Annotated in this window: 102 protein-coding genes, 1 tRNA gene and 2 pseudogenes (2 of these 105 running past the window's edge); 64 read left to right on the top strand and 41 right to left on the bottom strand. The window is 72.1% G+C overall.

Translation table 11 applies throughout. The annotated features are described in order from the left end of the window. The 5 genes from pgeF to ACIQPT_RS18335 all read left to right on the top strand — a co-directional run. Window positions 1-514, top strand: the 3' portion of a protein-coding gene (pgeF, locus tag ACIQPT_RS18355) for a peptidoglycan editing factor PgeF (RefSeq protein WP_401156910.1). The gene continues 227 nt to the left of window position 1, outside the view; 514 of the gene's 741 nt are visible here — the last part of the coding sequence; its start codon lies beyond the left edge, outside the window; it ends in the stop codon at window positions 512-514. A gap of 6 nt (window positions 515-520) precedes the next feature. Next, window positions 521-1,240 (top strand): YggS family pyridoxal phosphate-dependent enzyme, encoded by a 720-nt coding sequence (locus ACIQPT_RS18350; protein ID WP_401156909.1) that lies wholly within the window; start codon window positions 521-523, stop codon window positions 1,238-1,240. Window positions 1,241-1,365: 125 nt separating this feature from the next. Next, window positions 1,366-2,007: a cell division protein SepF gene (locus ACIQPT_RS18345; protein ID WP_030086685.1), complete on the top strand. Its 642-nt coding sequence runs from the start codon at window positions 1,366-1,368 to the stop codon at window positions 2,005-2,007. A 90-nt stretch (window positions 2,008-2,097) separates the two neighbouring features. Then, entirely contained in the window at window positions 2,098-2,382 is a 285-nt protein-coding gene (locus ACIQPT_RS18340; RefSeq protein WP_006123846.1) for a YggT family protein, read from the top strand. Window positions 2,383-2,431: 49 nt separating this feature from the next. Further along, entirely contained in the window at window positions 2,432-3,586 is a 1,155-nt protein-coding gene (locus tag ACIQPT_RS18335) for a DivIVA domain-containing protein (RefSeq protein WP_401156908.1), read from the top strand. Window positions 3,587-3,899: 313 nt separating this feature from the next. Here ACIQPT_RS18335 and ileS read toward each other — a convergent pair whose 3' ends face one another. Next, window positions 3,900-7,043, bottom strand: a complete 3,144-nt coding sequence (gene ileS / locus ACIQPT_RS18330) for an isoleucine--tRNA ligase (RefSeq protein ID WP_401156907.1) — start codon at window positions 7,041-7,043, stop codon at window positions 3,900-3,902. Between the two features lie 564 nt (window positions 7,044-7,607). Here ileS and ACIQPT_RS18325 point away from each other — a divergent pair. The 5 genes from ACIQPT_RS18325 (at window position 7,608) to ACIQPT_RS18305 (ending at window position 12,222) form a co-directional block, all read left to right on the top strand. Next, entirely contained in the window at window positions 7,608-8,393 is a 786-nt protein-coding gene (locus tag ACIQPT_RS18325; protein ID WP_401156906.1) for a TraR/DksA family transcriptional regulator, read from the top strand. A gap of 58 nt (window positions 8,394-8,451) precedes the next feature. Then, the gene (gene lspA / locus ACIQPT_RS18320) at window positions 8,452-9,042 is read left to right on the top strand and encodes a signal peptidase II (RefSeq protein WP_401156905.1); all 591 of its coding nucleotides are present in this window, start codon (window positions 8,452-8,454) and stop codon (window positions 9,040-9,042) included. A 49-nt stretch (window positions 9,043-9,091) separates the two neighbouring features. Continuing rightward, window positions 9,092-10,033 carry an RluA family pseudouridine synthase gene (locus ACIQPT_RS18315; RefSeq protein WP_401156904.1) on the top strand — a complete coding sequence of 314 codons (942 nt, stop codon included), beginning with the start codon at window positions 9,092-9,094 and terminating at the stop codon, window positions 10,031-10,033. Beyond that, window positions 10,030-10,515, top strand: coding sequence for a GNAT family N-acetyltransferase (locus ACIQPT_RS18310; RefSeq protein WP_401156903.1), 486 nt, complete (start codon window positions 10,030-10,032; stop codon window positions 10,513-10,515). The genes ACIQPT_RS18315 and ACIQPT_RS18310 overlap by 4 nt, the downstream gene beginning before the upstream one ends. Window positions 10,516-10,635: 120 nt before the next feature. After that, entirely contained in the window at window positions 10,636-12,222 is a 1,587-nt protein-coding gene (locus ACIQPT_RS18305; RefSeq protein ID WP_401156902.1) for a Na+/H+ antiporter, read from the top strand. 13 nt (window positions 12,223-12,235) lie between these two features. Here the strand turns inward: ACIQPT_RS18305 and ACIQPT_RS18300 are convergent, their stop codons facing one another. Further along, on the bottom strand, window positions 12,236-13,399 hold the full coding sequence (locus tag ACIQPT_RS18300; RefSeq protein WP_401156950.1) for a mechanosensitive ion channel family protein: 1,164 nt from the start codon (window positions 13,397-13,399) through the stop codon (window positions 12,236-12,238). Window positions 13,400-13,448: 49 nt separating this feature from the next. On the opposite strand from ACIQPT_RS18300, the gene ACIQPT_RS18295 reads away from it, so the two are divergent. Then, window positions 13,449-14,027, top strand: coding sequence for a dienelactone hydrolase family protein (locus ACIQPT_RS18295; protein WP_401156901.1), 579 nt, complete (start codon window positions 13,449-13,451; stop codon window positions 14,025-14,027). A gap of 37 nt (window positions 14,028-14,064) precedes the next feature. Here the strand turns inward: ACIQPT_RS18295 and ACIQPT_RS18290 are convergent, their stop codons facing one another. The 3 genes from ACIQPT_RS18290 to ACIQPT_RS18280 all read right to left on the bottom strand — a co-directional run bounded on the left by ACIQPT_RS18290 (window position 14,065) and on the right by ACIQPT_RS18280 (window position 17,097). Beyond that, the gene (locus tag ACIQPT_RS18290; RefSeq protein WP_401156900.1) at window positions 14,065-14,880 is read right to left on the bottom strand and encodes a DsbA family protein; all 816 of its coding nucleotides are present in this window, start codon (window positions 14,878-14,880) and stop codon (window positions 14,065-14,067) included. A 76-nt stretch (window positions 14,881-14,956) separates the two neighbouring features. Next, complete coding sequence (locus ACIQPT_RS18285; protein WP_401156899.1) at window positions 14,957-15,685, bottom strand: hypothetical protein; 729 nt, start codon at window positions 15,683-15,685, stop codon at window positions 14,957-14,959. An 86-nt stretch (window positions 15,686-15,771) separates the two neighbouring features. Continuing rightward, window positions 15,772-17,097, bottom strand: coding sequence for a DUF2252 domain-containing protein (locus ACIQPT_RS18280; protein ID WP_401156898.1), 1,326 nt, complete (start codon window positions 17,095-17,097; stop codon window positions 15,772-15,774). 202 nt (window positions 17,098-17,299) lie between these two features. Here ACIQPT_RS18280 and dnaE point away from each other — a divergent pair, with 202 nt between their 5' ends. Beyond that, the gene (gene dnaE / locus ACIQPT_RS18275) at window positions 17,300-20,839 is read left to right on the top strand and encodes a DNA polymerase III subunit alpha (protein ID WP_401156897.1); all 3,540 of its coding nucleotides are present in this window, start codon (window positions 17,300-17,302) and stop codon (window positions 20,837-20,839) included. A gap of 78 nt (window positions 20,840-20,917) precedes the next feature. Here the strand turns inward: dnaE and ACIQPT_RS18270 are convergent, their stop codons facing one another. After that, complete coding sequence (locus ACIQPT_RS18270; protein WP_010057923.1) at window positions 20,918-21,097, bottom strand: hypothetical protein; 180 nt, start codon at window positions 21,095-21,097, stop codon at window positions 20,918-20,920. 291 nt (window positions 21,098-21,388) lie between these two features. On the opposite strand from ACIQPT_RS18270, the gene ACIQPT_RS18265 reads away from it, so the two are divergent. The 4 genes from ACIQPT_RS18265 (at window position 21,389) to ACIQPT_RS18250 (ending at window position 25,506) form a co-directional block, all read left to right on the top strand. Beyond that, window positions 21,389-22,660 carry an NYN domain-containing protein gene (locus ACIQPT_RS18265; RefSeq protein WP_401156896.1) on the top strand — a complete coding sequence of 424 codons (1,272 nt, stop codon included), beginning with the start codon at window positions 21,389-21,391 and terminating at the stop codon, window positions 22,658-22,660. Window positions 22,661-22,778: 118 nt separating this feature from the next. After that, window positions 22,779-23,762 carry an ABC transporter ATP-binding protein gene (locus tag ACIQPT_RS18260; RefSeq protein WP_401156949.1) on the top strand — a complete coding sequence of 328 codons (984 nt, stop codon included), beginning with the start codon at window positions 22,779-22,781 and terminating at the stop codon, window positions 23,760-23,762. Window positions 23,763-23,877: 115 nt separating this feature from the next. Next, window positions 23,878-24,720 (top strand): ABC transporter permease, encoded by an 843-nt coding sequence (locus ACIQPT_RS18255; RefSeq protein ID WP_401156895.1) that lies wholly within the window; start codon window positions 23,878-23,880, stop codon window positions 24,718-24,720. Between the two features lie 69 nt (window positions 24,721-24,789). After that, on the top strand, window positions 24,790-25,506 hold the full coding sequence (locus ACIQPT_RS18250) for an ABC transporter permease (RefSeq protein ID WP_401156894.1): 717 nt from the start codon (window positions 24,790-24,792) through the stop codon (window positions 25,504-25,506). A 54-nt stretch (window positions 25,507-25,560) separates the two neighbouring features. On the opposite strand, the gene ybaK is transcribed toward ACIQPT_RS18250, so the two are convergent. The 4 genes from ybaK to ACIQPT_RS18230 form a co-directional block, all read right to left on the bottom strand. Then, on the bottom strand, window positions 25,561-26,064 hold the full coding sequence (gene ybaK / locus ACIQPT_RS18245; RefSeq protein ID WP_401156893.1) for a Cys-tRNA(Pro) deacylase: 504 nt from the start codon (window positions 26,062-26,064) through the stop codon (window positions 25,561-25,563). A 16-nt stretch (window positions 26,065-26,080) separates the two neighbouring features. Further along, window positions 26,081-26,845: an LON peptidase substrate-binding domain-containing protein gene (locus tag ACIQPT_RS18240; protein WP_401156892.1), complete on the bottom strand. Its 765-nt coding sequence runs from the start codon at window positions 26,843-26,845 to the stop codon at window positions 26,081-26,083. Between the two features lie 5 nt (window positions 26,846-26,850). Beyond that, window positions 26,851-27,891, bottom strand: a complete 1,041-nt coding sequence (locus tag ACIQPT_RS18235) for a hypothetical protein (RefSeq protein WP_401156891.1) — start codon at window positions 27,889-27,891, stop codon at window positions 26,851-26,853. Between the two features lie 255 nt (window positions 27,892-28,146). Beyond that, entirely contained in the window at window positions 28,147-29,748 is a 1,602-nt protein-coding gene (locus tag ACIQPT_RS18230; protein WP_401156890.1) for an oxidoreductase, read from the bottom strand. 185 nt (window positions 29,749-29,933) lie between these two features. Between ACIQPT_RS18230 and hisD the strand changes: the two genes are divergently transcribed. The 11 genes from hisD (at window position 29,934) to ACIQPT_RS18175 (ending at window position 41,724) form a co-directional block, all read left to right on the top strand. After that, window positions 29,934-31,283, top strand: a complete 1,350-nt coding sequence (gene hisD, locus ACIQPT_RS18225; RefSeq protein WP_401156889.1) for a histidinol dehydrogenase — start codon at window positions 29,934-29,936, stop codon at window positions 31,281-31,283. Continuing rightward, on the top strand, window positions 31,280-32,410 hold the full coding sequence (locus ACIQPT_RS18220) for a histidinol-phosphate transaminase (RefSeq protein ID WP_401156888.1): 1,131 nt from the start codon (window positions 31,280-31,282) through the stop codon (window positions 32,408-32,410). The genes hisD and ACIQPT_RS18220 overlap by 4 nt, the downstream gene beginning before the upstream one ends. Further along, the gene (gene hisB / locus ACIQPT_RS18215) at window positions 32,407-33,003 is read left to right on the top strand and encodes an imidazoleglycerol-phosphate dehydratase HisB (RefSeq protein ID WP_031122041.1); all 597 of its coding nucleotides are present in this window, start codon (window positions 32,407-32,409) and stop codon (window positions 33,001-33,003) included. Before ACIQPT_RS18220 ends, hisB begins: the two co-directional genes overlap by 4 nt. Further along, a complete protein-coding gene (locus ACIQPT_RS18210) occupies window positions 33,000-33,167 on the top strand; it encodes a hypothetical protein (RefSeq protein WP_003969742.1) in 168 nt (55 codons plus the stop codon). Before hisB ends, ACIQPT_RS18210 begins: the two co-directional genes overlap by 4 nt. A 13-nt stretch (window positions 33,168-33,180) precedes the next feature. Next, complete coding sequence (hisH, locus tag ACIQPT_RS18205; RefSeq protein WP_401156887.1) at window positions 33,181-33,825, top strand: imidazole glycerol phosphate synthase subunit HisH; 645 nt, start codon at window positions 33,181-33,183, stop codon at window positions 33,823-33,825. Then, window positions 33,825-34,550, top strand: coding sequence for a bifunctional 1-(5-phosphoribosyl)-5-((5-phosphoribosylamino)methylideneamino)imidazole-4-carboxamide isomerase/phosphoribosylanthranilate isomerase PriA (priA, locus tag ACIQPT_RS18200; protein ID WP_401156886.1), 726 nt, complete (start codon window positions 33,825-33,827; stop codon window positions 34,548-34,550). Before hisH ends, priA begins: the two co-directional genes overlap by 1 nt. Next, entirely contained in the window at window positions 34,547-34,960 is a 414-nt protein-coding gene (locus ACIQPT_RS18195) for a RidA family protein (RefSeq protein ID WP_401156885.1), read from the top strand. Before priA ends, ACIQPT_RS18195 begins: the two co-directional genes overlap by 4 nt. Continuing rightward, window positions 34,957-35,712: an imidazole glycerol phosphate synthase subunit HisF gene (hisF, locus tag ACIQPT_RS18190; protein WP_401156884.1), complete on the top strand. Its 756-nt coding sequence runs from the start codon at window positions 34,957-34,959 to the stop codon at window positions 35,710-35,712. Before ACIQPT_RS18195 ends, hisF begins: the two co-directional genes overlap by 4 nt. 202 nt (window positions 35,713-35,914) lie before the next feature. Further along, window positions 35,915-36,838: an alpha/beta hydrolase gene (locus ACIQPT_RS18185; RefSeq protein ID WP_401156883.1), complete on the top strand. Its 924-nt coding sequence runs from the start codon at window positions 35,915-35,917 to the stop codon at window positions 36,836-36,838. Window positions 36,839-36,983: 145 nt separating this feature from the next. Continuing rightward, a complete protein-coding gene (locus ACIQPT_RS18180) occupies window positions 36,984-40,193 on the top strand; it encodes a LuxR C-terminal-related transcriptional regulator (RefSeq protein ID WP_401156882.1) in 3,210 nt (1,069 codons plus the stop codon). 247 nt (window positions 40,194-40,440) lie between these two features. Continuing rightward, window positions 40,441-41,724, top strand: coding sequence for a PucR family transcriptional regulator (locus tag ACIQPT_RS18175; RefSeq protein ID WP_401156881.1), 1,284 nt, complete (start codon window positions 40,441-40,443; stop codon window positions 41,722-41,724). Between the two features lie 38 nt (window positions 41,725-41,762). Here the strand turns inward: ACIQPT_RS18175 and ACIQPT_RS18170 are convergent, their stop codons facing one another. After that, the gene (locus ACIQPT_RS18170) at window positions 41,763-42,128 is read right to left on the bottom strand and encodes a VOC family protein (RefSeq protein WP_401156880.1); all 366 of its coding nucleotides are present in this window, start codon (window positions 42,126-42,128) and stop codon (window positions 41,763-41,765) included. A 114-nt stretch (window positions 42,129-42,242) separates the two neighbouring features. Here ACIQPT_RS18170 and ACIQPT_RS18165 point away from each other — a divergent pair, with 114 nt between their 5' ends. Together ACIQPT_RS18165 and ACIQPT_RS18160 are read left to right on the top strand one after the other, a co-directional pair. Then, complete coding sequence (locus ACIQPT_RS18165) at window positions 42,243-42,830, top strand: ArsR/SmtB family transcription factor (RefSeq protein WP_401156879.1); 588 nt, start codon at window positions 42,243-42,245, stop codon at window positions 42,828-42,830. A gap of 72 nt (window positions 42,831-42,902) precedes the next feature. After that, window positions 42,903-44,231 carry an MFS transporter gene (locus tag ACIQPT_RS18160; RefSeq protein WP_401156878.1) on the top strand — a complete coding sequence of 443 codons (1,329 nt, stop codon included), beginning with the start codon at window positions 42,903-42,905 and terminating at the stop codon, window positions 44,229-44,231. A 21-nt stretch (window positions 44,232-44,252) separates the two neighbouring features. On the opposite strand, the gene ACIQPT_RS18155 is transcribed toward ACIQPT_RS18160, so the two are convergent. Then, window positions 44,253-44,885: a TIGR03085 family metal-binding protein gene (locus ACIQPT_RS18155; RefSeq protein ID WP_401156877.1), complete on the bottom strand. Its 633-nt coding sequence runs from the start codon at window positions 44,883-44,885 to the stop codon at window positions 44,253-44,255. 84 nt (window positions 44,886-44,969) lie between these two features. Here ACIQPT_RS18155 and hisI point away from each other — a divergent pair, with 84 nt between their 5' ends. The 11 genes from hisI to lgt all read left to right on the top strand — a co-directional run bounded on the left by hisI (window position 44,970) and on the right by lgt (window position 54,357). After that, window positions 44,970-45,350 (top strand): phosphoribosyl-AMP cyclohydrolase, encoded by a 381-nt coding sequence (gene hisI, locus ACIQPT_RS18150; protein WP_401156876.1) that lies wholly within the window; start codon window positions 44,970-44,972, stop codon window positions 45,348-45,350. A gap of 11 nt (window positions 45,351-45,361) precedes the next feature. Beyond that, window positions 45,362-46,855 carry an anthranilate synthase component I gene (locus tag ACIQPT_RS18145; protein ID WP_401156875.1) on the top strand — a complete coding sequence of 498 codons (1,494 nt, stop codon included), beginning with the start codon at window positions 45,362-45,364 and terminating at the stop codon, window positions 46,853-46,855. Window positions 46,856-46,869: 14 nt separating this feature from the next. After that, window positions 46,870-47,544, top strand: a complete 675-nt coding sequence (locus tag ACIQPT_RS18140; protein WP_401156874.1) for a TIGR02234 family membrane protein — start codon at window positions 46,870-46,872, stop codon at window positions 47,542-47,544. 112 nt (window positions 47,545-47,656) lie between these two features. Continuing rightward, on the top strand, window positions 47,657-47,908 hold the full coding sequence (locus ACIQPT_RS18135; protein WP_401156873.1) for an HGxxPAAW family protein: 252 nt from the start codon (window positions 47,657-47,659) through the stop codon (window positions 47,906-47,908). A gap of 423 nt (window positions 47,909-48,331) precedes the next feature. Then, window positions 48,332-48,874 carry a DUF2752 domain-containing protein gene (locus tag ACIQPT_RS18130; RefSeq protein WP_401156872.1) on the top strand — a complete coding sequence of 181 codons (543 nt, stop codon included), beginning with the start codon at window positions 48,332-48,334 and terminating at the stop codon, window positions 48,872-48,874. Window positions 48,875-48,988: 114 nt separating this feature from the next. Then, window positions 48,989-49,798: an indole-3-glycerol phosphate synthase TrpC gene (trpC, locus tag ACIQPT_RS18125; RefSeq protein ID WP_401156871.1), complete on the top strand. Its 810-nt coding sequence runs from the start codon at window positions 48,989-48,991 to the stop codon at window positions 49,796-49,798. A 22-nt stretch (window positions 49,799-49,820) separates the two neighbouring features. Continuing rightward, complete coding sequence (gene trpM, locus ACIQPT_RS18120) at window positions 49,821-50,033, top strand: tryptophan biosynthesis modulator TrpM (RefSeq protein WP_401156870.1); 213 nt, start codon at window positions 49,821-49,823, stop codon at window positions 50,031-50,033. Between the two features lie 142 nt (window positions 50,034-50,175). Further along, complete coding sequence (trpB, locus tag ACIQPT_RS18115; RefSeq protein ID WP_401156869.1) at window positions 50,176-51,462, top strand: tryptophan synthase subunit beta; 1,287 nt, start codon at window positions 50,176-50,178, stop codon at window positions 51,460-51,462. Beyond that, entirely contained in the window at window positions 51,459-52,271 is an 813-nt protein-coding gene (gene trpA / locus ACIQPT_RS18110; RefSeq protein WP_401156868.1) for a tryptophan synthase subunit alpha, read from the top strand. The genes trpB and trpA overlap by 4 nt, the downstream gene beginning before the upstream one ends. A gap of 86 nt (window positions 52,272-52,357) precedes the next feature. Continuing rightward, the gene (locus tag ACIQPT_RS18105; protein ID WP_401156867.1) at window positions 52,358-53,245 is read left to right on the top strand and encodes a DsbA family protein; all 888 of its coding nucleotides are present in this window, start codon (window positions 52,358-52,360) and stop codon (window positions 53,243-53,245) included. A gap of 98 nt (window positions 53,246-53,343) precedes the next feature. Further along, window positions 53,344-54,357 (top strand): prolipoprotein diacylglyceryl transferase, encoded by a 1,014-nt coding sequence (gene lgt, locus ACIQPT_RS18100; protein WP_401156866.1) that lies wholly within the window; start codon window positions 53,344-53,346, stop codon window positions 54,355-54,357. A gap of 68 nt (window positions 54,358-54,425) precedes the next feature. On the opposite strand, the gene ACIQPT_RS18095 is transcribed toward lgt, so the two are convergent. The 7 genes from ACIQPT_RS18095 to ACIQPT_RS18065 form a co-directional block, all read right to left on the bottom strand. Further along, the gene (locus ACIQPT_RS18095; RefSeq protein ID WP_401156948.1) at window positions 54,426-55,262 is read right to left on the bottom strand and encodes an HpcH/HpaI aldolase/citrate lyase family protein; all 837 of its coding nucleotides are present in this window, start codon (window positions 55,260-55,262) and stop codon (window positions 54,426-54,428) included. 26 nt (window positions 55,263-55,288) lie between these two features. Further along, window positions 55,289-56,488 carry a CaiB/BaiF CoA transferase family protein gene (locus ACIQPT_RS18090; RefSeq protein WP_401156865.1) on the bottom strand — a complete coding sequence of 400 codons (1,200 nt, stop codon included), beginning with the start codon at window positions 56,486-56,488 and terminating at the stop codon, window positions 55,289-55,291. Next, window positions 56,485-57,369, bottom strand: coding sequence for a ribokinase (gene rbsK / locus ACIQPT_RS18085; protein WP_401156864.1), 885 nt, complete (start codon window positions 57,367-57,369; stop codon window positions 56,485-56,487). Before rbsK ends, ACIQPT_RS18090 begins: the two co-directional genes overlap by 4 nt. Further along, window positions 57,366-58,733 (bottom strand): ADP-ribosylglycohydrolase family protein, encoded by a 1,368-nt coding sequence (locus ACIQPT_RS18080; protein ID WP_401156863.1) that lies wholly within the window; start codon window positions 58,731-58,733, stop codon window positions 57,366-57,368. The genes rbsK and ACIQPT_RS18080 overlap by 4 nt, the downstream gene beginning before the upstream one ends. Further along, a complete protein-coding gene (locus tag ACIQPT_RS18075) occupies window positions 58,730-59,953 on the bottom strand; it encodes an ADP-ribosylglycohydrolase family protein (protein WP_401156862.1) in 1,224 nt (407 codons plus the stop codon). Before ACIQPT_RS18075 ends, ACIQPT_RS18080 begins: the two co-directional genes overlap by 4 nt. Further along, entirely contained in the window at window positions 59,850-61,364 is a 1,515-nt protein-coding gene (locus ACIQPT_RS18070; protein ID WP_401156861.1) for an ADP-ribosylglycohydrolase family protein, read from the bottom strand. Before ACIQPT_RS18070 ends, ACIQPT_RS18075 begins: the two co-directional genes overlap by 104 nt. A gap of 386 nt (window positions 61,365-61,750) precedes the next feature. Further along, window positions 61,751-62,851 (bottom strand): ADP-ribosylglycohydrolase family protein, encoded by a 1,101-nt coding sequence (locus ACIQPT_RS18065; protein WP_401156860.1) that lies wholly within the window; start codon window positions 62,849-62,851, stop codon window positions 61,751-61,753. 251 nt (window positions 62,852-63,102) lie between these two features. Here ACIQPT_RS18065 and ACIQPT_RS18060 point away from each other — a divergent pair, with 251 nt between their 5' ends. From ACIQPT_RS18060 to ACIQPT_RS18050, 3 genes are all read left to right on the top strand, one after another. Beyond that, the gene (locus ACIQPT_RS18060) at window positions 63,103-63,834 is read left to right on the top strand and encodes a VIT1/CCC1 transporter family protein (RefSeq protein WP_401156859.1); all 732 of its coding nucleotides are present in this window, start codon (window positions 63,103-63,105) and stop codon (window positions 63,832-63,834) included. Window positions 63,835-64,296: 462 nt separating this feature from the next. Beyond that, entirely contained in the window at window positions 64,297-68,856 is a 4,560-nt protein-coding gene (gltB, locus tag ACIQPT_RS18055; RefSeq protein WP_401156858.1) for a glutamate synthase large subunit, read from the top strand. Then, complete coding sequence (locus ACIQPT_RS18050) at window positions 68,849-70,309, top strand: glutamate synthase subunit beta (protein WP_401156857.1); 1,461 nt, start codon at window positions 68,849-68,851, stop codon at window positions 70,307-70,309. Before gltB ends, ACIQPT_RS18050 begins: the two co-directional genes overlap by 8 nt. 157 nt (window positions 70,310-70,466) lie before the next feature. On the opposite strand, the gene ACIQPT_RS18045 is transcribed toward ACIQPT_RS18050, so the two are convergent. After that, on the bottom strand, window positions 70,467-71,396 hold the full coding sequence (locus tag ACIQPT_RS18045; protein ID WP_401156856.1) for a rhomboid family intramembrane serine protease: 930 nt from the start codon (window positions 71,394-71,396) through the stop codon (window positions 70,467-70,469). 161 nt (window positions 71,397-71,557) lie between these two features. Between ACIQPT_RS18045 and ACIQPT_RS18040 the strand changes: the two genes are divergently transcribed. From ACIQPT_RS18040 to ACIQPT_RS18025, 4 genes are all read left to right on the top strand, one after another. Further along, window positions 71,558-72,307, top strand: coding sequence for a vWA domain-containing protein (locus ACIQPT_RS18040; RefSeq protein WP_401156855.1), 750 nt, complete (start codon window positions 71,558-71,560; stop codon window positions 72,305-72,307). Further along, the gene (locus ACIQPT_RS18035) at window positions 72,304-72,876 is read left to right on the top strand and encodes a HutD family protein (protein ID WP_401156854.1); all 573 of its coding nucleotides are present in this window, start codon (window positions 72,304-72,306) and stop codon (window positions 72,874-72,876) included. The genes ACIQPT_RS18040 and ACIQPT_RS18035 overlap by 4 nt, the downstream gene beginning before the upstream one ends. Window positions 72,877-72,963: 87 nt before the next feature. Next, window positions 72,964-73,446 (top strand): GNAT family N-acetyltransferase, encoded by a 483-nt coding sequence (locus ACIQPT_RS18030; RefSeq protein ID WP_401156853.1) that lies wholly within the window; start codon window positions 72,964-72,966, stop codon window positions 73,444-73,446. A 38-nt stretch (window positions 73,447-73,484) separates the two neighbouring features. Then, window positions 73,485-74,003, top strand: a complete 519-nt coding sequence (locus tag ACIQPT_RS18025) for a pyridoxamine 5'-phosphate oxidase family protein (protein ID WP_401156852.1) — start codon at window positions 73,485-73,487, stop codon at window positions 74,001-74,003. A gap of 40 nt (window positions 74,004-74,043) precedes the next feature. Here the strand turns inward: ACIQPT_RS18025 and ACIQPT_RS18020 are convergent, their stop codons facing one another. Both ACIQPT_RS18020 and ACIQPT_RS18015 read right to left on the bottom strand, forming a co-directional pair. Beyond that, window positions 74,044-75,030 carry an acyl-CoA dehydrogenase family protein gene (locus ACIQPT_RS18020; protein ID WP_401156851.1) on the bottom strand — a complete coding sequence of 329 codons (987 nt, stop codon included), beginning with the start codon at window positions 75,028-75,030 and terminating at the stop codon, window positions 74,044-74,046. Beyond that, window positions 75,030-76,175, bottom strand: a complete 1,146-nt coding sequence (locus ACIQPT_RS18015) for an acyl-CoA dehydrogenase family protein (protein WP_401156850.1) — start codon at window positions 76,173-76,175, stop codon at window positions 75,030-75,032. The genes ACIQPT_RS18020 and ACIQPT_RS18015 overlap by 1 nt, the downstream gene beginning before the upstream one ends. A gap of 124 nt (window positions 76,176-76,299) precedes the next feature. On the opposite strand from ACIQPT_RS18015, the gene ACIQPT_RS18010 reads away from it, so the two are divergent. From ACIQPT_RS18010 to ACIQPT_RS17990, 5 genes are all read left to right on the top strand, one after another. Beyond that, entirely contained in the window at window positions 76,300-77,082 is a 783-nt protein-coding gene (locus ACIQPT_RS18010; RefSeq protein WP_401156849.1) for an SDR family oxidoreductase, read from the top strand. A gap of 30 nt (window positions 77,083-77,112) precedes the next feature. Further along, complete coding sequence (locus ACIQPT_RS18005) at window positions 77,113-77,724, top strand: TetR/AcrR family transcriptional regulator (RefSeq protein WP_401156848.1); 612 nt, start codon at window positions 77,113-77,115, stop codon at window positions 77,722-77,724. A gap of 49 nt (window positions 77,725-77,773) precedes the next feature. Further along, a complete protein-coding gene (locus ACIQPT_RS18000) occupies window positions 77,774-78,931 on the top strand; it encodes an acetyl-CoA C-acetyltransferase (protein ID WP_401156847.1) in 1,158 nt (385 codons plus the stop codon). A 267-nt stretch (window positions 78,932-79,198) separates the two neighbouring features. Next, window positions 79,199-79,402 carry a cold-shock protein gene (locus tag ACIQPT_RS17995; protein WP_003969786.1) on the top strand — a complete coding sequence of 68 codons (204 nt, stop codon included), beginning with the start codon at window positions 79,199-79,201 and terminating at the stop codon, window positions 79,400-79,402. A 185-nt stretch (window positions 79,403-79,587) separates the two neighbouring features. Next, window positions 79,588-81,240, top strand: a complete 1,653-nt coding sequence (locus tag ACIQPT_RS17990; RefSeq protein ID WP_401156846.1) for a DEAD/DEAH box helicase — start codon at window positions 79,588-79,590, stop codon at window positions 81,238-81,240. Between the two features lie 133 nt (window positions 81,241-81,373). Here ACIQPT_RS17990 and ACIQPT_RS17985 read toward each other — a convergent pair whose 3' ends face one another. The 4 genes from ACIQPT_RS17985 to ACIQPT_RS17970 are packed head-to-tail and all read right to left on the bottom strand — an operon-like array spanning window position 81,374 to window position 84,893. Continuing rightward, window positions 81,374-82,474: an NAD(P)H-dependent flavin oxidoreductase gene (locus ACIQPT_RS17985; protein WP_401156845.1), complete on the bottom strand. Its 1,101-nt coding sequence runs from the start codon at window positions 82,472-82,474 to the stop codon at window positions 81,374-81,376. Beyond that, window positions 82,474-83,235 carry a CoA-transferase subunit beta gene (locus ACIQPT_RS17980; protein WP_401156844.1) on the bottom strand — a complete coding sequence of 254 codons (762 nt, stop codon included), beginning with the start codon at window positions 83,233-83,235 and terminating at the stop codon, window positions 82,474-82,476. Before ACIQPT_RS17980 ends, ACIQPT_RS17985 begins: the two co-directional genes overlap by 1 nt. Next, on the bottom strand, window positions 83,232-84,089 hold the full coding sequence (locus ACIQPT_RS17975; RefSeq protein WP_401156947.1) for a CoA transferase subunit A: 858 nt from the start codon (window positions 84,087-84,089) through the stop codon (window positions 83,232-83,234). The genes ACIQPT_RS17980 and ACIQPT_RS17975 overlap by 4 nt, the downstream gene beginning before the upstream one ends. 54 nt (window positions 84,090-84,143) lie before the next feature. After that, window positions 84,144-84,893, bottom strand: coding sequence for an enoyl-CoA hydratase family protein (locus ACIQPT_RS17970; protein ID WP_401156843.1), 750 nt, complete (start codon window positions 84,891-84,893; stop codon window positions 84,144-84,146). A gap of 96 nt (window positions 84,894-84,989) precedes the next feature. On the opposite strand from ACIQPT_RS17970, the gene ACIQPT_RS17965 reads away from it, so the two are divergent. The 3 genes and pseudogenes from ACIQPT_RS17965 (at window position 84,990) to ACIQPT_RS17955 (ending at window position 87,384) form a co-directional block, all read left to right on the top strand. After that, complete coding sequence (locus ACIQPT_RS17965) at window positions 84,990-85,964, top strand: SDR family oxidoreductase (RefSeq protein WP_401156842.1); 975 nt, start codon at window positions 84,990-84,992, stop codon at window positions 85,962-85,964. Window positions 85,965-86,085: 121 nt separating this feature from the next. Then, window positions 86,086-86,712 (top strand): annotated as a pseudogene (locus ACIQPT_RS17960) (VOC family protein); the annotation flags it as partial. 117 nt (window positions 86,713-86,829) lie between these two features. Next, a complete protein-coding gene (locus tag ACIQPT_RS17955) occupies window positions 86,830-87,384 on the top strand; it encodes a GNAT family N-acetyltransferase (RefSeq protein ID WP_401156946.1) in 555 nt (184 codons plus the stop codon). A gap of 23 nt (window positions 87,385-87,407) precedes the next feature. Here ACIQPT_RS17955 and ACIQPT_RS17950 read toward each other — a convergent pair whose 3' ends face one another. Both ACIQPT_RS17950 and ACIQPT_RS17945 read right to left on the bottom strand, forming a co-directional pair. After that, window positions 87,408-88,163, bottom strand: coding sequence for an ankyrin repeat domain-containing protein (locus tag ACIQPT_RS17950; protein WP_401156841.1), 756 nt, complete (start codon window positions 88,161-88,163; stop codon window positions 87,408-87,410). Between the two features lie 38 nt (window positions 88,164-88,201). Further along, complete coding sequence (locus ACIQPT_RS17945) at window positions 88,202-89,119, bottom strand: hypothetical protein (protein ID WP_401156840.1); 918 nt, start codon at window positions 89,117-89,119, stop codon at window positions 88,202-88,204. A 377-nt stretch (window positions 89,120-89,496) separates the two neighbouring features. On the opposite strand from ACIQPT_RS17945, the gene ACIQPT_RS17940 reads away from it, so the two are divergent. Next, on the top strand, window positions 89,497-90,267 hold the full coding sequence (locus ACIQPT_RS17940; protein WP_401156839.1) for a S1 family peptidase: 771 nt from the start codon (window positions 89,497-89,499) through the stop codon (window positions 90,265-90,267). Window positions 90,268-90,319: 52 nt separating this feature from the next. Here ACIQPT_RS17940 and ACIQPT_RS17935 read toward each other — a convergent pair whose 3' ends face one another. After that, on the bottom strand, window positions 90,320-92,143 hold the full coding sequence (locus tag ACIQPT_RS17935) for a beta-galactosidase family protein (protein ID WP_401156838.1): 1,824 nt from the start codon (window positions 92,141-92,143) through the stop codon (window positions 90,320-90,322). A gap of 154 nt (window positions 92,144-92,297) precedes the next feature. Here ACIQPT_RS17935 and ACIQPT_RS17930 point away from each other — a divergent pair, with 154 nt between their 5' ends. The 3 genes from ACIQPT_RS17930 to pepN all read left to right on the top strand — a co-directional run bounded on the left by ACIQPT_RS17930 (window position 92,298) and on the right by pepN (window position 96,321). Then, window positions 92,298-93,182: an AraC family transcriptional regulator gene (locus tag ACIQPT_RS17930; RefSeq protein WP_401156837.1), complete on the top strand. Its 885-nt coding sequence runs from the start codon at window positions 92,298-92,300 to the stop codon at window positions 93,180-93,182. Between the two features lie 25 nt (window positions 93,183-93,207). Further along, the gene (locus ACIQPT_RS17925) at window positions 93,208-93,645 is read left to right on the top strand and encodes a chorismate mutase (RefSeq protein WP_401156836.1); all 438 of its coding nucleotides are present in this window, start codon (window positions 93,208-93,210) and stop codon (window positions 93,643-93,645) included. A gap of 135 nt (window positions 93,646-93,780) precedes the next feature. Beyond that, window positions 93,781-96,321, top strand: coding sequence for an aminopeptidase N (gene pepN, locus ACIQPT_RS17920; RefSeq protein ID WP_401156835.1), 2,541 nt, complete (start codon window positions 93,781-93,783; stop codon window positions 96,319-96,321). 22 nt (window positions 96,322-96,343) lie between these two features. Here the strand turns inward: pepN and ACIQPT_RS17915 are convergent, their stop codons facing one another. The 5 genes from ACIQPT_RS17915 to ACIQPT_RS17895 all read right to left on the bottom strand — a co-directional run bounded on the left by ACIQPT_RS17915 (window position 96,344) and on the right by ACIQPT_RS17895 (window position 99,746). Next, window positions 96,344-96,754 (bottom strand): ArsR/SmtB family transcription factor, encoded by a 411-nt coding sequence (locus tag ACIQPT_RS17915; RefSeq protein WP_401156834.1) that lies wholly within the window; start codon window positions 96,752-96,754, stop codon window positions 96,344-96,346. Window positions 96,755-96,877: 123 nt separating this feature from the next. After that, a complete protein-coding gene (locus tag ACIQPT_RS17910; protein WP_031121993.1) occupies window positions 96,878-97,099 on the bottom strand; it encodes an alkylphosphonate utilization protein in 222 nt (73 codons plus the stop codon). A 51-nt stretch (window positions 97,100-97,150) separates the two neighbouring features. Beyond that, window positions 97,151-97,603 (bottom strand): ATP-binding protein, encoded by a 453-nt coding sequence (locus tag ACIQPT_RS17905; RefSeq protein ID WP_401156833.1) that lies wholly within the window; start codon window positions 97,601-97,603, stop codon window positions 97,151-97,153. Beyond that, window positions 97,600-99,327 (bottom strand): SulP family inorganic anion transporter, encoded by a 1,728-nt coding sequence (locus ACIQPT_RS17900; protein ID WP_401156945.1) that lies wholly within the window; start codon window positions 99,325-99,327, stop codon window positions 97,600-97,602. The genes ACIQPT_RS17905 and ACIQPT_RS17900 overlap by 4 nt, the downstream gene beginning before the upstream one ends. A 77-nt stretch (window positions 99,328-99,404) precedes the next feature. Further along, window positions 99,405-99,746, bottom strand: coding sequence for an ArsR/SmtB family transcription factor (locus tag ACIQPT_RS17895; RefSeq protein ID WP_401156832.1), 342 nt, complete (start codon window positions 99,744-99,746; stop codon window positions 99,405-99,407). A gap of 341 nt (window positions 99,747-100,087) precedes the next feature. Between ACIQPT_RS17895 and ACIQPT_RS17890 the strand changes: the two are divergent. Both ACIQPT_RS17890 and ACIQPT_RS17885 read left to right on the top strand, forming a co-directional pair. Further along, window positions 100,088-101,476, top strand: a pseudogene (locus ACIQPT_RS17890) (pyridoxal phosphate-dependent decarboxylase family protein); the annotation flags it as partial. A gap of 329 nt (window positions 101,477-101,805) precedes the next feature. After that, on the top strand, window positions 101,806-103,233 hold the full coding sequence (locus ACIQPT_RS17885; protein WP_401156831.1) for a lysine N(6)-hydroxylase/L-ornithine N(5)-oxygenase family protein: 1,428 nt from the start codon (window positions 101,806-101,808) through the stop codon (window positions 103,231-103,233). A 72-nt stretch (window positions 103,234-103,305) separates the two neighbouring features. Here the strand turns inward: ACIQPT_RS17885 and ACIQPT_RS17880 are convergent, their stop codons facing one another. Beyond that, on the bottom strand, window positions 103,306-105,132 hold the full coding sequence (locus ACIQPT_RS17880) for a bifunctional metallophosphatase/5'-nucleotidase (RefSeq protein ID WP_401156830.1): 1,827 nt from the start codon (window positions 105,130-105,132) through the stop codon (window positions 103,306-103,308). Between the two features lie 139 nt (window positions 105,133-105,271). Here ACIQPT_RS17880 and ACIQPT_RS17875 point away from each other — a divergent pair, with 139 nt between their 5' ends. Together ACIQPT_RS17875 and pyk are read left to right on the top strand one after the other, a co-directional pair. Beyond that, window positions 105,272-105,988: an SIMPL domain-containing protein gene (locus tag ACIQPT_RS17875; RefSeq protein WP_401156829.1), complete on the top strand. Its 717-nt coding sequence runs from the start codon at window positions 105,272-105,274 to the stop codon at window positions 105,986-105,988. A 120-nt stretch (window positions 105,989-106,108) separates the two neighbouring features. Then, window positions 106,109-107,548 carry a pyruvate kinase gene (pyk, locus tag ACIQPT_RS17870; protein ID WP_401156828.1) on the top strand — a complete coding sequence of 480 codons (1,440 nt, stop codon included), beginning with the start codon at window positions 106,109-106,111 and terminating at the stop codon, window positions 107,546-107,548. Between the two features lie 6 nt (window positions 107,549-107,554). Here the strand turns inward: pyk and ACIQPT_RS17865 are convergent, their stop codons facing one another. Both ACIQPT_RS17865 and ACIQPT_RS17860 read right to left on the bottom strand, forming a co-directional pair. After that, on the bottom strand, window positions 107,555-108,325 hold the full coding sequence (locus ACIQPT_RS17865; protein WP_401156827.1) for a transcriptional regulator: 771 nt from the start codon (window positions 108,323-108,325) through the stop codon (window positions 107,555-107,557). A gap of 109 nt (window positions 108,326-108,434) precedes the next feature. Further along, window positions 108,435-108,509: transfer RNA gene (locus ACIQPT_RS17860), tRNA-Leu, on the bottom strand. 97 nt (window positions 108,510-108,606) lie between these two features. Here ACIQPT_RS17860 and ACIQPT_RS17855 point away from each other — a divergent pair. Then, window positions 108,607-109,263, top strand: a complete 657-nt coding sequence (locus tag ACIQPT_RS17855; protein ID WP_398615296.1) for an ANTAR domain-containing response regulator — start codon at window positions 108,607-108,609, stop codon at window positions 109,261-109,263. Between the two features lie 73 nt (window positions 109,264-109,336). On the opposite strand, the gene ACIQPT_RS17850 is transcribed toward ACIQPT_RS17855, so the two are convergent. The 4 genes in view from ACIQPT_RS17850 to ACIQPT_RS17835 are tightly spaced (at most 4 nt apart) and all read right to left on the bottom strand, a layout consistent with a single transcriptional unit that may run on beyond the window. After that, the gene (locus ACIQPT_RS17850) at window positions 109,337-110,053 is read right to left on the bottom strand and encodes an ABC transporter ATP-binding protein (RefSeq protein ID WP_401156826.1); all 717 of its coding nucleotides are present in this window, start codon (window positions 110,051-110,053) and stop codon (window positions 109,337-109,339) included. Next, complete coding sequence (locus ACIQPT_RS17845; RefSeq protein ID WP_401156825.1) at window positions 110,050-111,018, bottom strand: ABC transporter ATP-binding protein; 969 nt, start codon at window positions 111,016-111,018, stop codon at window positions 110,050-110,052. The genes ACIQPT_RS17850 and ACIQPT_RS17845 overlap by 4 nt, the downstream gene beginning before the upstream one ends. A 4-nt stretch (window positions 111,019-111,022) precedes the next feature. After that, window positions 111,023-112,816 (bottom strand): branched-chain amino acid ABC transporter permease, encoded by a 1,794-nt coding sequence (locus tag ACIQPT_RS17840; RefSeq protein WP_401156824.1) that lies wholly within the window; start codon window positions 112,814-112,816, stop codon window positions 111,023-111,025. Continuing rightward, window positions 112,816-113,208, bottom strand: partial view of a branched-chain amino acid ABC transporter permease gene (locus ACIQPT_RS17835; RefSeq protein WP_359621799.1) — the end only. 537 nt of this gene lie beyond the right edge of the window; only the last 393 of its 930 coding nucleotides appear in the window; the start codon falls outside the window, past its right edge; its stop codon occupies window positions 112,816-112,818. Before ACIQPT_RS17835 ends, ACIQPT_RS17840 begins: the two co-directional genes overlap by 1 nt.

Genomic DNA, 113,208 nt, shown 5'->3' with positions numbered 1-113,208 from the left:
GGTGGTGGACGGACCCTGGGGTGCGGACGCGGAGATTCCGGCCGTGGACGCGGTGGTGACCGCCCGGCGCGGGCTGCCGCTCGCGGTCCTCACGGCCGACTGCACCCCCGTACTTCTCGCCGACCCGGTCGCCGGAGTCGTCGGGGCGGCGCACGCCGGGCGGCCGGGGCTGGTCGCCGGAGTCGTTCCGGTGGCGGTCGAGGCCATGGTCGCGCTCGGCGCACACCCCTCCCGGATCACCGCGCACACCGGGCCGGCCGTCTGCGGACGGTGCTACGAAGTGCCCGAGGCGATGCGGGCCGAGGTCGCCGAGGCGGTCCCCGGCACCTGGTCCGAGACCAGCTGGGGAACCCCGGCGGTCGACGTCACCGGCGGAGTCCACGCCCAGCTCGCCGCCCTCGGGGTGGCGGACCGGCACTCCTCGCCGTACTGCACGCTGGAATCGGGCGACCACTTCTCGTACCGCCGCGACCGCACCACCGGGCGGCTCGCCGGATATGTCTGGTTGGACTGATAGGGCATGACGGACCGTAAGGCTCAACTCGCCGCGAATCTGGCACAGGTGGAGGAAAGGATCGCCTCCTCCTGCGCCGCGGCCGGTCGCAAGCGCGAAGAAGTGACCCTGATCGTGGTCACCAAGACCTACCCCGCGAGCGATGTGCGGATCCTGCATGAACTCGGTGTGCGCCATGTCGCGGAGAATCGTGACCAGGACGCGGCCCCCAAAGCCACCGCTTGTGCGGATCTTTCGCTGACATGGCACTTTGTCGGACAATTGCAGACGAACAAGGTTCGTTCTGTGACCAGTTATGCCGATGTCGTGCAGTCGGTGGACCGCGCCAAGCTGGTCACCGCGCTCTCCGCCGCCGCGGTGCGCGGGGAGCGTGAGCTCGGCTGCCTCATCCAGGTCGCCCTGGACGCGGAGAGCGGCGCGCGCGGTGAGCGCGGCGGCGTCGCGCCGGACGGGGTCGAGGAGTTGGCGGTCGCGATCGGCGCGGCTCCCGGGCTCCGGCTCGACGGTCTGATGACCGTGGCGCCGCTGGCCGGGGAGTACGCCGGCCGGCAACGGGCCGCTTTCGACCGGCTGATGGAAATCTCATCCCGCCTGCGCGCCGGTCATCCGGCTGCGAACATGGTCTCCGCAGGTATGAGCGGGGACCTGGAGGACGCGGTGGCGGCCGGAGCGACACATGTACGCGTCGGTACGGCGGTACTCGGAGTCCGACCCCGGCTCGGGTAACGTCGCGAAGCAAGTCGGACCACAGCAGAAAATATGGTCATTACCGCTTACAGCGGACAGGCCACAGTGGATCGCGGGCACTTGGTGACGAATGCCGATCCACCACAGAGCGGAGGACTCGGAGCATGGCCGGCGCGATGCGCAAGATGGCGGTCTACCTCGGCCTCGTGGAGGACGATGGGTACGACGGTCCGGGGTTCGACCCCGATGACGAATTCGAACCTGAGCCGGAGCCCGAGCGCGACCGGCGGCGGCATCAGCCCCCGCACCAGGTGGAGCGGGAACGCGAGCGTGATCGTGAGCGTGAGCGCGAAAGGGACGAACCGGTACGAGTGGTGCAACCACCCGCACAGCGCGAGCCGGTTCAGCTCCCCGCGGAAAGCGGGCGACCCGCCCGAATCGCCCCCGTGGCATCCATCACACCTGAACGCCCGAACATGGAGAAGAACGCACCGGTGATCATGCCCAAGGTCGTGTCCGAGCGGGAGCCGTACCGCATCACCACGCTGCACCCCAGGACCTACAACGAGGCCCGTACCATCGGGGAACACTTCCGTGAGGGCACTCCGGTGATCATGAATCTCACGGAGATGGACGATACGGACGCGAAGCGACTTGTCGACTTTGCCGCGGGACTCGTCTTCGGTCTCCATGGCAGCATTGAACGCGTGACGCAGAAGGTGTTCCTGTTGTCGCCTGCTAACGTCGATGTCACGGCGGAGGACAAGGCCCGCATCGCAGAGGGCGGATTCTTCAACCAGAGCTGAGAACACGACACCGGGAACAACCCGGCCGAGAGGCCGGTGCCGGCCACGAGGCCGGAGCTACGAGAGCCAGGGGAGAGGGAAGCGCGGGACATGGGCGTCGCACTGGATGTGGTCTATATCGCGCTGATGTGTTTCCTCATCGTGCTGATCTTCCGGCTGGTCATGGACTATGTCTTCCAGTTCGCACGTTCATGGCAACCCGGCAAGGCGATGGTGGTCGTACTTGAGGCCACCTACACTGTCACCGATCCACCGCTCAAGCTTCTGCGGCGATTCATCCCGCCGCTGCGTCTCGGGGGCGTGGCACTCGACCTGTCCTTCTTCGTTCTGATGATCATCGTCTACATCCTGATCAGCGTTGTGGTCAGGTTGTGAGCGATACGGTCTTGCCGACTGCCGACGACTACGTAGAGGTGAAGAAGAGATGCCGTTGACCCCCGAGGACGTGCGGAACAAGCAGTTCACGACCGTCCGCCTCCGAGAAGGCTATGACGAGGACGAGGTCGATGCCTTTCTAGACGAGGTCGAATCGGAGCTGACCCGTCTGCTCCGTGAGAACGAGGACCTGCGCGCCAAGCTGGCCGCCGCGACGCGTGCCGCCGCGCAGAACCAGCAGCAGCAACAGCAGCAGCAGGGCATGCGCAAGCCCCCGGAGCAGCAGGACCGCCCGGGTGCGCCCGTTCCCGCCGCCATATCCGGACCGCCGCAGCAGCAGCAGCCCCCGCAGATGGGTCCGCCCCAGCTGCCCGGTGGCGCGCCGCAGCTGCCCGCAGGTCCCAGTGGCCACGGCCCCCAGGGCGGCCACGGCCCCGGTCCGCAGGGCCCGCACGGCCCCGGCCCGATGCAGGGCGGTCCCATGGGTGGCCCGATGGGCGGCCCCATGGGTCAGCACCCCCAGCAGCAGCAGATGCAGCAGATGCAGCCGCCGCAGATGCAGCAGCAGGGGCAGGGCCCCGGTGGCGACAGCGCCGCCCGTGTCCTCTCGCTCGCCCAGCAGACCGCCGACCAGGCGATCGCGGAGGCCCGTTCCGAGGCCAACAAGATCGTCGGCGAGGCCCGCAGCCGCGCCGAGGGCCTGGAGCGCGACGCGCGCGCCAAGGCCGACGCCCTGGAGCGGGACGCGCAGGAGAAGCACCGCGTGGCGATGGGCTCGCTGGAGTCGGCCCGCGCGACGCTGGAGCGCAAGGTCGAGGACCTGCGTGGCTTCGAGCGCGAGTACCGCACGCGGCTGAAGTCGTACCTGGAGAGCCAGCTGCGTCAGCTGGAGACCCAGGCGGACGACTCGCTCGCCCCGCCGCGGACTCCGGCGACCGCTTCGCTGCCGCCGTCCCCCTCGCTGGCCCCGGCCGGTGCGGGTGCGATGGGTCACTCCATGGGCGGCTCTAACCACGGTGGCCACGGCGGCCAGCAGATGGGTGGCGGCCAGTCCATGGGCGGTGCGCCGTCCTACGGTGGGCAGCAGCAGATGTCGCCCGCGATGACGCAGCCGATGGCGCCGGTGCGGCCGCAGGCGCCGCAGCCGATGCAGCAGGCGCCTTCGCCGATGCGTGGGTTCCTGATCGACGAGGACGACAACTGAGCGGTATGCGCTCGCTGAGCGCGTAGCCGTCGGCAGGCAAAGGGCCGGGCCCCGGGTTTTCCCCGGGGCCCGGCCCTTTGCCGTGGGCGGCGCGCTCATGGCCCCGGGGCCCCTTTTGTCCTCAAGCGCCGGACGGGCTGGTTTCGGGGCTCCGCCCCGGAACCCCGCTCCTCAATCGCCGGAGGGGCTACCCATAGCCTCGCCGGCGTTTGAGGCGCGGGGGTTCGGGGGCGGAGCCCCTGAGGGGGGACGGCGAAGGGCCCGGCCGGGATGTTTCCGGCCGGGCCCCTGGTTGTGCGGGCTACTGCTACTGCTACTGCTTGCGCAGGCGGAACGTGAGCGCCAGGCCCTCGTCCTCGAACACCTCGCCGTACGTGGCGTCCGCCTCGCCCTCCGCGTAGTCCACGGCCAAGACCTCGTCCGCGATCAGCGGGGTGTGCTCGGTGAGGGCCTCCACCGTGGCCGGGGACGTCGAGGTCCAGCGGACGGCGATGCGGTCCGCGACGTCCAGGCCGCTGTTCTTGCGGGCCTCCTGGATCAGGCGGATCGCGTCACGGGCCAGGCCCGCGCGGCGGAGCTCCGGGGTGATCTCCAGGTCCAGGGCGACCGTCGCGCCCGAGTCCGAGGCGACCGACCAGCCCTCGCGCGGAGTCTCCGTGATGATGACCTCATCCGGGGAGAGGGTGATCTGCTCGCCCTCCACCTCGACCGCCGCCGTGCCCTCGCGCAGGGCGAGGGAGAGCGCTGCCGCGTCCGCCTCGGCCACTGCCTTCGCCACCGCCTGCACGCCCTTGCCGAACCGCTTGCCCAGCGCCCGGAAGTTCGCCTTCGCCGTCGTGTCGACCAGCGAGCCGCCCACCTCGGAGAGCGTGGCGAGCGATGTGACGTTCAGCTCCTCCGTGATCTGCGCCCGCAGGTCGGGGGAGAGGGACTCGAAGCCGTTCGCCGCGACGAGTGCGCGCGACAGCGGCTGGCGCGTCTTCACGCCCGACTCCGCGCGCGTGGCCCGGCCCAGCTCCACCAGGCGGCGCACCAGCGCCATCTGGGAGGAGAGGGTGGGGTCGATGGCGGAGAGGTCTGCCTTGGGCCAGGCGGAGAGGTGGACCGACTCCGGGGCGTCCGGCGTGACCGGGGTGATCAGGTCCTGCCAGACCCGCTCGGTGATGAACGGGGTCAGCGGGGCCATCAGCCGGGTCACCGTCTCGACGACCTCGTGCAGCGTGCGCAGCGCCGCCTTGTCGCCCTGCCAGAAGCGGCGACGCGACCGGCGTACGTACCAGTTGGAGAGGTCGTCCACGAACGCCGAGAGCAGCTTGCCGGCGCGCTGGGTGTCGTAGCCCTCCATCGCGACCGTCATCTGGTCCACCAGCGCGTTGAGTTCGCTCAGCAGCCAGCGGTCCAGGACCGTGCGGTCCGCCGGGGCCGGGTCCGCCGCCGACGGGGCCCAGGACGAGGTACGTGCGTACAGGGCCTGGAAAGCCACCGTGTTCCAGTACGTCAGGAGTGTCTTGCGGACTACCTCCTGGATCGTGCCGTGGCCCACCCGGCGTGCCGCCCACGGGGAGCCGCCCGCCGCCATGAACCACCGCACCGCGTCCGCCCCGTGCTGGTCCATCAGCGGGATCGGCTGGAGGATGTTGCCCAGGTGCTTGGACATCTTGCGGCCGTCCTCGGCGAGGATGTGGCCCAGGCAGACGACGTTCTCGTAGGACGACTTGTCGAAGACCAGGGTTCCTACCGCCATCAGCGTGTAGAACCAGCCGCGGGTCTGGTCGATGGCCTCCGAGATGAACTGCGCCGGGTAGCGGCTCTCGAAGATCTCCTTGTTCTTGTACGGGTAGCCCCACTGCGCGAACGGCATCGAACCCGAGTCGTACCAGGCGTCGATGACCTCCGGGACGCGGTACGCCTCCAGCTGGCAGTTCGCGTGCGTGCAGGTGAAGGTGATCTCGTCGATGAAGGGGCGGTGGGGGTCGAGCGACGACTGGTCCGTGCCTGTGAGTTCTGTGAGTTCCGCCCTTGAGCCCACGCACGTCAGGTGGTTGTCCTCGCAGCGCCAGATCGGCAGCGGCGTGCCCCAGTAGCGGTTACGGGAGAGCGCCCAGTCGACGTTGTTGTTCAGCCAGTCGCCGAAGCGGCCGTTCTTGACCGAGTCCGGGTACCAGTTGGTCTTCTCGTTCTCCTGGAGGAGCCGGTCCTTGATCGCCGTCGTCCTGATGTACCAGGACGGCTGCGCGTAGTAGAGCAGCGCCGTGTGGCAGCGCCAGCAGTGCGGGTAGCTGTGCTCGTACGGGACGTGGCGGAAGAGCTTGCCCCGCGCGTCCAGGTCCGCGGTGAGCGCCTCGTCGGCCTTCTTGAAGAAGACGCCGCCCACCAGGGGGAGGTCCTCCTCGAAGGTGCCGTCCGGGCGGACCGGGTTGACCACCGGCAGGCCGTACGCACGGCAGACCAGGAGGTCGTCCGCGCCGAACGCGGGGGACTGGTGGACCAGACCCGTACCGTCCTCGGTCGTGACGTATTCGGCGTTCACCACGTAGTGCGCTTCCGCCGGGAAGTCGACCAGGGTGAACGGGCGCTCGTAGGTCCAGCGCTCCATCTCCGCGCCGGTGAACGACTGGCCGGTCGGCTCCCAGCCCTCGCCCAGCGCCTTCTCCAGGAGCGGCTCGGCGACGACGAGCTTCTCCTCGCCGTCCGTCGCGACGACGTACCGGACGTCCGGGTGCGCGGCGATGGCCGTGTTGGAGACCAGCGTCCACGGCGTGGTCGTCCAGACCAGGAGGGCCGCCTCGCCGGCCAGCGGGCCCGAGGTGAGGGGGAAGCGGACGAAGACCGAGGGGTCGACGACCGTCTCGTAGCCCTGGGCCAGCTCGTGGTCGGAGAGGCCGGTGCCGCAGCGCGGGCACCAGGGGGCGACCCGGTGGTCCTGGACCAGCAGGTCCTTGTTGAAGATCTCCTTGAGCGACCACCACACGGAGTCCACGTACTCCGGGTCCATCGTGCGGTACGCGTCGTCCAGGTCGACCCAGTAGCCCATGCGGGTCGTCAGCTCGGCGAAGGCGTCGGTGTGCCGGGTCACGGACTCACGGCACTTGGCGTTGAACTCGGCGATGCCGAACGCCTCGATGTCCTTCTTGCCGTTGAAGCCCAGCTCCTTCTCGACCGCCAGCTCGACCGGCAGGCCGTGGCAGTCCCAGCCGGCCTTCCGGCCGACGTGGTAGCCCTGCATGGTGCGGAAGCGGGGGAAGACGTCCTTGAAGACGCGGGCCTCGATGTGGTGCGCGCCCGGCATGCCGTTGGCGGTGGGCGGGCCCTCGTAGAAGACCCACTCGGGGCGGCCCTCGGACTGCTCCAGGCTCTTGGCGAACACCTTGCTCTCTCGCCAGAAGTCGAGAACGGCGTGTTCCAGCGCGGGCAGGTCGACCTGGGCGGGTACCTGGCGGTACTGCGGCGATGTCATGTGCGGCTTCCTCCGGCGGACGTTTTCCACTTCCGTCGGAGGGACGAGAGCCGGATCTGCTCCCGCGGTACCACCCTCCTTGGCCCTGGGCGTGTGCCCCTGGCCCCCTCATTGGGGTCGCGATGCCGGGTCTAGTGGCCTGGTGCCGGGGGCGGGGCCCACGGTCCACAGCGTTCTTCCGGCGGCTCCGGGGTGATCTTCGCGTCGCGCTCGCCCCCGGGCTCCCACCGTCCCCGGGTCGCTGCTGGCTGCGTACGGCGCTACTCGTCCCATCCAAGCCTCTCGCCAGCCCCAGTGTACGGGCCCGTACGGGCGACGGCCGACCGGTTATCGGCGGCGCGCGGGCGTGACTCGACTGGCGGGACGGGGCGCGTGGACTTCCCGGCGAGGTCCGGGGGCCGGATTACCGGGCGGGGAGCTGGGAACAACGGAGGCAGGCGCGCCACGACCGGATACAGGGGAGGGGCGAGAAGGCGGCGTGCCCCGTTGCCGCGGGGCTGGAGTCGATTTATCGTCCCAGCACGATTCGCGAGCAAGATCACAATATGTGAAGGGGCCGCGGCCATGGTGGCGAAGAAGACGGCGGAAGAGACCGCGGCCGAGCACGACGGCACCCACGAGCCACCGGCCGAGCAGGAGGCCGCGCCCGCGAAGAGCACGGCGAAGAGGGCCGCGAAAAAGGTCGCGAAGAAGACCGCTGCGAAGAAGACCGTGGCCAAGAAGGCCGCGGCGAAGAAGACGGCGGCCGGCGAGAAGCCCGCCGCCAAGAAGAGCACCGCCAAGAAGAGCGCGGCAAAGAAGACGTCGAAAAAGGCCGCAACGGCGGCCACGGAGGCGGCCCGGGCCGCCGAGCAGACGGGAGCCCACACGGTGGTAGCCAAGAAGAGCGCGAGTCGTTCCGCAGCAGGAGCTCAGGCCACGGCCCCCGTGCCGCCGGCCCGCGCCGCCGCCCCCGACGAGCTGGCCGTCCGGCCCGGGGAGGACCCCTGGACGCCCGAGGAGGTCACCGAGGCGCGGACGCTGCTGACCAGCGAGACGCTGCGGCTCCGCAGCGAGCTGGAGGCCTCCGGCGCGGCCCTCGCCGGTCTGATGCGGGACTCCGGCGACGGCGCGGGCGACGACGAGGCCGACACCGGCACCAAGAACATCACCCGCGAGCACGAGCTGTCGCTCGCCGCCAACGCCCAGGAGATGCTGGAGCAGACCGAACGGGCGCTGGCCCGCCTGGAGGCGGGGACGTACGGGCTCTGCGAGGTCTGCGGCAAACCGATCGGCAAGGCGCGGATGCAGGCCTTCCCCCGGGCCACCCTGTGCGTCGAGGACAAACAGAAGCAGGAGCGGCGCGGCTGATCCGTACAGGTGTGTCGTACCCTCATCCTCAGTCAGGCACCTAGGTCGAGGGATTCACGTGGCAGAGGCGGAGCGCATCATCGGTACGCCGGACAATCCCGATGCCGAGGGCACGGACGAGGGCGGCAGCACGGCCGCCGACGCCGCCGTGAACGCGGGGCGGGGCAAGCGGAAGGTCCTCGTTCTCCTGAGCGTGGCCGTCGTGGCCTATCTCCTGGACCTGGTCACCAAGATGATCGTGGTCGCGAAGCTGGAGCACCAGCCGCCGATCGACATCATCGGCGACTGGCTGCAGTTCCGGGCGATCCGGAACGCGGGCGCCGCGTTCGGGTTCGGCGAGGCGTTCACGGTGATCTTCACCATCATCGCCACCGGCGTGATCGTGGTGATCGTCCGGCTGGCCCGCAAGCTCTACAGCCTGCCGTGGGCCATCGCCCTGGGTCTCCTCCTGGGCGGTGCGCTCGGCAACCTCACCGACCGGCTCTTCCGGGCGCCCGGCGTGTTCGAGGGCGCGGTGGTGGACTTCATCGCCCCCAAGCACTTCGCCGTCTTCAACCTCGCCGACTCCGCCATCGTGTGCGGCGGCATCCTCATCGTGATCCTCTCCTTCAAGGGTCTCGACCCCGACGGGACCGTGCACAAGGACTGAGCGGGGCCGGGCTGCGCGGAGAGCCTTCCGCGCAAGGCATACTCGACAGGTGAGTACGCACCCCGAGATCCGCACCCTGCCCGTACCGGACGGCCTGGAAGGCGAGCGTGTCGACGCCGCCATCTCCAGGATGTTCGGTTTCTCCCGCACCAAGGCCGCCGAGCTGGCCGCAGCCGGGAAGGTCCAGGTGGACGGTTCGGTGGCCGGGAAGTCCGAGCGGGTCCACGGGGGCGCCTGGCTGGAAGTGGAGATGCCGCAGGCCGCCGCTCCCGTCCAGATCGTCGCCGAGCCCGTCGAGGGCATGGAGATCGTCCACGACGACGACGACATCGTCGTCATCATGAAGCCGGTCGGCGTCGCCGCCCACCCCAGCCCCGGCTGGACCGGCACCACCGTCATCGGCGGCCTCGCCGCCGCCGGCTACCGGATCTCCACGTCCGGTGCCGCCGAGCGCCAGGGCATCGTCCACCGCCTCGACGTCGGCACCTCCGGCCTGATGGTCGTCGCCAAGTCCGAGCGCGCCTACACCCTGCTCAAGGCCCAGTTCCGCGACCGGATCGTCGACAAGAAGTACCACGCCCTCGTCCAGGGCCACCCGGACCCGATGAGCGGCACCATCGACGCCCCCATCGGCCGTCACCCCAACCACGACTACAAGTGGGCGGTCACCGCCGAGGGCAAGCCGTCGGTGACCCACTACGACCTGATCGAGGCGTACCGCGCCGCCAGCCTCCTCGACATCAAGCTGGAGACCGGCCGCACCCACCAGATCCGGGTCCACATGTCCGCCCACCGCCACCCCTGCGTCGGCGACCTCACCTACGGCGCGGACCCGACCCTGGCCAAGCGCCTCGGGCTGACCCGCCAGTGGCTGCACGCCGTGCGCCTGGGCTTCGAGCACCCGAGCGACGGCAGCTGGGTGGAGTTCGCCAGCACCTACCCGGCCGACCTCCAGCACGCCCTCGACACCATCTCCGCGGAGAGCCAGTGAGCTCCGTCCCCACCCCGTACAGCACCCGCAGGGCCGTCGAGGAGAGCGACCTCGCCGCCTGCTTCCAGGTCCGCAAGGACGTCTTCGTCGGTGAGCAGAACGTGCCCGAGGAGCTGGAGTACGACGCCCACGACGCGACCGCGGTGCATGTCCTGGCCGTCGCCGCGGACGGCACCGCGCTCGGCACGGGACGGCTGCTGTACGGCGCGGACGCGGCCGGTAAGACCGGCGGCGACCTGTCCGTCGGCTCGCTGGGCCGGCTCGCCGTGAGTCGTCAGGCGCGCGGCCTCGGGGTCGGCGCGGCCCTCGTCGTGGCCATCGAGGACGAGGCGCGGAAGCTGGGCCTGGCCGCCGTCGACCTGCACGCCCAGACCCACGCCCTCGGCTTCTACGAGCGGCTCGGATACGTCGCGTACGGCCCCGAGTTCCCCGACGCGGGCATGCCGCACCGGGCGATGCGGCGGGAGATCCCCCCGGCCTGAGTGCCGCCCGAGTGCCGGAAGCGGGGGGTATCGGTCGAAACGCGCACCCCGCGTGACAGGGTGGGAGCCTTGTTCGGCCGCTCGTGATGTGCCGGACCCGCACGCTGGGGAAGGCACCTCGTGGAACAGATGTCCCTGCTGCTCCTGTTGCTGTTCGGAGCCGTGGTCACCGTGCCGCTCGGAGCGCGGCTGGGGCTGCCGGCCCCGGTGCTGATGACGCTCGTCGGCATCGCGATGGCGTTCATGCCGTTCGTGCCGAACGTCAACATCCCACCGGAGATCATCCTCCCCGCGCTGCTCCCGCCGCTGCTCTACGCCACCGTGCAGCGCACCTCCTGGCGGCAGTTCGCCGCCAACAGACGCCCGATCTTCCTGCTGGCCGTGGCCCTCGTCTTCGTCACCACGGCCGCCGTCGCCGCGGTCGCCAACTCGATCGTGCCGGGGCTGCCCATCGCCGCGGCCGTCGCCCTCGGCGCGCTCGTCGCCCCGCCCGACCCGGTCGCGGCGACCGCCGTGGCGGGCTCCGTGGGGCTGCCGCGCCGGCTGGTGTCGATCCTGGAGGGCGAGGGGCTCTTCAACGACGTGACCGCCATCGTGCTCTACCACGTGGCCATCGCCGCCGCCGTCAGCGGCACCTTCTCCCTCCCCGAGGCCTTCGGGCTGCTGGTGCTCTCCGCCGTCGTCGCGGTCGCCGTCGGCCTCGCGCTCGGCTGGCTCACCATCAAGCTGATGAACCTGCTCGGCGACGCCACCCTCCAGGTCGGCCTGACCCTGCTGGTGCCCTTCGTCGCCTACGTCCTCGCCGAGGAGCTGATGGGCTCCGGCGTGCTGGCCGTCCTGACCGTCGCGCTGTTCCTCGCCGAGCACACCGCCGACGCCGACGACGTGCTGGGCCGGCTCACCGGACGGACCTTCTGGGACATCGTCGACACCCTGGTCACCGGGGTCGCCTTCGGGCTCATCGGCCTGGAGCTGCACACCGTGTTCGGCACCGCCGACGGGCACGCCCTGGAGATGGTCGGCTGGGGACTCGCGGTCGTCGCGGTCGTCGTCGGCGTACGGCTGCTGTGGCTGCTGCCCGCGACCTGGCTCGCCAAGAAGCTGCACACCCGCCGGGACGTCAGCGAGGAGATCCCCACCAGCTGGCGGGAGACCGTCGTGATGTGGTGGGCCGGGATGCGTGGGGTGGCCTCGGTCGCCCTGGCGCTGGCGATCCCGCTGGAGACCGACGACGGGCAGCCGTTCCCCGGGCGCGACGAGATCATCTTCATCGCGTTCGCCGTGATCATGGCCACCCTGGTCTTCCAGGGGCTCACCCTGCCCTGGCTGGTGCGGAAGCTGAAGGTCCGGGCCGACACCGACGCCGAGGAGGCGCTGGAGCGGGATCTCGCCATCCGGGCCGCCAAGGCCGCCAAGTACCGCCTCAAGGAGATCCAGGAGGTCGAGGAGTTCCCCGAGGAGGTCGTGGAGCGGCTCCAGCGCGCCGCGTACGACATCGGGGCCCGGATCAGCCCGGACATGGTCGACGAGGAGCGGCGCGAGGCCTACGCCAAGCGCGCCGACCGCTTCAAGGCGGTCAGCCGCGTCCAGCGCGAGATGATGTCGGCCGCCCGCCACGAGGTGCTCTCCGCGCGCAGCGAGCCCGGCTCCGACCCGGAGGTCGTGGACCGGGTCCTGCGGTATCTGGACGTCCGCTCCCTGCGCTGAGCGTGCGGCGTGCTCAGCCGCGGCCCGTGCGCGGGGCCCTGGAGTCGCCCCGGTCGACGGGCGGCGTCGTCCCGTCGGCACCGGAGCGGCCCCCGGAGCCGCCCCCGGAGCCCGTCAGCTCCGCCCACTGCTCGCCCGGCGGCAGCGCGGCGGGCGCGGTGGCGATCCGCGGCAGCGCGTACGGATGGTGGTCGCGCAGCCAGCCGATCAGCTGCTCGCGCACCGCGCAGCGCACCGTCCAGATGTCGTCCGCGTCCTTCGCCGTGACCACCGCCCGCACCTGGATCGTGGACGGCGTCGTGTCCGTGACGGCCAGCGACCAGTCCCGGCCGTCCCAGGCGGCGATGTCCCCGAGGAGATCCCGCAGCTTCTCCCGCATGGCGGCGACCGGGGCGGAGTGGTCGAGGTGGAAGAAGACCGTGCCGGTCATCTGCACCCCGCCGCGCGACCAGTTCTCGAACGGCTGGCCGGTGAAGTACGAGACCGGCATCGTGATCCGCCGCTCGTCCCAGGTCCGTACCGCCAGGAACGTCAGGGTGATCTCGTCGATCGTGCCCCACTCGCCGTCCACCACCACGGTGTCGCCGATCCGCACCATGTCGCCGAACGCGATCTGCAGCCCGGCGAAGAGATTGCCGAGCGTCGACTGGGCGGCGACACCCGCGACGATGCCGAGCAGACCGGCCGAGGCCAGCATCGACGTGCCGACCGCCCGCATCGGAGGGAACGTCAGCAGCATCGCCGCGATGGCGACCACCGTCACCACCGCGATGACCACCCGCTGGATCAACGTCACCTGCGTACGGACCCGGCGGACCCGGGCCGGGTCGCGGGTGGCCGTGGCGTACCGGGCGTAACTGGCCTCCACGACCGTCGCCGCGATCCGCACCACCAGCCAGGCGGACGCGCCGATCAGCACCAGGGTCAGGATCTGGCCGATCCCGGCCCGGTGGTCCCACACCCAGTCGATCTTCGTCTGGCGGTAGCTGCCGCGCAGCAGCGCCGTGATGACCACCACCTGCAACGGCGGCCGGCAGCGCCGCAGCAGCCCCCACAGCGGGGTCTCGTGGTGACGGCTGTCGGCCCGCCGCAGCAGCAGGTCGACCAGCCAGCCGACCAGCAGGGTGATCACCACGGAACCGCCGATGACGATCAGCGGGCGCAGCACGCTCTCCATGGACTCGTCCTCCTGGCTGTAGGGCAGACCCCAGGGCACAAATGGCACCATGGGCCTCATGAACATCATGCTTTTCCACTCGACGTACGGGCTCACGCCCGCCGTGCACGCCGCGGCCGCGCGCCTCAGGGACGCCGGCCACGAGGTGCGCGTGCCCGATCTGTTCGAGGGGCACACCTTTGACACGGTGGAAGAGGGCATGGCCCACAAGGAGGAGATCGGCAAGGAGGAGCTGCTGAAGCGCGCCGTGCTGGCCGCCGCGCCCTACTCCGACCAGGGGCTCGTCTACGCCGGTTTCTCCTTCGGCGCGGCGACCGCGCAGACCCTGGCGCTCGGCGACGCGAAGGCCCGTGGGCTGCTGCTGTTCCACGGCACCTCGGACATCGCCGAGAACGCCTCGGTGGACGAGCTGCCCGTCCAGCTGCACGTCGCGGACCCGGACCCCTTCGAGTCCCACGACTGGCTGAACAGCTGGTACCTGCAGATGCAGCGGACGGGCGCGGACGTGGAGGTCTACCGCTACCCCGGGGCCGGGCACCTGTTCACCGACCCCGATCTGCACGACTACGACCAGGCGGCCGCCGAGCAGACCTGGAAGGTCGCGCTCGGCTTCCTGGCCACCCTGTAGGAGCGCGCGGGGGCGGCCCCGGGTCCCTGGACGAGCGTTACGCCTTCAGGGCCTTGTCGACGGCCTTCGTGAATTCGTCGGCCGTCATGGGGGCGTTGTCGCTGCCCTCGGCCGTGATCTTCTTGTCGTCCATCTTCAGCGTCGGCGTGCCCTGCACCCCGCTCTTGTCGAACGACTTGGACATCTTCATCGCCCAGGCGTCGTACGTGCCGTCCTCGACGTCCTTCTGGAAAGCCTTGTTCCCCTTCAGCGCGTCGACGGAGTCCGCGACCTCGATCAGATAGCTGTCCTTGGCGAACTTGTCGTCGCTCTCCTCGGGGTGGAACTCCGCGGAGTACAGCGCGGCCTTGTACTCCATGAACGCCTCGGGGCTCACGTCCAGCGCCGCACCGAGCGCGCTCAGGGCGTTCTTGGAGCCCTCACCGTTGTCGGTGTTGTCGATGAAGGTCGCGCCGACGTACTTGACCTTGTACTTGCCGGCCTCGACGTCCTTCGAGACGGTCTCGCCGACACCCTGCTCGAACGTGGCGCAGACCGGGCAGCGCGAGTCCTCGTACAGCTCCAGGGTCTTCTTCGCGCTCGACTTGCCGACCACCACGGTGGTGCCGTCGTCGCCCGAGGTGTTCTTCGGCGCGGTGACGTTCTTCGCGTCGGCCGCCTCCTCCCAGGCGTCCGGCTTGTTCAGCTGCATCACGCCGTAGCTGATGCCGCCGACCACAGCGAGGGCGGCGACGACCGAGACCGCCACGACGAGCTGCTTGCGGGTCTTGTCCTTCTTGGCCTGCCGCTCGCGCTCGGCGCGCAGCCGCTCGCGGGCCGCTGCCTTGTTCGCCTGGGTGTTCCGCTTGCTCATGATCGTTCTCCGTGAGTGCGTGGTGCTACGTGTGTGGGGAGTGGGCGGTGTCGCCGTCCGTCGCGTCGCCGTGCCCTCAGGCAGCGGCGTACAGCGCGGGCGGCGGGCCCCTGCGACCCACACAGTGCACGAGGAAGCGGGCGGTCAGCGGCGGGTGCGGACGCCCGGCGGGCCGGGCCCGGCGGGCCGCGGACCGGACACTCGCGCGCACCACGGCGACCGCGACCAGCAGCGGCCGGAACGCCAGCAGGGCCGCCGTGCGCAGCAGCCCGGCCAGAGCCGCCTCGCCGCGCCGCAGCCAGGCCGCGGCGAGCAGCCCGACCGCCACATGGGCGGCGAGCAGCAGCCACGGCACGGCGGGCCCGGGCTGTGCGAGGAGCACCGCTGCACGGTCGCCCGCACCGGCCACATCGGCCAGCGGGGTGCCCACCGCGCCGACCCCGGCGATCCGGGCCCCGGTGGCACCGACCTCGCCGCCGCCGCACAGGACGTCGAAGCCCACCGCGCGCAGCGGGCCGGCGACCGGGCCGCCCGCCGCCCCGTAACAGAGGTGCTGACCCGTGGTGAAGAGCGTGTCGGCGGCCAGCTCCAGCGGGACCAGCAGCCCCGCGATCGACCCGAAGCCGCGCTCCCGGCCGGCCAGCGCGTACGCCACGGCGAAGACGACGGCGGTCAGCAGCGCGACCGCGGTCAGCGGCAGCGGGACCCGGGAGAGCAGCACATGGGACGCCGTGGACAGGGTGACGACGAGCGCGGTGAAGACCGCCGCGCGCGCGACCCTGAGCTGCGTCCCTGAGATGTCCATCGCCGGAAAGTGTGTCATGCGTGGAGGTAAGCGGACCTTAAAAGAGGCTGAGAGTCATCGCAGGGGGCTCCTGGGCCGTCGGGCCCCTACAGCCCCGGGATCCGGCCGTTGCGGAAGAGGTCCACGAAGATCTGGTGGTCCGCGCGGGCCCGTGCCCCGTAGCTGTGGGCGAAGTCGACCAGCAGCGGCGCGAAGCCCTCCTCGTCGGCCGCGATGGCCGCGTCGATCGCCCGCTCCGTGGAGAACGGCACCAGCGAGTGCCCGCTCTCGTCGTCGGCGGCCGCGTGCATCGTGGCCGTCGACCGGCCCAGGTCCGCGACGACCGCCGCGATCTCGTCCACCTCGTCGATGTCGGACCAGTCCAGGTCGACCGCGTACGGCGAGACCTCGGCGACCAACTGACCGGAGCCGTCCAGCTCGGTCCAGCCCAGCCACGGGTCCGCGTGCGCCTGCAGCGCGCGCTGCGAGATCACCGTGCGGTGCCCCTCGTGCTGGAAGTACTCCCGCACGGCGGCGTCCGTGATGTGCCGGGAGACCGCCGGGGTCTGCGCCTGCTTGAGGTAGATCACCACATCGTTCTCCAGGGCGTCGCTGTTGCCCTCCAGAAGGATGTTGTACGAGGGCAGCCCGGCGGATCCGATGCCGATACCCCGGCGGCCCACCACGTCCTTGACCCGGTAGGAGTCGGGGCGGGTCAGGCTCGACTCCGGCAGCGTCTCCAGATAGCCGTCGAACGCGGCCAGCACCTTGTAGCGCGTCGCGGCGTCCAGGTCGATCGCCCCGCCGCCGTCCGCGAACCGGCGCTCGAAGTCCCGGATCACCGTCATCGAGTCCAGCAGCGAGAACCGGGTGCGCGACCGGGCGGCCCGCAGCGCGCCCAGCAGCGGCCCGTCCGCGGTGTCCAGCGTGAACGGCGGCACCTCGTCGTTCTTCGCGCCCGTCGCCAGCGCGTGGATCCGCTCGCGGTAGGACGCGGCGAAGATCCGGACCAGCTCGGTGATCTGCTCGTCGGCCAGGGCCTTCGCGTAGCCGATCAGTGCCACGGAGGCGGCGAAGCGCTTCAGGTCCCAGGTGAAGGGCCCCACATACGCCTCGTCGAAGTCGTTGACGTTGAAGACGAGGCGGCCGTTGGCGTCCATGTACGTGCCGAAGTTCTCCGCGTGCAGATCGCCGTGGATCCACACCCGGCCGGTCCGCTCGTCCAGGAACGGGCCGCCGTGCCGCTCCCGCTCCAGGTCGGTGTAGAACAGGCAGGCCGTGCCCCGGTAGAAGGCGAAGGCCGAGCCCGCCATCTTGCGGAACTTGACCCGGAAGGCGGCTGGATCGGCGGCCAGCAGCTCCCCGAAGGCGGTGTCGAAAACGGCGAGAATCTGCTCCCCGCGCTGCGCTGCGCCGGTCTGCGTTTCCGACATTTCTTGCTGCCTCCTGCTGTAGCTGGCGTGTCTGGCCGAACCGGGGTCCACGTGACCGAGTGCATGACAAAACGGACACGTGTTCCGCCCTCTCCAACGCTCGGCGGTAGCCGGGAGTGCCCGTCGTTCGACTCCGTCACGTCGTAGACTTCCACGCTGTCCCCCCGTCCGTCATCGCCCGACTTCCCGGAGGCCCGACGCCGTGACCAAGCCGCCCTTCACGCACCTGCACGTTCATACCCAGTACTCGCTGCTGGACGGTGCGGCGCGGCTCAAGGACATGTTCGAGGCCTGCAACGAGATGGGCATGTCCCATATCGCGATGACCGACCACGGCAACCTCCACGGTGCCTACGACTTCTTCCACTCGGCGACCAAGGCGGGCGTCACGCCGATCATCGGCATCGAGGCGTACGTCGCCCCGGAGTCGCGCAAGCACAAGCGCAAGGTGCAGTGGGGACAGCCGCACCAGAAGCGCGACGACGTGTCCGGATCCGGTGGTTACACCCACAAGACGATCTGGGCGTCCAACAAGACCGGGCTGCACAACCTCTTCCGGCTCTCCTCCGACGCGTACGCCGAGGGCTGGCTCCAGAAGTGGCCCCGGATGGACAAGGAGACCATCTCCCAGTGGTCCGAGGGCCTCATCGCGTCCACCGGCTGCCCCTCGGGCGAGGTGCAGACCCGGCTCCGGCTCGGCCAGTTCGACGAGGCGGTCCAGGCGGCCTCCGACTACAAGGACATCTTCGGGGCGGACAAGTACTTCCTGGAGCTGATGGACCACGGCATCGAGATCGAGCGCCGGGTCCGCGACGGGCTGCTGGAGATCGGCAAGAAGCTCGACATCCCGCCGCTCGTGACGAACGACTCCCACTACACGTACGCCCACGAGGCCACCGCCCACGACGCCCTGCTCTGCATCCAGACCGGCAAGAACCTCTCGGACCCCGACCGCTTCCGCTTCGACGGCACGGGCTACTACCTCAAGACGACGGACGAGATGTACGCCGTCGACTCCTCCGACGCCTGGCAGCAGGGGTGCGCCAACACCCTCCTGGTCGCCCAGCAGATCGACACCACCGGCATGTTCGAGGCGAAGAACCTCATGCCGAAGTTCGAGATCCCGGACGGCTTCACGGAGATCACCTGGTTCCAGGAAGAGGTCCGGGTCGGCATGGGCCGCCGCTTCCCGAACGGTGTCCCCGACGACCGGCAGAAGCAGGTCGAGTACGAGATGGACATCATCATCCAGATGGGGTTCCCGGGGTACTTCCTGGTCGTCGCCGACTTCATCATGTGGGCCAAGAACAACGGCATCGCGGTCGGCCCCGGCCGAGGCTCCGCCGCCGGTTCGATCGTGGCGTACGCGATGGGCATCACCGACCTCGACCCGATCGAGCACGGGCTGATCTTCGAGCGGTTCCTCAACCCCGAGCGCGTCTCCATGCCCGACGTCGACATCGACTTCGACGAGCGTCGGCGCGTCGAGGTGATCCGGTACGTCACCGAGAAGTACGGCGCCGACAAGGTCGCCATGATCGGCACCTACGGCAAGATCAAGGCCAAGAACGCCATCAAGGACTCCGCCCGCGTGCTGGGCTACCCGTACGCGATGGGCGACCGGCTCACCAAGGCCATGCCCGCCGACGTCCTCGGCAAGGGCATCGACCTCAACGGCATCACCGACCCCAAGCACCCGCGCTACAGCGAGGCGGGCGAGATCCGGGGGATGTACGAGAGCGAACCGGACGTCAAGAAGGTCATCGACACCGCCAAGGGCGTCGAGGGCCTCGTGCGGCAGATGGGCGTGCACGCCGCCGGCGTGATCATGTCCAGCGAGCCGATCGTCGACCACGCCCCGGTCTGGGTCCGGCACACCGACGGCGTCACCATCACGCAGTGGGACTACCCGCAGTGCGAGTCGCTCGGCCTGCTGAAGATGGACTTCCTCGGCCTGCGCAACCTGACGATCATGGACGACGCCATCAAGATGGTGAAGTCCAACAAGGGCATCGACCTGGAGATGCTCTCCCTGCCGCTGGACGACCCCAAGACGTACGAACTGCTCTGCCGCGGTGACACGCTCGGCGTCTTCCAGTTCGACGGCGGGCCCATGCGCTCCCTGCTGCGCCAGATGCAGCCCGACAACTTCGAGGACATTTCCGCCGTCTCGGCCCTCTACCGGCCGGGCCCGATGGGCATGAACTCGCACACGAACTACGCGGAGCGCAAGAACGGCCGCCAGGAGATCACCCCGATCCACCCGGAGCTGGAGGAGCCCCTCAAGGAGGTCCTCGGCCTCACCTACGGCCTGATCGTCTACCAGGAGCAGGTCCAGAAGGCCGCCCAGATCGTCGCCGGGTATTCCCTGGGCGAGGCCGACATCCTGCGCCGCGTGATGGGCAAGAAGAAGCCCGAGGAGCTGGCGAAGAACTTCGTCCTCTTCGAGGCGGGCGCCAAGGAGAAGGGCTTCTCCGACGCGGCGATCAAGGCGCTGTGGGACGTCCTGGTGCCGTTCGCCGGATACGCGTTCAACAAGGCGCACTCCTCGGCGTACGGCCTGGTCACCTACTGGACCGCCTACCTCAAGGCGAACTACCCCGCCGAGTACATGGCCGCCCTGCTGACCTCGGTCAAGGACGACAAGGACAAGTCCGCGGTCTACCTCAACGAGTGCCGCCGCATGGGCATCAAGGTGCTCCCGCCCAACGTCAACGAGTCGCTGTCCAACTTCGCCGCCCAGGGCGACGACGTGATCCTCTTCGGCCTGACCGCCATCCGCAACGTCGGCCAGAACGTCGTCGACTCGATCATCCGGTCCCGCAAGGCGAAGGGGAAGTACAGCACCTTCCCCGACTTCCTGGACAAGGTCGAAGCGGTCGTCTGCAACAAGCGGACCGTGGAATCGCTCATCAAGGCCGGCGCGTTCGACGAGATGGGCCACACCCGCAAGGGCCTCGTCGCCCACCACGAGCCGATGATCGACAACGTGGTGCAGGTCAAGCGCAAGGAGGCCGAGGGACAGTTCGACCTCTTCGGCGGCATGGGCGAGGAGGAGAGCGACGAGCCGGGCTTCGGCCTCGACGTGGAGTTCTCCGACATCGAGTGGGAGAAGGCCTACCTGCTCGCCCAGGAGCGGGAGATGCTCGGCCTGTACGTCTCCGACCACCCGCTGTTCGGCCTGGAGCACGTGCTGTCCGACAAGGCCGACGCCTCGATCTCCCAGCTCATGGGCGGCGACTACAGCGACGGCTCGATCGTCACCGTCGGCGGCATCATCTCCGGGCTCCAGCGCAAGATGACCAAGCAGGGCAACGCCTGGGCCATCGCCACCGTGGAGGACCTGGCCGGCTCCATCGAGTGCATGTTCTTCCCCGCCACCTACCAGCTGGTCTCCACCCAGCTCGTCGAGGACACCGTCGTCTTCGTGAAGGGGCGCCTCGACAAGCGCGAGGACGTGCCGCGGCTGGTCGCCATGGAGATGCAGGTCCCCGACATCTCCAACGCCGGGACCAACGCACCCGTCGTCCTCACCATCCCCACGGTGAAGATCACCCCGCCGATGGTCACCCGGCTCGGCGAGGTGCTCAGCCACCACCGGGGCGACACCGAGGTACGCATCAGGCTCCAGGGCCCCCGCAAGACCACCGTGCTCCGGCTCGACCGGCACCGGGTCAAGGCCGACTCGGCCCTCTTCGGCGACCTGAAGGTGCTGCTCGGCCCGGCCTGCCTGGCCGGCTGAACCCGGGCACGACACGACGAGAGGGGCGTCCCGCCGGTGCGGGACGCCCCTCTCACATGACCGCGAGCGGCCGACGGGTCAGTTGTGGCCGAAGCGTCGCTGATGCTTGCGCGCCACGTCGGACGGGCTGCCCTGGGCCTGCGCCTGCGGCTGGTTCTGGGACTCGAACGCCGTCGACTTGGCCTGCTCCGCACTACGCTCCGACGCGGACGCGCGGTCGTGCTGGCTGCCCTGCTTGCGGTTCTTGTTCTTCGCCATGGTGAATGCCTCCTGTGGGGAATCCTGGGGGGCCAGGACCGCTGTCAGATTCACATAGCGCCGCAAACACCGCATGTTGGATCATTACCGTGCGTAGTGGTTTCCGCAGTGCGTCGTCGTTCCGCACCCTTTCCCCGTTCCTCCCCCCTTCCTTTCCGGATCCGCCACGCCGATGATCCAGTTCCGGCCGTTAACCCCTGCAAGGTCGGGCAGACTCGAAGGAAACCCTGGGTAAGCGGACCCGGTCATCGAGGAGCGGGCCGCTGAACCGTTCCCGAATTCTGGAAGAGGGTGGAACGCGTGGACCGTTGCGTCGTCCTGGTGGACGCCGGCTACTTGCTGGGCGCAGCCGCGAGTCTGCTGGCCGGAGAGCCCGCCCGTTCCCGCATCACCGTCGACCACGCGGCCCTCATCCAGGGGCTCCGCGAACGCGCCGAGGCCGACACCCAACAGCCCCTGCTGCGGATCTACTGGTTCGACGGCGCCCCCGACCGGGTGCCCCAGCCCGAGCACCGCCGCCTCCGCGTGATGCCCCGCGTGACCGTACGGCTGGGAGCCCTGACCCGCAGCGACGGACGCTGGGCGCAGAAGGGCGTCGACGCCGCCATGCACGCCGAGCTCACCGAGCTGGCCAGGAACCGGGCCTGCTCGGATGTGGTCCTGGTGACCGGCGACGGGGATCTGCTGCCCGGTCTGATGTCCGCCAAGGAACACGGGGTCGCCGTCCACCTCTGGGCCGTACAGGCCGCCGACGGCGACTACAACCAGTCCGAGGACCTGGTCGCCGAGGCCGACGAACGCCGCGTCCTCGACCGGGCCTGGATCACCAAGGCCGTCCGCGCCAAGGACACCGGCGGCAGTTGCGCCCCGCCGCCCGTCCCGCGCCCCGAGATCGCCGCGATCCTCTCCGCACCGCTGCCCGAGGCGGCCCTCGCCGCCTCCGCCGAACGCGCCTCCGAGGCGCAGGCCGCCGCAGCCCGGAGCGGCACCCCGGCCCCCGCCGAGAGCGCCCCCGCCGCCTCGTCCTCGTCGGACGCCCCGTCCGGCCCCGGGCACAAGACCGTCCCCACCCCCAAGGACCTGGCCGCGCTGCGCGCCCACGCCACCCACCCGGACCGCCAGCACCCGCCCCAGCCCGCCAACGCCACACTGCGCTGGTCCTCCGACAAAGGGTGGGTGGAGCGCGGCGGCCCCCTCGGCGAACCGGCGGAGACCGCGTCCCTGCCGACCCTCGCCCAGGTCACCAGCGCCGAACAGCGCTGGGCCGACCGGGAGGAGGACATCACCACCGTCGGCGGCGACCCCTTCGAAGTGGGCCAGGTCTTCGCCCGCCGCTGGATGGAGCGCCTCCCGGAAACCGTGCACCTCCAGAAGCTCTCCACCATGTACCCCCGCATCCCGCACCGGATCGACGGCGAACTCCTGCGGTACGCCGCCCGCTTCGGGCTCCTCGCCCACAAGGACGACCAGATCGACGAGCACGACCGCTACGCGATCCGGGCCGGGTTCTGGCGGGAGATCGACGTGCGGGCCGCCGCCGAGCACGTACCGGCGGCGGAGTAGCCACCCCGCGCCGCCCGGCGACGCGGAGTGGCCCCGGACGCGAGCCGGGGCGTGCGACCCCGTACCCTCGTACCTCGTGAGTACGGGCACAGCACAGGCGCAGAGCGACACCGGCACCGTGTGCGCGGTGCGCGATCTGGTCAAGACCTATCCCGCCGTCCGGGGCCGCCGGGGCGCCCCCGCGACGCCCGAGATCCGCGCCACGGACAGCATCAGCCTGGACGTCGAGCGCGGCGAGATCTTCGGACTGCTCGGCCCCAACGGCGCCGGCAAGTCCACCCTGGTCCGCCAGCTCACCGGACTCATGCGGCCCGACTCCGGCAGCGTCGAGGTGCTGGGCCACGACCTCGTACGCTACCCCGAGCGGGCCTCCCGGCTGATCGGCTACCTCGGGCAGGAATCCACCGCCCTCGACGAACTGACCGTATCGCTGGCCGCCGAGACCACCGGGCGGCTGCGCGGCCTCGCCGTTCGGGAAGCCCGCGCCGAGCGCGACGCCGTCCTGGAGGAGCTGGGCCTCACCGCGATCGCCGGCCGGCCCCTGAAGAAGCTCTCCGGCGGGCAGCGCCGGCTCGCCTGCTTCGCCGCCACGCTCGTCGGCGACCGGCCCGTCCTGGTCCTCGACGAACCGACCACCGGCATGGACCCGGTCGCCCGCCGCGCCGTCTGGGCCGCCGTCGACCGCCGCCGGGCGGAGCGCGGGGCCACGGTCCTGCTCGTCACCCACAACGTGATCGAGGCCGAGACCGTCCTCGACCGGGTCGCCGTCCTCGAACGCGGCCGGGTCATCGCCTGCGACACCCCCGCCGGGCTCAAGGAACAGGTCGCCGGGGAGGTGCGCGTCGAGCTCATGTGGCGCGAACGGGCCCCGCTGGACGTCCCCGAGGTGGCGGCGCTGCGGCCCTCCGCCCAGGAGTCCGGGCGGCGCTGGGTGCTGCGGCTGAGCCCCGACGAGGCGCGGGCCGCGGTCGCCGCGGTGACGGGCGGCGCCGCCTTCGCCGCGCTCGACGATTTCACCCTGGCCACGCCCAGCCTGGAAGATGTCTATCTCGCGCTCGGGGGAGACGCGGCCAATGCGACCAAGGGGCTGGTGAAGGCGTGAGGAACGCGACGGAGGCGGGGGACGTGAACGCCGCGGACGCGGCGAACGTACTCGACAGGTCGGATGAGTTGGACGGGTTTGACGTGGTGGACGTGTCTAAGGGGAGCGGCCTCAGGTGACGAGCATCATTCCGGCCAGGACCGCACCGTCGGGTGTCCGGCCCGCGCCCGGCCCCTCCGCGACGCCCCCCGCCCGTACCGTCGCCGCGCCCCTCGCGCCGCGCGCCCGGCTGCTGCCCTCGCTGGCCGCCGTCTACCGCGCCCAGCTCTCCCGGGCGCGGGTCGCCCGGATCCCGCTGCTCTTCGTGGCGACCTTCCAGTCCGTCGGGATCATGGTCCTGATGCGGGGCGTCGTGGACGGCGGCGCGGAGGCCCGCGCGGTGGTCGCGGGATCCAGCGTCCTGGTCGTCGCGTTCGTCGCGCTCAACCTGCTCGCCCAGTACTTCGGGCAGCTGCGGGCCTCCGGCGGGCTCGACCACTACGCCACGCTGCCCGTGCCGCCCGCCGCTGTGGTGCTCGGGGCAGCCGGCGCGTACGCCTCCTTCACCGTGCCCGGCACGGTCTTCACCGCGATCACCGGGAGCGTGCTGTTCCAGCTGCCGATGACCCATCTGTGGGTCCTGGTGGCCGTCGTCCCGCTCTCCGGGGCCGCCCTGGCCGGTCTCGGCGCGGCCCTCGGGCTGCTCGCCCCGCGCCCGGAGCTGGCGACCCTGCTGGGCCAGCTGGGGATGTCCGCCGCCCTGCTGCTCGGGGTGCTGCCGGCCGAACGGCTGCCTGCGCCGGTGGGGTGGGCGCGTGACCTGCTGCCCTCGACGTACGGGGTCGAGGCGCTCGCCCGGTCCTTCGACGCCCGCCCGGACTGGGGGATCATCGCGTTCTTCCTGGCGATCTGCGCGGCGGTGGGGGTTCTCTCGCTGGCCGTGGCGACCTGGGCGTACCGGCGGGCCGCCGTACGGTAGTGCCCCGGGCCGCCGGTGCGCCCACGGCCGGCGGGCGCGGGTGCGGTATCCGGTGAGGCGCCTCACAGGGTGGCCTGGCACGATGGCACGGTGACCGCACCTCTGACGCCGCCCCACCAGCCCGGCCCCCACGACCCGTGGCAGGCCCCGCCCTCGGGCTCCCACTTCGTGCCCTCCCCGGGCTCGCCGGACGACCCGGACACGGCCACGGAGGTCCGTCAGGCCGCCGCCGTCGTCGTCCTGGTCGCGCTCTCGGGCATCGCGCTCGGGCTGCTGTGGCTGTGGCTCGCGCCGCGCGTTCCGCTGGTCTCCGACGACACCGCCGTCTTCCTGAAGAACAGCGAGGGCGAGGAGGCGATCGGGGCGGACGGAACGTTCGTCCTGCTGGCCATCGGCTTCGGCATGCTCTCGGCCGCCGCCGTCTTCTGGCGGCTGCGCCGCGGGGGCGTCCTCGTGGTCGCGGGTCTTGCGCTCGGCGCGGTGCTCGCCTCGCTGGTGGCGTGGCGGACCGGCATCTGGCTGGGGCCGTCGTCCGACGTGGTGGGGCGGGCCCGGGAGGCCGGCCAGGGCGTGACCTTCGACGCTCCGCTGGAGCTGCACTCGGTGTGGGCGGCGGTGCTGGCGTGGCCGTTCGCGGCGATGGGGATCCATCTGCTGCTGACCGCGGCGTTCGGGCCGCGGGACATCGAGCCGGGCTGGGCGGGGTGGGGGCATGCGGAGTATTACGGCGGGCCGGTGCAGGGGCCCCTGGCGGGGCCGGGGCCTTCGGCGATCGAGGAGAAATAGCCTCGCCGGCGTTTGAGGCGCGGGGGCTCGGGGGCGGAGACCCCGTAAGAAGAGCTAGGCGCCCCGCGCGATCTCCGCGAACGTCGCCCCCGTCAGCTCCGCCAGATCCGTCGCCGCCAGCTCGACCTCCAGGCCGCGCCGGCCCGCCGACACGCAGATCGTCGCGTGGGCGCGCGCCGACGCGTCGAGCACCGTGCGCAGGCGCTTGCGCTGGCCCAGCGGGGAGATACCGCCGCGTACGTAGCCCGTGGTGCGTTCCGCGGCCGTCGGGTTCGCCATCGCGGCGCGCTTGCCGCCCACCGCGGCCGCCAGGGCCTTGAGGTCCAGTGAGCCGGCCACCGGGACCACCGCGACCGTCAGGTCGCCGTCCACGTCCGCCACCAGGGTCTTGAAGACCCGGTCGGGGGAGACGCCCAGGGCCTCGGCGGCCTCCTCGCCGTAGGACGGGCTCGCCGGGTCGTGGTCGTAGGCGTGGACCGTGAAGGCGGTGCCCGCCGCGGTCAGGGCGACCGTGGCGGGGGTGCCGCCCGACTGCTGCTTCTTGGCTTTCTTCGCCACCGGGGGACGGTCCTCGTCAGTTGGGGTGGGTGGGGGCCCGCGTCAGGTCCGTCGCGGGCAGCGAGGGCAGGTGCCGGATGACCGCGGTCTCCTTGCGCAGCAGCGTCAGCTCCTCGCGCAGCCGGGTGGCGGTGTCCGGGGCCTGGAGCAGGCGCTGTTTGGTGGGGACGTCCAGGACCGTGGCCGCCGCGACCAGGTACGAGATCACCGACGGGTCGTCGGGGAGGTCGGCGCCGGTCGCCAGTGAGCGTTCGCTCGCTCCGGCCAGCCGCTTCTGGTAGGCGCGGAAGGCCCGCAGGACACCCTCGGCGAGCGCTCCCGCCTCGTCGCCCTCGTCCTCACCGGGCGGCTCCTCGGCCAGGTCCTCGACCTCGGCGGTCAGATACGGGCCGCTCGCCTCGACGGACAGCAGCCTGACCCGGGTGGTGCCGGTGGCCAGGATCTCGAAGCTGCCGTCGGCGCGCTCGCGGATCGTCGCCGCGTCGGCGACGCAGCCGACCCGGTGGAAGGTCTGGATCGGGTCGGGGCCGAAGCCCTCAGCCGGGGCGCGCTCGGCGGGAGGGGCCGCCGCGACGGTGTCCGGCATGCCGGTGGCCGTCGGGGCGATCTCGCGGCCGTCGCGGATCGCGACCACGACGAAGCGGCGAGGTTCGTCCTCGTCGCTCTTCAGCAGCTCCCGCATCATGGCGCGATATCGCTCTTCGAAGACGTTGAGCGGCAGCACCAGGCCGGGGAACAGCACCGCGTTGAGCGGGAAAAGGGGAAGGCGGGCGGTGGTCACAACGCTCAAGCGTAATGGCCCCGGGAGCGGCCGTGGTCGGCCCGGCCGCGCAACGGGGTCAGGGAGGCCGCCTGGAGCCGTGCGCCGTCCCGCGCGTCCAGGAACCGGCCGAGCGCGTCCTCGGACACCGACGACCACGGGAACGACGTCGCGTACGGGCCGATCGCGTTGAACTGGTGCAGCGCCTCCGCCCAGCGGCCCCGGGCGAGCAGGACGTACGCGAGGAGATTGCGGACCTCGGCCGGCCACGGGTCGCCGGGCCGGTAGGCGGCGGAGAGCCTGATCGCCGCGTCGGCCGCCGCGTCGATCCGCTCCTCCAGTACGGAGGTGGTCCGGCCCGCCGCCTGGGTGTCCAGGAGCAGCGCGAAGGCCGCCCGGACCGGCAGGGCCTGCACCAGGGAGTCGGGCCGCGCGTCCTCGGCGGCCCGCTCGGCGAAGTCGAAGCACTCGCGGTGCGAGCCGTACCAGGCGGCGGAGAGGTAGCGCAGGGCCGCCACATGGCAGCCGTAGTGGTGCGCGGAGCGCCGTACGGCCTGTTCCCACAGCGACTCGAAGGCGGTGTGCGTGGCGTGGGTGCCGCGTGCGTGGTCCAGGGCGAGCCGCCACGGCACGGGGTCGCGCGGGTCCGCGTCGGCGGCGGCGGTGATCAGCGGGCCGACCTCGCGGAGCCGTTCCGCGCGGGCGGGCGACTCCCAGGCCCGGCGGACCGACAGCTCCGCCTTGACCAGCAGCGCGTCCGGGTCGCGCGGGGCGGCGGCCAGCCACGCGTCCAGCCAGCCGTCCCGGCTGCGGGCGAAGGTGACGAGCCGGCCGAGGTAGCGGTCCCGGTTCTCCCAGTCGGCGGCGTCCCGGGTGGTGGCGAGCAGCTTGGCGGCCGGTTCGGGGTCCCCCAGAGCAGCGGCGACCAGCGCGGGAGAGAGCCGCTCGTCGGGGGCGTCGAGCAGCACCGCGTCATCCGCGGACAGTCCGGCGGACAGCGGAGGGCTGTGCCGGATCATGCGCGCGGTACTGAGCAGAGCGCGAAGGAAGGCCATGGTGCAGACCATTGAAAAGCCCTGGTGAGGGCCGCGCCAGAGGTGTGCTGTGAAGCTTCTGTGCCGAGTGAAGGGGTTGTATCGGACCGGGTCAAGAAAGGGCAAAAGAAATGCCCTCCGATGGCTTGATTGCATCCACTTGTGGAGCTCGTCCGTCCCGGTGGTCCCCGGGCGCGGACGGCCGGGGACGCGGTCCCGGCCGCCGTGATCGCCCGAGCGTGACCCCTCCGGTCCGGCCCCGCCCGGTGGCTCACGACGCTCCTGGAATCAGCCCCTGCGCAGCATCCGCGACGCCCCCGCCGCCACCGTGGTGGCCAGAACCCATCCCACCAGAACCAGACCGGCCGCGGCCCACTGCCAGGCGCCCTCCATCCGCCAGTAGCCGTCCTGCCCGAGGTTGATCACCGGGATCAGCAGATCCAGCGCGTACAGCGCGGGATTCCACAGCGGGGACTCGTCGTCCTTGACCGCGGGCGGGGTGTGCTGCGCGAAGGCCGCCGTGCCCGCCGCCCACAGCACCGCCATCCACACCGCCGCCCGTCCCGGCCGGTAGCCGTACGCCACCGTCCAGTCCTGGAGGTACCCCCAGGCCTTCGCGGCGGGCGGCAGCGTCTCGCGGCGGCGGCGCTGCTTGGCCAGCAGCACCTCGCGCGCGTCCGCGTCCTCGCCGCAGCTGCGCATCACCGTGGCGAGGCGCTCGTACGGCTCGGGGACGTACTCCGGCGTCGCGGCCTGCACCCACTCCAGCCGACGGGAGAGCGGGAAGTGGCCGTAGGGGACGAGGTTCTCGTAGACGAAGCCGCCCATCGCGAGGCCGCCGGGGCCCGGCCAGCTCGTCGACAGGTCGATCAGCGTCACCACCTTCGCGCCGTTCAGGACGACCCGGCCCTCCTCCGGGCGCTCCGCGTTGAACCGCAGCTCCGGCGTCACGATCCGGCGCAGCGACAGCTCCTCCTGCCGGGTCATCGTGAACCGGGCCTTGTGCAGGTCCACCGCGTCCCCGAACCGCCCGTCGTCCAGCCGCACCCCGCCCCGGCACTCGAAGATCTGCGAACGGGTGCCGCGCGCCGGGGTCGGGGCGTAGACCACGCCGTACGGGGGAGTGGTGCCCTGGTTCCCCGTGTCGACGCTCACCCACGCCTCGGTCATGTAGAGCGTGCGCTCCACCGTCAGCTGCGGGGCGTTCAGCGCGCGACGACCCTCCGCGGCGCGCAGCCGGCTGCCGCGCAGACTCAGCGAACCGCCCACCTTCGTCCCGCGCAGGCTCAGCTCGCCGAGCGTCTCGATCATCTCGGCCTGGAGGTCCTGCGCGACCGACATGCCGTCCCCGACGACGGCCCGCCCGTGCCGGTCCGGGCCGACGCTGAGCTGGTTGATCAGCAGGTCCGTGCCGATCTGGGCGTCGGTCAGCCGGATCCCCCGGTCGATCCGGCAGCGCGGCAGATGCAGATCGCCCTCCGTGTGCAGCCGCGCCGCCTCCAGCCGGGGCAGCGCGCAGCCCACCAGCCGTAACGTCGTGAAATGGCACTCCGGGAGCACCACCTCCTGCTCGAAGCGGCAGCCCGTCAGCTCCACGTACGGAGCCACCCGGCCGCCCGCCAGATCCAGCTTTCCGGTGATCCGCACCCCCCGGAGCTTCAGTGCCGCCACCCGGCCCGGCCGGGCGGGCGGGCCGCTCAGCAGCAGCCGCGCCACCGTGCGCGCGCCGACGCTCCGCTCGGGCCCCCACGTCTGCGGGGCGAACGGGTCGTTGCGGGTCGTGTCGTAGCTGCGTAAGTCGTAGGTGGTCCCGTTGCGGAAGGACTGCCACATGCCCAGCTCCGCTGCGCTGAGGCCGTCCGGGATATCGCCTTCGTGCGGCTCGGTCACGGCCGCTCCCTCCGTGCACACATGCTGTAGTGCTGTTATTCCCTCTGTGTGACGCCACGAAAGCTAGCGGTCAGCAGTGACAGCCGGACATGGCCGAGACGCGTATCGGCCAGTGGTACGGGCGATCGGTATCAGCCAGTGATACGGGCGGCCGGACGCTCGGACCGGTCTGCGAGAATTGCCGTGTGATCTCTCGAATCGATCTGCGCGGTGACGTCCTCCCCGAGGGTGCCGCCCTGCGCGACCTGCTGCCCCGTGCCGAGTTCGACGTGGAAGCCGCCCTGGAGACGGTGCGGCCCATCTGCGAGGACGTGCGCCATCGTGGCTCCGCGGCAGTGATCGACTGGGGGGAGAAACTGGACGGTGTCCGGATCGACTCGGTCCGGGTGCCCGCCGAGGCCCTGACCCGGGCCCTGGAGGAGCTGGATCCGGCCGTCCGGGCAGCGCTCGAGGAGTCGATCCGCCGCGCCCGCCTCGTCCACCGCGAGCAGCGCCGCACCACGCACACCACCCAGGTCGTCCCCGGCGGCACCGTCACCGAGAAGTGGGTGCCCGTCGAGCGCGTCGGGCTCTACGTCCCCGGCGGCCGCTCGGTCTACCCCTCCTCCGTCGTGATGAACGTCGTCCCGGCCCAGGAGGCGGGCGTCGAGGGCGTCGCCGTCGCCTCCCCGCCCCAGAAGGACTTCGGCGGACTGCCGCACCCCACGATCCTCGCCGCCTGCGCCCTGCTCGGCGTCGACGAGGTGTACGCCGCCGGCGGCTCCCAGGCCGTCGCGATGTTCGCGTACGGCACCGAGGACTGCCTCCCGGTCAACCTGGTCACCGGCCCCGGCAACATCTACGTCGCCGCCGCCAAGCGCCTCCTCAAGGGCCGGATCGGCATCGACGCCGAGGCCGGGCCCACCGAGATCGCGATCCTCGCCGACGCCACCGCCGACCCGGCGCACGTGGCCGCCGACCTGATCAGCCAGGCCGAGCACGACCCGATGGCCGCCGCCGTCCTGGTCACCGACTCCCCGGAGCTGGCCGCCGCGACCGAGGCCGAGCTGGCCCCGCAGGTCGCCGCCTCCAAGCACATCAAGGACCGCATCGAGCCCGCGCTCGCCGGCCGCCAGTCCGCGATCGTCCTGGTCACCTCCATCGAGGACGGCCTCAAGGTCGTCGACGCGTACGGCGCCGAGCACCTGGAGATCCAGACCGCCGACGCCGCCGCCGTCGCCGACCGGGTCCGCAACGCCGGAGCGATCTTCGTCGGCCCCTGGTCCCCGGTCTCGCTCGGCGACTACTGCGCCGGCTCCAACCACGTCCTGCCCACCGGCGGCTGCGCCTGCCACTCCTCGGGCCTGTCCGTGCAGTCCTTCCTGCGCGGCATCCACATCGTCGACTACACCCGCGACGCGCTCGCCGAGGTCACCCACCATGTCGTGACCCTCGCCGAGGCGGAGGACCTCCCCGCCCACGGCGCCGCCCTCAAGGCACGTTTTGCCGAAGGCGAACTCGACGAACACAGTGGCTGGAAGGTTCCGCAGCAGTGACGTACGACAGCACCACCCCCCGCAACCCCTGGGACGAGCTCCCCATCCGCGACGAACTGCGCGGCCAGTCCCCGTACGGAGCCCCCCAGCTCGACGTCCCCGTACGGCTCAACACCAACGAGAATCCGTATCCGCTCCCCGAAGCGCTGGTCGACCGGATCGCCGAGCGGGTCCGCGAGGCCGCCCGCGGGCTCAACCGCTACCCCGACCGGGACGCCGTCGAGCTCCGCACCGAGCTGGCCCGCTACCTCACCCGCACCGCCGGGCACGCGGTGACGGCGGCCCACGTGTGGGCGGCCAACGGCTCCAACGAGGTCCTCCAGCAGTTGCTCCAGACCTTCGGCGGGCCCGGGCGCACCGCGATCGGCTTCGAACCCTCGTACTCCATGCACGCCCTGATCTCCCGGTCCACCGGCACCGGCTGGATCTCCGGCCCGCGCAACGACGACTTCACCATCGACGTGGACGCCGCCCGCGCCGCCATCGCCGAGCACCGCCCCGAGGTCGTCTTCATCACCTCGCCCAACAACCCCACCGGCACGGCGGTGAACGCCGAGACCGTCCTCGCCCTGTACGACGCCGCGCAGGCCGCCGGGCCCTCGATCGTCGTCGTCGACGAGGCGTACGGCGAGTTCAGCCACCACGCATCGCTGCTCCCGCTGATCGAGGGCCGCCGCAACCTGATCGTCTCGCGGACCATGTCCAAGGCGTTCGGCGCGGCCGGGCTCCGCCTGGGCTACCTGGCCGCCGACCCGGCCGTCGTCGGCGCGGTCCAGCTGGTGCGGCTGCCGTACCACCTGTCCTCCGTCACCCAGGCCACCGCGCTCGCCGCCCTGGAGCACACCGATACGCTGCTGGGATACGTCGCGCAGCTCAAGAGCGAGCGCGACCGGCTGGTGGCCGAGCTGCGCGCCACCGGCTACGAGGTCACCGACTCGGACGCCAACTTCGTCCAGTTCGGCCGCTTCGACGACAGCCACGCCGTCTGGCAGCAGATCCTCGACCGGGGCGTCCTGGTCCGGGACAACGGCGTACCGGGATGGCTGCGGGTCACCGCGGGCACCCCGGCAGAGAACGACGCGTTCCTCGATGCGGTACGCGAACTGAAGAAGGAGCACGACGCATGAGCCCCCGCGTAGGCCGCGTGGAACGCACCACGAAGGAAACGTCCGTGCTCGTCGAGATCAACCTCGACGGCACCGGAAAGGTCGATGTCGCCACCGGGGTCGGCTTCTACGACCACATGCTCGACCAGCTCGGCCGCCACGGTCTCTTCGACCTCACGGTCAAGACCGAGGGCGACCTGCACATCGACAGCCACCACACCATCGAGGACACCGCGCTCGCGCTCGGCGCCGCCTTCAAGCAGGCCCTCGGCGACAAGGTCGGCATCTACCGCTTCGGCAACTGCACCGTCCCGCTGGACGAGTCGCTCGCCCAGGTCACCGTCGACCTCTCCGGCCGCCCCTACCTCGTGCACACCGAGCCCGAGAAGATGGCGCCGATGATCGGCGAGTACGACACGACGATGACCCGGCACATCCTGGAGTCCTTCGTCGCCCAGGCGCAGATCGCCCTGCACGTCCACGTGCCGTACGGGCGCAACGCCCACCACATCGTCGAGTGCCAGTTCAAGGCGCTGGCCCGCGCCCTGCGGTACGCCGCCGAGCACGACCCGCGCGCCGCCGGCATCCTGCCCTCCACGAAGGGCGCCCTGTGACCGGCCTCAACACCATCCTGATCGTCGTCGGCCTCTTCCTGGCCGGCGGCGTCTACTCCTTCGCGAAGCAGGGGATGCCCAAGGGCGTCATCGTGCTGCTGTCGATCGGCTCCGTGATGTGCCTGGTGGCGGGCATCCTGCGGATCCAGGGCCTGTGGGACTGAGGACAGGTACGTCATGAGTGAGAACAAGAAGAAGGTCGTCGTCTTCGACTACGGCTTCGGCAACGTCCGTTCCGCCGAGCGGGCCCTCGCCCGCGTCGGCGCGGACGTCGAGATCACCCGCGACTTCGACCGCGCGATGAACGCCGACGGGCTGCTCGTCCCCGGCGTCGGCGCGTTCTCCGCCTGCATGGACGGCCTCAAGCGGGCCCGCGGCGACTGGATCGTCGGCCGCAGGCTCTCCGGCGGCCGCCCGGTGATGGGCATCTGCGTCGGGATGCAGATCCTTTTCGAGCGCGGCATCGAGCACGGCGTGGAGACCGAGGGCCTGGACGAATGGCCCGGCACGGTCGGCCCTCTGAAGGCCGACATCGTCCCGCACATGGGCTGGAACACCGTCGAGTCCCCCGAGGACTCCCGGCTCTTCGCGGGCCTGGACGCCGACGCCCGGTACTACTTCGTGCACTCCTACGCGGCGCACGACTGGTCCCTCGAAGTCACCAACGCCAAGATCCGTGCCCCCAAGGTCACCTGGGCCACGCACGGCGAACGGTTCGTGGCGGCCGTGGAGAACGGCGCGCTGTGGGCCACCCAGTTCCACCCCGAGAAGTCCGGCGATGCCGGCGCCCAGCTGCTGACCAACTGGATCGAGACGCTGTAATGCCGAAGCTTGAACTGCTCCCCGCCGTCGATGTCCGCGACGGCCAGGCCGTCCGCCTCGTGCACGGCGAGTCCGGCTCCGAGACCTCCTACGGCTCCCCGCTGGAGGCCGCCCTCGCCTGGCAGCGCGCCGGCGCCGAGTGGCTGCACCTCGTCGACCTGGACGCCGCCTTCGGCACCGGCGACAACCGCGCCCTGATCGCCGAGGTCGCCGGGGCCATGGACATCAAGGTCGAGCTGTCCGGCGGCATCCGCGACGACGCCTCGCTCGCCGCCGCCCTCGCCACCGGCTGCCGCCGGGTCAACCTCGGCACCGCCGCCCTGGAGACCCCCGAGTGGGTCGCCAAGGTCATCGCCGAGCACGGCGACAAGATCGCCGTCGGCCTGGACGTCCGCGGCACCACCCTGCGCGGCCGCGGCTGGACCCGCGACGGCGGCGACCTCTACGAGACCCTCGCCCGGCTCGACGCCGAGGGCTGCGCCCGCTACGTCGTCACCGACATCGCCAAGGACGGCACGCTCCAGGGCCCCAACCTGGGTCTGCTGCGGGACGTCTGCGCCGCCACCGACCGCCCGGTCGTCGCCTCCGGCGGAGTCTCGTCGCTCGACGACCTCCGCGCGCTCTCCCTCCTCGTCCCCGAAGGCGTCGAGGGCGCGATCGTCGGCAAGGCGCTGTACGCGAAGGCCTTCACGCTGGAAGAGGCGCTGAAGGCGGTCGCCGCATGACGGAGCCCACCGCCTCGGCCTCCGTACGCCGGATCTCCACCGGCGCGCCCTGGGAGGAGAAGTTCGGCTACTCCCGCGCGGTCGAACTCCCCAACGGGCTCGTCCTGGTCGCCGGCTGCACCTCGGTCATCAACGGTCAGATCTCCGCGGGCTCCCCGTACGAGCAGGCGATCACCTCCTTTGACGTCGCGTTCGCGGCGCTGGAGCAGGTGGGTCTGGGGCGCGAGGACGTCGTCCGCACCCGGATGTACCTCACGCACGCCCGGGACGTGGAGGACATCGGCCGCGCCCACAAGGAGCTGTTCGACGCCGTGCGGCCCGCCGCCTCCATGATCATCGTGTCCGGTTTCGTGGACCCGAGCCTGGTCGTCGAGGTCGAGGTCGAGGCCTACCGAGGAGGCGCGAAGTGACGCTCGCCGTACGCGTCATCCCCTGCCTGGACGTCGACAACGGCCGGGTCGTCAAGGGCGTCAACTTCCAGAACCTGCGCGATGCGGGCGACCCCGTCGAGATGGCCAAGCTGTACGACGCCGAGGGCGCCGACGAGCTGACCTTCCTCGACATCACCGCCTCGAGCGGCGACCGCGAGACGACGTACGACGTGGTCCGCCGTACCGCCGAGCAGGTCTTCATCCCGCTCACCGTCGGCGGCGGCGTCCGTACCCCGGACGACGTCGACAAGCTGTTGCGCGCCGGGGCGGACAAGGTCGGCGTCAACACCGCCGCCATCGCCCGCCCCGACCTCATCCGCGAGATCGCCGAACGCTTCGGCCGCCAGGTCCTGGTGCTCTCCGTCGACGCCCGCCGCACCCCGGAGGGCACCTTCGAGGTCACCACGCACGGCGGCCGCAAGGGCACCGGCATCGACGCCGTCGAATGGGCGCACCGGGCCGCCGAGCTGGGCGCGGGCGAGATCCTGCTCAATTCGATGGACGCCGACGGCACCAAGGACGGCTACGACACCGAGATGATCGAGGCGGTACGCAAGCACGTCACCGTCCCCGTCATCGCCTCCGGCGGCGCGGGCCGGCTCGCCGACTTCGCCCCGGCGATCGGGGCGGGGGCCGACGCGGTGCTCGCCGCGTCCGTCTTCCACTTCGGCGACCTGCGGATCTCCGAGGTCAAGGGTGCCCTGCGGGAAGCGGGACACCCGGTCCGCTGAGCCCGTACGGAGTCCGAGGCGGTATCACCGGTCCGCCGAGACCGGTGATACCGCCGATGCGTACGTACGGGGTGCGGCGTGAGAGTGGCGACCGCCGGCGAACGACGCCGGCAGCCACGCGGCGCATCCCGAGGCCCCCGGACGACGGGCCGCCGGAGATCCCCGCGTGGTGTGGTTCCGCCACCACCGAGAGGATCCCCCCGTGCAGCAGCGCCTCCCCTCCGGCACCCTCCCCCCGCGCCCGAGCCGCCCCCGTACGCTCGCGGGTCTGCTGACCGCCGCCGCGGCCACCGCCGGTCTCCTGCTGACCGCCCTGGCACCCGGCGCCCAGGCCGTCGCCGACAACCCCTACGAGCGCGGCCCGGCCCCCACCAACGCCTCGATCGAGGCGAGCCGGGGCTCGTACGCCACCTCGCAGACCTCCGTCTCCTCCCTCGTGGTGAGCGGATTCGGCGGCGGCACCATCTACTACCCGACGTCCACGGCCGACGGCACCTTCGGCGCGGTCGTCATCTCGCCCGGCTTCACCGCCTACGAGTCCTCCATCGCCTGGCTCGGCCCGCGCCTGGCCTCGCAGGGCTTCGTGGTCTTCACCATCGACACCAACACCACGCTCGACCAGCCCGCCAGCCGGGGCCGCCAACTCCTGTCCGCACTGGACTACCTGACCCAGCGCAGCTCGGTACGGACCAGGGTCGACGCCGACCGCCTCGGCGTGATGGGCCACTCGATGGGCGGCGGCGGCTCGTTGGAGGCCGCCAAGAGCCGCACCTCGCTGAAGGCGGCGATCCCGCTGACCGGCTGGAACACCGACAAGACCTGGCCCGAACTGCGCACGCCCACGCTGGTCGTCGGCGCGGACGGTGACACGGTCGCCCCGGTCGCCACGCACTCCGAGCCGTTCTACCAGTCGCTGCCCGCGTCGCTGGACAAGGCGTATCTGGAGCTGCGCGGAGCCTCGCACTTCACGCCGAACAGCTCCAACACGACGATCGCGAAGTACAGCATTTCCTGGCTGAAGCGATTCATCGACAACGACACCCGCTACGAGCAGTTCCTCTGCCCGCTCCCGCAGCCGAGCCTGACCATCGCGGAGTACCGGGGCAACTGCCCGCACACCGCGTAAACCCGGCGCTCCGGGCCCTGCCGTACTGTGCTCCGGCACAGCGCGGCAGGGCTCCGGCTGGGAGCACGCACCGCACCGGGCCGTCCCCGTGCGGGACCCGGACGCGGCGCTTCCACCCTCGCCGACACGAACGTACGGTGCCGGTGTGACCCCATCGACGACCGTGCGCAGTCCGCTCCGGCTGTACGGCCGGAACGATGAACTCGCCCCCCTGGAAAGCCTGTTGGATCTGCTTCGGCGGGGCGACGGAGGCGCGCTCGTACTGGCCGCACCACCCGGTCTCGGCCGTACGGCGCTGCTGCGCGCGGCCGCCGACGCGCACCGCGACCGGGGCCCCGTGCTGTACGCCACGGCCGCCGACGCCGAACGCGGCGTGCCTGGCGGCGGATCGGGCGCCCTGCTCGCCCCGTCCCTCGCCACCCCGTACCCCGTCATCACTCCCGGCGTACTGGCCGGCCGGCTGCGGGAACCGGTCGCCGGGCGGCCCCTGCTGGTCTGCGCCGACGACGCCCACGCCTGGGACCCGGCGTCCCGGGCCGCTCTCGTCGGCGCGGCCCGCGGGCTGGGCCCGGGCAGCCGGATCGCTGTCCTGCTCTCGGCCGCCGACGGCACCGTTTTCGCCGGACTGCCCACGCTCCACCTCGCACCCCTGGACGAGGATGCCGCCTCGGCGCTCCTGGACCGGCTGACCCGCGGCACGGAGGGGCTCGACCCGGTCGTGCGCGCCGAACTGCTCCGCGAGGCGGCCGGAAACCCCCGGCTGCTCGCCGGACTCACCGGCCGCCTCACCCCGGACCAGCTCGCCGGCCGCACCCCGCTGCCCTACCCCCTGCCCGGCGGCGAAGCGGTGCTGGCCGCCCACGCCGAACGCCTCGACGGCCTCCCGGACCGGACCCGCACCCTGCTCCTGCTCGCCGCCGCGGCCCAGGAGCACGAGCCGGACGGCGCCGGGGCGGACGCCCTGCTCCTGCTCCGCGCGGGCACCCGCAGCGGACTGCCCCGAGCCTTCCTGGACCGGGCCCTGTTCGGCACCACCGTCACCGACGGCCTCCTCCAACGGGCGGGCAGCCGCGTCCACTTCGCCCACCGCCTGGTCGCCCGCGCGATACTCCACCACGCCCCTCGGGGCCGGCGCCGAGCCGCTCACGAACTGCTCGCCACCCTGCTGACGGAGACCGGCGACCGGGCTTCCCCGGCGGGTGCCGCTCCGCCGTCTGCGGACGCTGTAGCACCACTGCTTCCGGACGCTGCCGCTCCGCCGCCTCCGGGCGCTGTGGCACCACTGCCTCCGGACGCTGCCGCTCCGCCGCCTCCGGGCGCTGCCGCTCCACCCTCTGCGGGTGCTGCGGCTGCTGTGCCCTCGCCGGGCGCTCCGGCTGTCGCGGCCCCGCCGGGCGCCTCGGTTGCCGCCCCCTCTCCGGATGCTCCTGCCGTCGCGCCCTCTCCGGATGCGCTGGCTGCCGCACCCTCGTCGGGCGCTCCGGACGCCGTACCTCCGCCGGATGCGCCAGCAGCCGCACCCCCGCCGGCCGCCCCGGTTGCCGCCCCCTCTCCGGACGCCCCGGCCGCCGTACCCCCGCCGAGCGCCCCGCCCACGCCACCGCTCGCCCCGCCCGGCCCACTCGCCCCGCCCGCCCCGTCCGTCCCGCTGGCCGCTCTCGTCCAGTGGGCCTGTGCCGCGCCCGGCCCGGATGCCACGCTGGCCGGCCGGCTCGAAGCGGCCGCCGTCGCCCCCTTTCCGCACGCCGAACGTTCCGCCGCCCTGGCCCGCGCCGCCCTGCTCTCCGCCGGACCGGCCCTGCGGGCGGCCCGGTTCGCCGCGGCGGCGGAGCAGGCGGGGCTGGCGGGCGATCCGTCCCTGGCTCGGGCCCTGCTGGCCAGGACCGGATCCCGGGCGCCCGGAGCGGCGGGTGCGGTCACCGAGGCCGCGCGGGGCCTCGCCCCGTACGTCCACGGCATGCTCGCCCTGCGCTCCGGGCCGGCCGCCGACGCCCACGAAGCGCTGCTCGCCGGGGCCGCGCTCCTCGCGCCGTACGATCCCCGCCGGGCTCGCGACGCCCTCCTCGGCGCGGCCGAGGCCGCCTGGGCGGCGGGCGACGCGCTCGGCTACCTCGACGCCATGAACCGCCTCGCCCGCACCCCGGTGGACCCGGACCTGGAGCACTACCGGGCCGGCATGTGCGCCGTACTCGAAGGGCGTACGGCACAGGGCCACGCCCTGCTCCGCCGCTGCCTCGACCCCGCCGGGGACCCCGGCGCCCCGGCCGCGCTGCTGCGGGCCGGGGTCGCGGCGCTGGTCCTCGGGGACGTCGCCGCCGCCTGCCGCGCGGGGGCCCGCGCGCTCGCCGCCGTACGGACCAGGGGGCCCGACGCGCTGCTCCCGCAGGCCCTCGAACACCTCGCCTACGCCGAACTGCGGGCCGGGCGGCACGCCGGTGCGCGGGCCCACGCCCTGGAAGGGCTGCACGCCGCCCGCCGTACGGGGCAGCCCAACAGCTCCGCCCATCTGCACGCCGTGCTCGCCCTCGCCGCCTCCGTGGAGGGGCCCGCCGAGGCGTGCGCCGCGCACGGCGACGCCGCGCTGGCCGGGGCGGGGCCGCACGGGCTGGCCCAGGCCGTCACCCTCGCCACCTGGGCGCGGGCCCGCACGGACCTGGCATCCGGGCGGCCCGGCGAGGCGGCCGCCCGGCTGGCCCCGCTGGTCGGGACCGGCCCCGGCCGGGGCCACTTCGCCGCCCGGATGCTCGCCGTGCCCTGCTGGGTCGAGGCCGCCGTGCTGGGCGGCCGGCTGCCCGGGGAGACCCGCGAACTCCACGCCGCCGTCGATGAGTTCGCGTCCTGGACCGCCCGGACCGCCGACCCGGGGGCGCCCGCCCAACTGGCCCGCTGCCGGGCCCTGCTGGCCCCCGCCGACGAGGCCGACGCCCGCTACGCCGAGGCCCTGGCCCACCACGGACGGGCGGGCGGCGACTTCGAACGGGCCCGTACCCAGTTGCTGTACGGGCAGTGGCTGCGCCGCCGCCGGCGTACCCGCGAGGCCCGCGGTCCGCTGCGCGACGCCCTGGTCGCCTTCCAGCGCTCCTCGGCCCGCGCCTGGGCCGACCGGGCGGCCGGGGAGCTGCGGGCGGCGGGGGAGCCGGTCGCGGCGCGGCGGGACACGGCGGGCGAACCGCTGGCGGTGCTCACCCCTCAGCAGCAGCGCATCGCCCGTTACGTCGCCGAAGGGGCCACCAACCGCGAAGTGGCGCAGCGGCTGTCGCTCAGCCCGCGCACCGTCGACCACCACCTCCGTAACGTCTTCGCCGCCCTCGGCATCCGCTCCCGCACCGAACTGGCCCGGCTGCTCGGCCCTTAGGGGTCTGTCCTGCAGTCTGTCCTGGGTCGTGTCCTGGAAGGGCTTCTGGAAGAGCTCCCGGAAACGTCCGGGAGGCCGGGAGGTTGCCAGACCGTGATGACGAGTTCCGCGCAGACCCCTAGGTACCGACTGGGCGGTATGTCATTCTGCGGGCGTCAGGATCGTGTCGACGCGCTCGCGCCCCGTCCGGGCCGGGTGTGCCCCGCCCGCCGCTCGCGCGGCCGGCCGAATCCCGGTGGAGGCCGCCATGCCACAGGTCGTACGTCCGCGGACCGGGGCGCTGCACGGCCCGCCCCCGGCAACGCCGTTGCCGCACCGCTTCCGGTCCCTGGCGGACCGTGAGGCCGTGGAGGTGCTGCACCGGGCCGCCCGGGTCCTCGTCGCGTCGCTGCCGGCCCTGACCGACCGGCTCGTCGAGGCCCTGTACGCCCAGGAGCCCGGCTACCGGGCGGCCATCGAGTCCGACCGGGCCGAGGTCTGGCAGGAGGTCCATCACTCGCTGCGGCACAACGTGGGCTCCTTGATCCAGCCCCGGGAGTTCCGGGAGCCCGCCCACCGCACCTCCCGCTGGATCGGCGAGATCCGCGCCGAACAGGGCGTGCCGCTCGACGCCGTCCTGCACGCCTTCCGGATGGGCGGCGCGATGGTCTGGCAGGACCTCGTGGACGAGACCGCCCGGCGCGACCCCGACGACGTACGGCTGCTCGTCCATGTCGCCGCCGACGTGTGGAACTTCGTCGACGAGCACTGCGGGATCGTCGCGGACGCCTACCGCCAGGCCGAGCGGCGGCTGTCCTGGCGGCGGGAGAACCGGCAGCGGCTCATGGTCGCCGCCCTGCTGGACGGCACCGCCCGGATCGCGGACCTCGCCGAGGCGGCCGCGATGCTGGGCCTGCCGGAGCAGGGCCGGTACGCGGTGCTCGCGGTGGCCGCCGCCCCGCACGGGCCGGGGTCCGCGACCCGCCCGCCGCTGGTGCTGCCCGCCACCGCCCCGGAGGCGGCGGTGCTCTGGCACCCGGGCCCGGAGGCCGAGTTCGCGATCCTGTCGCTGACGGGCCCGCCCGGCGAGCTGAGCGCGCTGGCCGCCGCGCTGGACGTCCCGGCCGGCACCCGGGCCGGGATCGGCTCCGCCGTCGAGGGGCTGGCCGCGCTCGGCGACGCCCGGCGGCTGGCGGAGACCGCGCTGCGCGCCTGTCCCGCGTCCGGGGGCACCGTCCTGCTCGACGAGCACCTCCCGGACGCCCTGGTGGTGTCCTCCCCGGCCCTCGCCGGGGCGCTCGCCGACCGGGTGCTGGGCCCGCTGGACCGGCTGGACCCCGCCGACCGCGATGTCATCGTGGAGACCCTCACCGCCTGGCTGGACGTGGACGGCTCGGCGCAGCGGGCGGGCGCGAAGCTCTACTGCCACCGCAACACCGTCCTCAACCGCCTCCGCCGCTTCGAGCAGCTCACCGGGCGCTGCCTCACCCGCCCCCGGGACGCGGTCGAGGTGTCGCTCGCCCTGGCGGCGCGGCGGCTGCTCCGGGGGTAGGCCCGAAAGGGGGCGCCGGGCGCTTTCGCCGGTGCGGACTACGGGGTGTGGCAGACGGCTTCGATGTTGTTGCCGTCGGGATCACGGACGAAGGCTCCGTAATAGGACGCGTGATAGGCGGGCCACACCTGCGGGGTGTGCAGGGATTCGGCGCCGGCTGCGACGGCGGCGGCATGGAACGCGTCGACCGCCGCGCGATCCGGTCCGGTGAAGGCCAGATGCACCTCGCGAGCGGAAGCCTCGTCGGTCGCGGGGACGAGCCAGAACACATGGCCAGTGGTTCCGAAGCCGATGTTCTCGCCGAACTCCTTGGTCCGTTTGCCGCCGAGGGGCGCGAGAACGGCTTCGTAGAAGCGTGCGCTCGCCGCCACATCTCGTACCTGGATCGCGATGTGATCAAGCATGGCGCCAGCCTCCCACGGCTTCCGCGGACCTGTCTCCGCTTTGCCGCAGAACTCCGCAACAAATATTGCGCAATTCTTCTTGCGCAACTTTTCCTGTGCGTCTACGGTCGAGTCATGCCCAGTGAAGAACGACGCCGCGTCTCCGACCTCGACACCCTCAAGGCGATCGGCCATCCCCTGCGCCTGAAGCTCTACCGGGCCCTGCACATCAAGCGCACCGCCACCGCCTCCCAGCTCGCCGACCAGGTCGACGAGGCGGTCTCCCTCGTCAGCTACCACCTGCGCAAGCTCGCCGACCACGGACTGATCGAGCCCGCCGAGGGGCAGGGCACCGACGGCCGGGAACGCTGGTGGCAGCCGTCCTCCCGGGGCCTCACCTTCAGCGACGAGGACTTCGACGACGCGCCCGACAGGGCGGCCGTCTACGCCGCCGCCAACCGGATGTCCTTCGACCAGCACGTCGAGCTCTACCGGGCCCACCAGGACGCACGGCACACCTGGGGTGCGGACTGGCGCAGCGCCTCCTGGAGCGCGGAGAACCTCCTCCGCCTCACCGCGGAGGAACTGGCCGCCCTCAGCCGGGAGATGGGCGCGCTGATCGACCGCTACGAGGAAGCCGGCCGCGCCCGCGAGGAGGCGGGCGACACCGAGGGCCGGGAGAGCGTCGCCCTGCACACCTACGGATTCCCCTTCCGCCCCTGAACCCGCCGCCCCCACCCGTCACCCGCCGCCCCTCCCGTCAAGGGACGCGGGCACGACCGCAAGGACGCAGGTATGACCGCCGCCCCGGCGACCGAAGCACCCGAACGCCCCGCGCACCGCGACCCGAACGTCCTGCGCTGGCTCGGCGCGTACTCCGCGTCGATGATCGGCGACAGCGTCTACTTCATGGCCCTCGCCTGGGCCGCCGCCCGCACCGGCAGCGCCTCCGGCACCGGCCTGGTCCTCGCCGCCGGCTCGATACCCCGGGCCCTCCTGATGCTCGGCGGGGGAGTGCTCGCCGACCGGCTCGGGCCCCGCCGCGTCGTCATCGGCAGCGACGCCGCCCGCGCACTCCTCGTCCTCGGGCTCGCCGCCACCCTGGTCCTCACCGCACCCACCGTGGGCGTCCTGGTCGTCGTCGCCGTGCTCTTCGGCGTGGTCGACGCCCTGTTCCTGCCCGCCGTCGGAGCGCTGCCGCCCCGGATCAGCACCCCGGGCCAGCTCGCCCGGATCCAGGGCCTGCGCGCACTGGCCGCGCGCGGCTCCTCGATCATCGGCGCGCCGATGGGCGGTGTCGCCGTGGCCGTCGGCGGGCCCTCGCTCGCCTTCGCCGCCGCCGGAGTGCTGTTCGCCCTGTCCCTGCCGCTGCTCCTGAGCCTGCGGATCGGACCGCTGCCCGGGCCGGTGAAGCAGGGGGAGACACCGCCCGATGCCGACGGGGCGCTCACAGGAACGCAGGAGACACAGCAGACGCAGAAGACGCAGGAGACGCAGGAGACGCAGGAGACGCCGAACGCCTGGCAGGACCTCGGCGACGGGCTCCGGTACATCCGCCGCCACCCCCTGCTCGGCCCGCTCATGCTCGTCATCGCCCTCAGCGAGCTCGGCTTCGTCGGGCCGCTCAACCTCGGGATGATCCTGCTCTCCGAGCAGCGCGGCTGGGGCGCGGCCGGCATGGGCTGGATCGTCGCAGGATTCGCCACGGGCGCGGCCGGGTCCGCCCTCGTCCTCGCCGTCCGGGGCCGGGTGCCGCGCGCCGGAACGGTGATGTGTCTGATGGCCCTCGTCGGCGCCACCGGCATCGCCGCCCTGGCGCAGGTCCCCTCGGTGGCCCTCGCCGCCGCGATCGCCGCGTTCGTCGGCCTCACGGCGGGCCTGGCCGGTGCGCTGTGCGGAGCCCTCGTCCAGACCTCCGCCGACCCCGCCTACCTGGGCCGGGTCACGTCCGTATCGACCTTCTTCACCTACGCCATCGCCCCGCTGAGCTACCCCGTCACCGGGGCCGCCGTCGCCCTCTGGGGCACCGGGCCGGTCTTCGCGGTCAGCGCGGCCGTGTGCGCGGCAGGCGGCGCGATGGGCCTGACCATCACCACGCTCCGCCGCGCCGAACTGCCCCGCTGACCTGCCCGGCTCCGCTGCGGGCTACATCCCCAGCTCCGCCGACTTCAGCCGCTCCACCGCCGCCTCGTCGCCCTCCACCTCGACGTCCGCCGCGTCCTGCCGGCCGAACGCGTACAGCAGCAGCTCGGCGGGCTCCCCGGTCACCGTCACCACCGGGGTCCCCTTGTGGGCGACCGCCGTCTGGCCGTCCGGGCGGCGCAGCACCAGCCCCACCGGGGACCTGCGGCCCAGCAGCCGGGCCGTCTTCTCGGTCCGGGACCACAGCACATCGGAGAAGACCGGGTCCAGCTCGCGGCGCGACCAGTCGGGCTGGGCCCGGCGCACATCCTCCGTGTGGACGAAGAATTCGACGGTGTTCGCCGCCTCGTCGATCTGCTTGAGGGACATCGGGGAGAACCGGGGCGGACCGGTGCGGATCAGCTGGATCAGTTCCTCGTACGGCTTCGCCGCGAACTCCGCCTGCACCCGCTCCAGCCGGGCCTTCAGCGCGCTCACCAGCAGCCCGCCCGCCGCGTCCGCACGGCGTTCGCGGACCACCACATGGGCGGCCAGATCGCGGGTCTTCCAGCCGTCGCACAGCGTCATGGCCTCGGGACCGGCCGCTTCCAACAGATCGGCGAGCAGAAGACGTTCACGCTTCGCATGGGTCGACATGCCCGCCAGCGTACGACCGTCACCCCGGGTCCGCCCAGTGGACGTCCGCCCGGAAAGTCCTCGCGGCCACGGCACAATGGGCCCATGACCAGCACGCCCGGCGCCACGCCGCCCGCCAGCAACCTCGACCCGGCCATCGCCGCCCGCCTCAAGCGCGGCGCCGACGGCCTGGTCCCGGCCATCGCCCAGCAGTACGACACCGGCGAGGTGCTGATGCTCGGCTGGATGGACGACGAGGCGCTGCACCGCACCCTCACCACGGGCCGCTGCACCTACTGGTCGCGCAGCCGCCAGGAGTACTGGGTCAAGGGCGACACCTCCGGTCACGTCCAGCACGTGAAGTCCGTCGCCCTGGACTGCGACGCCGACACCGTGCTGGTCAAGGTCGACCAGACCGGCGCCGCCTGCCACACGGGCGACCGCACCTGCTTCGACGCCGACGTCATCCTTCCTCCCGCCCAGTAAGGTCACCGGCCATGGATCTCGACACCTTCCGCAAGCTGGCCGTCGACCGGCGCGTCGTCCCCGTCAGCCGCCGCCTCCTCGCGGACGGAGACACCCCGGTCGGCCTGTACCGCAAGCTCGCCGCGGAACGCACCGGCACCTTCCTCCTGGAATCCGCCGAGAACGGCCGGACCTGGTCGCGCTACTCCTTCATCGGCGTCCGCAGCGACGCCACCCTCACCGCCCGCGACGGCGAGGCCCACTGGCTCGGCACCCCGCCCGTCGGCGTCCCCGTGGCCGGCGACCCGCTGGACGCCCTGCGCGCCACCGTCGAGACCCTGCACACCCCGCGCGACCTGGTGAGCGACGCGGGCCTGCCGCCGTTCACCGGCGGCATGGTCGGCTACCTCGGCTACGACGTCGTCCGCCGCCTGGAGAAGATCGGCGAGCACGGCGGCGACGACCTGAAGCTGCCCGAGCTGACCATGCTCCTCACCTCGGACCTCGCCGTCCTCGACCACCAGAACGGCACCGTCCTGCTGATCGCCAACGCGATCAACCACAACGACCTCGACACCGGCGTCGACGAGGCACACGCGGACGCCGTCGCCCGCCTCGACGCGATGGAACGCGACCTGCGCCGCCCCGTCGAGAACGCCCCCGCCGTCCTGCCCCCGTCCGAGCTGCCGCCGTACACCGCGCTCTGGGGCGGCGAGGCCTACCAGGACGCCGTCATGGACATCAAGGAGCGGATCCGGGCGGGCGAGGCCTTCCAGGTCGTCCCCTCCCAGCGCTTCGAGACCCCGTGCACCGCGAGCGCCCTGGACGTCTACCGGGTGCTGCGGGCCACCAACCCGTCCCCGTACATGTACCTCTTCCGCTTCGACGGGTTCGACGTCGTCGGCTCCAGCCCCGAGGCCCTCGTCAAGGTCGAGGACGGCCGGGCCATGGTCCACCCGATCGCCGGCACCCGGCACCGGGGCGTCACCCCGCAGGAGGACCAGGCGCTCGCCGACGAGCTCCTCGCCGACCCCAAGGAGCGCGCCGAGCACCTGATGCTCGTCGACCTCGGCCGCAACGACCTGGGCCGGGTCTGCGAACCGGGCAGCGTCGAGGTCGTCGACTTCATGTCGATCGAGCGCTACTCCCACGTGATGCACATCGTCTCCACCGTCACCGGCCGCGTCACCGAGGACCGCACCGCCTTCGACGTGCTGACCGCCTGCTTCCCCGCGGGCACCCTCTCCGGCGCCCCCAAGCCCCGCGCCATGCAGATCATCGAGGAGCTGGAGCCGAGCCGCCGCGGACTGTACGGGGGCTGCGTCGGCTACCTCGACTTCGCCGGGGACTCCGACACCGCCATCGCCATCCGGACCGCCCTGCTCCGCGACGGCACCGCGTACGTCCAGGCCGGAGCCGGTGTCGTCGCCGACTCCGACCCGGTCGCCGAGGACACCGAGTGCCGCAACAAGGCGGCCGCCGTGCTCCGCGCCGTCCATACCGCCAACCGGCTCCACGACCGCTGAACCGGTAGGGGATAGTGGAGGGCGTGAGTGCTGTCCCCGTACCCCAGCCCCGTGCCCGAACCGCCGACTCCGCCACCGGCGCCGCGCCCGACTCCGCAGGGAGCCGCCGCAGTCTCGCGGCCGGTCTGCTCCTCGGCGCGGCCGGCGCGACCGTCGTCCTCCTCGCCTCCGGGCAGACCTGGGCGGAGGGTGACGCGGCCACCGGCGGCGGCGCGCTGCCGCTGGCCGTCGACGGCCAGGACGTCACCGGCGTTCCGGCGGCGCTGGCCATCGTCGGCCTCGCCGCGCTCGTCGCCGTCTTCGCCGTACGCGGCGCCGGCCGCCGGATCGTCGCCGCCCTCCTCGCCCTCAGCGGACTGGGAGCCACGCTCAGCGCCTGGGCCGGCGCGTCCGACAGCACGGCCCTCGACGAGGAGGCCGCCAGGACCACCGGCGACACGGCGGCCACCATCGACGCCCTGAGCCACACCGCTTGGCCGTACGTCACCGCCGCCGGCGGCCTGCTGATCCTGCTGGCCGGGCTCCTCGCACTGCGCTACGGCAGCCGCTGGCCCGCCATGTCCGGAAAGTACGAACGCGACGGCACCCCCCGCCCCGGCAAGGCGCCCCGCACCGCCCCCGACCCGGACCGGCCCGAGGACCTGTGGAAGGCCCTGGACCGCGGCGAGGACCCGACGCGCGAGGCGTGACCCCACGCTCACCTCTCGCGGCCCCGTACGGGACAATGGACCCGAGCCGTCCCCCGGGCGGCGGCCACACGTACAGCGTCACCCACAGCGCAACACCAACGAGGAGCAACTCATGGCGGGCAGCAGCCACGGACACACCCCGGCCGCCTGGACCGGTGTCATCATTGCTTTCATCGGCTTCTGCGTCGCAGGCGTCTTCATGGTCGCGGCCAACCCGCTCGGCTTCTGGGCCGGTATCGCCGTCATCTTCGCCGGCGGACTCGTGGGCCTCGCCATGAAGGCCGCCGGCCTCGGCATGCCGAAGGAGTCGGCCGAGCTGGTCGAGGCCAGGGAGCGCGCGGGGCAGGCGCAGATCTCCCACTGACCCGGACGCCGGCCCGTCCCGGCGACCGACACGCAGACAGGCGCAGCCCCGGTGGGGCTGCGCCTTTTCGCATCGACGGGGGACAATCACCGGGTGGACGCCTCACCTACCCCCTCCGCAGCCCCGCCGCCGGACTCCGGATCCGACCCGGCCCGCCCGGACGCCGTGCCGGACGGCGTCGGCCCCTGGAACATGCCCCTGACGGTCTGCCCGACCCCGGACATGGCCCGCCCACCGCGTGAGGACGGAGCCCCCGCCTTCTCAGCCCGTCCGCCGAGCGAGGACGGAGCCCCCGCCTTCTCAGCCCGTCCGCCGCGTGAGGACGGAACCCCCGCCACCCCAGCCCGTCCGGCGTTTGAGGACGGAACCCCCGCGGGGGTGGGCCCGGAGCTCACTGGCCCCTCGGGCGAAGGGTCCTCGCAGGTGCCCGGCCCCCACGGCCACGGTTCCGTCCTCAAACGCCGGACGGGCTGGATGGGCCAGGCGGGCCCCCCAACGGGCTGGATGGGCCCCCGGACGGGCCAGGTGGGCCACCGGGAGGGCCAGGTGGGCCGCCCGCCGGGCCCGCCGGGACGGGTGCGTCGGCTCGCCACCCCCCTCGGCATCCTCGCCGCCGTCACCACCGCCTTCACCTACGTCGGCACCGTCGACCCCAACGACCCCGGCCACTACCCCGTCTGCCCGCTGCTCAAGCTGACCGGCGTCCTCTGCCCCGGCTGCGGCGGACTCCGCAGCGCCCACGCCTTCATCCACGGCGATCTCGGCGCGGCGTTTTCCGCCAACGCGATCGCCACCGTCGGCTACTTCCTCTTCGCCGCCGTCTGGGTCCTCTGGCTGGCCAGGGCCTGGCGCGGACAGCCCCTGCGGATCGGTCTCGCACCCGTCTGGTGGTGGGGCGTGGGGGCCGTCCTGCTGATCTTCACCGTGGTCCGGAATCTGCCGTTCGGCTCGGCGCTCGCCCCCTGAATGCCCAGGTAGTGGGACGCGGCGTGGCCGGATGCGAGCCCCGGGCCCTCCTGCGGATACCATCGGTATGGCTGATCCTGTTCCCTCATCACCGTTCGGAAGGGGGCCGCTCGCGTGAGTGTGCTCGACGAGATCATCGACGGCGTTCGCGCCGACCTCGCGGAGCGGCAGGCGCGTGTCAGCCTCGACGAGCTGAAGGAGCGCGCGGCCCGCGCTCCCCAGGCCAAGGACGGAGTCGCCGCCCTGCGCGGCGAGGGCGTGACCGTCATCTGCGAGGTCAAGCGCTCGTCCCCCTCCAAGGGGGCCCTTGCCGCCATCGCCGACCCGGCCGCGCTCGCCGCGGACTACGAGGCGGGCGGCGCGTCCGTCATCTCGGTCCTCACCGAGGAGCGCCGCTTCGGCGGCTCGCTCGGCGACCTGGAGGCCGTCCGCGCCAAGGTCGACACCCCGATCCTGCGCAAGGACTTCATCGTCACCTCGTACCAGCTGTGGGAGGCCCGGGCGTACGGCGCCGACCTCGCCCTGCTGATCGTCGCCGCCCTCGACCAGGAGGCCCTCGTCTCCCTGATCGAGCGCGCCGAGTCGATCGGGCTCACCCCGCTCGTCGAGGCGCACGACGAGGAGGAGGCGGAGCGCGCCGTGGACGCCGGAGCCAAGATCATCGGCGTCAACGCGCGCAACCTGAAGGACCTCAAGGTCGACCGCTCCACCTTCGAGCGCGTCGCCCCCGAGATCCCCGGCCACATCGTCAAGGTCGCCGAGTCCGGCGTCCGGGGCCCGCACGACCTGATCGCGTACGCCAACGCCGGCGCCGACGCCGTCCTGGTCGGCGAGTCGCTGGTCACCGGCCGCGACCCGCGCGCCGCCGTCGCCGACCTGGTCGCCGCGGGCGCCCACCCGGCGCTCCGCCACGGCCGCGGCTGACCGGGGACGGACGACAGCGACCATGACCGGACGTCCCGTGCCCCGCACCCGGCCGGGCCTCGGCCTGGCCGGGGCCCCGGCCCGGGACCCGCACGCCCCGCTGGCGCGCGGGTGCCGCCCCCGCGGCTGCCGCGCCCCCGCCCGGCGCGTGCACGGACGGCGCGTGCGGTACGTGATCGGCGACGAGCCCGGCCAGGTGAACGGGATGCGATGGCGCCCGGGGTCCGCGCAGTAGCGAGCCCCGGCCGACGTACCGCAGCACCCGTCCCATCCCGTACGTACGACCGCACCGCCCCGACCGCATGCCGGTCCCGGTGGCGCTCGCTCCTCCGCGCATACGGTGCATCCATCCGTTGCCATGCCAAGGAGCACGTCGCATGTCGTCCGACTTCTTCATTCCGGACCCCGAGGGTCTGATCCCCAGCGCCGAGGGCTATTTCGGCGCGTACGGCGGCAAGTTCATCCCGGAGGCGCTCGTCGCCGCCGTGGACGAGGTCGCCGTCGAGTACGACAAGGCCAAGGCCGACCCGGCGTTCGCCGCCGAGCTCAACGAACTGATGGTCGACTACACCGGCCGCCCCAGCGCGCTGACCGAGGTGCCGCGCTTCGCCGAGCACGCCGGCGGCGCCCGGATCTTCCTCAAGCGCGAGGACCTGAACCACACCGGCTCGCACAAGATCAACAATGTGCTGGGCCAGGCGCTCCTCACCAAGCGCATGGGCAAGACCCGCGTCATCGCCGAGACCGGAGCCGGCCAGCACGGCGTCGCCACCGCGACCGCCTGCGCCCTCTTCGGCCTCGACTGCACCATCTACATGGGCGAGATCGACACCGAGCGCCAGGCCCTGAACGTGGCCCGGATGCGGATGCTCGGCGCCGAGGTCGTCGCCGTGAAGTCCGGTTCGCGGACCCTGAAGGACGCCATCAACGAGGCGTTCCGCGACTGGGTCGCCAACGTGGACCGCACCCACTACCTCTTCGGCACGGTCGCCGGCCCGCACCCCTTCCCGGCCATGGTCCGCGACTTCCACCGCGTCATCGGCGTCGAGGCCCGCCGCCAGATCCTGGAGCGCGCGGGCCGCCTCCCGGACGCGGCGGTCGCCTGTGTCGGCGGCGGCTCCAACGCCATCGGCCTCTTCCACGCCTTCATCCCCGACGCCGAGGTCCGCCTGGTGGGCTGCGAGCCCGCCGGACACGGCGTGGAGACCGGCGAGCACGCGGCGACCCTCACCGCGGGGGAGCCCGGGATCCTGCACGGCTCGCGCTCCTACGTCCTCCAGGACGACGAGGGCCAGATCACCGAGCCGTACTCCATCTCGGCGGGCCTGGACTACCCGGGCATCGGCCCGGAGCACGCGTACCTCAAGGACACCGGACGCGGCGAGTACCGTGCGGTCACCGACGACGCGGCCATGCAGGCCCTGCGCCTGCTGTCCCGTACCGAGGGCATCATCCCGGCCATCGAGAGCGCCCACGCGCTCGCCGGTGCGCTGGAGCTGGGCAAGGAGCTCGGCAAGGACGGGCTGATCCTCATCAACCTGTCCGGCCGCGGCGACAAGGACATGGACACCGCCGCCCGCTACTTCGGGCTCTACGACACCGACGCGACCGTCGAGGCGGACGCCGACAGCGACCGCGCCGAGATCGAGGGGGACGCCAAGTGAGCGGCAACATCGAGCTGTTGAACACCACCCTCGCCGCCGCGAAGGCAGCGGACCGGGCGGCGCTCATCGCCTACCTCCCGGCGGGCTTCCCGACCGTCGACGGCGGCATCGAAGCGGTCAAGGCCGTCATCGCGGGCGGCGCGGACGTCGTCGAGATCGGGCTCCCGCACAGCGACCCGGTCCTCGACGGGCCGGTCATCCAGACCGCCGACGACATCGCCCTGCGCGGCGGTGTCCGGATCGCCGACGTGATGCGCACGGTCCGTGAGGCGTACGAGGCCACCGGCGTCCCGATCCTGGTCATGACGTACTGGAACCCCATCGACCGGTACGGCGTCGAGCGCTTCACCGCCGAGCTGGCCGAGGCCGGCGGCGCCGGGTGCATCCTGCCCGACCTGCCGGTCCAGGAGTCCGCGCTGTGGCGCGAACACGCCGAGAAGCACGGCCTCGCCACCGTCTTCGTCGTCGCCCCCAGCAGCCAGGACGCCCGCCTCGCCACCATCACGGCGGCCGGCAGCGGCTTCGTCTACGCCGCGTCCCTGATGGGCGTCACCGGCACCCGTGCCTCCGTCGGCGCCCAGGCCCAGGACCTGGTGGAGCGCACCCGCGCCACCACCGACCTCCCGGTCTGCGTCGGCCTCGGCGTCTCCAACGCGGCGCAGGCCGCCGAGGTCGCCGGGTTCGCGGACGGCGTGATCGTCGGCTCGGCCTTCGTCAAGGCCATGCTGGACGCCCCCGACGAGGCCGCCGGCCTCGCCGCCGTCCGCTCCCTGGCGGGCGAACTGGCCGAAGGTGTTCGAAAGGGCTGAGCCCTAAAGCACCCGAATAATCACCCGAATGGATGGATTGTGGACCGGGGAGGCGCGATGGTGCCTCCCCGGTTCGTTCCCCGGGTGTGAGCGACAAGATCCCTGAGGGAAACAGAAGCGCGCGCGAGCGCCTGGCCCAGCAGCGCGAGCGGGAGAAGGGGCGCGAGAAGCGCCGCCGGACGCTGATCGTCGCCTCGGCGGTGGTCGGGGTGCTCGCCCTGGCCGCCGTGGTCGGCCTGATCGCGGCCAACGCGGGCAAGGACGACGGCGGCGACACCGCATCCGGCCCCGCCATCGCCCCGTCGGGCGCGACCGGCGAGGACGCCCTGACCCTGCCGGTCGGCGCGGCCGACGCCCCGTCCACCCTCACGATCTGGGAGGACTTCCGCTGCCCCGTCTGCGCCCAGTTCGAGAACGCCTTCCGCGACACCATCAAGGAGCTGGCGGACGACGGGCAGGTCAAGGTGGAGTACCACCTGGCCACCATCATCGACGGCAACCTCGGCGGCACCGGCTCGCTGCGCGCCGCCAACGCCGCCGCCTGCGCCCAGGACACCGGCAAGTTCGCGCCATATCACGACGTCCTCTTCAGCAACCAGCCTCCCGAGCCGGACGACGCCTTCGGCAAGAACAGCCGGCTGATCGAGCTGGCCGGAAAGGTCGAGGGGCTCGACACGCCGGGCTTCCGCAGCTGTGTGGAGGACGGCGAGCACGACAGCTGGGTGAAGAAGTCCGACACGGCGTTCCGCGAGGGCGGCTTCCAGGGGACGCCGACGGTGCTGCTCAACGGGGAGTCCGTCTTCCCGAGCAAGGGCGACGAGCAGATCTCCCCGGAGAATCTGAAGAAGTGGGTCGCCGCGGCCAACAAGGGCAAGAAGCCGGGCACCGCCGACCCGTCCGACCCGTCCGCTCCCTCCGCTCCGGCGGAGGAGTCCTCCGACCCGGCCGTTCCGTCGTCCGCCCCCGGTTCCTGACGGGGGCCCGCACCAGCCAGTGACGCGGCCCTCGTTATCCAGAAGTTGCCGGGTGGCTTGCCGTACCCACCGCCCGGCAAGGTAGCGTCGACCTCGCCATGAACCTTGCCTTCATTCCCAGCCCGTCGACCGGCGTGATCGAGCTCGGCCCGATCCCGCTCCGCGGCTACGCGTTCTGCATCATCATCGGTGTCTTCGTCGCCGTCTGGTTCGGCAACAAGCGCTGGATCGCCCGGGGCGGTAAAGCCGGCACCGTGGCCGACGTCGCCGTCTGGGCGGTGCCCTTCGGGCTCGTCGGCGGCCGGCTCTACCACGTGATCACCGACTACCAGCTGTATTTCAGCGACGGTGAGAACTGGGTCGACGCCTTCAAGATCTGGGAGGGCGGCCTCGGCATCTGGGGCGCCATCGCGTTCGGCGCCGTCGGCGCCTGGATCGCCTGCCGCCGCCGGGGCATCCCGCTGCCCGCCTGGGCCGACGCACTGGCCCCGGGCATCGCCATCGCCCAGGCCATCGGCCGCTGGGGCAACTGGTTCAACCAGGAGCTGTACGGCAAGCCCACCGACCTGCCCTGGGCGCTGGAGATCAGCGACGGCCCGAACCGGGTCGCCGGGACGTACCACCCGACCTTCCTGTACGAGTCGCTGTGGTGCATCGGCGTCGCCCTGCTGGTCGTCTGGGCCGACCGCCGCTTCAAGCTCGGCCACGGGCGGGCGTTCGCGCTGTACGTCGCGGCCTACTGCGCCGGGCGCGGCTGGATCGAGTACATGCGGGTCGACGAGGCCCACCACATCCTGGGCCTCCGCCTGAACGTGTGGACCGCGATCATCGTCTTCGTCCTCGCCGTCGTCTACATCGTGGTCTCCGCGAAGATCCGGCCGGGCCGCGAGGAGATCGTCGAGCCCGACCGCGACGCGGCCCCGGAGAAGGCCCCGGAGAAGAAGGACGGCACCACCGACGGGGACGGCTCCGACGAGGACGGCTCTGCCACGGCGGACGCCGCCGAGAAGAAGGACCCGTTCACGAAGGACCAGCCGGGCGAGTCCGGCAAGGACGCCACCGCCGAGAGCACCGAAGCGGCCGGGGCAGCCGAAGCGGCCGAGAAGAGCTGACCGACCGGCCGCGCCCGGCAGGCGCGGCCACCCCGCACACCTCCCGCTCGCCGGGCGGGCCCGGAATCTCAGGCCCGCCCGGCGAGCGCGATCGTTCTGCGGGCCGACGCCACCACCGCCGCGTCCACGAACCTCCCGTCCGGCAACGCCAGCGCCCCCGCCGCCACCGCCGAGGCCGCGACGATCTCCTCGGCCGCCTCGATCTCCTCGGCCGTCGGCCGGAACGCCCGCTCGATCACCTCCAGCTGCCGCGGGTGGATCGCCGCCCGGCCCAGCATCCCGAGCCCCCGCCCCCGTACGCACGACGTCCACAGCCCGTCCAGATCACGGACGTCCGGGAACACCGACTGGGCGGGCGGCGGAAGGGCCGCCGCCCGGGCCGCCACCACGATCCGGCTGCGCGGCCAGTCGAGCCCGGCGTCCTCCCGTACGCCCAGATCCGCCCGTAGGTCCGCCTCGCCCAGCGCGATGCCGCGTACGGCGGGGTCGGCCGAGGCGATCGAGTACGCGTGCTCGATCGCGAGCGCCGACTCCAGCAGCGGATACAGCGGTACGCCCGGGGCGACGGCCGCCACATGGTGCACCGAGACCGCATGGGTGATCTTCGGCAGCCGGAACGCGGTCAGGCCCGGCAGCTCCGCCAGCGCCCGGATGTCGTCCTCGCCGTGCACCCGGACATGGACCGGCACCGCGTCCGGGGCCGCCGTGACCTGGTCCGCGAGGAGTTCGGCGGTGGCGGAGCGCGCATACTCCTTACGGTCCGGGGCGACGGCGTCCTCCAGGTCGACGATCACCACGTCCGCCCCGCAGCCCAGCGCCTTGGCCACCACCTCCGGCCGGTCCCCGGGAACGTACAGCCAGGTCAGCGGCGGCCGGCCGACGGGCGGCGGCGGGCCCTCCGGCAGCGGCGGGACCGAGGCGGGACGGCCGGTCACAGCGCCCCCTGGTCCCGCAGCGCCGCGATCCGGGTCTCCGAGTGGCCGAGCCCGGCCAGGATCTCGTCGGTGTCCGCGCCGTGCGGGCGGCCCGCCCACCGGATTCCGCCGGGCGTGTCCGAGAGCCGGAAGAGGACGTTCTGCATCCGCAGCGGCCCCAGCTCCGGGTCGTCGACCTCGGTGATGGTGTCCAGCGCCCGGTACTGCGGGTCCTCCATCACCTCCCGTACGTCATGGATCGGCGCCACGGCCGCCTCCGCCTTCTCGAAGCCGTTCAGCACCTCTTCTCGGCTGTGCCGGGAGATCCAGTGCCCGACGGCCCCGTCCAGCTCCTCGGTGTGCTCGGCCCGGGTGGTGCCCGCGCCGAACCAGGGCTCGTCGATCAGGTCCGGGCGGCCGACGAGGCGCATCACCCGCTCGGCGACGGACTGGGCGGAGGTGGAGACCGCGACCCAGTGGCCGTCGGCGGTGCGGTAGGTGTTGCGCGGGGCGTTGTTGCGGGAGCGGTTGCCGGTGCGCGGCTGGACGTAGCCGAGCTGGTCGTACCAGAGCGGCTGCGGGCCCAGCACCGTGAGGATCGGCTCGATGATCGCCAGGTCCACCACCTGCCCCTCGCCGGTCTTCTCCCGCCCCGCGAGCGCGGCCATCACCGCGTACGCCGTCGCCAGCGCCGCGATGGAGTCCGCGAGCCCGAACGGCGGCAGCGTCGGCGGCCCGTCCGGCTCCCCGGTGATCGCGGCGAACCCGCTCATCGCCTCGGCGAGCGTCCCGAAGCCGGGGCGGTGGGCGTACGGCCCGAACTGGCCGAAGCCGGTGACCCGGGCCAGCACCAGACGCGGATTGACGGCGTGCAGCTCCTCGGGGCCCAGACCCCAGCGCTCCAGGGTGCCGGGCCGGAAGTTCTCGACGATGACGTCCGTCTCGGCGGCCAGTTGGAGCAGCACGTCCCGGCCGCCCGGCGCGGACAGGTCGAGGGTGAGGGCGCGCTTGTTGCGGCCGAGCAGCTTCCACCACAGGCCGACCCCGTCCTTGGCGGGCCCGTGCCCGCGCGAAGGGTCCGGCTTACGGGGGTGCTCGACCTTGATCACATCGGCGCCGAAGTCCCCGAGCATGGTGGCCGCGAGCGGCCCGGCGAAGAGGGTGGCCAGGTCGATGACCTTCAGCCCGGTCAGGGGTCCTGCTTCCGTGCTGGTCATGCTGCCTCGATCTCGCTCCGGTAGGGCATGGACGTGGACGCGCCGGGTTTCTGGACGCAGAGCGCGGCGGCCGATGAGGCGAAGGCCAGCGCCTCGGCGACCGGCCGCCCCTCGCCGAGCGCCACGGCCAGCGTCCCGACGAAGGTGTCCCCGGCGCCGGTCGTGTCGACGGCGTTCACCGAGGGGGCCTCGAAGAGCACCGGCTCGCCGCCGCGGGCCGCGTACAGGCAGCCCCTCGCGCCGAGCGTGACGATGACCTCGGGCACCTGCCGCAGCAGGATCTGGGCGGCGGCGTGCGGTTCTGCCTGCCCGGACAGCTCGGCGGCCTCGTGCTCGTTGGGGACCAACAGGTCGATGTGGTCGAGGAGTTCATCGGGCAGGGGCTGTACGGGGGAGGGGGTGAGGATGGTCCGTACGCCCTGGGCGCGGGCCGCGCGGGCGCCCTCGACGACGGCGGACAGCGGGAGTTCGAGCTGCATCAGCAGCAGATCGGCGGCGGCGATCGCCGCGATCTCGCCGGGCCCGAGCGCGGTCACGACCCCGTTGGCGCCGGGGATCACCACGATCGCGTTGGACCCGGTGTCGTCCACCACGATGTGCGCGGTGCCGCTGGGGCCCTCGGCGGTGTGCAGCAGATCGGTGTCCACCCCGGCGTGTTCGAGGCCGTCGCGCAGCAGGGTGCCGTACACGTCGTCGCCGACCGCGCCGATCATCGTCACCTCGCCGCCCGCGCGGGCGGCGGCGACGGCCTGGTTGGCGCCCTTGCCGCCGGGGATCGTCCGGAACTCCCGTCCGGTGACGGTCTCGCCGCGGCCGGGGGCGCGGGCGGTGTAGGCGACGAGGTCCATATTGGTGCTGCCGAGCACCGCGATACGGGTCATGGGCGCAGAGCCTCCTGATGGGTCAGTGCGGCGAGGGTGTCGAACCCGGTCCGGTCGAAGCCGGGTACGGAGGTGGCGAGCCGGTTCTTGAGCGGAGCCGTCCAGTGTTCGGGCAGGGCGTCCGGCCCGCCCGCCAGCAGTCCGGCCAGCGACCCGGCGGTCGCCCCGTTGGAGTCGGTGTCCCAGCCCCCGGAGACCGCGTGGCCGATCGACCGGGTGAAGTCGCCGTCGGCGTGGGTGAGGGCGGCGGCCAGCAGGGCGGCGTTGGGGAGCACGTGCACCCAGTGGTGGGTGTCGGCGTACGCGGCGTGCAGCCGGTCCACGACGACGTCGAAGTCCCCTTCCGTACGGGCGGTTTCGACGCCGAGGCGGACCGCGCGGGCGTAGCGCGAGTGCGGCGGCACCACCCGCAGCCCGGCCGCCAGGCAGCCGTGCACATCGCTCTCGCCGCCCGCCGCCACGGCCAGCGCGGCGGCGGTGAACATCGCGCCGTACACCCCGTTGCCGGTGTGGGTGAGGACCGCGTCCCGGTGCGCCTGGGCGGCGGCCCCGGCCGGGTCGCCGGGGCGGGTCCAGCCGTGCACGTCGGCCCGGATCTGCGCGCCGATCCACTCCCGGAACGGGTTGCGGAAACGGGCGGTCTCCGGGGGCTCGACGCCCGCGAGGAGATTGCCGTACGCGATGCGCTCGGCGGTGAAGGTCCGTCCGGCCGGGAGTTCGTCGAGCCAGAGCCGGGCCAGGTCGGCGGTGGTGAAGGAGCGCCCGTGCCGCTGTAGCAACAGCAGGGTGAGCAGCGGGTAGTTGAGGTCGTCGTCCTCCGGCATGCCGTCGATGTTCTCGGCGAGCGAGGTGGGGGCCGAACGCCGGTTCCAGGGGTGGGCGGCGAGCAGGTCGGCAGGCACCCCGCGCGCGGTGAACCAGGTGGTCAGGGGCCAGTTGCCGGTGGCGCGGGCGAGCGCGCGGATGCCGGTCAGCGGCAGCTTCTCGACCGGCTTGCCGAGGAGACAGCCTGCCGCGCGGCCCAGCCAGGCCGCGTGCAGCCGGTCCCGGCCGGCCGGGAAGGGTGCGTCCACCGGGCCCGGCCAGTGCGGGCAGGCGGCCACGATCCCGTCCAGGTCGGTCGGCTCGTCGGCGGCCAACGGCGATTCGAGCAACGCGAGTTCGTCCAGAAGTTCACCGGCGAGCACCCGCAGCCGGGGCGGTGCGGGCGGCTCGGACGCGCCCGCGCGGTTTGGGGCGGGGGAGCCCCCGGCCGCGTACCACCGCTCCTCGATCTCCCGGGCGTCCCGGCCGTCCTGCGCGGCCTGCCGCAGCTCGTGCCCGACCAGATCCTCCGGCTGCACCCAGGTGAGGCGGACGTTCACCGCGCACCGGCCAGCGCGGTGAACGCGGTCTCGTGGGCCCGGCGGCGCTCCAGATCCCGGGCGAAGACCTCCCGGGCGACCTCGGCCAGGGCCCGGGCGGGCGTGTGCAGGTCCAGCCGGCTCGCCTCCGCGACGGTGGCCGCCCAGTCGGCCGGGATCTCGCCGCCCAGCGCGCCCACGATCGCCCCGCTCATCGTGGCGATGGAGTCGCAGTCCCGGCCGTAGTTCACCGAACCGAGCACCGTACGCCGGTAGTCGCCGCCCCCGACCAACAACATCCCCAGGGCGATGGGGAGTTCCTCGATGGCGTGCAGCCGGGAGGGGCGGCGTGCGCCGAGCGAGGGGCTCCGGTAGTCGGGGCCCACCGTGTCGAAGGGCTCCACCGCTGCCCGCAGCGGGGCGAGCGCGGGCGCGAAGTCGTCGTGACGCACGGCCACTTCGCAGACCGCCTCGATCGCGGAGCGGGTGCCGTCCTTCGCCAGGGCGAGCGCGGCGTCGATCACCGTGCCGGGGGTGGCGCCCGGGCGGCAGGCGGCGGCGACGGCGGCCGCGAAGACCCCGGCGGCCTCCCGCCCGTACGAGGACTGGTGGGGAGCCGCGACCTCCAGCGCCTCGGCGTACGCGGCCTCCGGATGACCGGCGTTGACCAGGCCGACCGGGGCCATGTACATCGCCGCCCCGCAGTTGACGATGTTGCCCGCACCGGCCTCGCGCGGGTCGATGTGCCCGTAGTGCAGCCGGGCCACGATCCACTTCTCCGCCAGGAAGATCCGCTGGAGCGGCAGCGCCTCGGCCTCCAGCTCCGGGATCCAGCGCGGGGAGAGCAGATCCGGGACGAGATGGTCCGCGACGGCGTACGCGTCGAGGTGGTCGCGGACCTTCTCGTAGACCCGGATCAGCGCGTGGGTCATCAGGGTGTCGTCGGTGACGTGCCCGTCGCCCTTGTGGTACGGCGCGATGGGGCGCGCGGTGCGCCAGTCCTCGCCGTACCAGGGGCCGACGATCCCGGTCACCCGGCCGCCGTGGCGCTCGGTGATCTGCTCGGGGGTCCAGCCCTCGACCGGGCCGCCGAGCGCGTCGCCGACGGCGGCTCCGACGAGGGCCCGGGTGATGCGGTCATCGAGTCCGGGCGTGCTGGGGGAGAGGGGTGGTGCCGAGGGGGCGGGCGCGGGAGCGGCTTCCGTGGTCGGCGTGGTCGATGTGGCCGTCGTGGGCGTCATGTCGGAATTGTCCACCCGGGGTGGCCGGTTCCGTGGCTGCCAGCAGCCCGGCGAGTTCGATCAGGTCCGTGCCCGCGAGCCGGGGCAGCGCACAGCCCGCGAGCGTGCGGCAGGCCTCGCGCCAGCCCGCCGGTACGGCGGTGATCGAGCCGATCGCCCCGGTCAGCGCCCCGGCGAGGGCGGGTGCGGAGTCCGCGACCCGGGAGAGGCAGGCGGCGGCCGGGATCGCCTGGGCGATCTCGCCCCGGGCGGCGGTGGTGAGGGCCAGCGCGACCGGTACGGTCTCCGCCGCCGCGATCCCGTAGCTGTAGACGTGATCCACGATCTGGTGTTCCAGCACCGGGACCAGGGCGAACGCCCCGGCCGGTTCGTCCGCGAACTCCCGGGCCAGGCGGACCGCGTGCGCGGCGTTGCGGGCGATCTCGGTGCCCTCGGGGAGCTCGTCCAGGGCGGCGTTCACCACGGTGTCGACGTCCGCCCCGGCCAGCGCCACGGCGATGGCGGCCGCCATCGCCCGCGCCCCGTGCACCCCGTCGCCGTCCTGGGTGTAGCGGGCGTCGAACTCGGCGAGCGCGGCGGCTTCCTCCGGGTCGCCCGGGTGGACCACGGCGAGCACGGCGGCCCGCACGCACGCGGCGTCGTCGAAGTAGTGCGGGTTGTCGTGCCCGCTGGCGGGCGGCCGCAGCCCGGCGGCCAGATTGCCGAGCCCGGCCCGTACCGAGATGCGGGCCCGCAGCGGGAGCACCGCTGCCTCGACCTCGGGGGCCCGGGCGCTGGCGGCGGCGACGGTGGCGGCGAGTGCGTTCCAGGCCCGGTCGACCGCGTCCCGCATCCGCCGGCCGGGGGTCAGGCCCACCGCGTCGTCGGCCGCCGCCAGCACCGTACGGGCGGCGAACGCGGCCCACTCGGCGTCGTCGGACGGGCCGAGCCGCAGCGGCTCCGGCGGCTGGTTGAGGGCGATGGGCACCGGGAGCGTGGTGGTGGCGTTCTGCTCGGCGAAGGTGTCCAGCTCCCGGGTGAGCCGCCGGGTCCACTCGGGCATCCGGGCCGCCCGGTGCCGGGCGGCGGGCCACCCGGCGGCGTCGCCGGAGGCGAGCCCGAGCAGCAGCCCCTCGATCCGGGCGCGGCGGGAGGGATCGGGGGAGTGGGCGCCGGGGGCGGTCGTCGCCCCGGCGGTATCGCGGCCGGTCGTCGTCGCCGGGCCCGACCGTGTTCCGGTCGACTCGCGGGCGGTCGTCGCCGGGGTTCCCGCGGTTGCTCGGGGTGGGGTGGTGATGGCCGGCCCGGTCCCGGGCGCTTCACCTGCGGTCGTTTCGGGGCTCGATCGCGTTTCCGGGCCTGACCGTGTTCCGGTCGACTCGCGGGCGGTCGTCGCCGGGGTTCCCGCGGTTGCTCCGGGTGGGGCGGTCATGGCCGGCCCAGCCTCGGGCGCTTCACCTGCGGTCGTCGCCGGGCCCGACCGCGTTTCCCGGCCCGACCGCGTCCCGGCGGCATCGCGGCCGGTCGTCGTCGCCGGGGTTCCCGCGGCTGCTCGGGGTGGGGCGGTCATGGTCGGCCCGGTCCCGGGCGCTTCACCTGCGGTCGTTTCGGGGCTCGATCGCGTTTCCGGGCTCGACCGCGTTCCGGTCGACGCGCGGGCGGTCGTCCTCGCCGGGGCGTCTCCGGCTGCTCGGCCTCCCGTCGTCCTCGCCGGGGCGTCTCCGGCCGCTCGGGCTTCCGTCATTGTCGCCGGAGCGCCCCCAGCCGCTCGGTCTCCCGTCCTCGCCGGAGCGCCCCCGGCCGCTCGGCCTCCCGTCGTCATCGCTGCTCCTCCCGTACGGGCTCGAAGGAAGCCGCCACCGACGCCATGTCCCGTACGGCCGAGGGCTCGCGACCGCCGCCCCGCTCCGGCGGAGCCCCCGTCGGCGAGGCCGCTCCCGGGTCGTCCGGTGTCAGCAGTTCCGCGATGTCCAGCACGTGGTAGCCGCGCATCGAGGGCAGGCAGCTGCCCCGGACCGGGCCGATCGCGCCCGCCCAGTCCGACGGGATGGCGCTCTCCCCGTTCAGCGCGCCGGCCAGCGCGCCCGCCACCGCCGCCGTCGTGTCCGCGTCGCGGCCCATGTTGACGGCCGTGAGCACCGCCGTCCGGAAGTCCCCGCGCGCCGCCGTGAACGCCCCGAACGCCAGGCCCACCGCCTCCGGCGCGAGGTCCGTCCACGGGTAGCCGGCGATCACCACCGCCGAGCGCACCGCCCGCTCCATCGTGAGCCGGTCGGAGTAGGGCCGCTGGGCCGCCGCCACCGCCCGGCGCAGCGACCGGGCGGTCCAGGAGTCCATCGGGACCACCGAGAGCGCGGCCGCGATCACCGAGGCCAGGCCCGAGCCGACCATGGCCGCCGCGACCCCGGCCGCCACCGCCTGGCCCCCGTAGATCCCCTCGCCCTCGTGGCTGACCCGGCCGTCCACCGCGACCAGCCGGGCCGCCTCGGCGGGGCGGCCCGCCGCGAACACCCCGAAGGGGGCCGCCCGCATGGCGAGCCCGTCGCTCCAGGCGTGCCGGTGCTGGGCCGAGATCGGCGCCGCCAGGCCCCGGCGCAGGTTCTCCAGGGTGCCGCGCTCGCTGAACCCGGCCCCCCGGAACGGGCCCTCGTCCAGATCGGCGATCCAGTGGTGCCAGGCCCGCTCCACATGGGAGACGTCGAGCGCGGAGCCGTGCCGGGCCAGCAGCAGCCCGGAGAAGATCGCGTACTCCGTGTCGTCGGTGCCCGCCGGGTCATCGCTCACGAAGCCCTCGATCCGCCCCCAGCGGCGGCGAATCTCGGAGGGCCGCAGGTTCTCCGCCGGGGCGCCGAGCGCGTCCCCGACCGCCAGTCCCAGCAGCGCACCCCTGGCCCGGTCATTGCCGACGGCCGTGTTCATCGCGTCGCCCTTCCGCTCGTCCGGCGAGTCCGTTTCCGGGCCCTGTGCGTATCTGTGCCACGCGGAGAGCGGTCGAAGGCGGGAACGGGCCGTAAAAGGGCCACTCGGATGACCCCGGCCGGATAGCTGAGGCTGGCCTTTCTTCGCAGGTCAGAGGGGTGGTAAGCCAGGCCTGCCTTGCTGGCGGCGGTCGCCCGACCGGCGTACTTTGGACTTTGTCGAAAGTTGTACTCACCGGGGAGAAGCACGTCGTGGCCATCATCGAGACCGAAGCCGTCCTGCACGAGGCGCACCGGGACAACCACACCCACCGGGATGTGAACGGCGGCTGGCTGCGCCCCGCCGTCTTCGGCGCGATGGACGGCCTGGTCTCCAACCTCGCCCTGATGACCGGTGTCGCCGGCGGCGCCGTCTCCCAGCAGGCCATCGTGATCACCGGCCTGGCCGGGCTCGCGGCCGGGGCCTTCTCCATGGCGGCGGGTGAATACACCTCCGTCGCCTCGCAGCGCGAACTGGTCGAGGCCGAGCTCGACGTCGAGCGCCGAGAACTCCGTAAGCACCCCAAGGACGAGATGGCGGAGCTGGCCGCGCTCTACGAGTCCCGGGGCGTGGACGCCCCGCTGGCCCACGAGGTCGCCCGGCAGCTGTCGCGCGACCCGGAGCAGGCGCTGGAGATCCACGCCCGCGAGGAGCTCGGCATCGACCCGGGCGATCTGCCCTCGCCGCTGGTGGCCGCCGTCTCCTCGTTCGGCGCGTTCGCGCTCGGCGCCCTGCTGCCCGTCCTGCCCTACCTCCTCGGCGCGAGCGCCCTGTGGCCCTCGGTGCTCCTCGCGCTCATCGGCCTCTTCGGCTGCGGCGCGGTGGTGGCCCGGGTGACGGCGCGCAGCTGGTGGTTCAGCGGGCTGCGGCAGCTCGCCCTCGGCGGTGCGGCGGCGGCGCTGACGTACGGACTGGGCACCCTGTTCGGGGTGGCGGTCGGCTGACTCCGGCGCGGCCCGGCGCGGGCGGCCCGGCGTACGGCGTAACCGGGTCGCCCGAACGGCGCAATCACCCGGCAACCCGTGTGACGTACGTCCTTGCGACGCCCACTGGGCGGATCGGGCCCCACAGCCGTAAAATGAGACTCTATGCAGGGCTACACATAAGTAGCCGTTACTCGGCGGTTTCGTTTCCTTTGCCGCCGGGCATGAGCCGTAGACACCGCAGGCAACGACGCCTGCTCTCTGCGGGTCCCCCGGGCGCCGATCCTCCGACAGCGACCCACCCCCTGGTCACCCCGGTCACTTCTGGTCACCCAGTCACTTCCGGTCACCACGGTGTCCGTATGTTGGAACAAGTCTTCCGCTTCTTGAGAAGCGCCCCATCATGTAACCTGCACGAAATTTCGCAGAGGGCCAACGTCGTCCCTCGGCACCGCAAATGCCACGACGACGACGGGAGAGCCGATGCGTATCGACGCCTGGTCGCCCATGGACGGTCGCCCCGCCCAGCAGGGGATGTACGACCCCCGTAACGAGCACGACGCCTGTGGCGTCGGGTTCGTGGCCACTCTGACCGGTGTGGCCAGCCATGAGCTGGTCGAGCAGGCGCTGACCGTGCTGCGCAACCTCGAACACCGCGGCGCCACCGGCTCCGAGCCCGACTCCGGCGACGGCGCCGGCATTCTCTGCCAGGTCCCGGACGCCTTCCTGCGGGCCGAGACCCCTTTTGAGCTTCCCGAGGCCGGTGCGTATGCCGTGGGCATCGCCTTCCTCCCCGCGGACGACTCCACCGAGGCCGTCCGCACGATCGAGAAGATCGCCACCCAGGAGGGCCTGAAGGTCCTCGGCTGGCGCGACGTCCCGGTCACCCCCGCACTTCTCGGCAACGGCGCCCGCGCCACCATGCCCGAGTTCCGCCAGGTCTTCGTCGCCGACGGCGAGTCCACCGGCATCGTCCTGGACCGCAAGGCGTTCGTCCTGCGCAAGCGTGCCGAGCGTGAGGCCGGGGTGTACTTCCCCTCGCTCTCCGCCCGCACCATCGTTTACAAGGGCATGCTCACCACCGGGCAGCTGGAGCCGTTCTTCCCGGACCTCTCCGACCGCCGCTTCGCCTCCACGGTCGCGCTGGTCCACTCCCGCTTCTCCACCAACACCTTCCCGAGCTGGCCGCTGGCCCACCCGTACCGCTTCGTCGCGCACAACGGCGAGATCAACACGGTCAAGGGCAACCGCAACTGGATGAAGGCCCGCGAGTCCCAGCTCGCCTCCGAGCTCTTCGGCCAGGCGCAGCTCGACCGGATCTTCCCCGTCTGCACCCCGGACGCCTCGGACTCGGCCTCCTTCGACGAGGTCCTGGAGCTGCTCCACCTCGGCGGGCGCTCGCTGCCGCACTCGGTGCTGATGATGGTCCCCGAGGCGTGGGAGAACCACGACTCGATGGACCCGGCCCGGCGCGCCTTTTACCAGTACCACGCCACGATGATGGAGCCCTGGGACGGCCCGGCCTGCGTCACCTTCACCGACGGCGTCCAGGTCGGCGCGGTCCTCGACCGCAACGGTCTGCGCCCCGGCCGCTACTGGGTCACCGACGACGGCCTCGTCGTGCTCTCCTCCGAGGTCGGCGTCCTGGACATCGACCCGGCGAAGGTCGTCCGCAAGGGTCGCCTCCAGCCCGGCAAGATGTTCCTCGTCGACACCGCCGAGCACCGCATCATCGAGGACGACGAGATCAAGGCGTCCCTCGCCGCCGAGCAGCCCTACCAGGAGTGGCTGGAGACCGGCGAGATCGGCCTCGGCGACCTGCCCGAGCGCGAGCACATCGTGCACACCCACGCCTCGGTCACCCGCCGCCAGCAGACCTTCGGCTACACCGAGGAAGAGCTCCGCGTCATCCTCGCGCCGATGGCCCGCACCGCCGGCGAGCCGCTCGGCTCCATGGGCACCGACTCGCCGATCGCCGCGCTCTCCGAGCGCCCCCGGCTGCTCTTCGACTACTTCACCCAGCTCTTCGCCCAGGTCACCAACCCGCCGCTGGACGCCATCCGCGAGGAGCTCGTCACCTCGCTGCGCTCCTCGCTCGGCCCCCAGGGCAACATCCTGGAGCCGACCGCCGCCGCGTGTCGCAGCGTCACACTGCCCTTCCCGGTGATCGACAACGACGAGCTCGCCAAGCTGATACACATCAACGCCGACGGCGACATGCCGGGCATGAAGGCCGCCACGCTGGCCGGTCTCTACCGGGTCGGCGGCGGCGGCGAGGCGCTGGCCGCGCGGATCGAGGAGATCAGCGCCGAGGTCGACGCCGCCATAGAGGACGGCGCCCGCCTGATCGTCCTCTCCGACCGGCACTCCGACGCCGAGCACGCGCCGATCCCGTCGCTGCTGCTCACCTCGGCCGTCCACCACCACCTCATCCGCACCAAGCAGCGCACCCAGGTGGGCCTGCTGGTCGAGGCCGGGGACGTCCGCGAGGTCCACCACGTCGCGCTGCTCATCGGCTACGGCGCCGCCGCCGTCAACCCGTACCTCGCGATGGAGTCCGTCGAGGACCTGGTCCGCGCCGGCACCTTCATCGAGAACATCGAGGCCGAGCAGGCCATCCGGAACCTGATCTACGCGCTCGGCAAGGGCGTCCTGAAGGTCATGTCCAAGATGGGCATCTCGACGGTCGCCTCCTACCGGGGCGCTCAGGTCTTCGAGGCCGTCGGCCTCGACGAGGCCTTCGTCACGACGTACTTCAACGGCACCGCCACCAAGATCGGCGGCGCCGGCCTCGACGTCATCGCCAAGGAGGTCGCCGCCCGGCACACCAAGGCGTACCCCGCATCCGGCATCGCGGCCTCGCACCGCGCGCTGGAGATCGGCGGCGAGTACCAGTGGCGTCGCGAGGGCGAACCGCACCTGTTCGACCCGGAGACGGTCTTCCGCCTCCAGCACGCCACCCGCAACCGGCGCTACGACATCTTCAAGCAGTACACGGAGCGGGTGAACGAGCAGTCCGAGCGCCTCATGACGCTCCGCGGCCTCTTCGGCTTCGACTCCGGCCGCGAGCCGATCTCCCTCGACGAGGTCGAGCCCGCCTCCGAGATCGTCAAGCGCTTCTCCACCGGCGCCATGTCCTACGGCTCGATCTCCCGCGAGGCGCACGAGACGCTCGCCATCGCGATGAACCAGCTCGGCGGCAAGTCCAACACCGGCGAGGGCGGCGAGGACCCCGACCGCCTCTACGACCCGGCGCGCCGCTCCTCCATCAAGCAGGTCGCCTCCGGCCGCTTCGGTGTGACCAGCGAATACCTGGTCAACGCGGACGACATCCAGATCAAGATGGCCCAGGGCGCCAAGCCCGGCGAGGGCGGCCAGCTGCCCGGCCACAAGGTCTACCCGTGGGTCGCCAAGACGCGTCACTCGACGCCCGGCGTCGGCCTCATCTCGCCGCCGCCGCACCACGACATCTACTCCATCGAAGACCTCGCCCAGCTGATCCACGACCTGAAGAACGCGAACCCGCAGGCGCGGATCCACGTGAAGCTGGTCTCCGAGGTCGGCGTCGGCACGGTCGCCGCCGGTGTCTCCAAGGCCCACGCGGACGTCGTCCTCATCTCCGGCCACGACGGCGGAACGGGCGCGTCCCCGCTCACCTCGCTCAAGCACGCGGGCGGCCCCTGGGAGCTCGGCCTCGCCGAGACCCAGCAGACCCTGCTGCTCAACGGCCTGCGCGACCGCATCGTCGTACAGACCGACGGCCAGCTCAAGACCGGCCGCGACGTCGTCATCGCCGCACTCCTCGGCGCCGAGGAGTTCGGTTTCGCGACCGCGCCGCTCGTCGTCTCCGGCTGCGTCATGATGCGCGTCTGCCACCTGGACACCTGCCCGGTCGGCATCGCCACCCAGAACCCGGTCCTGCGCGACCGGTTCTCCGGCAAGGCCGAGTACATCGTCAACTTCTTCGAGTTCATCGCCGAAGAGGTCCGCGAGATCCTCGCCGAGCTGGGCTTCCGCACCATCGAGGAGGCCGTCGGCCACGCCGAACTCCTCGACACCGACCGCGCGATCACCCACTGGAAGGCGCAGGGCCTGAACCTCGCCCCGCTCTTCCACGTCCCCGAGCTGCCCGAGGGCGCGGTCCGCCACCGCATCGTCGAGCAGGACCACGGACTGACGAAGGCGCTCGACAACCAGCTGATCAAGCTGGCCGCCGACGCCCTCAACGCGGAGAGCCCCGAGGCCGCCCAGCCGGTCCGCGCCCAGGTCGCGATCCGCAACATCAACCGGACCGTCGGCACGATGCTCGGCCACGAGGTGACCAAGAAGTTCGGTGGTGCGGGCCTGCCCGAGAACACCATCGACATCACCTTCACCGGCTCGGCCGGCCAGTCCTTCGGCGCGTTCCTGCCGCGCGGGGTCACCCTGCGCCTGGAGGGCGACGCCAACGACTACGTCGGCAAGGGCCTCTCCGGCGGCCGGGTCGTCGTCCGTCCCGACCGGGGCGCCGACCACCTCGCCGAGTACTCCACCATCGCCGGCAACACCATCGGCTACGGAGCCACCGGCGGCGAGGTCTTCCTGCGCGGCCGCACCGGCGAACGCTTCTGCGTCCGCAACTCCGGTGCGCTGGTCGTCTCCGAAGGCGTCGGCGACCACGGCTGCGAGTACATGACCGGCGGCCAGGCCGTCGTCCTCGGCGAGACCGGCCGCAACTTCGCCGCCGGCATGTCGGGCGGCGTCGCGTACGTCATCGACCTGAACCGCGACGACGTCAACGTCGGCAACCTCGGCGCGGTCGAGGAGCTGGACGACACCGACCGGCAGTGGCTGCACGACGTCGTGCGCCGCCACCAGGAGGAGACCGGCTCCACCGTCGCCGAGAAGCTCCTCTCCGAGTGGGACACCGCGGTGACCCGCTTCAGCAAGATCATCCCGTCCACGTACAAGGCAGTGCTCGCCGCCAAGGACGCCGCTGAGCTCGCCGGTCTCTCCGAGCAGGAGACCACCGAGAAGATGATGGAGGCGGCGACCCATGGCTGACCCCAAGGGCTTCCTGACCACCGGACGCGAGGTCGCCCAGACCCGCCCCGTGGCCGAGCGCGTCAAGGACTGGAACGAGGTCTACGTTCCGGGCTCGCTGCTCCCGATCATCAGCAAGCAGGCCGGCCGCTGCATGGACTGCGGCATCCCGTTCTGCCACAACGGCTGTCCGCTCGGAAACCTCATCCCCGAGTGGAACGACTACGCCTACCGCGAGGACTGGACCGCCGCCTCCGAGCGGCTCCACGCCACGAACAACTTCCCGGAGTTCACCGGGCGGCTGTGCCCGGCCCCCTGCGAGTCGGCGTGCGTCCTCGGCATCAACCAGCCCGCCGTCACCATCAAGAACGTCGAAGTCTCCATCATCGACAAGGCATGGGAGAGCGGCGACGTCACCCCGCAGCCGCCCGAGCGCCTCTCCGGCAAGACCGTCGCGGTCATCGGCTCGGGCCCGGCGGGACTCGCCGCCGCCCAGCAGCTGACCCGGGCCGGCCACACCGTCGCCGTCTACGAGCGCGCGGACCGCATCGGGGGGCTCCTCCGCTACGGCATCCCCGAGTTCAAGATGGAGAAGTCGCACATCAACCGCCGCATCGAGCAGATGCGCCTGGAAGGCACCAAGTTCCGTACGGAGGTGGAGATCGGCAAGGACATCGACGCCGCGAAGCTCCGCCGCCGCTACGACGCGGTCGTCATCGCGGCCGGTGCCACCGTCTCCCGCGACCTGCCGGTCCCCGGCCGTGAGCTGGGCGGCATCCACTTCGCGATGGAGTATCTGCCGCTCGCCAACAAGGTGCAGGAGGGCGACCTCACCGTCGCCCCGATCCACGCCGGCGGCAAGCACGTCGTCGTCATCGGCGGCGGCGACACCGGCGCCGACTGCGTGGGCACCGCCCACCGCCAGGGCGCGGCCTCCGTCACCCAGCTGGAGATCATGCCGAAGCCCGGCGAGGACCGGAACGCCAACCAGCCCTGGCCGACCTTCCCGATGCTCTACAAGGTCACCTCCGCGCACGAGGAGGGCGGCGAGCGGGTCTACTCCGTCTCCACCACCCACTTCGAGGGCGACGAGGACGGAAACGTCGCGGCCCTCCACCTGGTCGAGGTCGAGTTCAAGGACGGTAAGCTGGAGCAGAAGCCCGGCACGGAGCGGCGCATCCCCGCGCAGCTCGTCACCCTCGCCATGGGCTTCACCGGAACCGACCAGTCCAACGGTCTGGTCCAGCAGTTCGGCCTGGAGCTCGACGCACGGGGCAATGTCGCCCGCGACGAGAACTACGCGACCAACGTCGACGGCGTCTATGTCGCCGGTGACGCGGGACGCGGCCAGTCGCTGATCGTGTGGGCCATCGCCGAGGGCCGCTCCGCCGCCCGCGGAGTGGACCGCTTCCTGACCGGGACCAGCGCCCTGCACGCGCCGATCCGCCCGACGGACCGGTCCCTGCTGGTCTGAGCACCACCCGGGTTCCCCCTGGGCCACGCGGCCCGGGGGCACCCCCTTGATACGTCCCGTACAACGGCGTACGGAACTGAACGCGGCGCCTGCCTGTCCCCGACCGGACACCAGCGGGCGCCGTGGCGCGTCCGGGGCCGGTTCCGCCCCGGGCGGCTCAGCCGCCCAGTTGGACCGCGCCGCCCGTCAGCTCCGTGGTCTTCACCACCACCGCCACCGCGAACAGCCCCAGCAGCACCACCCCGCCGCCGAGCTGCACCGGCCAGGTCCGCAGCCTCGCCGGTGCGAAGGCGAGCCCGTACGTCACCAGCGCCCCGGTCAGCAGCCCGCCCAGGTGCCCCTGCCACGAGGTGAACGCGGCCGAGATCAGCATCCAGAGCAGGAACCCGGCCATGAAGCGGTTGACCGCCGCCATGTCACCGCCGAGCCGCCGGTGGATGACCCAGTAGGCGGCGGCGAGACCGAAGACCGCACCGGAGGCGCCGACCGTCGAGGTGTCCGGGGCCACCAGGTACACCAGGACCGAACCGCCCACCGCCGCCAGCAGGTACAGCGCCAGATAGCGGGCCCGGCCGAGCTGCCCCTCCACCGCCCGGCCGATGTTCCACAGCGCGAACATGTTGAACACCAGGTGCATCACCCCGAACGAGGCGTCCGGCGGAAGGTGCAGGAACGCCCCGGTCACCAGCCGGTACCACTCGCCGTCCGCGATGCCCGTCAGCTCGTACCCGGGAACCGTGTCACCCCGGTAGTAGTACTGCTCACCGTCCGGCCCGGTCAGCGCCGCCCCGAGCACCGCGAACCGGTCCACGATCTCCGGCCGCACCACCTCGCCGAGGTAGACGAGCACATTGAGCGCCATCAGGACGTACGTCACCAGCGGCGCCGTCGCCCGGGACACCGCACCGCCGAAGACCGTACGGGCCTGCCGCACCGAGCGCTGCCCCTCCTTCACGCACTCCACGCAGTGGTGACCGACGGCCGCCTCCCGCATGCAGTCCGGGCAGATAGAGCGGTCGCAACGGGTGCAGCGGACGTACGTCTCGTAGGACGGGTGGCGATAACACGAGGTGGCGGCGGCCTCCATGGCCGGCTCCTTCACTGGGGATGTGCAACAGGGCCGGTGGGGGCGGCGGCGATCAAGATAGCGAACCGGTGCGACGGGCCGTGTGCCCGGGGCCCGGCGGTGGCCTACGCTCGAGGTCCGCAGAGCGCAGAACTCCGCAGAGCGCAGAACGGGGGGCCGTCATGAACGGCTTGAACACGGCCGCCGCCGCGAGACCGGCCATCAGCCTGACCAAGGTGCAGCAGGTGGCCCCCGACCTCGTCAGCCTCTACAAGAGCGCGGAGGCCTCGCTGGAGAAGCACGGGATGCGGGGCCGCCGCGCGGCGGTCTATCTGGTGCTCGACTACTCCGGTTCGATGAGCGGGTACTACCGGGACGGCAGCGTCCAGGCGCTGGCGGAGCGGGTGTTGGGGCTGTCGGCGCATCTCGACGACGACGGCCGGGTGCCGGTCGTCTTCTTCTCCACCGACATCGACGGGTTCGCCGACATCGGCCTGGACAACCACCGCGGCCTCATCGACAAGATCGTGGCGAATCTCGGGCACATGGGCAGGACCAACTACCACGTGGCGATGGACGCGGTGATCGACCACTACCTGGAGAGCGGCGCCACCGACCCCGCCCTGGTCGTCTTCCAGACCGACGGCGGGCCGAGCAGCAAACTCGCCGCCGAACGCTACGTCTGCAAGGCCGCACGGCTGCCCCTGTTCTGGCAGTTCGTCGGCTTCGGCAACACCCGCAGCAGCCAGTTCGACTTCCTGCGCAAGCTCGACGAGCTGGCCGTCCCGGCCAAGCGGACCGTCGACAACGCCGGGTACTTCCACGCGGGAGCGGACCCCCGGAAGGTCCCGGACTCCGTCCTGTACGACCGGCTCGTCGCCGAGTTCCCGCTCTGGCTGGCCGCCGCCGAGGCACAGGGGATCGTCCGATGACCGCCCGGACCCTGCGCGTCCTGCGCGCCGCCGACCGCGCCCCCGTCCCCTGGAAGAACGGCGGCGGGACCGTCCGGGAGATCGCCACCGGCCCCGGGGGCGCGGGGGCCGACGCCTTCGACTGGCGGGTGAGCCTGGCGGACGTCACCGCCGACGGGCCGTTCTCCGCCTTCCCGGGCGTGGACCGCATCCTGACCGTGGTCGAGGGCGCGGGCATGGACCTCGTCGTCGGCGGCGAGCACCACATCGTCGACGAACCGCTGTGGCCGCACGGCTTCCCCGGCGACCTGCCCACCGAGGGCTTCCTGCTGGGCGGCCCGGTCGTCAATCTCAACGTCATGTACCGCAGGGCCCGTACGCGGGCGGAGACCGCCGTCCTGTGCGGCACGGTCCGCCTGCTGCCGCCGGAGGGCGGCGCGGTGCTGGCCGTCTCCCTGGACGACGGCGCGGAGCTGGAGGGCACGGACATCCGCCTGGACCGCTACGACGCGGTGCTGGCGGCCGGGGCGTCGCCCGGTGTCCTGCGGACGATGGGCCAGGCGGCGCTGATCACGTTCTCGGCGGTGTGACCGTCCGGCCGGGGGTGTGATCGTCCGGCCGGAGGTGAGGAAAATACTCGGCTGACGGGTTCCCCGCCCCGGGATACGGTCACCCGCATGCCCGAACACGCAGTGATCCGCCGTTATGCCGCCGCGGACGAGCGCGCCTCGATGGACGTCTGGTCCCGGGCCGGCCGTACGGCCCATCCCTTCATCCCCGGCGAGGGCGAGGGCGAGGGTGAGCGCGCACGCGCGATGCGCGAGGTCTATCTCGTCCACGCCGAGAACTGGGTCGCCGAGTCGAACGGCCGGGTGGTGGCGCTCCTGGGCCTCCTGGACGCCGAGATCGGCGGCCTCTTCGTGGCTCCGGAGGAGCAGGGCACGGGGGTGGGCCGGCGTCTCGTCGAGCACGCGGCGGCGCTGCACGGCGCCCTGACCCTCGAGGTGTACGAGAAGAACACGCAGGCCCGTGGCTTCTACGCCCGGATGGGCTTCGTGGAGGAGAGCCGCCGCGTCGACGAGGAGTACGACGAGGTCATGCTCAAGCTGGTCCGGCCGGCCGGGGCTGACTCCATCCCGGGGCCTGCCCGCCTGTCGTGACCGAATACCGACAGGAGATGTCGGGTATCCGGTGTTCCATGGCGCCCATGACGTCTTCACCGCCTTCATCGCCCGCGCCCGCGTCCGCGCCCGTCTCCTGGGACGGCTTCGCCGCCGCCGAACCCGACTTCGCCGACACGGTGCAACGACGCTTCCGGCTCTACAAGCACCATGTCCTGGCCACCCTGCGGAAGGACGGCTCGCCCCGGGTCACCGGCCTGGAGGCCGACTTCCGCTTCGGCGAGCTGCTGCTCGGCATGATGCCGAACTCCCTCAAGGCCCTGGACCTGCGGCGCGATCCGCGCTTCGCGCTCCACGCCAACCCGGGCCCCGACGCCGAGATGAACGACGGCGACGTCCGTGTCAGCGGCCGGGCCGTGGAGATCACCGAACCGGAGCTGATCGCCCGCTTCATCGAGGAAGCGACCCCTCCCGAGCCCTTCTACCTCTTCCGCGCCGAGCTGACCGAGGTGGTCCGTATCGGGCTCGACGGCGATGAACTGGTCATCCGGTCCTGGCGGCCGGGGCAGCCGCTGCGCACCGTGCGCCGGAAGTGACGACGCCCCGGGGGCCGAGGCGCCCTCGGCCCCCGGGCGCTCACCCCGCCAGCACGCGTTCCCGGCAGGCGGACGGCGTCCCCCAGGCGTCCCGCAGCGGCCGGGCCCGGCGCAGCCACCACGCCAGGTCCAGCTCCTCGGTGTAGCCCACCGCGCCGTGCGACTGGAGCGCGGTGCGGGCCGCCGCGTACCCCGCCTCGCCCGCCGTCACCTTCGCCGCCGCGACCGCCGCCCCGGCCCCGGCCGACCCCTCGGCCAGCTCCACCGCCGCCCCGTACAGCAGCGGGCGCGCGAACTCCAGGCCGAGCAGGGTGTCCGCCAGCCGGTGCTTGACCGCCTGGAACGACCCGACGGGCACCCCGAACTGGGTGCGCTGCTTCACATACGCCACCGTCGCCCGCAGCAGCTCCTCCCCGCAGCCCAGCGCCAGGGCCGCCGTGGCGAAGGACGCCGCGTCGCCCGCCGCCCGGGCCGCCGCTCGTACCGGCCGGCCGGCCGCGACCACCTCGCCGCCCGGCTCCGGCCGGAACAGCCGCCGCGCCGGATCCGCCGAGGCCGTCGACGGACCGGGCCCCGGTGCCAGCCGTAGTTCGTCGCCGGTCACCGTGAACACCGCGTCCGCCGCGTCCGCGTCCAGGGCGTAGGGCCCGTGCCCCTCCAGGACCAGGGACACCACCGCCGTACCCGACGCGATCCTCGGCAGCCACTCCTCGGCCACCGGGCCGCCCGCCCCGCCCAGCAGCACCCCCGCCGCCAGGGTCTCCGCCACCGGACCGGGCACCGCGTGCCGCCCCAGCTCCACGCAGGCGACGGCCAGCTCCACGGGGAGCGGTCCGAGACCCCCGTACGCCTCCGGGACCGCGAGCGCGAACACCCCCGCGTCCGCGAGCCGCCCCCACAGGGCCCGCCCCGGCCCGTGATCCCCGGCGGCCCACGCCCGCAGCACCGACGGCGTACCGGCCGCCGTCAGCATCCCGTCCAGGGAACGCCCGAACTCCCGCTGCTCGTCGTCCAGGAGGAAACGCATCAGCGCCGTCCCTTCGGCAGGCCGAGCAGCCGCTCGGCGATGATGTCGCGCTGGATCTCGTTCGTCCCGGCGTAGATCGGACCGGCGAGTGCGAAGACGTACCCCTCCGCCCACGCGCCGTCCGCCCGCTCCGCGTCCGGGCCCAGCAGGTCGAGCGCCGTCTCGTGCAGCGCGATGTCGTAACGCGACCAGAACACCTTGTTCAGGCTGGACTCCGGCCCCAGCGACGCCCCCGCCGCGAACCGGGCCGCGGAGGCGGCCGTGAACAGCCGGTACGCCCGCGCGCCGATCACCGCGTCCGCCACCCGGTCCCGCAGCGCCGTGTCCGCCGGGTCGCCCGCCGCCCGCCACAGCTCCGTCAGCCGGTCGGCGGCGGCCAGGAAGCGGCCGGGGGAGCGGAGCGTGAGGCCGCGTTCGTCGCCGGTGGCCGACATCGCGATCCGCCACCCCTGCCCCGGCTCCCCGATGACGTCCTCGTCCGGTACGAAGACCTCGTCCAGGAAGATCTCGGCGAACGCGGGCTTCCCGTCCAGCCGCCCGATGGGACGGACCGTGACGCCCTCGGCCCGCAGACCGAACATCAGGTACGTGAGCCCGTGATGCGGCTTCGCGGCCCCCGGGTCCGTACGGAAGATGCCGAACGCCCGGTCCGCGAACGCCGCCCGCGAGGACCACGTCTTCTGCCCCGACAGCAGCCAGCCGCCCTCCGTGCGCACCGCCCGCGAGCGCAGCGCCGCCAGGTCCGACCCGGCCTCCGGCTCCGACCAGGCCTGCGCCCAGATCACCTCGCCGCTCGCCATCGGCGGCAGCACCCGGGCCCGCTGCTCCGCCGTGCCGTGGGCGAGCAGGGTCGGGGCGAGGAGGCTGACCCCGTTCTGCGAGACCCGGCCCGGCGCGCCCGCCGCCCAGTACTCCTCCTCGAACGCCAGCCAGCCGAAGAGATCCGCGCCCCGGCCCCCGTACTCCTTCGGCCAGGAGACCGCCGACCACCGCCCGGTGTGCAGCAGCGCCTCCCACGCCCGGTGCGCGGCGAACCCCTCCTCGGTCTCCAGGGAGGGCAGCGGCCGGGCGGGGACGTGGTCCCGGAGCCAGGCCCGGGCCTCGGCCCGCAGGGACTCCGTCCGTGCCGTGTGCGCCAGATCCATGACCGGCCCGCCTTCTCCGCGCGGTCGGCCCGCACGGTCTCCGTCATCACCGACAGTTCCCTAACAAGTGTTTGGTAGGTTAACGTACGACCCACACGCCGTCGAGAAGTCGGGGGAACGGGCCATGACCACACCGCCGTACCTGCCGGGACACGGACTGCTGGCCGGCCGCACCGCCGTGATCACCGCAGCCGCCGGAGCCGGGATCGGTGGCGCCACCGCCCGCCGCTTCCTGGAGGAGGGGGCGCGTGTCGTGATCAGCGACGCCCACGCCCGCCGGCTGAAGGAGAGCGCCCACGCCCTCGCCGAAGAGTTCGGCCCCGACCGCGTCACCCACCTCACCTGCGACGTCACCGACGAGGAACAGGTGGGCGCCCTCTTCGCGCACGCCGAACGCGCCCACGGCGGACTCGACATCGTCGTCAACAACGCGGGCCTCGGCGGCACCGCCGAACTCACCGAGATGACCGACGACCAGTGGACGAAGATCCTCGACGTCACCCTGAACGGCACCTTCCGCTGCACCCGCGCCGCCCTGCGCTCCCTCAAGGCCGCCGGAACTGGAGGAGTCCTCGTCAACAACGCCTCCGTCGTCGGCTGGCGCGCCCAGCGCGGCCAGGCCCACTACGCCGCCGCCAAGGCCGGCGTCATGGCCCTCACCCGCTGCGCCGCCGTCGAGGCCGCCGACTACGGCGTACGCGTCAACGCCGTCGCCCCCAGCCTCGCCATGCATCCCCACCTGGCGAAGGTCACCTCCGCCGAACTCCTCGCCGAACTCACCGCGAAGGAGGCCTTCGGCCGGTACGCCGAACCCTGGGAGGTCGCCAACGTGATCGTCTTCCTCGCGAGCGGCTACTCCTCGTACATGACCGGCGAGGTCGTCCCCGTCAGCAGCCAGCATGCGTGAACACACAAGCCGTGGACGGACAATGGCCGGGTGCCTACCAAGAAGAAGCCCCAGGTGACCCCCACGCCGGAGCGACGCCGTGAACTGCTCGCCACCGCCGCCGAGGTCTTCGCCGCCCAGGGATACAACGCCACCACCGTCCGCCGGATCGCGGACGAGGCCGGGATGCTCGCGGGCAGCCTCTACTACCACTTCGATTCCAAGGAATCGATGATCGACGAGATCCTCTCCACCTTCCTCGACGAGCTCTGGCAGGGCTACGACGCGGTCCTGGAGGCCGGCCTCGGCCCCCGCGAGACCATCGAAGCCCTGGTCACCGAGTCGTTCCGGGAGATCGACCGGCACCGCCCCGCCGTCGCGATCTACCAGAAGGAGTCCAAGCACCTCGCCACCCAGCCGCGCTTCACCTACCTCGTCGACTCACAGACCAAGTTCGAGAAGGCCTGGCTCGGCACCCTGGAACGCGGCGTCGCCGAAGGCGTCTTCCGCGACGACCTCGACATCCGCCTCACCTACCGCTTCGTCCGCGACACCGTCTGGGTCGCCGCCTCCTGGTACCGGCCCGGCGGACACCACAGCCCCGAAGAGATCGCCCGTCAGTACCTCTCGATGGTGCTCGACGGAATCGCCCTGCGTACGTAACCGGTCGCTGGTGACCGGTCCACCCCGAGCGCCCCGAGGAGCAGCAGCCATGGCCGAGGCCTACATCGTCGAAGCGGTACGCACCCCCGTCGGACGGCGCAAGGGAGGCCTCGGGTCCGTCCACCCCGCCGACCTCGGCGCGCACGTCCTGAAGGAGCTGATGGCCCGCGCGGCCATCGATCCGGCGGCCGTCGAGGACGTCGTCTTCGGCTGCCTGGACACCGTCGGACCACAGGCCGGCGACATCGCCCGTACGTCATGGCTGGCCGCCGGACTGCCCGAGGAGGTCCCCGGCGTCACCATCGACCGCCAGTGCGGCTCCTCCCAGCAGGCCCTCCACTTCGCGGCCCAGGGCGTCCTCTCCGGCACCCAGGACCTCGTCGTCGCGGGCGGCACCCAGAACATGACCCAGATCCCGATCGCCTTCGCTTCCCGTCAGGCCGCCGAGCCCCTCGGCCTCACCCAGGGGCCGTACGCGGGCAGCGAGGGCTGGCGCGCCCGCTACGGCGACGCCCCCGTCAACCAGTTCCACGGCGCCCAGCTCATCGCCGAGAAGTGGGGCATCGGCCGCCGGGACATGGAGGAGTTCGCCCTCACCTCCCACCGGCGGGCGGTCCGCGCCATCGATGAGGGCCGCTTCGCCCGCGAGACCGTCGCGTACGGGGACGTCACCGCGGACGAGGGGCCGCGCCGCGACACCACCCTGGAGAAGATGGCCGGCCTGCAGCCCGTGGTCGAGGGCGGCACCATCACCGCCGCCTGCTCCTCCCAGGTCTCCGACGGGGCCGCCGCCCTGCTCATCGCCTCGGAGCGGGCCGTCGCCGAACACGGCCTCACCCCGCGGGCCCGCGTCCATCACCTGTCCGTACGCGGCGAGGACCCGATCCGGATGCTCTCGGCCCCGATCCCGGCCACCGCGTACGCCCTGAAGAAGACCGGCCTGACCATCGACGCCATCGACCTCGTCGAGATCAACGAGGCGTTCGCCCCGGTCGTTCTCGCCTGGCTGAAAGAGACCGGTGCGGACCCCGAGCGGGTCAACGTCAACGGCGGGGCCATCGCCCTGGGCCACCCGCTCGGCGCGACCGGCGCCCGGCTGATGACGACCCTGCTGCACGAACTGGAACGCACCGGCGGCCGCTACGGGCTCCAGACGATGTGTGAGGGTGGCGGCCAGGCCAACGTCACCATCGTCGAGCGGCTCTGAGGGATCAAGGGGCCTCCCCCTCCGTACACCCTCTGGTCAGCCAAGTTTTCCCTCCGGCGGTGTGGCGCGATCCGCCGCCGGAGGAGAGGACGTGCTAGGGTGTTTCCCGTTGCAGTTTTGGTACCCATGAACTTTATGTGCGCCTGACGGGAATGCTTCCTCAGGCGCTTTATTGTTTTCCGGCTTTCTCCGGGTGGGGCTCAATGCGGCGACTTGGAATCCGTAAAGTGCGGGTTCTCGGCACTGCACCTCTTTTAGGAGAATGACATGGCTACTGGAACCGTGAAGTGGTTCAACTCGGAAAAGGGCTTCGGCTTCATCGAGCAGGACGGCGGCGGCGCCGACGTCTTCGCCCACTACTCCAACATCGCCACCTCGGGCTTCCGTGAGCTCCAGGAGGGCCAGAAGGTCTCCTTCGACGTCACGCAGGGCCAGAAGGGCCCGCAGGCGGAGAACATCGTCCCGGCCTAATTGCCGGACGCGTACCTCGCTGACCGGGGCCCGCACCGTGAAGGTGCGGGCCCCGGTTTGTGCTGTCCGAGCAAGAACCCGTTTTGTGCGCACATCCTGGGGGCGCATCACAGACGGTCGGGCCGGCACATCGCAGTAAACCCACTCGGCAGTTGCCCAGGAATCCCCCAGGAGGGCAATTCCGTATGACCAGCTCCGAACGCCAGGACCGCACCCCCCGCTCCCGTCCGGCCCGTGGCCGAGGCCGCGGCCAGGGCACGGCTGCCCAGGCACCGTCGAACGGCCGGGGCGGCGCTCCCCGCGCCAACGCCAAGGCCCAGGGCGGCTCAAAGGCCCCGGCCCGTCGCCGCGCCACCCCGCCGCAGGGCGAGTTCGCCCTGCCGGAGACGGTGACGCCCGCACTGCCGTCCGTGGAGGCCTTCGCCGACTTGGACATGCCCGCCGCGCTGCTGAAGACCCTCGCCGCGCAGGGCGTCACCGAACCGTTCCCGATCCAGGGCGCGACCCTGCCGAACTCGCTGGCCGGCCGCGACATCCTCGGCCGCGGGCGTACCGGCTCCGGCAAGACGCTCGCCTTCGGCCTGGCGCTGCTGGCCCGCACCGCCGGCCGCCGCAGCGAGCCGCGCGCCCCGCTCGCCATGGTCCTCGTGCCCACGCGCGAGCTGGCCCAGCAGGTCACCGACGCGCTGACCCCGTACGCGACCGCCGTGAACCTGCGGATGGCCACGGTCGTCGGCGGCATGTCGATCACCAAGCAGTCCGCCACCCTGCGGCGCGGCGCCGAAGTGCTCGTCGCCACCCCGGGCCGGCTCAAGGACCTCATCGAGCGCGGCGACTGCCGGCTGGACGAGGTCTCCATCACCGTCCTCGACGAGGCCGACCAGATGGCCGACATGGGCTTCATGCCGCAGGTCGTCGCCCTGCTCAAGCAGGTCGAGGCGGGCGGGCAGCGGATGCTGTTCTCCGCGACCCTCGACAAGAACATCGACCGGCTCGTGAAGATGTTCCTCACCGACCCGGTCGTGCACTCCGTCGACCCGTCCGCCGGTGCGGTCACCACGATGGAGCACCACGTGCTCCACGTCCTGGACGAGACCGACAAGAAGGCCGTCGCCACGAAGATCGCCGCCCGCGAGGGCCGGGTGATCATGTTCGTCGACACCAAGCGCGCCGCCGACCGCTTCGCCAAGCGGCTGCTCGCCAGCGGTGTACGGGCGGCCGCCCTGCACGGCGGGCGTTCGCAGCCGCAGCGCAACCGGACGCTCGACCAGTTCAAGACCGGTGAGGTCACCGCGCTCGTCGCGACGAACGTCGCGGCCCGCGGCATCCACGTCGACGACCTCGACCTGGTCGTCAACGTGGACCCGCCGACCGACCACAAGGACTACCTCCACCGCGGCGGGCGCACGGCGCGCGCCGGGGAGTCCGGCAGCGTCGTCACGCTGGTGCTGCCCGAGGAGAAGCGCGAGATGACCCGGCTGATGCAGGACGCGGGCATCGCGCCGCGCACCACGCGGGTCACCTCCAGCGACGCGGAGCTGGGCCGGATCACGGGGGCCCGTGAGCCGTCGGGCATCGCGATCGTCATCGAGGTCCCGCAGCCGACGCCGCCGAAGCAGCGGACGCGGTCGGGCGGTGCGGCGGGCTCCGGCAACGGGGGCGCGGTGCGGTCCGGCAGCCGGGGCCGTGGGCGACGCGGGGCCGGCGGTGCGGGTGCCGGTGGTGCTCAGGGTGGTGGCGCGGGCCGCTCCGGTGGCGCGGCGCGCGCGGGCGGGGGTGCGCGCTCCGGTGGCGCGGGCCGCGCCGGTGCGCCTGCGCGGGGGCGCCGGGCCGCGTAGGGCGAGTTTCAAGCCGTCCGGCGCACATCCGGCCGTCCGGCGATTGAGGACCGAAGCCACATCAAGCCCGTCCGGCGATTGAGGACCGGGGTCCGGGGCAGAGCCCCGAAAGCCCCGTACCGGGGCTTTGTCCTCAATCGCCGGACGGGCTTGAGGTGTGCCCGGGCGTCGGGCTTGATTGGGCGCCGGACAGGCTGGAGACGGCCGCACAAGCCTCCTCCGCCTCCGCCAGGATCCGCGACACCAGCTCCGCCACGCTCGGCAGGTCCTCGATCAGGGCCGCCACCTGACCCGAGGCCATGATGCCGAGGTCCGTGCGGCCGTCGACCATGGACGCCCTCAGCAGCATCGGGGTGTTCGCCGCCAGCAGCACCTGGCTCCAGCTCAACTCCCTGCCGTGCCGCATCGCCAGGCCGTCCCGGACCATGCCCGGCCAGCTCAGGCCGGAGAGCCGACGGAAGCCGGACGCCCGGCGCAGCGCCCGGTACAGGGAGCGCAGCCGGCCCGCACCCTCCAGCTCCGCCACCATCTCCGTACGGAGCATCCGGTGCGGGAGTCCGTCTACCGCCCGCGTCAGCATGATGTCCTTGGCGGTCGCCGCCAGGTAGCGCGCCTTCACCGCGTCCGGGACCGTCGAGTCCGAGGTCAGCAGGAACCGGGTGCCCATCGCGACGCCCGCCGCCCCGTACGCCAGCGCCGCCACCAGGCCCCGGCCGTCGTGGAAGCCGCCCGCCGCGACCACCGGGATGTCCACCGCGTCGACGACCTGCGGCAGCAGCACCGTCGACGCCACGTCCCCCGTGTGGCCGCCGCCCTCGCCGCCCTGCACGATCACCGCGTCCGCACCCCACGCCGCGACCTTCTCCGCGTGCCGCCGGGCCCCCACCGACGGGACGACGACCACGCCCGCGTCCTTCAGCTCCGCGATGAGTTCCCTCGACGGGGCGAGCGCGAACGACGCCACCCGCACCCCCTCCTCGACGATGATCCCCACCCGCTCCCGGGCGTCCCCCGCGTCCGCCCGCAGATTCACCCCGAACGGCTCGTCCGTCCGGGACTTCACCTCCCGTACGGCCGACCGCAGTCGGTCCGGTGACATGGTCGCCGACGCCAGGATGCCCAGCGCCCCGGCCCGCGCGGTCGCGGTGACCAGGCGGGGGCCGGCCACCCAGCCCATCCCGGTCTGCACGATCGGGTGCCGGACGCCGACGAGGTCGGTCAGGGCGGTGCGCATCAGACCCGGACCTCCCGGTCCCGGGTGCGGGCCGGGTCGATGACCTCGCGGATCAGGGCGAGTTCGGCGGGGGAGGGGTCGCGGGTGTACGGGACGTCGTCCGGGACCGTGAGCGCGAAGCCCGTCGCCTCGCGGACCTGATCGGCCGTGACGCCCGGGTGGACCGAGGCCAGCCGCATCGAACGGTCGGGCGTCGCGAAGTCGAAGACCCCGAGATCGCTGACGACCCGGGGGATCCGGTGGAAGCGGGTGGCCGAGGGGCCCGCCGCTTGCGCGCTGTCGTAGCCGACTCCGCAGATCATGTCGACACGCTGGACGAAGACCCGGGGGGAGTGCCGGGGGATCCAGTAACTCACCGGGTTGTTGAGGGTGTTGACCGGCGCTCCGCGTACGCCCAGCAGTTGCCGGGACGGCTGCTCCCAGTCGCCGATGCAGGAGATGTTCTGGTTGCCGAAGCGGTCGATCTGGCTCGCGCCCATCATCACGTGCCGCCGACCCCCGGTCACCAGGGCCAGATGCCGGCGATAGGGGAGCCAGCCCTCCGCCTCGCCGTCCGGGCCGATGAGCGTCGCCTCGCCGTCCGTGAGGAGCAGGTCGGGGGCGAAGGTCAGCCGGGCCAGCCGAGCGCCGACGGACGGTACCGCGCCCATCGGACTGGCCAGGATCTCGCCGTCGCCCCGCCAGGCCTCCGCGCAGGCGATCACGCAGTATTCGGCACGGGTGATGCTCTGAGTGGCGGTCTCACCGCCGGGTGCGTTCATTTCTGCTCCTCGTGCCAGGTGCGGACCGCCTGCTGGTAGCCCTTCTCGTCGCCGTCCGGCGGCAGGAACCGGGCGGCGAAATCCGCCCAGGCGGCCGGATCCGCCGCCGCGGCCGCGTACGCCTTCTGGAACGGCTCGTCGCGCGGGTGGTCGGGTACGCAGGAGGTGAAGTGCGCCCCGCCGGGTGTCTCCACGACCCCGGTGACGGAGTGCCGTTGGACGAGGAGGGTCTGCGGAGCGTTGGAGTTCTCGGTCAACTCCCGTGTCTCCACCAGGCGTTCGCAGGAGACGTACGCCGCGTCCGCCGCCTCGCAGAACAGATCGTCGAAGTACGGGTCGGGGCCCAGGTACTGGCCGTTGCCGAGCCGGTCCGCCCGGTTGAGGTGGACCAGCGCCGCGTCCATCCGCAGGGCGGGCATCGCCACGAACTCCTCGCCGTCCTCGTACGGTGAAGTCACCGTGCGCAGTTCGGGGTTGACGCGCATCACGTCCGAGCCGATGCCCGCACGCACCGGCAGGAACGGCAGCCGGTTCGCCGCCGCGTGCAGCCCCCACATGAACATCGCCTCGTCGATCTCCGTCAGCGCGAACGCCCCGCGCTGCCGGGCCGCCCGGTAGTGCGGCTCCAGCGGGATCGAGTCGAGCGTCACGAACGCCGTGACCAGGCGGGAGATCCGGCCCGCCGCGGCCAGCAGCCCCACGTCCGGCCCGCCGTAGGAGATCACCGTGAGATCGGTGACGGGCGACCGGAGCAGCGCCCTGACCAGGGCCATCGGCTTGCGGCGCGAGCCCCAGCCGCCGATCCCGACCGTCATGCCGCTGCTGAGGCGACCGACGACCTCCTCGGGCGTCATCGTCTTGTCGCGCGCATGAGCGTGAGAGGGGGAGTGAGGGGGAGCGGTCACGGTTCAGGCCTCCTTGCCGAAGGTGTCGCGGACCCGGGCGGCGGTCCCGGCGAGGTTCGCCTCGAAGGTGAACCCCTGCTCGAAGCGGTAGCTGCGCTGTACGTCGACGGGGTCGATGCCGTTCAGGGCGGCCTTGGCCAGCCGCAGCAGATGACCGTCCTTGGCGGCGATCTCGTTCGCCAACTCCAGTGCGGCGTCCATCAGTTCCGTGCCCGGCACCACCCGCCAGACCGATCCGTGGGCGAGCAGCTCGGCGGCGGTGACCGTGCGGGAGGTGTAGTAGAGCGTGCGCATCAGGTGCTGCGGGACCAGCCGGGCGAGATGGGTCGCCGCGCCGAGCGCCCCCCGGTCCAGCTCCGGCAGGCCGAACACCGCGTCCTCGCTCGCGACGATCGCGTCCGCGTTCCCGACGAGGCCGATGCCGCCCCCGAGACAGAACCCCCGCACCGCCGCGACCACCGGGACCTCGCACGCGTACACCGCCGCGAACGCCTCGGCGCAACCCCGGTTGGCGCCGATCAGGGCCCCGTGCCCCGGATCGCGCTGCAACTCCTTGATGTCGACGCCCGCATTGAAGCCGCGCCCGGCGGCGGCCAGGACGACGCAGCGCACCTCCGGGTCGCGGCCCGCCGCCCGGACGGCGTCCGCGAGGTCGTACCAGCCCTGCACGGGCAGCGCGTTGACGGGCGGACGGTCGACGGTGACGACGCGGACGCCGTCGTTCCCGGGGGGCGACGCGGTGGAGACAGTCATCGGAGGATCAGCTACCTTTCCACCAAACATTTGTTAGGTGGACGGTAGCAGTCACACCCCCGCCCGCCAACCAGTCCCACTTCCCGGGGAGACGTGATGACCGCACCCACCGAATCCACCGCACCCACCCCGCACCGCGCCGGACTCTGCGCGGACCGGGTCGTCGCCGTCACGGGCGCCGGGCGGGGGCTCGGCCGGGCCCACGCGCTGGCCTTCGCCGCCGAGGGGGCGCGGGTCGTCGTCAACGACCTCGGCGTCGGACCGGCCGGGGACGGGGGTGAGGGCGGGGGCGGGGACGGAGACTCCACGGGCCCGGCCCGCGAAGTCGTCGACGAGATCGTGGCGGCGGGCGGCGAAGCCGTCGTCCACGGCGGCGACATCGCCACCGCCGACGGCGCGGCCTCCCTGGTCGCCACCGCCGTGGAGGCCTTCGGCCGCCTCGACACCCTCGTCAACAACGCGGGTTTCCTGCGCGACCGGATGCTCGTCAACCTCGACGAGGACGACTGGGACGCGGTGCTGCGCGTCCACCTCCGGGGCCACTTCCTGCCCCTGAAGCATGCCGCCGCCCACTGGCGGGCCGAGGCGAAGGCGGGCCGCCCACCGGTCGCCCGGGTGATCAACACCAGCTCCGGCGCCGGACTCCTCGGCAGCGTCGGCCAGGGCAACTACGCGGCGGCCAAAGCCGGAATCGTCGCCCTGACGCTGGTCGCGGCGGCCGAGCTGGGCCGGTACGGGGTCCAGGTCAACGCCCTCGCCCCGGCCGCCCGGACCCGGATGACCGAGCGGACCTTCGCCGAGGCGATGGCGGCCCCGGGGGAGGGGGAGTTCGACGCGATGGCCCCCGAGAACGTCTCGCCCCTCGTCGTCTGGCTCGGCTCCGCCGCGAGCGACGGGGTGACGGGCCGCGTCTTCGAGGCCGAGGCGGGCCGCATCACCGTCATGGAGGGCTGGCGCCCCGGCCCCACCGACGACCGGGGCGCGCGCAGGTCACCGGCCGAGGCGGGCGAGACGGTGCGTCGGCTGCTGGCGGACGCCGAGGAGCCGGGGCGGGTCTACGGGGCGTCCTAGGGGAGCCTCGCGCCGATCGCGTACGAGGGCCGGGAAACCCGCTTGCGAGGGCTGCCCGGCACCGGATATCCAGCAACGGACACCCTCGGAACGCACGACGACAGGAACTGGGCCCGAGCCGATGAACGAGTTCTGCTGGATGGACCTCAAGACCCATGACCCGTCCGGCACCGCCGCCTTCTTCTCCTCGGTGCTGGGCTGGGACTTCGCCGTGGACGAGGAGGACTGGCGGCGGGCGGTGAAGATCTCCGCCGGGGGCATCCGGATCGGCGGGGTGAGCGATCTCGCGCAGCCGGTCTATCCGCCCGGGACGCCACCGCACATCGCCTTCTACCTCGCGGTCGACGATGTGGACCACCGTACGGTTGTGGCGGTCGCGAACGGAGCGCAGATCGTCGTCCCGCCCTTCGACGCGGGGGACCAGGGCCGGATCGCCACGCTGATCGATCCGGTCGGCGCGGTCTTCTCCCTCTGGCAGCCGCAGAAGCCCATCGGGTGGCCGGTATCCGCCACGGTTGCTGCCGTCCCCCACCGGATGGTCCTGGCCTGCGAAGACCCTGAGCGGGCCCGGCAGTTCTACGCCGCCACGACGGGCGCACCCCTCACCCGGGCGGCCTTCCGCGAAGCCGCTCCCGCCGCGACCGTCACCGACTCCGCACCGCCGCAGTGGGAGCCGGCCCTCGGCGTGGACGATCCGGACGGTGTGATCGACCGGGCCCGCGCCCATGGGGGAGACCTCGTCACCCTCGCCGGGGAGGGCGGCCGCCGTGTCGTGCGTCTGCGCAGCCCGGAAGGGCTGACGTTCCTGCTCCAGGACCGGGACCGGGACGGGTACGGGGACGGGGGCGCGGGCGGGGACCGGGGCATCTTCCTGGAGACCGACCGGCTCGTCCTCCGCCCGGTCACGGCAGCCGACGCCCCCGACCTGCTCGCCCTCGACAACGACCCCGCCGTCATGCGGTACATCAACGGCGGCCGGCCCACCAGCCCCGAGGACATCCGGGACCGGACCCTGTCGAGGCTCCTCCACGACTACCCGTGCACCGGAACCCGTGGCTTCTGGGCCGCGCGGCGGAAGGACACCGGGGCCTTTCTGGGCTGGTTCGGACTCCGGCCGCTGGACGACCACGACCCGGCCGTCGCCGAGCTCGGCTACCGGCTGAACCGGGCCGCCTGGGGCCGCGGTTACGCCACCGAGGGGGCGCGGGCCCTGGTCGACAAGGGGTTCACGGACCTGGGGGTCCAGCGGGTCACCGCCAACACCATGGCGGTCAACACGGGATCCCGGCGCGTGATGGAGAAGGCGGGGCTGACCTTCCTGCGCGCCTACACCGAGGACTGGCCGGAGACCATCGAGGGCTCCGAGCACGGCGATGTCGAGTACGTACTCACCCGTGAGGCGTGGGAACGCGGCCGATAGCCGACAGGGGACCCGGGCGGCGACTACGCCGGCTGCTCCAGCAGGGCCGCGATCTCCCCGTGTCCCCTGTGCTGGTCCACGCCCGCCGACGGCACCCCGTTCCGGAGGAGCTCCACCGCTATCGTCTCCTCGCCGTCCCGCTGGTCCCGGAGCGGCACCGTCTCGATGCCGGAGCCGTACATCTCCTCCAGCCGCCGCCGCAGCTCCCGTTCGGGATCGAGTGCGGCGATGCGCCGCGCCTCGGCCAGCGCCAGGGCGACCGCGGGCTCCTGCCCCGCCGCCCCCGCGCCGTGCGCGAGCAGCGCCCGTACCGTCCGCAGCGATCCGCGCTGTGCCGCCAGCACCAGCATCGCCTCCCCCTGAGGGCCCGGCAGCAGCGGGTCCGCGCCCCGGGCGAGGAGCAGTTCCACCGTCGCGGCGTGCCCCAGGCCGACCGCCCACCGCAGCGCCGTGAAGCCGAACTCCTCGCGCAGATCCGGCCGGGCCCCGGCGGACAGCAGCGCCTCCACCACCGCGGCGTGCCCGCCGCACGCCGCCCCGCACAGCGGCAGATCGCTCGCCCCGGGGCCGCTCGCCCGGTTCGGATCGGCCCCGGCGGCGAGCAGCAGGCGTACCGCCTCCAGACGGTCCTGGACCGACGCCAGATACAGCGCCGTCGTGCCCTCCTCGTCGCTCGACTCGGCCCGGGCGCCCGCTCGCAGCGCCCGTACGACCGCGTTCTCATCTTCGTACAGAGCGTCGAACAAGCATGGTTCGTCCCTGATCGGCTCGTTCGTCATGCTTCGATCCTACGGCGGGCCTCGGACAACGCCCGAGCTCAGGTGTCGCACTCCAGGGCGGTCCGGCACAGCCCGCAGCGCGCGGTGAACCGGCCCCGGACGGGGACCCGGATGCGCTGGTGGCAGGTCGGGCAGGGGAAGGAGACGCGCAGTCCTCGGTCGCCGTTCTCGAAGGCGTACGGAACGTTCGGATCCGGGGTGACGCCGGGGTGATCCTGGGCGTACCGGCGGTCCTTGGCGTAGCGGCGGCGGCCCGCCCAGCCGGCGGCGGTCAGCGGGGGCCGGCGCAGATCCTGCAGCGCCCGCTCCCGGCCCTTGGTGTACGCGGTGTACGCCTGGGGGCTGGTGAACCACGGGGAGGGGTCCTCGTCGAAGGCGAACGCCCGCTTGGCCAGGACGTAGCCGAACTCCTCCGGGGTGAGGTAGCCGAGCTTCTGACGGGACGTGGCGTCCTCCCGGAACGCGTCCAGTAGCAGCCAGCCGGCGCCGAGGTACGCCGTCGTCGTGTCGGTCAGGATCTCGTTGGCGCGGGTGCCGGGGAACTCCAGGCCGAGCCGGTGCAGCAGCACATGGGTGACCTCGTGCGCGAGTGCCGCCCCGATGTCCTTGCGGTGGGTGCGGAAGCGGTCGTTGAGCTCGATGAAGTACTCGGGGCCCGCGGTGAGTTCCACGCCGGCCGCGTGCTCCATCGTCCGGAAGCCGACGATCATCCGGGCCTCGGGCAGATGGAGGTGCTGGACCAGGGAACGCGCCACCCGCTGGGCCCCCAGGTGCAGATCGTCCTGGTCCGCGAAGGCGGCGTCGGAGGGCACGAGGCTGGTGGCATAGGTGTGGACGCCGTCCGCCGACAGGCGTCGGTAGAGCGCGGTGATGGCGGAGCGGACCGTGTCCAGATGCGGAAAGCCATGGACGACCGGTGCGCCCGGAGGGCCGTTCGCCACGTCGGAACCCCCCATCCCTGACGTCATCCCTGACGGTCGACGGACCTCCACTGTATGCCGGTGCGTGCCGGGCCGGTGAGTGGGTCCGGAAAGGGTCTGGAGGGTCGTGGGCGGCCCACCCCGATGATCTTGGCTGAAAAGTGCACCTTGTGGCAGCGGTCACCCGGCACCGATAATCGGATCGTTCTTGTCGGGTACATGACCAGTTCGGCTTCCGTGCCGGAGGCCGTCACCCCTGCCGGGACACGCGTGCCGGACCACGCGACCCCACAGCCGTACCGGGATGCCCGAGTACCGGGAACCCCGGTACCGGGATTCCTGCACAACAACGCAGCACGGCAACCTCCCACAGCAACCCCCCACACGAAATCCCCCCACGAAAGAAGGCCTCCGTGAAGCTTCTGAGCGTGCTGAAAAGGTGTTCCGTCGCCATAGCCGCCGTCGCCCTCGCGACCGTCAGCCTCCAGCCCGCCGCCGCGGCCCCCCAGCCGATCGTCGGCGGTGAACGCGCCGAACAGGGCGAGTTCCCCTTCATGGTCCGGCTCTCCATGGGCTGCGGCGGTGCGCTCTACGCCCAGGACATCGTCCTCACCGCCGCCCACTGCGTGGACGGTTCGGGCAACGACACCTCGATCACCGTCACCGGCGGGGTCGCCGACCTCCAGTCGCCCGACGCCGTCCAGGTCAAGTCCACCAAGGTGCTCCAGGCCCCCGGCTACAACGGCACCGGCAAGGACTGGGCGCTGATCAAGCTCGCCCAGCCGATCGACCAGCCCACCCTGAAGATCGCCACCGACGGCACCTACGACGAGGGCACCTTCACCGTCGCGGGCTGGGGCGCCGACCGTGAGGGCGGCAGCCAGCAGCGCCACCTGCTGAAGGCCGACGTGCCGTTCGTCTCCGACGCCGACTGCTCGTCCGCCTACGGCGGCGACCTCGTCGCCGACGAGGAGATCTGCGCCGGCCTCCTCGGCACCGGCGGCGTCGACAGCTGCCAGGGCGACTCCGGCGGCCCGATGTTCCGCAAGGACAATGCCGACGAGTGGGTCCAGGTCGGCATCGTCAGCTGGGGCCAGGGCTGCGCCCGCCCGGACTACCCGGGCGTCTACGCCCAGGTCTCGCACTTCGCGGGCGACATCGCCTCCGCGGCCGCCTCGCTCTGACCCGAGCCGGCCGACGGGCCGGACACCGGATCACCGCGCGTCCGGCCGGTGATCACGGCTGAACCACCCCGGGAGCGCCCGTTCGTACGGGCGCTCCCGGACCCAGTTCCACCCGCGGCTCGCCCGCCTCCTCCAGCTCCAGCACCCACACCTCGTTGACGCCCGCGCGGAGCACCGGACCCGGTACGTACAGGGTCCGCTGCGGGCCCGCCGACCAGTACCGGCCCAGGCAGAAGCCGTTCACCCAGACGAACCCGCGCGTCCAGCCCGGCAGTTCGAGCCCGGCATGATCGACACCCGACGTGCCCCCGACCGTGAACGTGCCCCGGAACAGGCCCGTCAGCCCCACGTCCCCCGCACCCGCGGCGGCCTCCACCGGCCCGAACGGGACCGCCGCCACCGCGCCCGCCGCCCCGAAGGCGTCCAGCCGCAGGGCCCGGGCCCGTACCCCGTGCAGATACTGCCGCTCGTGCAGCACCCCGCCCGTGACGCCCTTCGGCTCACCCAGCCGCGGCCCGTAGTTGACCCGGCCCAGCGACTCCACCCACAGCTCGACCTCCGCCGGACCCGCCACCGGCTCCGGCAGCGTGCCGGACTCCTCGGTCAGCACCCCGGCCCGCGCCCCGTCCACGTACACCACCGCCCGGTCCCGCAGCCCCGAGGCCCCCAGCGGATACGCCCGGCGCGGCCCCGGCACCGCCACCCGGTAGCGCACCAGACCCCGGTCCACGCCCAGCTCCTCGAAGGTCGGCGGCACCCCCGACTCCGGCGTCTCCGGATCGCCCAGCGCCTCCAGTACGTCCCCGAGCCCGGCCCACCCGTCCAGCTCCACCCGCACCGGCGCGGCGAGCCCGGCCGGCTCCGGCGGCAGCGCGGGCAACGGCCCCTCGGCGTACCCCTCCAGGACCTGCCGGAACAGCCAGAACTTCTCCGTGGCCCGACCGTATTCGTCGACCGGCGCGTCGTAGTCGTACGACGTCACCGTCGGCTGGAACGACTCGTCCTGCAACGGACCGGACCGGTTCGCCCCCGCCCAGCCCCCGAAGTTCGTCCCCCCGTGCGCCATGTAGATGTTCACCGACGCCCCGCACTCCAGGATCTCCCGCAGCGCCCCGGCCGCCTGCTCCGGATCCCGTACGACGGGTTCGGCCCCCCAGTGGTCGAACCAGCCGCACCAGAACTCCATGCACATCAACGGGCCCTTCGGCTGATGCCGGCGCAGCACCTCGAAGCCCTCCCGCGCCCCCGAACCGAAGTTCGCCGTCGCGAGGAGACCCGGCACCGAACCGCCGGTCAGCATGTGGTCCTCCGGGCCGTCCGACGTGAACAGCGGAACGGTCACCCCGCACTGCCGCAACAGCCCCGCCAGCCACTCCAGATACGCCGCGTCGCTTCCGTAACTCCCGTACTCGTTCTCCGCCTGCACGAGGATCACCGGACCGCCCCGGGACACCTGCCGCCGCACCACCTGCGGCAGCAGCTGCCGGAACCACCGCTCCACCACCGCCCGGTACTCCGCGTCCCGGGTCCGCACCCGCCGCCCGAACCGGCCCGTCACCCACACCGGAAGCCCGCCGTTCTCCCACTCGGCACAGATGTACGGACCCGGCCGCACGATCGCCCACAGCCCCGCGCGCTCCACCGCGTCCAGGAACCGGCCGAGCGCCCCCACATCCCGGACCTCGCCCTCCCGGGGCTCGTGCAGATTCCACGGCACATACGTCTCGACGCAGTTCAGCCCCATCGCGGCCAGCATCGCCAGCCGGTGCTCCCACTGCTCCTCGTGCACCCGGAAGTAGTGCAGGGCGCCCGACAGCAGCCGTACGGGCTTCCCGTCGAACCGGAAGCAGTCGTCCCCCACGCTGAAGTCGGTCATGGTGCTCGTACGCTCCTGTGCTCGGCCGCACCCGCGGCCCTCCGGCGAATTGGTCCGACCACCTTCACCTCTGGCGCGCACCGGGTCCATGGACAAAGATCGCTGCTGATTGGACACAACGCGCAGGACGATGTGCGCGGAAAGGAGGAGCGGAATGCCGACGTACCACACCTGGATGCGCTTCTTCACCCCGAGCCCGCTCCACCACCGCCTGGGCCTCGTCTGCCTCGGCGTCGGCCTCCAGCACGGCGCACTGCCCACCGTCGGACCCCGCACCCTCGACCACCACGTCGCCGTGATCGTCAACTCCGGCACCGGCTGGTTCAAGGGCCCCGACGGCCGCCGCACCCCCGTCACCGGCCCCAGCCTCATCTGGCTGACCCCCGGCACCCCCCACCACTACGGCGCCGACCCCGGCAGCGGCTGGGACGAGAGCTTCGTCGACTTCACCGGGCCCGCCACCACCACGTACACCGAACTCGGCTACATCGAGCCCGACCGCCCCCTCGTCCCGCTCTCCGACACCGCAGCCCCCCGCGCCGCCATCGGCCGCATCGTGCGCGCCGCCCGGCGCGGCAACCCCCTCCTGGAGGTGGAGACCGGGGCCGCCGTCCATGAACTCCTGGTCTCCCTGCGCCGCGCCCGCGCCGACATCGGCCCCGACGGCGACCCCGTGCTCCAGGCGCTGGCCCGCGACGCCTACCAGCCGCTCACCGTCGCCGAACACGCCTCCCGGCACGGCATGACCCCCGCCGAACTGCGCACCGCCGTCAGGCGCGGCGCCGGCTGCAGCCCCAAGGACTACCTGCTCGGCATCCGCCTCGGCCGGGCCAAGGAACTCCTCGCCGCCACCGACCTCCCCGTCGCCGCCGTGGCCCGCCGCGTCGGCTACGACGACCCCGCCTACTTCTCCCGGCTCTTCGCCCGCCGCGTCGGCACCGCCCCCGTCCGCTTCCGCGAACAGCAGGGCCGCAGCGTGCCCGGCGGCTGGAGCGACCAGGTGCCCGACCCCGACGACCCGCCGACGATCACCACCTGACCGAGGCGGTCTAAGCTCGCTGACCATGAGTACGAGCGAGATCGACGCGTCCGTCCAGGCCGAGCTGAACCGGCTGCGCGAGAGCATCGACAACATCGACGCCGCCGTCGTCCACATGCTGGCCGAGCGCTTCAAGGCCACCCAGCAGGTCGGCCGCCTCAAGGCCGACCACAAACTGCCGCCCGCCGACCCCGCCCGCGAGACCCGCCAGATCGCCCGGCTCCGGCAGCTGGCGCAGAGCGCGAACCTGGACCCGGCGTTCGCCGAGAAGCTGCTGAACTTCATCATCGCCGAGGTGATCCGCCACCACGAGCGCATCGCCGACGAAACGGAGAACGGCGAAACGGAGAACGGCGAAGCGGGGAACGGCGCGGCGGGGAACGGCGCGGCGGGGAACGGCGCGGCGGAGGACCATGACGGCCACCAGGCCACGGGCGCGACGGGCACCGCCGCCGGAGCCTGACCGCCTGCCGGAGCCCGACCGGCTGCCGGCGGCCCTCACCCGGGATCCCGTACGCCGACGACCCCCCGGCCCGGACCCCGTACGCCCAGCGAGAACCCCCTGTGCCCGCCCCACCCCGTACGGCAGCATGGGGCCATGTCCGTACTGACGCGCGACGAAGCGCAGACCCGAGCCCAGTTCCTCGACGTGGAGCGGTACACGATCGCCCTCGACCTCACCACAGGCGAGGGCACCTTCGACTCCCGCACCGCCGTCCGGTTCACCGCCCGCGCGGCCGGAGACACCTTCGTCGAGGTCAAGCCCGCCACCCTGCGCTCGATCAGCCTCGACGGACAACCGCTGGACCCCGCCCTCCTCGACGGCAACCGCTACCCCCTCACCGGACTCACCGCAGGCCCCCACGAGCTGCTCGTCGACGCCGCGATGCACTACTCGCGCACCGGCGAGGGCATGCACCGCTTCACCGACCCCACCGACGGCGAGACCTACCTCTACACCCAGCTGTTCATGGAGGACGTCCAGCGCGTCTTCGCCGCCTTCGACCAGCCCGACCTCAAGTCCGTCTTCGCCATCGACGTCACCGCCCCCGAAGGCTGGACCGTCCTCGGCAACGGTGTCGCCGAACGCACGGGGGAGGGGCGCTGGACCATCGCCCCCACCCCGCTCATCTCCACCTACCTCGTCGCGATCGCCGCGGGACCCTGGCACTCGATCACCACCGAACACGCCGGACTGCCCTTCGGCATCCACTGCCGCCGTTCCCTCGCCCCGTACCTGGACGCCGACGCCGACGAGATCCTCGACATCACCCGCGCCTGCTACGACCGCTACCACGAGAAGTTCGACGAGCCCTACCCGTTCGACTCCTACGACCAGGCCTTCGTCCCCGAGTTCAACGCCGGCGCCATGGAGAACCCCGGACTCGTCACCTTCCGCGACGAGTTCGTCTACCGCTCCGCCGTCACCGACACCGAGCGCCAGACCCGCGCCATGGTCATCGCCCACGAGATGGCCCACATGTGGTTCGGCGACCTCGTCACGCTGACCTGGTGGGACGACATCTGGCTGAACGAGTCCTTCGCCGAGTACATGGGATACCAGACCCTCACCGAAGCCACGCGATTCACCGACACCTGGGTCGACTTCGGCGTCGCCCGCAAGGGCTGGGGCTACGACGCCGACCAGCGCCCCTCCACCCACCCCGTCGCCCCGGACCCCGACGCCGTCCCCGACACCGCCTCCGCCCTCCTCAACTTCGACGGCATCAGCTACGCGAAGGGCGCCTCCGCCCTGCGCCAGCTCGTCGCCTGGCTCGGCGAGAAGGACTTCCTGGCCGGCATCAACGCCCACTTCGCCCGCCACAAGTTCGGCAACGCCACCCTCGCCGACTTCATCGACAACCTGGCCTCCGCCACCGACCGCGACGTCCACGCCTGGGCCGAGCAGTGGCTGCGCACCACCGGCATCGACACCCTCACCGCCGACATCGGCCCCGTCGAGCCCACCGAACCCACCGGCAACGGCGGCGGACAGTCCTGGTCCCTCACCGTCACCCGCGACGGCTCCCGCCCCCACCGCATCACCGTCGGCGCCTACGACCACGCCCTCAACACCCAGGCAGGCCCGGGCCACCTCGCCCTGCGCGACCGCTTCGAGATCGACGTACCGGGCGACGGAGAGCCCACGGTCCGACCCGGCCGCCGCCCCGCCCTCGTCGTCCTCAACGACGGCGACCTCACCTACGCCAAGGTCCGCCCGGACAGCGCCTCCTGGGACACCGTCCTGACCGGCCTCTCCGGCATCCCCGACGCACTCACCCGGGCCGTCGTCTGGAACACCGCCCGCGACATGGTCCGCGACGGCGACCTGAACCCCGCCACCTACCTCGAGACCGCCCGCACCCACCTCCCGCACGAGAGCGACCTCGCCCTCGTCCAGGGCGTCCTCACCTTCGCCGCCGGGCAGATCGCCGCCCGCTACGTCGCCCGCGAGGACCGCCCGGCCGCCCTCGCCACCCTCACCGACCTCTGCCGCGACCTCATCCGCCGCACCGAGGACGGCTCCCAGCCCGGCCTGCGCCTCATCGCCGTACGCCACTTCATCGACGCCGCCACCCAGCCCGACACCCTGCGCACCTGGCTCGACGAAGGCACCGTCCACGGCGGACCCGAGCTCGACCCGGAACTGCGCTGGCGCATCCTCACCCGGCTCGCCGTCCTCGGCGCCACCGACGAGGCAGCCATCGCCGCCGCCCTCGAAGCCGACCCCAGCGCCACCGGCCGCGAGGGCGCCGCCCGCTGCCGCGCCGCCCTGCCCACCGCCGAGGCCAAGGCCGCCGCCTGGGCCGCCCTGTTCAGCGACGACACCCTGTCCAACTACCTCTTCACCGCCACCGCCCAGGGCTTCTGGCAGCCCGGCCAGGAAGAGCTCCTCGCCGCGTACGTGCCCCGCTTCTACCCGGACGCCGTCGCACTCGCCGCCCGCCGGGGCCCCGCCATCGCCGAGGCCGCCGGACGCTACGCCTTCCCCGCCTACGCCGTCGACCCCGAGAGCCTCGCCACCGGCACCCGGGCCCTGGAGGACCCGGACCTCATCCCGGCCCTGCGCCGCAAGCTCGTCGACCAGCTCGACGACCTGCGCCGCGCCCTCGCCGTACGGACGTCGGCCTCCGGCTGACGGCTGACGGCCAGGACATGCCCTAAGGGGTTCCCGGACGGCCCGGACGATGATCGTCCGGGCCGTCGTTGTCGTCGTGGGCGTCCGGGGCGGCGTCCCCGGAGCCGCCCGTCGCCCGCAGGTCGGCGAGCAGCTCCGCCTGGCCCGACAGCACCCCGGTCAGGATCGTCCGCGCCACCCGCAACAGCTCCGCCACCCCCGGGTCGGCCAGCGTGTAATGGACCGCCGAGCCCTCCCGCCGGGCCGTCACCAGACCCGCGCGGCGCAACACGGCCAACTGCTGCGAGAGATGGGCGGCCTCGACCCCCACCTCGTTCAGCATCTCCGACACCGCGTGCTCGCGTTCACTGAGCAGTTCGAGCACCCGGATCCGCACCGGGTGCCCCAGCGTCTTGAAGAACTCCGCCTTCAAGCGGTACAGCGGCGTACTCACCGGCGGGGCCCCGTTCCGCACGGCGGAAAACCGCCGCACCACACCTGACCAGAACTCTTCTCCATGGGTTCATCCTCGCGCCTGCGCACCACGAGGACGAACCCGGGGACCGGCCCGGCCGGGTCAGGCCTTCTTCAGGAACTCCGTCCTCAGCACGAGCCCCTTGACCTTCTTCGTGTTGCACTCGATCTCACCGGCACGCCCGGTGAGCCGGATGTTCTTCACCAGCGTGCCGCGCTTGAGCGTCTCCGACGTGCCCTTCACCTTCAAGTCCTTGACCGTGGTCACGGAGTCACCGTCCGCCAGCACGGTCCCGTTGCTGTCCTTCACGACGATGTCGCTCATGGCGCGTTCCTGCCCTTCTCCACCCGGTACAGCTCTTGCACCGGACAACTCTCAACGATCATGGGAGCGGCCGCTCCGCCGCAGCGGAAGGGTGATCCATATGCTCTTGCCGCCCTCGTCGACATCGCCCCGCACCACCGCGCTGCCGCCCAGACCATGGGTCAGCTCCATCACGGTCGCCAGCCCCCGGCCCGGCGCTATGCCGGCGGACGCGAACAGCGCCGGCCGGTACGGATGACGGTCGTGCACACCGAACGCGAACGTGTCCGGACCCCCGGCGAACACCACCGTCACGTTCGGCGAGAGCACCGCCGCGTGCCGCACACTGTTGGTCACCAGCTCGCTCACGATCAGCAGCGCCGGATCCCGGCACGGATCCTGGGGCCCCACCCCCCACTCCGCCAGCACCTGCTCGGCGGTCTCCCTGACGATGCGCACGGCCGACCCCAGCGCGGGCAGCGTCAGCACATGCCGGTACGGCAACGTGTCCGGTGGCGTGATCATCGGGCGGGCTCCTCGGCCGGTACCGTCGCCGCACTCCGGTCGCCCCGGGGGCGCACCAGCCCGGCCGCCGCCAGGCGCTCCCCGGCCCCGGCCAACGCCTCGGACGCCGTGGCGTACTCGCGCCCCTCCCGCCGCAGCAGGTCCAGCACCCCCACCGACTCCAGCACCCGCCGCTGACCGGGACGGATCCCGGAGGCCAGCACCACGATGCCCCGCCCGTTCAGCCGGTGCACCGTGTCCTTCAGCGCCAGCGCACCCGTGGCGTCCACCGTGGTCACCCGGCACATCCGCAGGATCACCACCCGTACGCCGGACACCTCACCGAGCGCCAGCAGCGAACGGTGCGCCCCGGCGAAGAACAACGGCCCCTCGACCCGGTACGCCACCACCTGCCCGGCCGGACCCGCGCTCTCCCCGCCGCCGTACGTCTCCGAGCCCGGCAGACCCGGCACGTTGCCGTCGTACGGGTCCGAGGGGTCCGGCAGGTCTGACAGGTCCGACGGGTCCATCGGATCCACCCGGTCCACCCGCGCCTCGGCCGCGACCGCGCGCAGCGCCAGCACCCCGGCCACCGCCAGCCCGATCACGACCGCCAGCACCAGATCCAGCACCAGCGTCGCGACCGCCGTCAGCACCAGCACCACCGCATCCGAACGCGTCGCCCGCGCCATCGCCCGCAACGCCCCCACCTCGACCATCCGGACCGCCGTGGCCAACAGCACCCCGGCCAGCGCGGCCAGCGGAATCCGCGACACCAGCGGAGCCGCCGCGAACACGATCACCGCCAGCACCGCGGCATGCGTCAGCGCCGCCAGCCGCGAACCCGCGCCCGTACGCACATTGACCGCCGTCCGCGCGATGGCCGCCGTCGCCGGCACCCCACCGAACAGCGGCGCGGCCAGATTCGCGATGCCCTGCCCGAACAACTCCCGGTCCGGATCGTGCTTCTGCCCGGTCGTCATCCCGTCGGCCACCGTCGCCGACAGCAGCGACTCCAGCGCGGCCAGCGCCGCCACCGCGACCGCCGGAGCCAGCAGCGAACCCACCGCCGACAGATCCAGGAATCCGAGCGAAGGGGCCGGCAGACCGGAGGGCAACGCACCGATCGGCGTCGCCCCGTCCAGACGGAACAGCTGCGCCGCCAGCGTTGCCGCGACCACCGCCACCACCGAGAACGGCACCCCCGGACGCAGCCGCGCCCCCACCAGCATCAGCCCCGCCACCCCGACGGTGATCGCGAGCGCGGTCCAGTTCGGGCTGCCCGCGAACTCCCCGACCGCCCGCCACGCCACCACCAGCACCTTGTCGCCCTCCGGGACGGCCACCCCCAGGGCGTTCGGGATCTGCTGGAGAGCGATGACGCACGCGATACCGAACGTGAACCCCTCGACCACCGGCGCCGGGACGTACCGCATCGACCGGCCCGCCCGCAGCAGCGCCAGCACGATCAGCAGGCCCCCCGCCAGCAGCCCGACCGTCAGCACCCCGCCCGGACCGTACTCCGCGACGATCGGCACCAGGACCACCGTCATCGCCCCGGTCGGGCCCGACACCTGGAGGTTCGACCCGCCGAACACCGCGGCCAGCGCCCCCGCCACCACCGCGGTCGCGAGCCCCGCCTCCGCACCGAGACCCGACGCCACCCCGAAACCGAGCGCGAGCGGCAACGCCACGATCGCCACCGTCAGACCGGCGAGCAGATCACGGCGCGGAGCACGGGCCATGGCCGCGAAGTCGGCACGTACGGGCAGCAGGGCCCGCACCCGCCCCCAACCCCGCGCCGCCACCTCCGGGTACCGGCTCACGGCGCGGACACCTCGGCCTCCCGCAGCTCGGCGAGCAGCCCGTCCCGGTCGGACAGCATCTCCGTCAGGATCCGCCGCGCCGCCCGCATCAGCTCGGTGACATCACCGCCCGCCAGCTCGTACACCACCGTCGAGCCCTCCCGGGTCGCGGTGACGATGCCGGACCGGCGCAACACCGCCAGCTGCTGCGAGAGCGCCGAGGGCTCCACCTCGATCGCGGCCAGCAGATCCCGCACCGGCAACGGCCCCGCTTGGAGCAGCTCCAGGACCCTGATGCGCACCGGATGCCCGAGCATCCGGAAGAACTCGGCCTTGGCCTGATACAGGGGGACCGGCACGGTGGGGCCTCTCCTCGGCATGGAATGACCCACACAGCATGTAGTGAATTGCATAAATGTGCAATTCACTCATTGAGCAATACCAGGCGAGACCGCCCCACCTGCACGCCTACGCACCCGCACGCCCGCACGCCTACGCACCCGTACGCCCGCACGCCTACGCACCCGCACGCCCGTCCACCAACCGCACACCCCTACCATCCCGCCCCTCCCCACCCCGGCCACACCGGCCGCCAGTACCCCTTTCGAGTTCAGATCGTTGACCTCTTCGGCCGCGCCACCCGAAACCCGGGACAAGCTGGCATGTCCACCCCCGCGCACCCCGAAGGACCACCCCACCCATGCCCACCCCGCCCCTCGCCGGAGGCACCGCAGGCCCCGACGCACTGCGCCCCCTCATCGACACCGTCCTCACCGCACTCCACGACGGCGCGGCCCTCCGCGGCGGCCCCCTCCCCGCCGGCGGACCCGACACCGTCACCCCCCGCACCCGCACCGCCACCCACCCCCTCATCCCCGACCACGGCACCGGCGCCCACCAAGCCCTGCGCTCCTACGTCACCGCCCTCGCCGCAGGCGCCGCCGACCCCGCCCACCCCCACTGCGCCGCCCACCTCCACACCCCGCCCCTCGCCCTGGCGGCCGCCGCCGACCTCGCCGCCAGCGCCCTCAACCCCTCCATGGACTCCTGGGACCAGGCCCCCGCCGCCTCCGCCATGGAAGCCGATCTCACCAGCGCACTCGCCACCGAGATCTACCCGAACACCCCCTCACCCGACGCCGTCATCACCACCGGCGGCACCGAGGCCAACCAACTCGCCCTGCTCCTCGCCCGCGAACGCCACGGCCCCGTACAGACCGTCTGCGGCGCCAACGCCCACCACAGCATCGCCCGCGCCGCCTGGCTCCTCGGCCTCCCCGAACCCGTCGTCGTCCCCGCCCCCACCGGCACCCTCGACCTCGCCGCCCTCGACGAAGCCCTCACCGAACTCCACCGCCCCCTCCTCGTCGTCGCCACCGCCGGCACCACCGACACCGGCGAGATCGACCCCCTCGACGCCATCGCCGACCTCTGCACCACCCACGGCGCCGAACTCCACATCGACGCCGCCTACGGCGGGCCCCTCCTCTTCAGCCCCACCCACCGCACCCTCCTCCACGGCCTCGACCGCGCCCACAGCGTCACCCTCGACCTGCACAAACTCGGCTGGCAACCCGCATCCGCCGGCCTCCTCGCCGTACCCGAACGCCACCACCTCACCCCCCTCCACCACCACGCCCCCTACCTCAACGCCGACGACGACACCGAAGCCGGCCTCCCCGACCTCCTCGGCCGCTCCCTGCGCACCACCCGCCGCCCCGACGCCCTCAAGATCGCCGTCACCCTCCAGGCCCTCGGCCGCACCGGACTCGCCGACCTCCTCGACCGCACCGTCGCCACCGCCCACCACCTCGCCGACCTCGTCACCAAGACCCCCACCCTCGACCTCTACGACCGCCCCACCATCAGCACCGTCCTCTTCCGCCCCACCGGAACCGACGACCACACCGTCGCCACCGTCCGCCGCACCCTCCTCCAACGCGGCCACGCCGTCCTCGGCCGCGCCCACGCCGAAGGCCGCCTCTGGCTGAAGGCGACCCTCCTCAACCCCCACACCACCCCCGACGACCTCCAAGCACTCCTGGACCTCGTCACCGACACCACAGCCGACCTCGTGACCGGCACCACCACCGACCGCCCCACCGGCACCCCCGCCGACCACCCCACCGGCACCCCTGTCGACCACCCCACCGGCACCCCTGCCACCCCCGTGGCCGACACCCCGGCCGACCTCGTGACGGGCACCCCCACCGACCTCGGCACCGGCACCGGCACCTCAGGCGGCCTCGTGACCGGCGCCCCGGCCGACCACTCCACCGGCACCACCACCAACCACCCCACCGGCCACGTGACCGGCACCCCCACCACCGCCCCCCTCACCCACCCGCCCGCCACCCCCGGCGGCGGCGCACCCCACACCCACCCCACCCCTCACCCCACGGAAGGCGACACCCCGCGATGACCGACCGGCCCGCCCCCGCACCCGACCAGCCACACGACCTCGTCGGCATCGGCATCGGCCCCTTCAACCTCTCCCTCGCCGCCCTCGCCCACAACATCCCCGCAGCCCCCGGCGACCCCCGCCCCCTCGCCGCGACCTTCTACGAACAACGCCCCGCCTTCCACTGGCACCCCGGACTCCTCCTCGACGGCGCCAGCCTCCAGGTCCCCTTCCTCGCCGACCTCGTCACCCTCGCCGACCCCACCAGCCCCTGGAGCTTCCTCAACTACCTCCGCACCCGCGACCGCCTCTTCCCCTTCTACTTCGCCGAGCGCTTCCACATCCAACGAGCCGAATACGACGCCTACTGCCGCTGGGTCAGCGAACAACTCCCCGGCCTCCACTTCGGCCACCAGGTCGACGCCGTCCGCTGGAACACCGACCGCGCCCTCTTCGAAGTCGACTTCACCCAACTCGACCGCGACGGCGAAGCCGAAGCCCTCGGCCGCGCCTACGCCCGCCACATCGCCCTCGGCATCGGCACCGAACCCTTCGTCCCCGAACCCCTCAAACCCCTCGCCGAAGCCGAATCCGTCCCCGTACTCCACTCCGCCGACTACCTCCGCCACCGCGAACGGCTCCTCACCGCCGACCACATCACCGTCATCGGATCCGGCCAGTCCGGCGCCGAGATCTTCCTCGACCTCCTGCGCGCCCGCCCCGAAGGCGCCGAGAACATCCACTGGCTCGCCCGCACCCAGGCCTTCGCGCCCATGGAGTACTCCAAACTCGGCCTGGAGCACTTCACCCCCGACTACAGCCGCTACTTCCACGCGCTGCCCGAATCCGCCCGCGACGAACTCGTCCCCCGCCAATGGCAGCTCCACAAAGGCATCGACGCCGACACCATCGCCGCCATCCACGACGAGCTCTACCGCCGCACCCTCCACGGCGGCTGGCCCGACGCCACCCTCACCCCCGGCGTCCACGTCCGCACCGCGGGCCGCGTCGCCAACACCCGCGTCGAACTCCACCTCGAACACACCCAGCAAGGCACCCGCTCCCGCCTCACCACCGACGCCGTCATCCTCGCCACCGGCTACCGCGAACGCCCCCTCGACGCCATCCTCGGCGGCCTCGACCCCTACCTCCGCCGCGACGCCTCCCACCGCCCCCGCATCGACGACCAGTACCGCCTGATCCTCGACCACGCCGTCACCGGACACGTCTACGTACAGAACGCCGAACGCCACACCCACGGAGTCGGCGCCCCCGACCTCGGCCTCGCCGCCTGGCGCAGCGCCACCATCCTCAACAACCTCACCGGCGCCACCCCCTACCCCCTCCCCGAACGCACCGCCTTCACCACCTTCGGCCTCGCCCCCCAACCACCGAGAATCCCCACCCAGGCCCCCGCCCTCGTCCCCCTCAGCCAGTCCGTCTGACCCCCCCGCACAACGAACGGCCCGGGCCCCCACCGAAGGGAGACCCGGGCCGAACCAGCACACCACCCAGCGTTACGGGAACACCGGCGTCCCCTCACGCGTCAGCCGCCACCCCACCGAAGCGAACGCCGCCGGATCCACCGACCCCTTCTCCCGCACCCACCCGATGATCGTGTTCCGGATCTCGTCCGAATCCGCCCACACCTGCTGCGCACCCGGCACATGCGGGAAGTTCCCCCCACCGCTCGCCCGGTAGTTGTTCACCGCGAACACGAACCGCGCCGCCGGATCGATCGCCGCCCCCTCGAACGACAACCCCACGATCCGCGAACCCACCGGCTTCGCGATATCGACGTCGTACGTCACCCCCGACACCGCGTCGTAGTTGTAGTCGGGAATCCCGTCCGCGTTCGTCAGCTTCGCCGTGTCCACCGGACCGCCCGCCGGCGTCTGCACGTAATACCGCGCCGAATACTCCAGGTAGTCCTTCAACTGGGCACCCGTCAGCAGCCGCGCCTCCAGCGTGTTCTCGAACGGATACAGCCCCGCCGCGTCCTTGATCGTCACATCACCGGCCGGAACCCCCGCCGTCCGCGAGAAACACGAAGCCTGCGACAGCACCGGCAGCGCCGCGAACTCGCCACCCGCCAACGCCGCCGCCACCGTCTCCGTCTGCACCTGGTTGATCAGATCGATGATCGGCTCGTCCTTCCACGGCGCGTCCGCCGTCGACATCGCCACCACCGACGTACCGATCACCTGGTTGACGTACTCCACCACCTTGCGGTGCTCGCGCCGCAGCAACGACGTCACCTTCCGGTCCTCGGGCACGGTGTTGGAGTTCAGCACCTGCGAACCGGCCTTCTCCACCGTCCAACGGCCCTTCTCCCACACCAGATCGAAGTCGAACAGCGTCAGCCGCTGCCCCCACTTCGCCGGCTCCGAGAGCACGACCCGCTTCCCGGTCTCCTTGTTCGTCACGAAGTGCTCGGCGATCTCCACATGCGCGTGCCCCACCAGAATCGCGTCGATCCCCGGCACCTGCTCCGCCACCAGCGCCGCCGCGTTCTCCACGTACGGCAACTGATCACCCCACGACGACGTCCCCGAAGAACCCGAATGCGCCGACACGATCACCACGTCCGCACCCATCGACCGCAGCTTCGGCACCCACTTCGCCGCCTGCTCCTCCAGACCCGGGAACACCATCTTCCCGCCCACATTCGCCTTGTCCCAGATCGCGACACCGGGATTCGTCAGCCCCAGCACCGCCACCCGAACATCACGCCCGTACGGCGTCCGCATCCGCTTGATGACATACGGGGCGAACGCCGGCCGCAACGTCTTCGCATCCAGCGCATTCGCCCCCAGCAGCGGAAAATCGCACTGCTCCTCGAATTTCCGCAGCACCGGAATGCCGTAATTGAACTCGTGATTCCCCAGCGCCGCCGCGTCGTAGCCGATCGCGTTCATCGCCTGCGCCATCGGATGCACCGGACCACGCCGCGCCGTGATCGGATCGACCTTCGCGTAGTAGTACGACAACTGCGTGCCCTGGATCGTGTCACCCGCGTCGATCAACAGCGTGTTCCGGCGGCCCTTCTCCCGGCGCACCCGGTCCACCAACGTCGAGATCTTCGCCAGACCGACATCGTTGTGGTCGCTGTCGTCGTACTCCTTGTCCGTGAAGTAGTCCCAGTTGAAGACGTTCCCGTGCAGATCCGTCGTGCCCATCACCGTGAACGAGTACCGCTTCGGAGGCCGCCCATGACCATGCCCGTGGCCATGCCCCGTCGCCTCCGCCGCACCGGCCGACCCCACGACCGCACCGCCCGTCATCGCCACACCCGCACCGGCGGCAGCCGAACGGCCCAGAAACGTCCTACGGTTCAACGGCATCTCTTCACTCCTCGTTCAGTAGGGCAACGCGCGTAGATTCTGGCCCAGCCACCACCACGCACAACACCCCACGCAGGTTTCGATCTGATGACCACGCGACACACACCACGACACACCACCCCCGTGCCACAGTGAACGCATGACCGAAACCCCCACCCCCGCGCCCCACCACTCCTACGGCACCCCCACCGCCCCCCACGTCACCGTCCGGGGCGAAGCCCACCTCGAAGTCGACCCCGAAATCGCCCACATCACCATCACCCTCACCGCCCGCAACACCGACCGCCGCACCACCCTCGACGACCTCACCCGCCGCAACACCACCACCCTCGACCTCATCAAGACCTACGGCGACGCCGTGGAAAAACTCGAAACCGGCACCCTCACCATCCGCCCCGAACTCACCCGCCACGGTCGCGCCGAACGCATCCGCGCCTACCACGGCAGCATCCAACTCACCGCCACCCTCAACGACTTCACCACCCTCGGCGAACTCGTCACCCGACTCGCCGACCACGACCTCACCCGCGTCGACGGCCCCTGGTGGGCCCTGCGCCCCACCTCCCCCCACCACGCCGCCGCCCGCCGCCAAGCCGTCCAGGAAGCCCTCCAGCGCGCCCGCGAATACGCCGAAGCCCTCGACACCCGCCTCGACGCCCTCCTCGAACTCAGCGACACCGGCGTCGGCGGCGGCCCCCGCATGGCCCGCGCCGCCTTCTCCACCCAGGCCTCCTTCGGAGGCGCCGGCACGGAAGCGGCCATCGACGCCGCCCCCATCGACCTCGAACCCGTACGCCAGACCGTCGACGCCCAGGTCGAGGCATCCTTCACCCTCATCCCACCGAACCTCGGATAAACGCTCATCAGAGCGCCCCGCCGCACAATTCAACACTTGTCAATAACCCTTCATCCAAAGGTTGTTGAGGTGTCACGCAGAGCCAAATACCTACCCGTAGGTAAGGTTTAGTCTCGAACCATGCGCCGAGCGAAAATCGTTTGTACCCTGGGACCCGCAACCGACACATACGACCAGATCAAAGCCCTGGTCGAAGCGGGAATGGACATCGCCCGCTTCAACCTCAGCCACGGCACCTACGCCGAACACGAAGAGCGCTACCACCACGTGCGCAAGGCGTCCGAGGAGACCGGCCGCAACGTCGGCATCCTCGCCGACCTTCAAGGCCCGAAGATCCGCCTCGGACGCTTCCGCGAAGGCCCCGTACTCCTTGAACGCGGCGACACCTTCACCATCACCGTCGAACCCCTCGAAGGCCAGGGCACCGGCGACATCTGCGGCACCACCTACGACGGCCTCGCCGCCGACGTCACCACCGGCGAACGCATCCTCGTCGACGACGGCCGCGTCACCCTCGAAGTCACCGACGTCGACGGCCCCCGCGTCCACACCACCGTCATCGAAGGCGGCATGGTCTCCGACAACAAGGGACTCAACCTCCCCGGCGTCGCCGTCTCCGTCCCTGCCCTCTCCGAGAAGGACATCGACGACCTCCGCTGGGCCCTGCGCACCGGCGCCGACATCATCGCCCTGTCCTTCGTCCGCACCGGACGCGACATCGACGACGTCCACCGCATCATGGACGAGGAGAACCGCCGCCTCCCCGTCATCGCCAAGGTCGAGAAGCCCCAGGCCGTCGACAACATCGACGACATCGTCGCCGCCTTCGACGGCATCATGGTCGCCCGCGGCGACCTCGGCGTCGAAATGCCCCTGGAACAAGTCCCCATCGTCCAGAAACGCGCCATCAAGCTCGCCCGACGCAACGCCAAACCCGTCATCGTCGCCACCCAGATGCTCGACTCGATGATCGACAACTCCCGCCCCACCCGCGCCGAAGCATCCGACGTCGCCAACGCCATCATCGACGGCACCGACGCGGTGATGCTCTCCGGCGAGACCAGCGTCGGCAAGTACCCCATCGAGACCGTCCGCACCATGTCCCGCATCGTCGAGGCCGCCGAGGAAGACATCCTCGCCAAGGGCCTCCCGCCCCTCACCGAACGCAACAAGCCCCGCACCCAGGGCGGCGCGGTGGCCCGCGCGGCCGCCGAGATGGGCGACTTCCTCGGCGCGAAATTCCTCGTCGCCTTCACCCAGAGCGGCGACACGGTCAAACGCCTCTCCCGCTACCGCTCACCCATCCCGCTCCTCGCCTTCACCCCCGACGAAGCCACCCGCGCCCAGCTCAACCTCACCTGGGGCGTCGAGACCTTCCTCGGCCCGAAGGTCGACTCCACGGACGCGATGGTCGCCCAGGTCGACGAGGAGCTGCTGCGCATCGGCCGCTGCGCGAAGGGCGACGTCGTGGTCATCACCGCCGGCTCCCCGCCCGGCGTCGCGGGCTCCACGAACCTGGTCCGCGTCCACCACATCGGCGAGGACGACAGCCCGAAGTAGGGCGGCTCAGTATTTAGGCCCGACGTGCGCATCCATGAGGGCGACGGATGCCCGTCGGGCTACGGAGATGTTGAGCGGTTTGCTGCCGCGCGCAAGGGTGGTCCACTCGACACCTACGGCGGTGAGGGTGTCGCTGAAGAGCTTGCGGATGTCGTCGGACCTGTTGGTGAAGAAGTACCGGGGGTACTCGTACCGCTTGCGTTCGCCACGGACCAGGCGCGTGGCCCAGTTGATGATCCGGCAGCCGTCGGAGTGGATGAGGCCGCGGATGAAATCCCAGGGATGAGCGTCCACGATCTGCTGCTGCCACGGTTCCAAGGTAATCCGGCGGTTGTGCTTCTTGCCGGGGCCGTGCTGAGGGAAGAGACAAGGCCAGTGCTTGCTGAAGGAAGTGACGTACTGGCAGCCCGCACTTGCCACCCGGCAGACCTTGTTGTGCGGTCGCGCGATCTGTATTGCTTCGGCGCAGGCGTCGATGAGACCTGGCCACGCGTCGGCGCACGCGATGCGCAGGGAGTGCACGCCTCGTCTGGTCGCACTGATGCAGCCGTCCCCGAGGTAGAGCCCCAGTAGGTAGGCGTACGAGGAGGGGTTCTCGATCGCAGTGGGTGCTTCGGAGCACCTCGGGCAGGGGACACCCCGACCGAGCGGTTCCAGGCGCGTCTGCCAGGAACGAATGGCGGCGCGCGAAATGCCGGTCTGCTTGCTCACGGAATTGAGGCTGCGTCCTTGCGCGACCAGAGCCAGAACTCGCTCGCGGGTTCCCACGTCGTACATGCTGCCGAGTCTTGTCGCACAAGCGGCGATCCGGCGTGGAATGGCGCGCACGTAATCAGATCAAGTGAAGTTCACTAAACGGTGTTGCGCCTTGGAATCCAAGGAAAAGTGCCCCAGGTGGGATTCGAACCCACACTGTCCGCTGTTTGAGAGCGGCCTCTCTAACCAGTTGGAGTACTGGGGCCTTAGAAAGGAAGGGTCATTGCTGCCCTGCGGGTCACTACCTTACAGGAGCTAGGTAGGCTCGTGGCAGCAGTATCTGCCCCATACCGAGGAGCCCCGTGACCACCCCCGAGTCGCCCCAGCCCGTAGACGCCGTCGACGACGACAAGTCGCACGTCCCGCCGCTGACGACCCGTGTCGTCATCGCCGAGGACGAGGCCCTCATCCGCCTCGACCTCAAGGAGATGCTGGAGGAGGAGGGCTACTCCGTCGTCGGTGAGGCGGGCGACGGGCAGCGGGCCGTCGAGCTGGCCCGGGAGCACAAGCCGGACCTCGTCATCCTGGACGTGAAGATGCCGGTCCTCGACGGGATCTCCGCCGCCGAGAAGATCGCCGAGGAGTCCATCGCCCCGGTCCTGATGCTCACCGCCTTCTCGCAGCGCGACCTCGTCGAGCGGGCCCGGGACGCCGGGGCCATGGCGTATCTGGTGAAGCCGTTCAGCAAGAGCGACGTGGTGCCGGCGATCGAGATGGCCGTCTCCCGGTTCGCGGAGCTGAAGGCGCTGGAGAGCGAGATCGCGGACCTGTCCCAGCGGCTGGAGACCCGGAAGCTGGTGGACCGGGCGAAGAGCATCCTGCAGACGGATTACGGGCTCTCCGAGCCGGCCGCGTTCCGGTGGATCCAGAAGACGTCGATGGACCGCCGGATGTCGATGCAGCAGCTGGCGGAGGCGTTGATCGAGGACGCCGAGGAGAAGAAGAAGTCGGCCGAGTAGCCGCGTAGCGCATCACGAGAGAGGCCCGCACCCGGGCGAACCGGGTGCGGGCCTCTTCCGTACGGCAGGGGTGTCAGTCCTCGCCGAGGTACGCCTTGCGGACCGACTCGTCGTGGAGCAGGTCCGAGCCGGCGCCGGAGAGGACGATCTTGCCGACCTCCATGACGTGACCCTGGTCCGCGAGGGACAGGGCGGCCTGGGCGTTCTGCTCGACGAGCAGGATCGTGGTGCCCGCCGCCTTGAGCTCGACGATGGTCTCCATGATCTTCTGCATCATGATCGGGGAGAGCCCCATGGAGGGCTCGTCGAGCATGAGCAGCTTGGGCTGGGACATGAGGGCGCGTCCCATGGCGAGCATCTGCTGTTCGCCGCCCGAGAGGGTGCCCGCGGCCTGCTTCCGGCGTTCCCCGAGGATGGGGAAGAGGTCGTAGGCGCGCTGGACGTCCTTCTCGATGCCTGCCTTGTCGTTGCGGAGGTAGGCGCCGAGGAGGAGGTTCTCGGTGATCGTCAGCCGGGGGAAGATGTGGCGACCCTCGGGGGAGTGGGCGATGCCCAGGGAGACGATCTTGTGGGCGGGGATGTTGGCCAGCGGCTGGCCCTCGAAGAGGATGCGGCCGCTGAGCGGCTTGAGCAGTCCGGAGAGGGTGCGCAGGGTGGTGGTCTTGCCCGCGCCGTTGGTGCCGATGAGGGTGACGACCTGGCCGGCGTCGACGGTGAAGGAGATGCCCTTGACCGCTTCGATCTTGCCGTAGGCGACCCGGAGGTCTTCGACCTCTAGCAGTGCGGTCATCGGGTGCCCTCCTCATCGGTGCTGGTGGTGTCGTCGGGCGCGGTGCCGTCGGCCGGTGTGTCGTCGGCCGGCGTGCCGGCGGCGGTCTTCGCCGGGGCCGGTTTGGCCGGGGCCGCGGCTTCGGCGTGGGCCTCGGCGGCTTCGACCTCGGCGACTTCTTCGGCGCCGGGGGCGCCTTCGAAGGGGGTGCCGAGGTAGGCGGCGACGACGCGTTCGTCCGCCTGGACGTCGCCGGGGGTGCCTTCGACGAGCTTCTCGCCCTGGACGAGGCAGGCGACGCGGTCGCAGAGGTTGAAGATGAACCGCATGTCGTGCTCGATGACGAGGACGGCGATGCCCTGGTCCCGGATGGCGAAGATGAGTTCTTCGGTGACGCGGGTTTCCTGGGGGTTCATGCCGGCGGTGGGCTCGTCCAGGAGGAGGAGACCGGGGTCGCTGGCCAGTGCGCGGGCGATTTCCAGCTTGCGCTGGTCTCCGTAGGGGAGGTTGCGCGCGAGGTGGTCGGCCTTGTCCTGGAGGCCGATGAACTCCAGGAGTTCCATGGCGCGTTCGCGGCTGGCGTCTTCGGCCTTGTGGTAGCCGGGGAGGCGCAGGAGGGCCGACCAGAGGCCTTCCTTGGTCCGGGTGTGGCGTCCGACGAGGACGTTTTCCAGGACGGTCATGTTGGCGAAGAGCCGGATGTTCTGGAAGGTGCGGGCGATGCCGGCCTTGGTGACGAGGTGGGGCTTGGGGGGCAGGACCGTGCCCTTGTAGCTGACCTTGCCCTCGGTGGGGATGTAGAGGCCGGTGAGGCAGTTGAAGAAGGTGGTCTTGCCGGCTCCGTTGGGGCCGATGAGACCGACGATCTCGCCGCTGTTGACGGTGAGGTCGACTCCTCGTACGGCGGTGAGTCCGCCGAACCGCATGGTGACGCCGCTGGCGTCGAGGACCGTGGTGGCGGTCGGGGTGGTGGTTTCGGTGGTCATGTGATCACGCCCCCGCCTTCGTGGTGCCGGCGGTCGTCTGGGTGAGTGGGGCGTCCTCGGCCGGTACGTCGAGTTGGCCTGTCTCGTGGAACTCGAGCTGCTTCCTGCGGTCGGCGACGAGGCCTTCGGGGCGGAAGCGCATGAGCAGGATCAGCGCGATGCCGAAGATGAAGAGCTGGTAGTCCTGCATGAACTGGAGCTTGGCCGGGATGAGGTAGAGCAGGGCCGCGCCGACGAGGGGTCCGCTGAGGGTTCCCATGCCGCCGAGGATGACGGCGGCGAGGAGGAAGGCGGAGTTCGGGGGTACGGAGCCGGCGAACTGGTACTGCTCGGGCGTCACGGTGTAGGAGACGTGGGCCTGGACGGTACCGGCGAGGCCGGCGAGGGTGGCGCCGAGGGCGAAGGCGAGCAGCTTGAGCCGGAAGGCGTTGATGCCCATGGCGGTGGCCGCGGTCTCGTCCTCGCGGATGGCGACCCAGGCGCGGCCGATGCGGGATTCTCCGGAGCGTCGGAAGACCAGGACGACGACGGCGGTGAAGACGAGCATCAGCAGGTAGTAGTTGGCCGACCTGCCGAGGGTGAACCCGGCGATGTCGTGGCTGATGCCGAAGTCGAAGCCGAAGAGGTTGAGGTCGGGGATGCTCGGGATGCCCTGGGAGCCGTTGGTGAGGTCCGGGCCGCTGACGCCGTTGAGGGCGTTGACGGTGAGCCGGAAGATCTCTCCGAAGCCGAGGGTGACGATGGCGAGGTAGTCGCCGCGGAGCCGCAGGGTCGGGGCGCCGATGACGACGCCGAAGACGAGTGATGCGGCGGCGCCGGTGAGGACGGCGGCCCAGAAGGGGAACTGGACGCCGACCGGTGAGAGCGGGGATCCGGAGACCAGGGCGGCGGCGTAGGCGCCGACGCCGAGGAAGGCGACGTATCCGAGGTCGAGGAGGCCGGCGAGGCCGACGACGACGTTGAGGCCGAGTGCGACGGTCGCGAAGATGAGGATGTTCGCGCCGATGAGGGCGTACTGCTCGTTCTGCTGGGTGAAGGGGAAGCAGAACGCCGCGACGAGTGCGGCGACCAGGGTGACGTTGCGGTGCTTGGTGGTCAGCCGGGTGACGCGGGCGATGATTCCTGCCCGGGTCAGCGCGGTGAAGCCGAACGCGACGCTGATGATGTAGCCGATGAAGAGCTCGGCGTAGTCGGTGTCGATGCCGTACGTGAAGACGTAGAGGGCGACGCCGAAGGCCGCGGCGATGATGAGGATCTCGGCCCAGTTGGGGAGTTCCTTGGAGCGTTCGGGCGCGGGGGCCCGGAGGCTGTTGACGAAGCGGTTGAGCGGGGTGGGGCGGGTGGTGTCGTCGAGTTCCTGGTCGGCGGTGAGGCCGAGGGAGGCGATGACGGCGATGAGGGCGCCGGCGAGGCTGATCCAGGCGCCGGGTTCCAGGTTGACGACGCCGCCGAGCTTGACGGAGATGGCGCCGACGGCGAAGCCGGTGGTGCCGAGGACGCCGATGGCGGCGAGCCGGACGGAGCTGTTGGTTCCGCCGGGTGTGAGCCAGCCGAGCCCCTTGATCCCGTAGCCCGAGAGGGCGAGCAGGAGGGTGAGGGCGGCGCCGACGAGGGTGAGGACCTGGAGGCCGCCGGGGTAGCCGGTGACGGTCAGGTCGCCGGGGAACTCGGCGGTCCAGGTCCAGGCGAGGAAGGTGCCGACGAGGGCGATGGCCGCGCCCGCGGTGGTGAGGTGGCGGGCCGCGGGCAGCGCGATGAGGGCGCTGTTGGTGGGCGTGGTGTTGGTGGTCATGGTCATCACGCCCGATCCGCGACGCGTTCGCCGAGCAGGCCCTGGGGGCGTACGAGGAGGACGATGATGAGGAGGGCGAAGGCCCATACGTCCTTCCAGGCGCCGCCGCCGAAGAGTTCCATGCCGGGAACTTCGCTCATGTAGCCGGTGGCGAGGGCTTCGGCGACGCCGAGGACGATGCCGCCGAGCATGGCGCCGTAGATGTTGCCGATGCCGCCGAGGACGGCCGCGGTGAAGGCCTTGAGGCCCATGATGAAGCCCATGCGGAAGCCGATCTGGCCGTTCTTGAGCCCGTAGGCGACGGCGGCGACGGCGGCGAACGCGGCACCGATGGCGAAGGCCATGACGATGATGCGGTCGGTGTTGATGCCCATGAGCTTGGCGGTGTCGGGGTCCTG

Source organism: Streptomyces sp. NPDC091289 (genome assembly GCF_044757365.1).
In the GTDB taxonomy this organism is placed as follows: domain Bacteria; phylum Actinomycetota; class Actinomycetes; order Streptomycetales; family Streptomycetaceae; genus Streptomyces.
Note: the sequence above shows the minus strand (reverse complement) of the source record. Positions and strands in the feature narration are given on the sequence as shown.

What these genes read in the sequence shown, in the direction of transcription:
- ACIQPT_RS17950 (WP_401156841.1), bottom strand. Translation starts at nt 88,163, where the DNA reads ATGACGAACGAGCCGATCAGGGACGAACCATGCTTGTTCGACGCTCTG.
- ACIQPT_RS17875 (WP_401156829.1), top strand. Translation starts at nt 105,272, where the DNA reads ATGACCGAAACCCCCACCCCCGCGCCCCACCACTCCTACGGCACCCCC.
- ACIQPT_RS17935 (WP_401156838.1), bottom strand. Translation starts at nt 92,143, where the DNA reads ATGACCGACTTCAGCGTGGGGGACGACTGCTTCCGGTTCGACGGGAAG.
- ACIQPT_RS18235 (WP_401156891.1), bottom strand. Translation starts at nt 27,891, where the DNA reads ATGGTCTGCACCATGGCCTTCCTTCGCGCTCTGCTCAGTACCGCGCGC.
- ACIQPT_RS18285 (WP_401156899.1), bottom strand. Translation starts at nt 15,685, where the DNA reads ATGGACATCTCAGGGACGCAGCTCAGGGTCGCGCGCGCGGCGGTCTTC.
- pepN (WP_401156835.1), top strand. Translation starts at nt 93,781, where the DNA reads ATGTCCGTACTGACGCGCGACGAAGCGCAGACCCGAGCCCAGTTCCTC.
- ACIQPT_RS18350 (WP_401156909.1), top strand. Translation starts at nt 521, where the DNA reads ATGACGGACCGTAAGGCTCAACTCGCCGCGAATCTGGCACAGGTGGAG.
- ACIQPT_RS18195 (WP_401156885.1), top strand. Translation starts at nt 34,547, where the DNA reads ATGACGGAGCCCACCGCCTCGGCCTCCGTACGCCGGATCTCCACCGGC.
- ACIQPT_RS17850 (WP_401156826.1), bottom strand. Translation starts at nt 110,053, where the DNA reads ATGACCGCACTGCTAGAGGTCGAAGACCTCCGGGTCGCCTACGGCAAG.
- hisH (WP_401156887.1), top strand. Translation starts at nt 33,181, where the DNA reads ATGAGTGAGAACAAGAAGAAGGTCGTCGTCTTCGACTACGGCTTCGGC.
- ileS (WP_401156907.1), bottom strand. Translation starts at nt 7,043, where the DNA reads ATGACATCGCCGCAGTACCGCCAGGTACCCGCCCAGGTCGACCTGCCC.
- ACIQPT_RS17905 (WP_401156833.1), bottom strand. Translation starts at nt 97,603, where the DNA reads ATGATCACGCCACCGGACACGTTGCCGTACCGGCATGTGCTGACGCTG.
- ACIQPT_RS18010 (WP_401156849.1), top strand. Translation starts at nt 76,300, where the DNA reads ATGACCACACCGCCGTACCTGCCGGGACACGGACTGCTGGCCGGCCGC.
- ACIQPT_RS18170 (WP_401156880.1), bottom strand. Translation starts at nt 42,128, where the DNA reads ATGCTTGATCACATCGCGATCCAGGTACGAGATGTGGCGGCGAGCGCA.
- hisB (WP_031122041.1), top strand. Translation starts at nt 32,407, where the DNA reads ATGAGCCCCCGCGTAGGCCGCGTGGAACGCACCACGAAGGAAACGTCC.
- ACIQPT_RS18155 (WP_401156877.1), bottom strand. Translation starts at nt 44,885, where the DNA reads ATGTCGACCCATGCGAAGCGTGAACGTCTTCTGCTCGCCGATCTGTTG.
- ACIQPT_RS18015 (WP_401156850.1), bottom strand. Translation starts at nt 76,175, where the DNA reads ATGGATCTGGCGCACACGGCACGGACGGAGTCCCTGCGGGCCGAGGCC.
- ACIQPT_RS17885 (WP_401156831.1), top strand. Translation starts at nt 101,806, where the DNA reads ATGACCGACCGGCCCGCCCCCGCACCCGACCAGCCACACGACCTCGTC.
- ACIQPT_RS18020 (WP_401156851.1), bottom strand. Translation starts at nt 75,030, where the DNA reads ATGCGTTTCCTCCTGGACGACGAGCAGCGGGAGTTCGGGCGTTCCCTG.
- ACIQPT_RS17910 (WP_031121993.1), bottom strand. Translation starts at nt 97,099, where the DNA reads ATGAGCGACATCGTCGTGAAGGACAGCAACGGGACCGTGCTGGCGGAC.
- ACIQPT_RS18175 (WP_401156881.1), top strand. Translation starts at nt 40,441, where the DNA reads ATGCCACAGGTCGTACGTCCGCGGACCGGGGCGCTGCACGGCCCGCCC.
- ACIQPT_RS18070 (WP_401156861.1), bottom strand. Translation starts at nt 61,364, where the DNA reads ATGACCGCCCCACCCGGAGCAACCGCGGGAACCCCGGCGACGACCGCC.
- ACIQPT_RS17925 (WP_401156836.1), top strand. Translation starts at nt 93,208, where the DNA reads ATGAGTACGAGCGAGATCGACGCGTCCGTCCAGGCCGAGCTGAACCGG.
- ACIQPT_RS17945 (WP_401156840.1), bottom strand. Translation starts at nt 89,119, where the DNA reads ATGGGGGGTTCCGACGTGGCGAACGGCCCTCCGGGCGCACCGGTCGTC.
- ACIQPT_RS18090 (WP_401156865.1), bottom strand. Translation starts at nt 56,488, where the DNA reads ATGACCAGCACGGAAGCAGGACCCCTGACCGGGCTGAAGGTCATCGAC.
- rbsK (WP_401156864.1), bottom strand. Translation starts at nt 57,369, where the DNA reads ATGACCCGTATCGCGGTGCTCGGCAGCACCAATATGGACCTCGTCGCC.
- ACIQPT_RS18065 (WP_401156860.1), bottom strand. Translation starts at nt 62,851, where the DNA reads ATGAACACGGCCGTCGGCAATGACCGGGCCAGGGGTGCGCTGCTGGGA.
- ACIQPT_RS18145 (WP_401156875.1), top strand. Translation starts at nt 45,362, where the DNA reads ATGGATCTCGACACCTTCCGCAAGCTGGCCGTCGACCGGCGCGTCGTC.
- ACIQPT_RS18000 (WP_401156847.1), top strand. Translation starts at nt 77,774, where the DNA reads ATGGCCGAGGCCTACATCGTCGAAGCGGTACGCACCCCCGTCGGACGG.
- trpM (WP_401156870.1), top strand. Translation starts at nt 49,821, where the DNA reads ATGACCGGACGTCCCGTGCCCCGCACCCGGCCGGGCCTCGGCCTGGCC.
- priA (WP_401156886.1), top strand. Translation starts at nt 33,825, where the DNA reads ATGCCGAAGCTTGAACTGCTCCCCGCCGTCGATGTCCGCGACGGCCAG.
- ACIQPT_RS18030 (WP_401156853.1), top strand. Translation starts at nt 72,964, where the DNA reads ATGCCCGAACACGCAGTGATCCGCCGTTATGCCGCCGCGGACGAGCGC.
- ACIQPT_RS18050 (WP_401156857.1), top strand. Translation starts at nt 68,849, where the DNA reads ATGGCTGACCCCAAGGGCTTCCTGACCACCGGACGCGAGGTCGCCCAG.
- ACIQPT_RS18340 (WP_006123846.1), top strand. Translation starts at nt 2,098, where the DNA reads ATGGGCGTCGCACTGGATGTGGTCTATATCGCGCTGATGTGTTTCCTC.
- ACIQPT_RS17930 (WP_401156837.1), top strand. Translation starts at nt 92,298, where the DNA reads ATGCCGACGTACCACACCTGGATGCGCTTCTTCACCCCGAGCCCGCTC.
- ACIQPT_RS18300 (WP_401156950.1), bottom strand. Translation starts at nt 13,399, where the DNA reads ATGGAGAGCGTGCTGCGCCCGCTGATCGTCATCGGCGGTTCCGTGGTG.
- ACIQPT_RS17865 (WP_401156827.1), bottom strand. Translation starts at nt 108,325, where the DNA reads ATGTACGACGTGGGAACCCGCGAGCGAGTTCTGGCTCTGGTCGCGCAA.
- ACIQPT_RS18290 (WP_401156900.1), bottom strand. Translation starts at nt 14,880, where the DNA reads ATGAGCAAGCGGAACACCCAGGCGAACAAGGCAGCGGCCCGCGAGCGG.
- ACIQPT_RS17970 (WP_401156843.1), bottom strand. Translation starts at nt 84,893, where the DNA reads ATGACTGTCTCCACCGCGTCGCCCCCCGGGAACGACGGCGTCCGCGTC.
- ACIQPT_RS18335 (WP_401156908.1), top strand. Translation starts at nt 2,432, where the DNA reads ATGCCGTTGACCCCCGAGGACGTGCGGAACAAGCAGTTCACGACCGTC.
- ACIQPT_RS18270 (WP_010057923.1), bottom strand. Translation starts at nt 21,097, where the DNA reads ATGGCGAAGAACAAGAACCGCAAGCAGGGCAGCCAGCACGACCGCGCG.
- lgt (WP_401156866.1), top strand. Translation starts at nt 53,344, where the DNA reads ATGAACCTTGCCTTCATTCCCAGCCCGTCGACCGGCGTGATCGAGCTC.
- ACIQPT_RS17990 (WP_401156846.1), top strand. Translation starts at nt 79,588, where the DNA reads ATGACCAGCTCCGAACGCCAGGACCGCACCCCCCGCTCCCGTCCGGCC.
- ACIQPT_RS17980 (WP_401156844.1), bottom strand. Translation starts at nt 83,235, where the DNA reads ATGAACGCACCCGGCGGTGAGACCGCCACTCAGAGCATCACCCGTGCC.
- ACIQPT_RS18075 (WP_401156862.1), bottom strand. Translation starts at nt 59,953, where the DNA reads ATGACGCCCACGACGGCCACATCGACCACGCCGACCACGGAAGCCGCT.
- ACIQPT_RS17845 (WP_401156825.1), bottom strand. Translation starts at nt 111,018, where the DNA reads ATGACCACCGAAACCACCACCCCGACCGCCACCACGGTCCTCGACGCC.
- trpB (WP_401156869.1), top strand. Translation starts at nt 50,176, where the DNA reads ATGTCGTCCGACTTCTTCATTCCGGACCCCGAGGGTCTGATCCCCAGC.
- ACIQPT_RS18280 (WP_401156898.1), bottom strand. Translation starts at nt 17,097, where the DNA reads ATGTCGGAAACGCAGACCGGCGCAGCGCAGCGCGGGGAGCAGATTCTC.
- ACIQPT_RS18295 (WP_401156901.1), top strand. Translation starts at nt 13,449, where the DNA reads ATGGGCCTCATGAACATCATGCTTTTCCACTCGACGTACGGGCTCACG.
- ACIQPT_RS17975 (WP_401156947.1), bottom strand. Translation starts at nt 84,089, where the DNA reads ATGACGCCCGAGGAGGTCGTCGGTCGCCTCAGCAGCGGCATGACGGTC.
- ACIQPT_RS17880 (WP_401156830.1), bottom strand. Translation starts at nt 105,132, where the DNA reads ATGCCGTTGAACCGTAGGACGTTTCTGGGCCGTTCGGCTGCCGCCGGT.
- ACIQPT_RS18165 (WP_401156879.1), top strand. Translation starts at nt 42,243, where the DNA reads ATGCCCAGTGAAGAACGACGCCGCGTCTCCGACCTCGACACCCTCAAG.
- gltB (WP_401156858.1), top strand. Translation starts at nt 64,297, where the DNA reads ATGCGTATCGACGCCTGGTCGCCCATGGACGGTCGCCCCGCCCAGCAG.
- ACIQPT_RS17985 (WP_401156845.1), bottom strand. Translation starts at nt 82,474, where the DNA reads ATGCGCACCGCCCTGACCGACCTCGTCGGCGTCCGGCACCCGATCGTG.
- hisI (WP_401156876.1), top strand. Translation starts at nt 44,970, where the DNA reads ATGACCAGCACGCCCGGCGCCACGCCGCCCGCCAGCAACCTCGACCCG.
- ACIQPT_RS18045 (WP_401156856.1), bottom strand. Translation starts at nt 71,396, where the DNA reads ATGGAGGCCGCCGCCACCTCGTGTTATCGCCACCCGTCCTACGAGACG.
- ACIQPT_RS18135 (WP_401156873.1), top strand. Translation starts at nt 47,657, where the DNA reads ATGGCGGGCAGCAGCCACGGACACACCCCGGCCGCCTGGACCGGTGTC.
- ACIQPT_RS17900 (WP_401156945.1), bottom strand. Translation starts at nt 99,327, where the DNA reads ATGGCCCGTGCTCCGCGCCGTGATCTGCTCGCCGGTCTGACGGTGGCG.
- ACIQPT_RS17840 (WP_401156824.1), bottom strand. Translation starts at nt 112,816, where the DNA reads ATGACCATGACCACCAACACCACGCCCACCAACAGCGCCCTCATCGCG.
- ACIQPT_RS18025 (WP_401156852.1), top strand. Translation starts at nt 73,485, where the DNA reads ATGGCGCCCATGACGTCTTCACCGCCTTCATCGCCCGCGCCCGCGTCC.
- ACIQPT_RS18035 (WP_401156854.1), top strand. Translation starts at nt 72,304, where the DNA reads ATGACCGCCCGGACCCTGCGCGTCCTGCGCGCCGCCGACCGCGCCCCC.
- ACIQPT_RS17965 (WP_401156842.1), top strand. Translation starts at nt 84,990, where the DNA reads ATGACCGCACCCACCGAATCCACCGCACCCACCCCGCACCGCGCCGGA.
- ACIQPT_RS18040 (WP_401156855.1), top strand. Translation starts at nt 71,558, where the DNA reads ATGAACGGCTTGAACACGGCCGCCGCCGCGAGACCGGCCATCAGCCTG.
- pyk (WP_401156828.1), top strand. Translation starts at nt 106,109, where the DNA reads ATGCGCCGAGCGAAAATCGTTTGTACCCTGGGACCCGCAACCGACACA.
- ACIQPT_RS18325 (WP_401156906.1), top strand. Translation starts at nt 7,608, where the DNA reads ATGGTGGCGAAGAAGACGGCGGAAGAGACCGCGGCCGAGCACGACGGC.
- ACIQPT_RS17995 (WP_003969786.1), top strand. Translation starts at nt 79,199, where the DNA reads ATGGCTACTGGAACCGTGAAGTGGTTCAACTCGGAAAAGGGCTTCGGC.
- ACIQPT_RS18160 (WP_401156878.1), top strand. Translation starts at nt 42,903, where the DNA reads ATGACCGCCGCCCCGGCGACCGAAGCACCCGAACGCCCCGCGCACCGC.
- ACIQPT_RS18345 (WP_030086685.1), top strand. Translation starts at nt 1,366, where the DNA reads ATGGCCGGCGCGATGCGCAAGATGGCGGTCTACCTCGGCCTCGTGGAG.